Annotated in this window: 64 protein-coding genes, 1 tRNA gene and 3 pseudogenes (2 of these 68 cut by a window edge); 49 read left to right on the plus strand and 19 right to left on the minus strand. The window is 43.6% G+C overall.

Translation table 11 applies throughout. The features are described 5' to 3' along the window. Positions 1 to 1,250: the 3' portion of a sensor histidine kinase gene (locus ACTXGH_RS07200; protein ID WP_439296795.1), read on the plus strand. It extends 424 nt beyond the left edge of the window; the window shows 1,250 of its 1,674 coding nt (coding positions 425-1,674); the start codon falls outside the window, past its left edge; it ends in the stop codon at positions 1,248 to 1,250. 88 nt (positions 1,251 to 1,338) lie between these two features. Here ACTXGH_RS07200 and ACTXGH_RS07205 read toward each other — a convergent pair whose 3' ends face one another. Further along, the gene (locus ACTXGH_RS07205; RefSeq protein ID WP_439296794.1) at positions 1,339 to 1,995 is read right to left on the minus strand and encodes a hypothetical protein; all 657 of its coding nucleotides are present in this window, start codon (positions 1,993 to 1,995) and stop codon (positions 1,339 to 1,341) included. Positions 1,996 to 2,338: 343 nt separating this feature from the next. Here ACTXGH_RS07205 and ACTXGH_RS07210 point away from each other — a divergent pair, with 343 nt between their 5' ends. The 11 genes and pseudogenes from ACTXGH_RS07210 to ACTXGH_RS07260 all read left to right on the plus strand — a co-directional run bounded on the left by ACTXGH_RS07210 (position 2,339) and on the right by ACTXGH_RS07260 (position 12,248). Beyond that, positions 2,339 to 3,490: an acyl-CoA dehydrogenase family protein gene (locus tag ACTXGH_RS07210; RefSeq protein WP_439296793.1), complete on the plus strand. Its 1,152-nt coding sequence runs from the start codon at positions 2,339 to 2,341 to the stop codon at positions 3,488 to 3,490. A gap of 62 nt (positions 3,491 to 3,552) precedes the next feature. Beyond that, positions 3,553 to 4,758 (plus strand): acetyl-CoA C-acetyltransferase, encoded by a 1,206-nt coding sequence (locus ACTXGH_RS07215; RefSeq protein WP_439296833.1) that lies wholly within the window; start codon positions 3,553 to 3,555, stop codon positions 4,756 to 4,758. Between the two features lie 54 nt (positions 4,759 to 4,812). Further along, the gene (locus tag ACTXGH_RS07220) at positions 4,813 to 6,999 is read left to right on the plus strand and encodes a 3-hydroxyacyl-CoA dehydrogenase NAD-binding domain-containing protein (protein ID WP_439296792.1); all 2,187 of its coding nucleotides are present in this window, start codon (positions 4,813 to 4,815) and stop codon (positions 6,997 to 6,999) included. After that, positions 6,992 to 8,104, plus strand: a complete 1,113-nt coding sequence (locus ACTXGH_RS07225) for a CaiB/BaiF CoA transferase family protein (RefSeq protein WP_439296791.1) — start codon at positions 6,992 to 6,994, stop codon at positions 8,102 to 8,104. The genes ACTXGH_RS07220 and ACTXGH_RS07225 overlap by 8 nt, the downstream gene beginning before the upstream one ends. Positions 8,105 to 8,254: 150 nt before the next feature. Beyond that, positions 8,255 to 9,322, plus strand: a complete 1,068-nt coding sequence (locus tag ACTXGH_RS07230) for a maleylacetate reductase (RefSeq protein ID WP_439296790.1) — start codon at positions 8,255 to 8,257, stop codon at positions 9,320 to 9,322. 32 nt (positions 9,323 to 9,354) lie between these two features. Continuing rightward, positions 9,355 to 9,504 (plus strand): annotated as a pseudogene (locus tag ACTXGH_RS07235) (phosphoenolpyruvate carboxylase); the annotation flags it as partial. 175 nt (positions 9,505 to 9,679) lie between these two features. Continuing rightward, on the plus strand, positions 9,680 to 9,820 hold the full coding sequence (locus ACTXGH_RS07240; protein WP_439296789.1) for a hypothetical protein: 141 nt from the start codon (positions 9,680 to 9,682) through the stop codon (positions 9,818 to 9,820). Between the two features lie 192 nt (positions 9,821 to 10,012). After that, a complete protein-coding gene (locus tag ACTXGH_RS07245; protein WP_439296788.1) occupies positions 10,013 to 11,152 on the plus strand; it encodes a M14 family metallopeptidase in 1,140 nt (379 codons plus the stop codon). 321 nt (positions 11,153 to 11,473) lie between these two features. Further along, positions 11,474 to 11,587, plus strand: a pseudogene (gene sdhB, locus ACTXGH_RS07250) (succinate dehydrogenase iron-sulfur subunit); the annotation flags it as partial. Between the two features lie 11 nt (positions 11,588 to 11,598). Next, the gene (locus ACTXGH_RS07255) at positions 11,599 to 12,063 is read left to right on the plus strand and encodes a hypothetical protein (protein WP_439296787.1); all 465 of its coding nucleotides are present in this window, start codon (positions 11,599 to 11,601) and stop codon (positions 12,061 to 12,063) included. A gap of 11 nt (positions 12,064 to 12,074) precedes the next feature. Further along, on the plus strand, positions 12,075 to 12,248 hold the full coding sequence (locus ACTXGH_RS07260; RefSeq protein WP_439296786.1) for a hypothetical protein: 174 nt from the start codon (positions 12,075 to 12,077) through the stop codon (positions 12,246 to 12,248). A 242-nt stretch (positions 12,249 to 12,490) separates the two neighbouring features. On the opposite strand, the gene ACTXGH_RS07265 is transcribed toward ACTXGH_RS07260, so the two are convergent. Continuing rightward, positions 12,491 to 14,659, minus strand: coding sequence for a heavy metal translocating P-type ATPase (locus ACTXGH_RS07265; protein WP_439296785.1), 2,169 nt, complete (start codon positions 14,657 to 14,659; stop codon positions 12,491 to 12,493). A 167-nt stretch (positions 14,660 to 14,826) separates the two neighbouring features. Here ACTXGH_RS07265 and cadR point away from each other — a divergent pair, with 167 nt between their 5' ends. Continuing rightward, positions 14,827 to 15,243 carry a Cd(II)/Pb(II)-responsive transcriptional regulator gene (gene cadR, locus ACTXGH_RS07270; RefSeq protein ID WP_299188752.1) on the plus strand — a complete coding sequence of 139 codons (417 nt, stop codon included), beginning with the start codon at positions 14,827 to 14,829 and terminating at the stop codon, positions 15,241 to 15,243. A gap of 59 nt (positions 15,244 to 15,302) precedes the next feature. On the opposite strand, the gene ACTXGH_RS07275 is transcribed toward cadR, so the two are convergent. Both ACTXGH_RS07275 and ACTXGH_RS07280 read right to left on the minus strand, forming a co-directional pair. Further along, positions 15,303 to 15,782: a hemerythrin domain-containing protein gene (locus tag ACTXGH_RS07275; protein ID WP_439296784.1), complete on the minus strand. Its 480-nt coding sequence runs from the start codon at positions 15,780 to 15,782 to the stop codon at positions 15,303 to 15,305. Between the two features lie 237 nt (positions 15,783 to 16,019). Continuing rightward, positions 16,020 to 16,808 carry an IclR family transcriptional regulator domain-containing protein gene (locus ACTXGH_RS07280; RefSeq protein ID WP_439296783.1) on the minus strand — a complete coding sequence of 263 codons (789 nt, stop codon included), beginning with the start codon at positions 16,806 to 16,808 and terminating at the stop codon, positions 16,020 to 16,022. 886 nt (positions 16,809 to 17,694) lie between these two features. On the opposite strand from ACTXGH_RS07280, the gene ACTXGH_RS07285 reads away from it, so the two are divergent. The 8 genes from ACTXGH_RS07285 (at position 17,695) to ACTXGH_RS07320 (ending at position 25,275) form a co-directional block, all read left to right on the plus strand. Further along, positions 17,695 to 18,474 carry a class II aldolase/adducin family protein gene (locus ACTXGH_RS07285; RefSeq protein WP_299220587.1) on the plus strand — a complete coding sequence of 260 codons (780 nt, stop codon included), beginning with the start codon at positions 17,695 to 17,697 and terminating at the stop codon, positions 18,472 to 18,474. Positions 18,475 to 18,751: 277 nt separating this feature from the next. Beyond that, the gene (gene pcaF / locus ACTXGH_RS07290; protein ID WP_439296782.1) at positions 18,752 to 19,960 is read left to right on the plus strand and encodes a 3-oxoadipyl-CoA thiolase; all 1,209 of its coding nucleotides are present in this window, start codon (positions 18,752 to 18,754) and stop codon (positions 19,958 to 19,960) included. A 2-nt stretch (positions 19,961 to 19,962) separates the two neighbouring features. Continuing rightward, on the plus strand, positions 19,963 to 21,135 hold the full coding sequence (locus ACTXGH_RS07295) for an alpha/beta fold hydrolase (protein WP_439296781.1): 1,173 nt from the start codon (positions 19,963 to 19,965) through the stop codon (positions 21,133 to 21,135). Positions 21,136 to 21,196: 61 nt separating this feature from the next. Then, a complete protein-coding gene (pcaH, locus tag ACTXGH_RS07300) occupies positions 21,197 to 21,925 on the plus strand; it encodes a protocatechuate 3,4-dioxygenase subunit beta (protein ID WP_439296780.1) in 729 nt (242 codons plus the stop codon). A 3-nt stretch (positions 21,926 to 21,928) separates the two neighbouring features. Continuing rightward, positions 21,929 to 22,552 (plus strand): protocatechuate 3,4-dioxygenase subunit alpha, encoded by a 624-nt coding sequence (gene pcaG / locus ACTXGH_RS07305; protein ID WP_439296779.1) that lies wholly within the window; start codon positions 21,929 to 21,931, stop codon positions 22,550 to 22,552. Positions 22,553 to 22,601: 49 nt separating this feature from the next. Next, positions 22,602 to 23,789 carry a 4-hydroxybenzoate 3-monooxygenase gene (gene pobA / locus ACTXGH_RS07310; RefSeq protein WP_439296778.1) on the plus strand — a complete coding sequence of 396 codons (1,188 nt, stop codon included), beginning with the start codon at positions 22,602 to 22,604 and terminating at the stop codon, positions 23,787 to 23,789. A gap of 155 nt (positions 23,790 to 23,944) precedes the next feature. Next, the gene (locus ACTXGH_RS07315) at positions 23,945 to 24,610 is read left to right on the plus strand and encodes a 3-oxoacid CoA-transferase subunit A (protein WP_439296776.1); all 666 of its coding nucleotides are present in this window, start codon (positions 23,945 to 23,947) and stop codon (positions 24,608 to 24,610) included. A gap of 5 nt (positions 24,611 to 24,615) precedes the next feature. Beyond that, on the plus strand, positions 24,616 to 25,275 hold the full coding sequence (locus ACTXGH_RS07320; RefSeq protein WP_439296775.1) for a 3-oxoacid CoA-transferase subunit B: 660 nt from the start codon (positions 24,616 to 24,618) through the stop codon (positions 25,273 to 25,275). A gap of 210 nt (positions 25,276 to 25,485) precedes the next feature. On the opposite strand, the gene ACTXGH_RS07325 is transcribed toward ACTXGH_RS07320, so the two are convergent. After that, the gene (locus tag ACTXGH_RS07325; protein ID WP_439296774.1) at positions 25,486 to 25,866 is read right to left on the minus strand and encodes a DUF1971 domain-containing protein; all 381 of its coding nucleotides are present in this window, start codon (positions 25,864 to 25,866) and stop codon (positions 25,486 to 25,488) included. Positions 25,867 to 26,094: 228 nt separating this feature from the next. On the opposite strand from ACTXGH_RS07325, the gene ACTXGH_RS07330 reads away from it, so the two are divergent. Continuing rightward, on the plus strand, positions 26,095 to 27,576 hold the full coding sequence (locus tag ACTXGH_RS07330) for an MFS transporter (RefSeq protein WP_439296773.1): 1,482 nt from the start codon (positions 26,095 to 26,097) through the stop codon (positions 27,574 to 27,576). Positions 27,577 to 27,647: 71 nt separating this feature from the next. On the opposite strand, the gene narL is transcribed toward ACTXGH_RS07330, so the two are convergent. Together narL and ACTXGH_RS07340 are read right to left on the minus strand one after the other, a co-directional pair. Then, entirely contained in the window at positions 27,648 to 28,307 is a 660-nt protein-coding gene (gene narL, locus ACTXGH_RS07335) for a two-component system response regulator NarL (protein ID WP_439296772.1), read from the minus strand. Between the two features lie 54 nt (positions 28,308 to 28,361). Continuing rightward, complete coding sequence (locus ACTXGH_RS07340) at positions 28,362 to 30,410, minus strand: histidine kinase (protein ID WP_439296771.1); 2,049 nt, start codon at positions 30,408 to 30,410, stop codon at positions 28,362 to 28,364. A gap of 424 nt (positions 30,411 to 30,834) precedes the next feature. On the opposite strand from ACTXGH_RS07340, the gene ACTXGH_RS07345 reads away from it, so the two are divergent. The 16 genes from ACTXGH_RS07345 (at position 30,835) to ACTXGH_RS07420 (ending at position 51,565) form a co-directional block, all read left to right on the plus strand. Continuing rightward, a complete protein-coding gene (locus ACTXGH_RS07345; protein ID WP_439296770.1) occupies positions 30,835 to 32,214 on the plus strand; it encodes a NarK family nitrate/nitrite MFS transporter in 1,380 nt (459 codons plus the stop codon). A gap of 368 nt (positions 32,215 to 32,582) precedes the next feature. Further along, on the plus strand, positions 32,583 to 36,341 hold the full coding sequence (locus ACTXGH_RS07350) for a nitrate reductase subunit alpha (RefSeq protein ID WP_439296769.1): 3,759 nt from the start codon (positions 32,583 to 32,585) through the stop codon (positions 36,339 to 36,341). Positions 36,342 to 36,428: 87 nt separating this feature from the next. Then, positions 36,429 to 37,967: a nitrate reductase subunit beta gene (narH, locus tag ACTXGH_RS07355; RefSeq protein WP_439296768.1), complete on the plus strand. Its 1,539-nt coding sequence runs from the start codon at positions 36,429 to 36,431 to the stop codon at positions 37,965 to 37,967. 1 nt (position 37,968) lies between these two features. Then, positions 37,969 to 38,838 carry a nitrate reductase molybdenum cofactor assembly chaperone gene (gene narJ / locus ACTXGH_RS07360; protein ID WP_439296767.1) on the plus strand — a complete coding sequence of 290 codons (870 nt, stop codon included), beginning with the start codon at positions 37,969 to 37,971 and terminating at the stop codon, positions 38,836 to 38,838. Positions 38,839 to 38,849: 11 nt separating this feature from the next. Further along, complete coding sequence (narI, locus tag ACTXGH_RS07365; protein ID WP_439261387.1) at positions 38,850 to 39,575, plus strand: respiratory nitrate reductase subunit gamma; 726 nt, start codon at positions 38,850 to 38,852, stop codon at positions 39,573 to 39,575. A gap of 144 nt (positions 39,576 to 39,719) precedes the next feature. Next, complete coding sequence (locus tag ACTXGH_RS07370; protein ID WP_439296831.1) at positions 39,720 to 40,715, plus strand: peptidylprolyl isomerase; 996 nt, start codon at positions 39,720 to 39,722, stop codon at positions 40,713 to 40,715. Between the two features lie 224 nt (positions 40,716 to 40,939). Then, positions 40,940 to 42,064: a GTP 3',8-cyclase MoaA gene (moaA, locus tag ACTXGH_RS07375; RefSeq protein WP_439261386.1), complete on the plus strand. Its 1,125-nt coding sequence runs from the start codon at positions 40,940 to 40,942 to the stop codon at positions 42,062 to 42,064. Positions 42,065 to 42,115: 51 nt separating this feature from the next. Continuing rightward, positions 42,116 to 42,646, plus strand: a complete 531-nt coding sequence (moaB, locus tag ACTXGH_RS07380; protein WP_439296766.1) for a molybdenum cofactor biosynthesis protein B — start codon at positions 42,116 to 42,118, stop codon at positions 42,644 to 42,646. A 192-nt stretch (positions 42,647 to 42,838) separates the two neighbouring features. Then, positions 42,839 to 43,120 (plus strand): MoaD/ThiS family protein, encoded by a 282-nt coding sequence (locus ACTXGH_RS07385; protein ID WP_439296764.1) that lies wholly within the window; start codon positions 42,839 to 42,841, stop codon positions 43,118 to 43,120. A 383-nt stretch (positions 43,121 to 43,503) separates the two neighbouring features. Then, the gene (locus ACTXGH_RS07390) at positions 43,504 to 43,812 is read left to right on the plus strand and encodes a hypothetical protein (RefSeq protein ID WP_439296763.1); all 309 of its coding nucleotides are present in this window, start codon (positions 43,504 to 43,506) and stop codon (positions 43,810 to 43,812) included. A gap of 9 nt (positions 43,813 to 43,821) precedes the next feature. Further along, positions 43,822 to 44,817: a phosphatase PAP2 family protein gene (locus ACTXGH_RS07395; RefSeq protein ID WP_439296761.1), complete on the plus strand. Its 996-nt coding sequence runs from the start codon at positions 43,822 to 43,824 to the stop codon at positions 44,815 to 44,817. A 181-nt stretch (positions 44,818 to 44,998) separates the two neighbouring features. Beyond that, entirely contained in the window at positions 44,999 to 45,748 is a 750-nt protein-coding gene (locus ACTXGH_RS07400; protein WP_439296760.1) for an MBL fold metallo-hydrolase, read from the plus strand. 811 nt (positions 45,749 to 46,559) lie between these two features. Next, a complete protein-coding gene (locus ACTXGH_RS07405) occupies positions 46,560 to 47,486 on the plus strand; it encodes an NAD(P)-dependent oxidoreductase (RefSeq protein WP_439296830.1) in 927 nt (308 codons plus the stop codon). A gap of 3 nt (positions 47,487 to 47,489) precedes the next feature. Then, a complete protein-coding gene (locus ACTXGH_RS07410; protein WP_439296759.1) occupies positions 47,490 to 49,028 on the plus strand; it encodes an aldehyde dehydrogenase family protein in 1,539 nt (512 codons plus the stop codon). A gap of 13 nt (positions 49,029 to 49,041) precedes the next feature. Then, complete coding sequence (locus ACTXGH_RS07415; protein WP_439296758.1) at positions 49,042 to 50,205, plus strand: M20 aminoacylase family protein; 1,164 nt, start codon at positions 49,042 to 49,044, stop codon at positions 50,203 to 50,205. A 49-nt stretch (positions 50,206 to 50,254) separates the two neighbouring features. Then, complete coding sequence (locus ACTXGH_RS07420; protein WP_439296757.1) at positions 50,255 to 51,565, plus strand: DUF3100 domain-containing protein; 1,311 nt, start codon at positions 50,255 to 50,257, stop codon at positions 51,563 to 51,565. A 24-nt stretch (positions 51,566 to 51,589) separates the two neighbouring features. On the opposite strand, the gene ACTXGH_RS07425 is transcribed toward ACTXGH_RS07420, so the two are convergent. The 7 genes and pseudogenes from ACTXGH_RS07425 to ACTXGH_RS07455 form a co-directional block, all read right to left on the minus strand. After that, a complete protein-coding gene (locus ACTXGH_RS07425) occupies positions 51,590 to 52,525 on the minus strand; it encodes a LysR family transcriptional regulator (protein ID WP_443561727.1) in 936 nt (311 codons plus the stop codon). A 424-nt stretch (positions 52,526 to 52,949) separates the two neighbouring features. Further along, positions 52,950 to 53,093: pseudogene (locus ACTXGH_RS07430) on the minus strand (enoyl-CoA hydratase/isomerase family protein); the annotation flags it as partial. A gap of 524 nt (positions 53,094 to 53,617) precedes the next feature. Then, positions 53,618 to 54,409 carry an enoyl-CoA hydratase-related protein gene (locus ACTXGH_RS07435; RefSeq protein ID WP_439296605.1) on the minus strand — a complete coding sequence of 264 codons (792 nt, stop codon included), beginning with the start codon at positions 54,407 to 54,409 and terminating at the stop codon, positions 53,618 to 53,620. Positions 54,410 to 54,610: 201 nt separating this feature from the next. Beyond that, on the minus strand, positions 54,611 to 56,281 hold the full coding sequence (locus tag ACTXGH_RS07440) for a BCCT family transporter (protein WP_439296606.1): 1,671 nt from the start codon (positions 56,279 to 56,281) through the stop codon (positions 54,611 to 54,613). An 87-nt stretch (positions 56,282 to 56,368) separates the two neighbouring features. After that, positions 56,369 to 58,876 carry a CoA transferase gene (locus ACTXGH_RS07445; protein ID WP_439296607.1) on the minus strand — a complete coding sequence of 836 codons (2,508 nt, stop codon included), beginning with the start codon at positions 58,874 to 58,876 and terminating at the stop codon, positions 56,369 to 56,371. A 234-nt stretch (positions 58,877 to 59,110) separates the two neighbouring features. After that, positions 59,111 to 60,601: a CoA-acylating methylmalonate-semialdehyde dehydrogenase gene (locus ACTXGH_RS07450; protein WP_439296608.1), complete on the minus strand. Its 1,491-nt coding sequence runs from the start codon at positions 60,599 to 60,601 to the stop codon at positions 59,111 to 59,113. Positions 60,602 to 60,665: 64 nt separating this feature from the next. Next, a complete protein-coding gene (locus tag ACTXGH_RS07455) occupies positions 60,666 to 61,847 on the minus strand; it encodes an iron-containing alcohol dehydrogenase (protein ID WP_439296609.1) in 1,182 nt (393 codons plus the stop codon). Between the two features lie 240 nt (positions 61,848 to 62,087). Between ACTXGH_RS07455 and ACTXGH_RS07460 the strand changes: the two genes are divergently transcribed. The 7 genes from ACTXGH_RS07460 to ACTXGH_RS07490 all read left to right on the plus strand — a co-directional run bounded on the left by ACTXGH_RS07460 (position 62,088) and on the right by ACTXGH_RS07490 (position 99,403). Continuing rightward, a complete protein-coding gene (locus tag ACTXGH_RS07460) occupies positions 62,088 to 62,858 on the plus strand; it encodes an IclR family transcriptional regulator (protein WP_439296610.1) in 771 nt (256 codons plus the stop codon). Between the two features lie 1,732 nt (positions 62,859 to 64,590). Further along, positions 64,591 to 72,483, plus strand: coding sequence for a SpvB/TcaC N-terminal domain-containing protein (locus ACTXGH_RS07465; RefSeq protein ID WP_439296611.1), 7,893 nt, complete (start codon positions 64,591 to 64,593; stop codon positions 72,481 to 72,483). 470 nt (positions 72,484 to 72,953) lie between these two features. Continuing rightward, positions 72,954 to 74,228, plus strand: coding sequence for a hypothetical protein (locus ACTXGH_RS07470; protein WP_439296613.1), 1,275 nt, complete (start codon positions 72,954 to 72,956; stop codon positions 74,226 to 74,228). 48 nt (positions 74,229 to 74,276) lie between these two features. Continuing rightward, entirely contained in the window at positions 74,277 to 81,674 is a 7,398-nt protein-coding gene (locus ACTXGH_RS07475; RefSeq protein WP_439296614.1) for a Tc toxin subunit A-related protein, read from the plus strand. 760 nt (positions 81,675 to 82,434) lie between these two features. Beyond that, entirely contained in the window at positions 82,435 to 82,680 is a 246-nt protein-coding gene (locus ACTXGH_RS07480) for a hypothetical protein (RefSeq protein ID WP_439296615.1), read from the plus strand. A 92-nt stretch (positions 82,681 to 82,772) separates the two neighbouring features. After that, the gene (locus ACTXGH_RS07485) at positions 82,773 to 89,867 is read left to right on the plus strand and encodes a SpvB/TcaC N-terminal domain-containing protein (RefSeq protein WP_439296616.1); all 7,095 of its coding nucleotides are present in this window, start codon (positions 82,773 to 82,775) and stop codon (positions 89,865 to 89,867) included. Between the two features lie 71 nt (positions 89,868 to 89,938). Beyond that, positions 89,939 to 99,403: a ribosomal protein L7/L12 gene (locus ACTXGH_RS07490; RefSeq protein WP_439296617.1), complete on the plus strand. Its 9,465-nt coding sequence runs from the start codon at positions 89,939 to 89,941 to the stop codon at positions 99,401 to 99,403. A gap of 516 nt (positions 99,404 to 99,919) precedes the next feature. Here the strand turns inward: ACTXGH_RS07490 and ACTXGH_RS07495 are convergent. The 3 genes from ACTXGH_RS07495 to ACTXGH_RS07505 all read right to left on the minus strand — a co-directional run bounded on the left by ACTXGH_RS07495 (position 99,920) and on the right by ACTXGH_RS07505 (position 101,474). Next, positions 99,920 to 99,992 (minus strand) — tRNA-Arg (locus tag ACTXGH_RS07495). Positions 99,993 to 100,064: 72 nt separating this feature from the next. After that, entirely contained in the window at positions 100,065 to 100,880 is an 816-nt protein-coding gene (locus tag ACTXGH_RS07500) for a hypothetical protein (RefSeq protein ID WP_439296618.1), read from the minus strand. A 78-nt stretch (positions 100,881 to 100,958) separates the two neighbouring features. Further along, positions 100,959 to 101,474, minus strand: coding sequence for a hypothetical protein (locus ACTXGH_RS07505; protein ID WP_439296619.1), 516 nt, complete (start codon positions 101,472 to 101,474; stop codon positions 100,959 to 100,961). Between the two features lie 534 nt (positions 101,475 to 102,008). Between ACTXGH_RS07505 and ACTXGH_RS07510 the strand changes: the two genes are divergently transcribed. The 3 genes from ACTXGH_RS07510 (at position 102,009) to recD (ending at position 113,428) form a co-directional block, all read left to right on the plus strand. After that, positions 102,009 to 106,358: an exodeoxyribonuclease V subunit gamma gene (locus ACTXGH_RS07510; protein WP_439296620.1), complete on the plus strand. Its 4,350-nt coding sequence runs from the start codon at positions 102,009 to 102,011 to the stop codon at positions 106,356 to 106,358. 166 nt (positions 106,359 to 106,524) lie between these two features. Beyond that, entirely contained in the window at positions 106,525 to 111,063 is a 4,539-nt protein-coding gene (locus ACTXGH_RS07515) for a UvrD-helicase domain-containing protein (protein ID WP_443561729.1), read from the plus strand. A gap of 103 nt (positions 111,064 to 111,166) precedes the next feature. After that, complete coding sequence (gene recD / locus ACTXGH_RS07520; RefSeq protein ID WP_439296622.1) at positions 111,167 to 113,428, plus strand: exodeoxyribonuclease V subunit alpha; 2,262 nt, start codon at positions 111,167 to 111,169, stop codon at positions 113,426 to 113,428. Between the two features lie 106 nt (positions 113,429 to 113,534). On the opposite strand, the gene ACTXGH_RS07525 is transcribed toward recD, so the two are convergent. Further along, positions 113,535 to 114,098, minus strand: a complete 564-nt coding sequence (locus ACTXGH_RS07525; protein ID WP_299220671.1) for a hypoxanthine-guanine phosphoribosyltransferase — start codon at positions 114,096 to 114,098, stop codon at positions 113,535 to 113,537. Between the two features lie 111 nt (positions 114,099 to 114,209). Continuing rightward, positions 114,210 to 114,878, minus strand: a complete 669-nt coding sequence (locus tag ACTXGH_RS07530) for a hypothetical protein (protein WP_439261357.1) — start codon at positions 114,876 to 114,878, stop codon at positions 114,210 to 114,212. Positions 114,879 to 115,219: 341 nt separating this feature from the next. Between ACTXGH_RS07530 and ACTXGH_RS07535 the strand changes: the two genes are divergently transcribed. Next, positions 115,220 to 115,343, plus strand: partial view of a carbon starvation CstA family protein gene (locus ACTXGH_RS07535; RefSeq protein WP_439296623.1) — the 5' portion only. Its footprint extends 1,556 nt past the window's final position; only the first 124 of its 1,680 coding nucleotides appear in the window; it begins with the start codon at positions 115,220 to 115,222; the stop codon falls past the right edge of the window.

The raw sequence follows: 115,343 nt of genomic DNA on the forward strand, positions 1-115,343 counted from the left end.
CATTAATGCAGTCAGTGCCTAAGCCTGATGATGAAATGTCTGATAATAAAATGTCTAATAACAACAACGATAGAATATCGGATAATGAGCCGTCACTTTTAGATAATATCCTGTCACCGATGACAGCGAATCGTGCGAATATAGCTAATCCCGATAGTCGTCCTGAGTTGGCTGACGTGACGGTCGTCTTACCAGATGAGCAAGCGGTCATTGTACAATTGCGTCCGCATCTGCGTTTTGCCGACGTTGTAGCACTGCAACGTGGTAATTTTCCGATACGTTTATTGCTGATTATCCTTTTTAGTGTCTTAGTCTGCATTTGGCTGAGTCGTACACTGACCCAGCGTATTCGCCGTGTACAAAACACGGTGCACCGTATGATTGACGGCGATTATCAGGCTAATCCCAATCTATCTAAGATGGGAGATGATGAGCTTGGTTTACTCGCAAAAGACGTAGCCAAGCTATCAACAAGGCTGGCTGAGAGTGAGCTGGCACGCAAGCAGATGCTCAGTGATATCTCACACGAACTACGCTCGCCATTGGCACGGCTTGACGTTGCAACTGAGCTGACGCGAGACTTTGCGCCGAATGCCAATCGTTACCTTGACCGTATTGATAAAGAATCTGCGCGGATGAATGAGCTAATCGAGCAAATCATTCATATTCAATCTCTACAAATGCAGCAATATACTATCGACAATTTAGAAAATGAAGCAGTTGATATTGCTGAGATTATCAGTGAGATTGGACAAGATGTCTGCTTTGAGTTTCAACAGAAAAACGTACACTGGCAATGGCAGCCGGATAATTCATTATTGACAGATTCTTCATTAGTCATGCCTTTATCAGCTACTTCTCCAGATACTCCTTGGACAGTGCTAGGCAATCAAGAACAGCTACACAGTGCACTTGAAAACGTCATTCGTAATGCTTTTATGCATACTGCAGCTGATTCAACGGTTATTGCTGAGATTAAACAAGCAGAGATGGACGGTAAAACCTCTGCTATTCAAATTAGCATAATAGATGAGGGCGGCGGTGTTGCGGATGAAGATTTGGAGCGTATTTTTCAGCCCTTTGTACGGCTAGACTCTGCCCGCCATCGCGAAACTGGTGGCTATGGATTAGGATTAGCGATCGTCCATGCGGTGGTGATGGCACATAAGGGTCAGATCAGTGTCTATAATCGACAAGATGGTATTCAAGGGTTGGTGGTGCAAATAGTGTTGCCCGCCTATTCTGCGTAATTTGCACAGCAGTTACCTACATAGCAACATAAATTGTCTTACTAGCAGAACTTATAGCCACTTAATGTAAGTGGCCATTTTAAATAAGCTATTTAAGTGCAATCGTATAGCTCTGCGGTTTGTCTTGCAAATTGTAAGCTTCAATGGCTTGTAATTTGAACTCGTTACGATCGTAAAGGCTAGGTTCCTCAGCAGCTCTTGACTCGAGCAGATTCATGGTGGAGTAATAATTTTCATCTGAGAAATCACCAAAAAGATTTTTGGCAATATAGTTTAAGTACTTTCTATTATGTCCATTTATCTCAAACTTTGTGAGGTAGTTGTCTTTTTCGCGCTCAATAACTAGTGTATCGGTTATTTCTAACCGTGAGGGACAGTTAAAACAGCCTGGAACAAACTGTACGTCTTGAATATCAACTTGGCTGAGCAAATCCTGAGTCTTGGTAGTTTGACTATTATAGTTCACATTGGAGGTAGTAGAATATTTGCAGCTTTTACTGTCTATTATTTTAATTTCATTAATCCGATTTTTCTTATTTGTTTTTACAATAAGCCTGCAATCATTAAGCTCACGATTGCCATATTTGCCGGAACTTTGTTTTTTCAATCCTAACTGATACTTCTTGTTCAGTGTATGTATGCTTTTGCCTAAGGAGCTTGGCGCAATAAAGCTTTGATAATCTGCTGCATGGACAGGTATAGAGATAGTGACGATTAAACCAGATATTAACAACGTGTTCTTCATAACGTAGACCTAAATTTCAAGAGCATTAGCCAACTTAATACAACCATTAATAAAGCGTTTTAAGTCAGCTTTGTAAGCTTGACGTAATTATAGTCAACTTATTATCTGAATGCTATCTCCATAAAAAAGCCCCAATACGGGGTTTTTGCGTAATTATGATGTTATAGAATGGATTAAAGCAATGATTAAAAACATAATAACCTCGCTTGCAATTAACGATACTGGCTAATAATCAATAAAGTTAATGACCTAGTAGTTCATGAGCTTTGGTTTGGCAGGCATTGTATAAACAAGTATAGTAAATAATCAAATTACCTAGTAACCCAAGACCAAGGATGGATCAATGACTATTGCATGCTTTAAGCCAAAGTGGATGGATGAAGAGATTGAAATGCTGCATGAGAGTGCGCTCAAAGTATTTAGAGATTGGGAAGCACACGATGAGAAGTGGCGTGAAAACGGTATGCTCGATCGGGAAGCTTGGCTAGAAGCAGGCGAGATGGGGTTTTTGTGTGCTTCAATGCCAGAAGAATACGGCGGGGCAGGTGGTGACTTTCGTCATGAAGCAGCGCTGATTTATGCGCAATCTGAAGCCAATCAAGCAGGCTTCGGTGGCTTTTTGCATTCAGGCATCGTCGCCCCTTATATTTTGCATCATGGTACTGAAGAGCAAAAGCAAAAGTGGCTACCCAAAATGGCAACAGGGGAGTTAATCGGCGCGATTGCTATGACTGAGCCGGGCACAGGCTCAGATTTGCAAAACATCAAGACCTACGCAGTCAAAGAAGGCGATGATTATATTATCAATGGTTCAAAGACCTTTATCACTAACGGTCAATTGGGTAATTTAATTATCGTTGCTTGCAAAACTGACCGATCTCTTGGCGCTAAAGGTGTATCGCTTATAATTGTCGAAACCGATAATGCTCCGGGGTTTGAGCGTGGCAAAAAGCTTAAAAAACTCGGCTTAGCCTCACAAGATACCTCAGAGCTGTTCTTCAATAACATGCGCGTGCCGCAAGCCAATTTGTTGGGTACGGTTGAAGGGTTAGGTTTTGCGCAATTAATGCAAGAATTACCGCAAGAGCGTTTGATCGTAGCACTGGCAGCGATTGGGGCGATGAAATTAGCACTAGATTTGACCATTGACTATACCAAAGAACGCACCGCTTTTGGCAAGCCGGTATGGAGCTTTCAAAATACCCGCTTTAAGCTGACAGAATGTAACACACACTATATTGCCTCAAGCGCCTTATGTGATGCTGCTATTGAAGCATTGGTCGAAGATAAGCTCACGGTGCAGCATGCTGCTTTAATTAAATATTGGGTGACCGAAAAACAGTGCATCGTAATGGATGAGTGCGTCCAGTTATTTGGTGGTTATGGCTATATGATGGAATATCCGATTGCGCGTTTGTACGCTGATGCGCGGGTACAGAAAATCTATGGCGGTACCAACGAGATTATGAAAGAGCTGGCGTCACGCTTTATGTAAGCGACTCGTTTTTTCAAATTTTCATCAAAACCATTTCATTAAGACTATAAGGATATAGCATGATTCAGACGGCTTATATTTACGACGCCATTCGTACCCCTCGCGGTAAAGGCAAAGCAGGCGGCAGCTTAAATCAAGCGACACCCATTTGGCTGGTACGCACCTTACTTAATGCCATGCAACAGCGCAATGATTTAGACACTAGCTTGGTCGATGATGTGGTGCTCGGCTGTGTGACCCCAATCGGCGAACAGGGGGCAGATATTGCCCGCATTGCGGTGCTTGATGCGGGCTGGCATGAAACGGTCGCTGGCGTGACATTGTCGCGGTTTTGCGCCTCTGGCCTTGAATCTATTAACTTGGCGGCGAGTAAAATCATGTCAGGTATGGAGGATATGGTCGTTGCAGGCGGTGTCGAATCAATGAGCCGTGTAAAAATGGGCGCAGATGGTGGCGCTTGGTTTATGGATCCGCGGGTAAATTCTGTGACTGGCTTTGCCCCGCAAGGCGTTGGTGCCGATACCATTGTGACACTTGAAGGGTTTAGTCGTACAGATGTTGATGCCTTTGCTACCGAGTCGCATCAGCGCGCTACTAACGCATGGGCTGCTGGCTATTACGACAATGCGGTAATACCTGTGCATGATTTAAATGGTCGATTGTTGCTTGATAAAGATGAGACCATTCGTCCCGATACGACAGTCGATACTTTAGCAGGGCTCAAGCCTTCCTTTGCCCAGCTTGGCGCGATGGGCTTTGATAGCGTCTTGCTGGACAAATATACCAGCATTGAGCGTATCAATCATGTGCATCATGCTGGTAATTCCTCTGGTATTGTTGATGGCGCTGCGCTTTGCCTTCTGGGGAGCGAAGCTGCGGGTAAAAAAGCAGGATTGCGTCCGCGTGCAAAAGTCATTATGGCGTCGGTCATTGGCTCTGAGCCCTCTATTATGCTGACCGGTCCGACACCTGCTTGTCAAAAGGCGCTCAAAAAAGCCGGTATGACGGCAGCCGATATTGATCTATGGGAAATCAATGAAGCGTTCGCCGCGATACCGATGAAGACGGCGAAAGATTTGGGCGTTTCATTGGACAAAGTCAACGTTAATGGTGGCGCTATTGCGATGGGACACCCGTTAGGAGCCACGGGTGCCATGCTACTTACCACTGTGCTTGAAGAGTTAGAGCGCCGTGATTTAAAAACGGCGATGATTACGCTTTGTGTCGGTGGCGGTATGGGCATCGCCACTATCATTGAGCGTGTATAAGCTATCTGTAAAACAATGGTTAAATAATAAGTTTGAATTTAAAAAGGAATAATAATGAGCATGGATTGCACCCCAACGATTAATAAGTTGGCAGATTTTTCTGCTGAGCGTGACGATGACAATATCGTAACAGTCACTATCAACCAAACCGAGCGTCAGATGAATGTGATTGATGATACTTTTAATCAATCGTTTAAAGTATTGGTCGATGCTTTCACAAACGATGAGACGGTTAAAGGGCTTATCTTAACGTCAGGTAAAGACAGCTTTATCGTTGGCGCAGATATTGACCAGCTCGCGAGTATTCATACTCACGAGCAAGCGTTTGAATTGGCGGAGTCGCTCAAAGCAAGCCTACGTAAGCTTGAAAAATCTGGCAAACCGGTCGTTGCCGCGATGACAGGTTCGGCGCTTGGTGGCGGGCTAGAAGTTGCGTTGGGCTGTCATTACCGACTCGCTATTGATTCACCTAAAACCAAACTTGGTTTGCCCGAGGTGAAATTAGGCTTACTACCTGGCGGCGGTGGTACTCAGCGTCTCATGCGCCTACTTGGCATGCAAAAGTCGCTTGAGATGATGACTCAAGGTAAAATTGTCAATGCTACCGCTGCTAAAGATATTGGGTTTATTGATGCGATAGCTAGTGACAAAGACGACATGTTACACCAAGCTAAAGCGTGGATTAAAGCCAATCCTGACGCACAGCAACCGTGGGACAAAAAAGGCTTTAGCATTCCTGGTGGCAATGCGAATAACCCAAAGAACGCGCAAATGCTATCTGTTGCACCAGCTATGGCGTACCAAAAATCTCACGGCAATTATCCTGCCATTACCCATATTATGTCTTGCGTATTTGAAGGTAGCTTACTTGCTATCGATGCTGCCCTTGAGGTCGAATCGAGCTACTTTGCCGCTTGTGTGCTGTCGCCTGAATCTAACAATTTAATCACTTCTATGTGGACGCAATTAAACCAAATTAAAAAAGGACAATCGCGTCCTAACAGCTTTGATCGTCAAAAAGTAAATAAGGTTGCGGTACTTGGCGCAGGGATGATGGGTGCTGGGATTGCATATGTTGCCGCCAAAGCGGGCATCAATGTGGTGCTATTAGATACCAGTATTGAAAACGCAAATAAGGGTAAACAGTATTCAGAAAACCTACTTGATAAAGCCATTAATCGCGGACGCTCAAACGATACCAAAAAAGAAGCGTTATTAAGTAAAATTCAAACCACCATTTCCTATGATGATATTGCAAGTTGTGATTTGGTCATCGAAGCGGTATTTGAAAATCGCGATATCAAAGCCAAATGTACTGAGCAAGCAGAAGCCGTCATCGCTGAAACGGTCGTTTATGCTTCTAATACGTCGACCATTCCTATTACGAGCTTAGCCACTACAAGTAAACGTCCTTCTCAATTCATCGGGCTGCACTTTTTCTCACCAGTCGATAAGATGCCCTTAGTTGAGATTATCATGGGCGAGCAGACTGATGATGCAACCTTAGCAAAAGCTTTTGATTTTGTGCTACAAATTGGCAAAACGCCTATCGTCGTCAACGACAGTCGCGGCTTTTATACCTCGCGCGTATTTGGTACGTATGTGTCAGAAGGTATTGCGATGTTAGGTGAGGGCGTACATCCTCGACGAATTGAAGTGGCTGGTCTTAAAGCTGGTATGCCGATGCCGCCGCTTGCACTGCAAGATGAGGTGTCGCTTGATTTATCATTGCGTATTAAAGAACAGACCAAAAAAGATACAATCAGCGAGGGTAAAGAGTGGGTCAGTCATCCGGCAGAAGCGGTACTTAAAGTGATTGCAAAAGATCATGAGCGCTTAGGTAAAAAGGTCGGCAAAGGCTTTTATGATTATTCGCAAAATACAGAGGGCAAGGGTGATAAGCAGTTATGGCCAAAATTGACTGAGCTATTTCCATCCGTTGATGAGCAGCCAAACATGGCAGAGCTGATAGATCGCCTCCTCTATATTCAAGCCAACGAGTCAGCGCGCTGTTACGAAGAAAACGTCTTACGCTCTGTCGCTGAAGGTAATGTAGGCTCTATCTTTGGTTGGGGTTTCGCCCCGCCTCAAGGGGGGACGCTACAGTTTATCAATGCGGTAGGAATAGAAAATTTCGTTAAGCGTAGTCATGAGCTGGCCGCTAAGTTTGGTACGCGTTTTGAGCCTGCACAAATTTTGATAGAAATGGCAAAAAAAGGCGAGGTGTTTTCAGATGACTAATAGAGAGTTAATACCGGACAGTTCGATATCAGGTATCTCAAAAAGCATGATGGCTGACTGTCTAAACGGGCTCAAAGTTGTCGATCTCACACGTAATCTTCCCGGTCCGTTCGCGACGCGCTTACTCGCCGATCTTGGTGCAGAAATCATTAAAATTGAACCAGAAAATGGCGATCCAGGACGGGCATTTGGTGAACTATTCAAAGCTTTAAACCATGGCAAACACTGCGAAAAAGTGGATTTTCGTAGCGAAGCAGGCATTGAAGCAATAAAAGCGCACATCAAAGATGCAGACGTTATGCTTGATAGTTTTCGCCCTGAGGTCCTTGTTGGAATGGGTTTAGATGCCGCTACTTTACATGCTATTAATCCAAAACTGGTGATGGTTTCTATCACAGGCTATGGTATTCCAGAGGCGCTTGATGCTACAGGTAAGTCTTGGGCAGCGAAGGCGGGGCATGATATCAACTTTATGGCAATGAGCGGCACCCTCGATCAACTCAAAACAGCCTCAGGCGATCAAGCTATGCCCAATATGCAATTTGCAGATTTGGCTGGTGGTAGCGATACCGCAGTGATTACCTTATTAGCAGCGGTACTTGCCGCTAAAAATACTGGTCGCGGTCGACACATAGCCGTGAGTATGACGCATAGCTTGTATCAGCATCTGGTCATGCCAAAAGCGACAGCTGATATGATGAAAAATATAAATGGACAACGCCCAGAGCCTCAGAATGACTTCTTGGGTGGATGGCTGCCGTGCTATCGGTTGTACAAAACACAAGATGGTCGCCATATGGCAGTCGGCTCGTTGGAGTTTAAGTTCTGGCGATTATTATGCGAGACCTTAGACTTATCTGAATACGTTGATGCTCATTGGCAGCGTGGATCAATGCCAAATACAGCTGAGAGTAAACAAGCTGAGCAAGCAATGATAGAGAAGTTTGCTAGTCAAACGATGACGTATTGGGAAGAATTGTTCGCAGAGGTTGATGCTTGCGTAACCCCAGTACTTAATTTGGCAGAAGCTCAAAGCCATCCTTTGTTTGCGCATCAAGACAAGTATCAAGCGACTGCCAGCTGGCAGGTTATTGCTAGTGTATAAACTCAGTTAAACGTCATTGATATTTCATTTTAAGCAAACGGTTTTAATTATTGGTGTAAAAAATCCAGATGAATTAGGTGATATTTCTCCATGCTAACGATATTCCAGCGTATTCTCAGTGAGACTTGCTTTTCAAGTCAGGATGATATTATGAAAGATTTTCATTACCAAGCGTTACCGCTCGACGTTCATTTTGGGAACGGTAAGTCAGCTGAAGCCAAAGATATTCTAATACAGCATGGTTATCGTAAAGTTATAGTAATTACGACACCGGGTCAAAAAGAAGCAGGTCAGAAGTTATCGCAGCAACTACAAGAGATTTCAGCAGGCGTGTATCCGCACGCTGTCATGCATGTTCTGGTAGAAGTCGCGGACAAGGCGGTAGAGTTTGTCCAATCAAACGACATTGATTGTTGCCTGGCTTTGGGCGGCGGCTCTACGATTGGACTTGCCAAAGCCATTGCATTAAAGACGCATTTACCGATAGTCGCTATACCAACTACCTATTCAGGTAGCGAGATGACAACTATTTATGGCATGACTAAAAACAATCTAAAAACCACAGGTAAGGATATTCACATCCTACCCAAAGTAGTGATTTATGATCCAGAGCTAAACTTAACCTTGCCTGCGCAAATCTCGGCTTGTTCAGGTATGAATGCCATGGCACATGCGATAGAAGCGCTATATGCTGAGGATAAAAACCCAATTGTCAGTCTCATGGCGGTTGACTCTATCAAAGCATTAAAGTCTGCTTCGCCTGTGATTGTAGATGACTTGAGCGATATTTCAGCACGCCAGAAAGCAACCTATGGTGCTTGGCTTGCTGGAGTTTGTCTAGGATCAGTTGGTATGGCCATTCATCATAAGATTTGCCATACTTTGGACGGCACATACAGTCTGCCACATGCTCAAGCACACGCTATTACGCTTGCGTATTCAGTGCATTACAACCGTAACGCTGATATTGAAGCCATGGATCGATTGGCAGAGGCTTTAGGTGTTAGTAGCCGTGAAGAGGTCGGTTTAGAAATTTATCGTTTAAATCAATCCTTAAAGATTCCGTTGGCACTAAAAGACATTGGTCTACCCAAAGAGGGTCCAGCTAACGTGGCACAAATCGTCTGTGATAGTCCTTATTATAATCCTCGTGATTATGACTATGAGGAATTAAAAGATTTATTAAATAAAGCGTATCAAGGACTACCTCCTGCTTAAGAGTGACATGAGAGTTGTCGTTCGGCGCAAACGATTTATTATGGTCATCTAGTGAAGTGCGTACACGTACACCTTTGGTTTATGACGAGATAAATAATGGTCTCCATTATTTTAACGCCGTTTTATTTCATGCCATTCCTAAAGTCTATCGTAATATTAAAAAAGCCATTATTGATATCTATCTTATGAAACTACAGGTTCAATATTGTCTTTGAGAAGGGAGTGATCAGATTTAAGCGTAGTACTTTTAGACTAAGCGATAAGGGCGCTTCATGTTTTATTTTTGAAAGTGGTCTGCTGATGTGCTATCTAGTCATGGTGGTGTATCTTCATATTAGCCTATAACAAGCCTTGATTATGGAGGCGTCATTGGTTGTACTTTATCTGACTTATACTTTCTCTTATGACTGGACTTATGACAAAATTTTCCCAATACCGTATTTTAATTATGAAAAAATAAAGCGGTATCTGTGTAAACCAAAGCTATTCATCGAGTGATTTGTGATGTTGATGGATGCTAGAATAGACTAGAAATTTAAAGTTATCACCTAGATAAAATCCGTGATTGATTGAGCTTTTTAGGCTATAAAGTATATAGTTTAAAAGGCTTTACTGTATTTTAAGGTGGATAAAATACTTCTAAATTTAGAATTGATTTTCAGATTTTTAAGAACTCATTAAGGATAGATTATGTATATCACTGCAAATTTCGATGCAGGTAATATTGATGTTATCAATGTAGAGAATAAAAAAGATATTCAATTGGCGATTCGCCCAGATGTTGGTGGCGAATTTTTTCAGTGGTTTAATTTTCGTCTGTCAGGTGAGATTGGCGAGCGATATACTCTTAATATCCTAAATGCAGGGGAGGCGTCATACGTTGAAGGGTGGGAAAATTACCAAGCGGTGGCTTCCTACGATCGGGAGTATTGGTTCCGTCTGCCTACCACTTATAAAGACGGCAAATTAACCATCGTGGCAGAATTGGAATGTGACACCATTCAAATTGCGTATTTTGCCCCTTATAGCTATGAGCGCCATCAAGATTTATTAGCAGCTGTACAAACGCATCCGTTGGTGACATTGGAGCATTTGGGTGACACCCTTGATAAGCGTGACTTAACCTTAATAAAAATCGCTAATAAAGATAGCAATAGTGATGTGAATAAACGCAACATTTGGATTACGGCCCGTCAGCACCCCGGCGAGACCATGGCCGAATGGCTGATTGAAGGTTTGCTGGATAGTTTGTTAGATGATGACAATGCTACTGGTAAATTGTTATTAGAAAAAGCGAACTTCTACATTGTGCCGAATATGAACCCAGATGGGAGTGTACGCGGACATCTGCGTACTAATGCAGTTGGCACCAATTTAAACCGTGAATGGTCAAATCCAAGCTTGGAGAAAAGTCCTGAAGTATTTCATGTCATCAATAAAATGGAAGCGACTGGCGTGGATCTATTTTATGACGTGCACGGCGATGAAGCATTGCCTTATGTGTTTCTTGCCGGCTCTCAAGGGACGCCAAGTTATAACGAGCGCCTCGCACATTTGCGTGATAGATTTTCAGAGGTATTAAAGTTAGCCAGTGCCGATTTTCAGTCTGAAGTGGGCTATGATATTGATGCGCCAGGTAAAGCGAACATGACGGTTGCAACTAATTGGGTGGCGGAACGCTTTGATTGCCTTGCCAATACTTTAGAGATGCCTTTTAAAGATAACGATAATCTACCGGACGCAGACACAGGTTGGTCACCAGAGCGTTCTAACAAATTAGGGGAAGCCTCATTAGTTGCCATGTTGGCAGTGGTGGATGATTTACGTTAGTTAATGATTTAGATCAGTTACTTAGGGTAGATGCCTAATATAGTAGATGCCTAAGCTCAATTGTAAATATCCTCCAGGTCAAACACCCCATTTGATTAAGCCTTTCAAGCTATAAAACATATGGCTTGGAAGGCTTTTTTGCACTTAATCAACAAAGGAGTTTAGATATGTTATATCCCGTTGCTATTACTAAGGGCAACAGCTCTACAGCGCCCGCTATATTTATATCCTGATATAGAGAGATGTTTTTCAGCGGCAGACGATTATCAAGATGCTTTTGCTAATGCGATAGAAGCTATTGAATTGACCTTGAAGGCTTGTAGCTTATTCCGTTGCCGAGGTATTATGAACTGCGTGTTGTATTGTCCAAAAGGCTTGAATCCAACCAAAGCCATTGGCAATTTGCGTAACATGCTAATTAATCAAGCGGGTTGAGGAGCGAAGCTATGACTCAAGGGGATAATAACTATCATCAAGACATTTCTCAGCCTGATATTTTCAATAAAACGTTAGATACTGATGACAGTTGGATTAAGAAAATATGGGCGAGGGCAGATGAGTTTGGGCTCAAGGAGTTCGAAGTCCCTCGTGATAAAGAGTCATTGCTAGCCATAACAAAGCTAGATATTTTAGAGCCTGAACGTGATGAACAGCGCTCAAGAGACCTTTATAGAATAGGCTATATGCCCGATGAGCTCGCTAATCTTACCAGTCTAGTAGAAATAAATATCAGTGGTATCTCTTCAAGTCATTTACCGCAGAATATAGGTCAGCTTAGCAATCTAACCAAACTGTCTATTAGTCATTCTAAGCTTATAGTATTGGGCAGCTTATTAACCCAACTAAGCTCAATTTTAATCATTCCAAGTTTGAAGTCCTACCTACCAGCATCGGGCAACTCAAGAATCTAGCTGAGATTTTTATGAGTTATTGCAAATTTGATGAGCTGCCTAATAGTATTGGACAGCTGACCAGCCTGACTAAGCTTGAGCTTATTCATTGTAATCTTAGAGATCTGCCGGACAGTCTTTTGCAGCTAACCCATTTAAAATGTATCAATCTTACTGGAAACCCACTTGATAGACTTTCTTTGTAGATAATAGATCATTTACGTTCTATAGATAGAGTATACGGTTGGGATAAACAGTCACACTATTAACGTCTGTTGTGGCAAACTTAATTGGTGAATTCGACTAGGAATCAGGTAGCGTATTTTTTATATCAATGAAATGGTCATACCGTTAATACTAAATAAGTTGATTGTCAAAAATCGTTTAAAACGATGTTGTCGATAATTTTCGGGCTTCAGCTCTAATAGGTCACTTACCTAGAAATTTATTATTCTATTCTTTTTTCAAGCGATGAAGCGCCTTTAAAACGCAGTAAACGCAAAGCATTGAGCGTGACCAGAACCGTCGCGCCAGCATCGGCCAGTACCGCAATCCAAAGTCCTGTAATACCAAACACAGTAGTAATCAAAAATATGCCCTTTAGTCCGAGCGCAAACGTCACATTTTGATGAATATTGGTCATCGTGGCACGCGATAGTGCAATAAGATTGGCAACGTCCATCACGCGGCTTTTCAACAGCGCAATATCAGCCGTTTCGATAGCCACATCGGTACCACTACCCATAGCAATACCGACATCTGCTGTTGCTAGTGCTGGTGCATCATTAATGCCGTCACCAATCATCGCTATTTGGTTGTTATTTTTCATCTCGCTTAGCAGACGTAGCTTGTCTTCAGGTAACAGCTCAGCCTTCCATTCTATATCTAACTGACTGGCAAGCGCTTTTGCTGTACGGCTATTGTCACCTGTGAGCATGACAGAGCTCACGTTCATTGTGCTCAGCATTGATACAGCCTGCTTTGCATCTTCTCGCAGCTCATCACGCAGCGCGATCAATCCAAGCGCCTCACCTTTTTGCTCATCAAACAAGATCGAAACCGTTTTTCCTTCATTTTGCAGGGTCTCGATTTGCGTTTGCTGCGTCATCGGCAACGTAGTTTTCTCTGCTATGTAGACTGGTGAGCCAATGCTTAAAGAGCGCCCAGTGACCGTAGCATGTACGGCTTTACCCGCAGTAGCAGAAGCATCGGAGGCATCAAGGATAGTTACCTGAGCGTCTTTGGCATGATCTACAATAGCTTTAGCAAGTGGATGACTAGAAGCCGAATCTACGCTTGCAAACAGTGCCAATAACTTGTCTTGACCTTTAGCGTCCGTATGCGCTGAGGTAAAGCCGATAATATCGGTTACCCGTGGCTTACCTTCGGTTAGCGTACCTGTTTTATCAAAAGCGACGGTACTGACTTGACCAATCAATTCCATGACATTACCGCCTTTGATAAGCAGTCCGTGACGCGCACCGACCGCCAAACCTGAGGCGATAGCGGCTGGTGTTGAGAGTACCAACGCGCAAGGGCAGGCAATGAGTAATAGTGCTAGACCACGATATAGCCATGTCATCCATTCTACGCCCATAAATAGCGGTGGAATGACAATAACCAGCGCAGCAAGTGCCATTACGATAGGCGTATAGTAGCGGCTAAAGGTTTCAATAAAGCGCGCGGTCGGGGCTTTAGATGCTTGCGCCTGCTCTACAAGCTCGATGATACGTGCAATCGTATTATCAGCCGCTGTTTTCTCCACGCGTATGTGTAGTACGCCATCGACGTTAATTGAGCCAGCAAAGACCTCATCGTTTATAGTCTTAGCGACAGGAACGGACTCACCAGTCACAGGCGATTCATCAAGGCTGGACGTTCCTTGAATAATGACGCCATCAGCAGAGACTCTATCTCCAGGACGCACCAGCACTTTATCATTTACTTGTAGTGAAGCTGCTGGCACCTGACGCTGTTGACCTTGTGCGTCTAATAAAATGGCAGTCTTTGGTACAAGCGCCGATAACGCTCTAATACCAGCGCGGGCATGATCGGCCGCTACGCTCTCTAACAGCTCACCAACAGAGAACAAAAAGACCACTGCAGCCGCTTCTTCAGCTTCACCGATGATAAGGGCGCCAATGGCTGCGACGGACATGAGCATTTCAATTGAAAAAGGCGAGCCTGTCAGCGTCAATGCAAACGCTTTGCGGGCAAATGGTATGACGCCGATAACGACAGCAGCAATAAAAGCCCATGTGCCATAGGCAGGAAAAACCAATGATAAGACGTAGGCTGCGCTCATCAACAGACCAACACCAATGACCTGTTTGCCCTTTAACGTTTGCCACCAGCGCTGGTCGTTTACTGTTGTTTGAAGCTCATTGTTGCCTGCCTCATTTTGTTGGTCGGTTAACTCTGACACACCAAATCCAAGACGCTTGATGGTTTTTTCGATATCTGTGTTTTTAGTTGCCGCATTAGGCGCTAAGGTTAGCGCGAGCTTTTGGGTGGCAAAGTTTAGCTGAACATCAGAGACACCAGGCATACGTGTCAACGCTGTTTCAATCTTGCCCACGCAACTGGCACAGTCCATACCTTCAATATGATATTGCATAATATTTTATCCTCTTATTAAAGGTATTATGAACCCTATAGTGGCTTTAGGGTCAAGGCTTTGATTAACCAGTTTGTTTGATTTTTCACTTACTGAACCTTATAGTTACTTTATGGTCTAAATTTTAGAATCACTATTGATGACTATAGCTATTTAAGGAGAGAAAAATGCCTATCAAAATTGGCGAGCTTGCCAAACGTACAGGGGCGACGGTAGAAACCATTCGCTATTACGAAAAAGAAAAATTGTTACCGGAGCCTACGCGCAGTCAAGGGAATTATCGTTTGTATCGTGAGGATCATATTGAACGTCTGCAATTTATCCTACATTGCCGTACGCTCGATATGACTTTGGAGGAAGTGCGAGTTTTGCTGCAGTATTGGGATACGCCAGATAAAAACTGCGGAGAGGTAAATATACTATTAGACGAGCATATCGATGCGGTAGAAACACGTATGAAAGAGTTGGTGCAATTAAAGCAGCATCTATTAGATTTGCGCCAAAAATGCGCCAAAGAAGCACCAGCTGAATCATGCGGGATACTCCATGCGTTGGCTGATAATTCTTGTCATCTTTCCTATTAGCCATTTATTAAAATCGCTCTATGAAGGTGGAATTGTAAAACGTCTTATATTTTTCTAAATTAACGCTTTTCGTCTAAGTGCTTGATATTATCTGGGCTGGCTGCATAGATAGCGTCAAGCTCATGCTGCGTTAAATATTTTTCGGCAATAGGAAAGAGCTTACGTTCTTCAAAACGTATATGATCATATAATAAGTTACCAAGTTGTTTGACTTGTTTAACAGTGACTATAGTATTCTCACAAGCTTGAGCAGCTTGAATTTCCATCTTCGTATTGTTCAACAGTCTATGCTGTTCTCTCATTGTATCGAGTACGGATCCAACCTCAGGTTGGGTAGCTTGATAAGGTAGCAAGGCTTTTGTGATTAAATTGTCCTCGATACTAAAATGGTTTTGCATATCATCAATATAAGAGGACAGTGCTTGCCAATGTGTAGTAATCGCTTGCGGGTTATCGGTGCACTCTTTAGCGTGACGTCCTATATGTAAACCAAGATGATGCTGGCGTGATAATGGCTGTAATTGAGGGGCGCGTTTCATTCGTAATCTCCAGTTTATGAAGTCGATGTGTTTAGTTGACGACCTATTATAATATGAATGATAACCATTCTCATAATATAACAATTTATAGCCTGCTTGACTATTATCATATGACGTCTATTATTAACCAATACGCGGTTATCACTTAGATAAAATTGATGATTAAGATTGTTACTTTTATATTAAGAATCCCACCATGTCGACAGATAGCCTATCTCAAACATAGTATGTTTTCTCCTAAACATAATACGTCTGTATTTGTTCAACACAATCACGCAATGTAGGTAAAAACTCGTTTATCAAAACCTCATGAGAGACTCGTGAAGCATTGGTACTAACGTTAATAGCACCAATCAATTCGTTATTTGACTTATATACAGGCAGTGCGAGCGATCTTAAGCCAGTATCTAACTCTTGATCTACTATGACATATTGATCGTTTTTTGCTTGTTGTAAGGTTTTAAGCAGCTGTTTTGGGTCAGTAATGCTATAGGGTGTATGGGAGATAAGCTCAACACTATTAACATAGTCTTTGCGCTGCTCGTCAGGAAGATTGGCCAAAATAGCGCGTCCTATTGAGGTATAAGCAGCAGGCAAGCGCGTACCAACGGATATGCCAATAGATAATAAGCGATGTTTGGCAGCCGAGCGGGCAATATAAACCACTTCATCATTATCTAGTACCGCAAAGGAACAAGACTCTCCAGTTATTTCAGTGACGCGCTCTAGATAAAACTGAATAATATCGTGATGATGCATACCATCTAAGTAGCTTGCTCCAATACTCAACGTTTTGGGAGTCAAGCTAAATTGGCGCTTGTCTTTGTGCACATAACCAAGGGCATGTAAGGTTAATAGATAGCGCCTAGCTTTTGCTCTATCTATGTTGGCGCGTTCGGCCACTTCACTTAGAGTCATACTAGAATGACTTTCATCGAACGTTAGTAAGACGCTTAAACCTGCTGCAAGAGAGGCAACAAAATCTGGACTGTCAGAGGATATTTTATTTTCTTGTTCTTTATACATGATGTTTACTAATTACCAATTAATGATGACTAAAATCAGGAAGTTTAAACGCCCGTTACCAAATTAATCAATCAACCTTTTGTACATACTGACATCAAAAACGAACTTTTGAATCGTTAGTTTGTACAAGCGATGTTAGATGTTGAGCTGGCTATCATAGAAGTTAGAGAACATCATAGCCTTATTCTAAAAGGTATGCTACCGCAAACGAAGTAAGAGCGATCAATAGATTTATATGATAACGATACGATTGGAGCACAAACTTACTTTAGTAATAATTTTACTATCCGTTCTGTTTGTCATCTAAGCTGAGTCCTTCAATTCAATCATTAACACTATCTTGTCATTAAACAGTGACCCGTCAAGAGGTGATCGATACAGCAACGATAATGTTGCTTAACCCTGCATTAATACACGGTAATCATAACTAAGCGAGACAAGCTTACCTTATTAACTATTAAGAGGTTGGTTTTGTCATTGGCGCAGGATAAAGCGCATAACTAGATTGACAGTAGGCTAAAAACAGGTTAGCTTAATTCACTATACGAACAACTATTCTGATAGAGAACGAATAAAGCGTCGTTGCTATCAACGATGGTAAAGCTATGCCTCCATATGGCGAAGATACCTTATTTGCAAATTTAACGTTTGCAAATTCAGCGCTAACCTATAAAAGTTTGAGACCAGCTATGAAAGAGAGGATAGATTTACCCAAAGTCTGGATGAGTGCCAAACATGTTGTAGACTCAAGTGATATAACAATACAATGATTATGTGGGACAACAAAATCTGCTGACATCAGGCTTTTAATGATTATGATTGCTATAAAAGAGAGATGCATCGCGCAGCAGTAATGGATGAAAGTTTAGAATAAAAGGAAGTTATCATGAAAGATATTTTTGACACCATAACAACCCCTGCAGGCTATAGTGACGTTGAATGGCAAGCAAGAATAGAGCTGGCATTATGCTATAGGATGGTAGATTACTATGGGTGGACTACCCAAGTTTATAACCATATCTCCTACCGCATTCCTGGTACAGAGCATTTATTGATTAATGCCTTTGGACTGCTATATAGTGAAATTACCCCCTCAAATCTAGTGAAAATAGACTTTGAGGGCAATAAAATTGATGATTCACCGTACCCGATTAACAAAGCAGGTAACGTGATACATACTGCATTGCATAAAGGCCGACCTGATATCCATTGTGTGATGCATACGCACAGTACAGATGTGCAAGCAGTAAGTGCTTTAGAGTGTGGATTTATCCCTTTGTTTCAAGAAGCTTATATGTTCCACGATCGTATTGGTTATCATCCTTTTGAAGGAATTGTATTAGATGCTACGGAACAAGAAAGGCTGGTGCGCTCAATCGGAGCAAAAAATCACACGCTGATGCTGAATAACCACGGCGTTATTACCACAGGACCCGATGTAGCGTGGGCATTTATGCGCATGTACCAAATGATTCAAGGGTGCCAAGTTCAACTAAAAGCCATGGCGTCTGGTGGCAAGTTGCTACAAGCCAGTGATGAGGCGATGAGTAAGACAAGAGAGCAGTTTGAAGGCGGTGATGCACAAGCGGGTGCCCAAGTTAGACTGCCTGAATGGCCTGCTTATTATCGATTGATGAATCGCATTGATCCCAACTGGATTAGATAGTAAAGCTATGGTAGTAATCTCATAGCAAAAAACGATGAGTACATATGGATGATATAGTAATAGTCGATATATCGGCCCACTTATCTATATATATCCTATAAAATAAAAGACCTACGATAATTCGTAGGTCTTTTTACTATTAAAAAAGTAGTCAACTATATTGACAGAGTCCTAAAAAAAGTATAAGTTAATTCACAATACGAACAATAATTCTTATATAGAACAAAAGTTATTCGCAATTAAATGGTATTGATAATATCTCTAGGGAGAGAGGAAAATGACAGCAGTCTATATATGTCATCCAAAGCGTTCAGCGGTCGGTCGTTATGGTGGCTCTTTAGCGGATATTCGTCCTGATGACTTGCTAGCTCAAGTGATAAAGGCTGTATTGGCTGATGCCCCTGAGTTTGATCATAGTATGATTGACGATGTGTTCATGGGGTGTGCCAACCAAAGCGGTGAGGACAACCGCAACGTCGCTCGCATGAGCAGCTTACTATCAGGCTTAACAGAGCAGGTATCCGCTACCACTATCAACCGACTATGTGGTTCAGGCTTGGACGCTGTCGGTACAGCTTTTCGTGCGATTGTTAGTGGTGAGATGGAGTTGGCAATAGCTGGCGGCGTTGAATCGATGACGCGCGCTCCCTTCGTAATGGGCAAGCCAGAAAAAGCCTATGACCGTAGTCAAAAGCTGCAAGATACCACCATGGGCTGGCGCTTTATTAACAAAAAGCTTGATGCCTTATATGGTACAGAGGCCATGCCACGCACAGCTGAGAACCTGGCTGACAAATATCATATTTCGCGCGAAGATCAAGATGCTTTTGCAGTATGGTCACAGCAGAAAGCTGCACAAGCACAAAACGACGGTCGCTTGCCCGCTGAGATTACGCCAATCACCATCGAAAGACGCAAACAAGCCGCCCTTATTGTCGATACAGATGAGCACCCAAGACCCAATACTGATATAGCAGCATTAAGCAAATTACGTCCAATATATGAAAACGGCACGATTACCGCTGGTAATGCGTCCGGCATCAACGATGGTGCAGCCGCTATGCTAGTGGCTAGTGAAGCTGCCGTAAAAAAATATGGCTTAACCCCAGTCGCCAAAATCGAAGGTATGGCTACAGCAGGCGTGTTACCAACCATCATGGGTATTGGTCCTGTGCCTGCCACTCAGAAGTTGTTAAAACGTTTAAACCTCAGCTTGGATGACATCGACGTCATAGAGCTAAATGAAGCTTTCGCAGCGCAAGCCCTCGCTTGCTCTCGTGAGTTGGGATTAGGAGATCGTGATGAGCGTATTAATCCTAGAGGTGGCGCTATTGCTTTAGGTCATCCACTAGGCGCATCAGGCGCTCGTATTCTAATCTCAGCTATCCATGAATTACAACATACCAATAAAGATAAAGCGCTTTGCACGATGTGCATTGGCGTCGGGCAGGGTATTGCCCTAGTCATTTCACGAGTAGGAGCATAACGATGACCTTTTTAGCGACCGACGCTCACCTTATGGCTTATCAAGACAGTGGTGAGACCTATCTGCCTGCGTTATTTATGGCGCATCCTTTGGGAATGAGCCGTGATGTTTGGGATACAGTATGTGATCAATTGCATGGTCATTACCGGTGTATTCGTTGGGATTTACCAGGTCATGGCAGCAGTGGTGTCGCAGCAGAAACCTTATCGGCAGAGTTGCTTGCTTATGATGTGTTGGCTTTAGCGGATACCCTAGAGGTGGCCAGTTTTGATTTTATTGGGACTTCAATTGGCGGGGTCATTGGACAAAGCTTATGCCAGCTTGCACCGCAGCGATTAGAACAAGTGTGGCTTACCAATACGGGGGCTGTCATCGGCACTAAAGCGGGCTGGTCTGAGCGCGCTGAAAATGTGCGTCGTTTGGGTTTGACTGCCATGGCAGAGACGATTGTGCCGCGGTGGTTTTCACCCAGTTATACCCAGCAAAATCCGGCGGTGATACAAGGCTGGCAAGTGCAACTGTCACGTAGCGATGCTGAGAGCTACGTCAAGCTTTGCGAGGTTCTAGCAGAAGTTGATAATCGCGGTAAGTTGAGCGGCTATACAGATAGTGTGGCGTTGATAGCTGGCGGTGACGACGTCTCTACGCCTATCGAAGCGTTAGAAACACTGCAAACTGAATTTACTGCTGCAAGCTTAAGTGTATTTTCAGGGGTCGGTCATGTGCCATCTATTGAAGCATCCGATTTATTGGTTGAGCATATACAAGCTAAGGCTGGGCGAGAGAATGTCGGGCAGACTGGTGTCAGCTACGAGCAAGGACTGATGCAGCGTAAGCGCATTTTAGGAGAAGCTCATGTTGAGAGAGCCTCTAAAAACGCAACGACGTTAGACAGCCCGTTTCAGCAATTTATCACGCGTAACGCTTGGGGTGAGCTTTGGGGCGATCCATCTTTAACGATACAACAGCGCAGTATGATTACGACTGCAATATTAGCGGCGCTTGGCCGCGATGGAGAGCTGGGGTTGCATTTACGTACCGCTAAGCGTTTAGGTATCGATGAGGCTCAATTAAGGCAAGTATTGATGCATGTCTCAATTTATGCTGGCGTCCCTGCGGCCAACCATGCCTTTGCTTTGGCAAAAGACAATGGTTGGGGCACGACCATTTTGTAAAGTCATAGCCGTCAATACTATTGCTTATAAAATTTTATAGATAAGAGTGGAGAAAATCAAAATGAGTCAAAAGTATCCTTATTTTCTGGCGCGTGATCGAGCATGGCAACCGGCGCAATATACTCCAGGTTATAAAACTTCCATCACACGTTCGCCAAAACAAGCCTTGGTTAGCATTCAAAATGCCAGTCCATCTGAGCGCAGTGGGCCAGTATTTGACGGTTTAGAAATTGGTCAATACGACAATGATTTGCTCATGAATTTTCGTACAGAGGGGACACAAGCTGGCTTGCCCATCGGTGAGCGTATCATTATGCATGGCCGTGTTATCGATCAATTTGGTAAGCCAGTTGCCAATACACTAGTTGAGATGTGGCAAGCCAATTCTGGAGGTCGCTACCGCCATAAAAAAGATAACTACCTAGCACCGCTTGATCCAAACTTTGGCGGGGTAGGTCGTTGTATGACTGATGCTGATGGCCGCTACCGTTTTCGCACGGTACGTCCAGGGCCTTATCCATGGCCAAATGGCATCAATACTTGGCGCCCTGCCCATATTCACGTCTCAGTTATGGGGCCGTCGATCTCAACACGGTTGATCACACAAATGTATTTTGAAGGTGATCCATTAATCCCTTTGTGTCCTATTGTTCAAGTATTAAAAGACCCAGAAGCAGTGGAAACTATGATTGCGCGTTTAGATATGGCGATGAGTAAGCCTATGGATTGCTTGGCCTATCGTTTTGACGTTGTCGTTCGTGGTGCCTTGCAAACCTACTTTGAGGAGTAACAAATGTACAGTCAATATAAACTACAAGATGACACAGGTATATTGCGCGAAACCGCCTCACAAACATCGGGTCCTTTTGTGCATATCGGTTTGGCCTTAGAGATCGCCGGGTTTGCATCGCGAGAAGATGAAATCTGGGAAGACTTAGCCAAAGAAGGGGCTGAGGGTGAGCATATTGAATTGGTCGGCCGAGTCTATGATGGCAATGGTGAGCTGGTGCATGATGCTTTGATTGAGATGTGGCAAGCCGATAGCCATGGCAATTATATCGCTAGTTTTGACAATAAAAAACCCTTTAGTGGCTTTGGACGCAGCGCTTGCGCCATAGATGGAGACTTTCATTTCAATACTATCAAGCCTGGACCAGTAGACTTTAATGGTAAGCTGATGGCCCCGCATGTCAATATCGCCGTGTTTGCACGAGGTATCAATTTGCATCTACAAACCAGAGCTTATTTTGAAGATGAGCAGGCGCATAATGATAACTGTCCAATCTTAAACGCGGTACCTTCATTAGCGCGTCGCAATACACTAATAGCGGTAAAAGAAGCGGGTAATACTCAGCCGCGCTATCGTTTTGATATCTACTTGCAAGGTGACAACGAAACCGTGTTCTTTGATTTTTAAGTTGGGTATTTCAAAGAACCATATCTAATTAGACAATGAGAGGGATTTCATGACTAAAACAAAAGTAGCTATTATCGGAGCAGGTCCATCTGGGTTATTACTTGGTCAGTTATTGACGAAAGCTGGGATTGATAATGTTGTTTTAGAACGAAAGTCAGGAGAATACGTACTAAGTCGTATTCGTGCAGGCGTCTTAGAACAAGGTACTGTAGATTTGATCCGCGAATCTGGTGCTGGCGCTCGTATGGATGCAGATGGCTTAATTCATACTGGAACGGACTTTAGTTTCCAAGGAGAGCATTATCACCTAGACCTAGAAACATATAGCGGTGGTAAACAGGTCATCGTTTATGGTCAAACCGAAGTCACACGCGATTTGATGGCAGAGCGTAAAAAGGCTGGGGGCGTCACTATTTATGAAGCTGCTAACGTGCAGTTGCATGATATTGAATCAGACAATCCGTACGTAACTTATGAGCATAAGGGCGAAACCCTGCGTCTAGACTGTGATTATGTTGCTGGTTGTGACGGTTTTCATGGAGTGTCTAGAAAGTCTATCCCAAAAACTGAGCTAGAAGAGTATGAGAAAGTCTATCCCTTTGGGTGGTTGGGCTTAATGAGTGATACACCGCCTGTCAACGATGAGCTGGTTTACTGTGCTCATGAGCGCGGGTTTGCCTTATGCTCAATGCGCTCTGCCACCCGCAGTCGTTATTATCTTCAAGTTCCCAACACAGACACGATTGAGGACTGGAGTGAAGAGAAATTTTGGGAAGAGTTAAAGCGCCGTATTCCAAAAGAGATGGCCGAGCGTTTAGTGACAGGGCCAGCCTTGGAGATGAGTATTGCTCCGCTACGCTCTTATGTGTGTGAAACCATGCAATACGGCAAGTTGTTTTTATTGGGCGACTCAGCACATATCGTGCCGCCCACCGGCGCTAAAGGTCTTAACTTAGCGGCCAGCGATGTAGAAACGGCTTACCGCTTATTTGTCAAAATATACCAAGAAGGCCGTACAGATTTAATTCCACGTTACCAAGAGGTGTGTCTAGCCCGAGTATGGAAGTCAGTACGCTTTTCTTGGTGGATGACCATGCTATTGCATCGTTTCCCAAGCTCTAGCCGCTTTGATTTTCGCGTACAGCAAGCTGAGTTTGACTATTTTATTAATTCAGAAGCGGGTAAGAGTAATATCGCTGAAAACTATGTTGGATTGCCCCTAGAGAAATTAGAGTAAGGGCTTAAGGGCTAAGGTTTAGCACCGACCTACCTTAAAAACAACAATGACAACCTGCTGATTTGTTTACCATATAACGGGCTGTACATTAAGACAGCTCATAACGTTAGACAGACATATTTGCAGGTATAAGCACTTTTTTATAGGATGACTCAATGTTAAATAAGGTGACAGAATCTGCGGCTCAAGCTATGAGCAATATAACGGATGGCGCCACTATCTTGATAGGTGGTTTTGGCTTGGCAGGACAACCGGCAGAATTAATCGATGCATTAATTGAGCGCAATGCTAAAGATCTCACGATCGTTAGTAATAATGCTGGCAATGGTGAAACAGGACTGGCTTTATTATTAAAATCAGGCTGTGTACGGAAGATTATTTGCTCATTTCCGCGCCAGCACGATTCTTATATTTTTGATGACTTATACCGTGCAGGCAAAATTAAGCTTGAGGTTGTGCCACAAGGGACACTAGCGGCTCGCATGCAAGCAGGAGGTAGTGGGCTTGGGGCTATTTATACGCCAACCGCCTATGGCACACTACTCGCTGAGGGTAAAGAGACTCGTACCATCGATGGCATCGACTATGTATTAGAGTATCCTATCAAAGCGGATTTCGCTCTGATTAAGGCCTTTCAAGGAGATCGTTGGGGCAACTTAACTTATCGCAAAGCGGCCCGCAACTTTGGCCCTATTATGGCTGCAGCCTCTAAGCATACGGTTGCCCAAGTCAGCGAAGTGGTAGATTTGGGGGTTTTAGATCCTGAACATATTGTTACCCCTGGTATTTTCGTCCATGAAGTCGTGCATGTGGGAGCATAAACATAATGAGTAATTATACACCATGGTCGGTCGATGAGATCGCAAGGTACGTCGCCCAAGATATTCAAGAAGGGATGTACGTCAATTTGGGTATTGGTCAACCCACCAAGGTTGCAGATTTTTTGCCGGACGATAAAGACATCTTTTTGCACAGTGAAAATGGGGTGTTGGGTATGGGTCCTGAGCCAACTGCAGGAGAGGAGGATGGTGACTTAATCAATGCTGGCAAGCAATATATTACTTTATTAAAAGGCGGCAGTTATTTTCATCATGGCGATTCTTTTACCATGATTCGAGGAGGGCACATCGATTTATGCGTCCTAGGGGCCTTTGAAGTGGCTGAAAATGGTGATATTGCTAACTGGTTTTTAGGTCGCCCTAAAGATATTCCTGCAGTTGGTGGGGCGATGGATTTAGCGGTAGGCGCTAAAAAAGTGTATGTGATGATGGATCATGTCAACAGAAATGGCGCGCCCAAAATTGTTGAAAAACTCAAACTGCCTATTACCGGTAAAAAGTGCGTTAATCGAATTTATACAGATTTAGCAGTAATTGATGTGACTGATCAAGGCTTGAAAGTCCGTAAAATGGTTGATGGCTTAACTTTTACTGAGCTGCAAGCCAAGACAGGTGCCAAGCTAATTGATAACACTCAATCAATCTAAATAACTACCTGTCAAGACAGGATTCTATGATACAAACAATTTAATAAGAAAGAAAATACTACAATAAGCTGAAGGCTCAAAGCGTAGTACGAGTAGGGACATCTTGAGATATAAATAGTTTTGCTGACGCAATAGCGTTTTTCATGTCTGTATCATGAAAAACGCTTGTTAGTGTGACTTGTCTCCCACGGTTTTATTTTGCGGCTTTGGTTAATCGGGCTTATCAAACAGCTTTTCAATTGGTTTGCTATGAATAGTGGAGCTGTTGAATAGAGATTTGCCCTTAGTGTCGCCCTCTGTCCAAAAGTTAATATTGAACTGCGCATCATCGCTTAGCTCAACCCGGTGCCAATACTGCGGCGGGCTAACGGCAAACTCTCCTGCGCGAATAATAATGGTCTGCTCGGGCTCAGTGGCGGTCTCGTTAGCGAAGCCATAAAAAGTTACCACACCTTGCATCACACAAATCTGACCATATACACCCTCAGCGGTATTGTGATGCGTGAGCAGTGCTTTAGGCACTTTATCTTTGGTAAAGAAATGCGTAGAGCGCTTTATTTTCCAGTGGCTTGGAATGACTTGCTGATTCATAGTGACTCCTTAATAAGTTATCAGTATTTTACATATTGAATAATTATCATTTACCTCATTATAGCTTAAAGATGAATTAATAAAGTCCTCCTTTAGTAGTACTAGTCGTAGTCTTAAACGCATAAAACATACTGCTTTTGCTCAATAGGTATGCTCGCTTTTTATTGCTAACTTATCTCCATCACAATTATTTAAAACTATCGAGTTTTATGGCGGAGGATATAAGTTATGCATGCAAAAGAGCTGCTTGAGATGGAACGCCGTGAAATAAGGGCGCTGCATTATACGTGGATTGCTTTTTTTCTAACCTTTTATGTTTGGTTTAATATGGCTCCGCTAGCCACTTCTATGCTAGCGACTGAGAGCTACTTGACCCCTGATCATATCAAGCTATTTTTAATTGCCAACGTGGCCTTGACTATTCCTGGTCGCGTCATTGTCGGTATGGCACTAGACCGTTTTGGTCCTCGGCGGGTATTTTCAATACTCATGGTCGTAATGGCGATACCGACTTGGTTCTTTGCCTTTGGTACCTCAGCCATGCAATTGTTTGTAGCGCGACTATTTATGTCGATCGTCGGTGCAGGTTTCGTCGTTGGTATTCATATGACTGCGCTTTGGTTTAAGCCCAAAGACATTGGTTTTGCCGAAGGGTTCTATGCCGGTTGGGGCAACTTTGGTTCAGCGGCGGCCGCGATTACTATTCCAACGGTGGCACTACAGTTTTTTGGCGGCGATGATGGATGGCGCTGGGCGATCGCTTTATCAGGCCTGCTGATGGCAATATACGGGGTAGCGTATTGGTTTTTGATTACTGATGGTCCAAGCGTTGATACCCATCAAAAATCACGTAAGGCGGGTGCATTAGAAGTCTCTACTTGGGCAGATTTGCTGCTTTATTGTTTGTTTATTATCCCTTTATATGGCGTGTTATCACTCCTGGTATATCGTACGCAAAATATGGGCTTTTTAAGTGATACAAATGCTTGGATACTCTACGGCGTTGTTGCGCTGATGGTGGTTTATCAGATATATAAAGCCATTAGCGTCAATGCGCCTATGATTAAAGCCGGTATTCCTGAAGACGACAAATACCCATTTACTTCTGTTGCGGCGCTTAACGTGACCTACTTTGCCAACTTTGGGGCTGAGCTTGCGGTAGTGTCTATGCTACCGATGTTCTTTGCGGCGACTTGGACACTTGATCCGACGGTTGCAGGTTTGGTTGCCTCAACCTTTGCTTTTGTGAACTTATGGGCGCGGCCGCTTGGCGGCTACATCTCTGATAAAGTCGGTAACCGCCGGCTAGTGATGCTGATTTATATGTTTGGAATAGGCATTGGCTTTGGGTTGATGGGACTACTCAATGCTCAGTGGCCGTTGTTTATTGCGGTAGTTTTTACTATTTTATGCTCCGTATTTGTACAAGGCGCAGAAGGGGCAACCTTTGGGGTGATTCCTTCTATCAAGCGCCGCCTGACCGGTCAGATATCAGGTTTGGCAGGTGCTTATGGTAATGTGGGCGCGGTATTTTATTTGTTTGTATTCACTCTAGTGGAACCTAGCCAGTTTTTCTTTATCATCGCAGTTGGCGCCTTTATTGCTTGGGTGCTCTGCTTCTTTTGGCTAAAAGAACCTAAAGACGCCTTTGGTGATGAGTATCAAATGTCATCGGTGGATCGTCAGATTGCAGCTGAAGCTAACGGCTAAAATCATCTTTTTATCAAAAAACCAGCTGATGTACCATCGGCTGGTTTTTGAGTTATCTGTTTGATTAAAATCTATTTTGTTAAGTTGTTGACGGCCCATACTGCCGCTTCTACTCGGCTGCGTAGACCGGTTTTGTTAAGGATATGCTTGACATGCACCTTCACAGTTGATTCAGCGATATCTAGTTTATTGGCGATCATTTTATTACTAAGACCTTCAGCGATCATTTGAATCACTTGCAACTCTCTTGCGGTCAAATTGCCAGCAATATCATCAATGGTGGGCTTACGTAAGGTTTGCGCCAATATTGCGGCTAGGTTGGGGCTAATAACTAGCTCGCCTCGCAGCACCTTTCTGATATTAACAATAATCAGCTCAGGCTCCATATCCTTTAACAAGTAGCCATCTACTCCCAGCTCCAAAGCTTCTTGCACATCTTCACCAGCATCAGAAACCGTAAACAATAAGGTCTTGGCCTCGATGCCGCGAGACTTGATCTCCCTTAAGGTCTCAATACCTGTCAGTATCGGCATTTTATGATCCAATATGACCAAATCAACCCTATTACTGACCAAAAAATCTAATGCTTCTTGCCCATTACTGGCTTCACTAACCACCTCTACATCATCTTCAAGGCTTAATAGCTCAGCGATGCCTCGGCGCAGCATTGGATGATCATCGACTAATAGCAGTTTGGCAGGAGAGGTTGGGGTATAGACATTCAGACTCATAAGGTGCTCACAAATTAAAAGTGTTACAAGGTAGTCTAATTAATTAATTGTCAGTTAAAAAGACTCGTTAAAATCAGTGGTTTCCGTCATATAGTCGGTGAAAAAATGGGGTACAAACCTAACAATAACACTGACGCCTGTTGGTTCATTGGCAGTGACAATCAGGTCGCCGCCAAGCTTATAAGCCCGCTCTTTCATAATCATGAGACCATGATGCTGCGTTTGATTGACCGTACCTGACATACCGATGCCATCGTCTATCACTGCTAGGGCGATATAATTGCTCTCATCATCATAACCCAAATCTATAGTGACGTTTTTGGCTTGCGCATGACGGCTAACGTTGGATAGCGCCTCTCTGATAATTTGTATCAGATGTACCTGCTCGGCAGCGCTCAAATTTAGTGACATGATTTGATTGTTTACTTTCACCGCAAAGTCGCCTTTTACAGCGAACTCATCAGCGGCTTCATATAAGGCTTCATCAAAATTAGCACTATCAATAGAGAGTCGAAAAGTAGTCAGCAAGTCTCGCAGCTCTTGATAAGCTGAATTAAGCCCCGTTTTAATTTGAGAGATATGCTGCCAGACGCTGGCTTGATTTTGCTCATCAAAAGGGTGCTGATAGTTTTTATCTGAGTATTTTTTTAGATGTTTCTCAAGCACACTCACTTGTATCTTCAAATAAGATAACGACTGGGCTAGAGAGTCGTGTAGCTCTCTTGCAATAGTTGACCTCTCTTCAAGTAAGATCAGCTGATGCTCTTGTTGTTTTTGCTTACGTAAAGATAGGGCGGTACTGACAAGGTTGGTGAGCGCGACAATCAGCTCATGACTTCTAGCATCCAAATACGTGCTATCTATATCTACCATATTGATACGCGATGACGAGGACTCTTGGTTGGTATTAGCGTTGGCATTGAGATCGACATTGGCGTTGGTATTGGCATTATCTGTCAAGAAGGCGTCATTTGATAATAAGACGGATTTGGGCCGAACGTTTAGTTCACCAAACTCGACATCTTGGTGAACAATCGGGAAAGTTTGGGTATGGCTATTGTCTTTAATAATGCAGTTGTCGCAAGTAAGCTTGGTGCATAACTCTTTCATTCTGTCATCGTGCAAGGCGATGCTGTCTTTATTACTCAATATATTGCTTTGTATACATAAAGTGATGTCTAAATGCGAAAAAATATGACCAAAATCGGTAATCAGACTGTCCAGCTTATGTAAGCTGACGGGGCTAATGGTGAGCTGTTTAGAGAAATCATAAAACAACGATAAGGCTTGATTGGCTTTAATCAGATGCCGCGTTTTTATTTGTACTTCATTTTCTAATGATTGCTGAGAGGTTTCAATCGTGCGCGCCATATCATTAAAAGAATCGCCCAGTTTTTTGAATTCTTTATAGCCTGAGATGGACACTCTAGTATCGCGCTTGCCTTGTCGAAATTGGCTATTGGCTGTGATTAAGCGCTGCACGGGTAATAAAACGTTTTGCTGTAACTTAGCAAAACCAACAAGCATGATGATAAGCGTTAATACCAAAGAGGCGATCTGTAACAACTGCTGCCACATCTGTCTTTGCTCGTTGCGATACTGTAATGCATCAACCAATCCATCTGCGTCTTTGACGTAGGAGTCTGATGCACTATATAAAGAGGCTTTATCACGAGACAGTAAAGCAGGTTTTAGACCATTGAACCACTGTGTTTCGATCTTTGCTAATTGATCATTAATACTGTCATGTTCATTACCATAGTGACGTTGATATTGTCTTAGGCTGGCTAGCCGGTTCTCCATGTCAGTAATCAAAAAAGCGGACGCATCAGAGTAACTGGCAGAGTCCGTCTGTGCCGGATTGGTTTTGGGGTTGCTATCCAAATCAGCGGAGTAGAGCCTATCAAAGTCAGTCGCTATTTGAAACTTGATACGATAAGTCGCCATACGTATCGAGCCTGCCGTATTGATGGCTTGGCCATCTGCTTGAGACACCCAAGCCAACACGCCGCTGCCTACAGCAGATATAAAGCAAAGTATAGCAATAGCAAACACAGATGCTAACGCTTGGGCAGGCAAAGAACGTCCTAAGTAATTTTTCATAATGGAAAAATGTATTCCTTATAACTAATCTGTTTTCACATCGTACTTTTTAAACGCTAAAAAACTGCCATCGTACCTTATCACTTATTTCCCATTACTCGCTATACCTCTAAAGCAGTAGCCAATTTGGCGTACGTCAATTAACTCCTTTAGATAATAGTCTACCTCTATATGTGAATACCAATCAAAAAGGCAACTCAGTAAGCTGAGTTATGACTTTTTGTTAATGCGTGATCAAGTTTAAAAGCCGGCTGAGCAAGCAAGGATAGTTGAGTTGCTGCCAAGTAGTAACAGACTAGTAGCAACCGCTTAGTAGTCATAGCCAAACCGTCATCACTCGCTGCATGCTTTTTAACTTCTATCACTGGTTAACTAGATAAGCCTACTACTAATAATGGGATAAACTCTATTAAGTGAGGAAAAGATGAGCGGTAAATATTATACAAAAGGCGGTAAGCTCATTACTGATTGGCGTCCTGAAGTAGATGAGTTTTGGCAAAACGGCGGCAAAAAAGTCGCCACGCGTAACTTATGGATATCGATACCCGCGCTACTACTAGCGTTTGCAGTATGGATGGTATGGAGCGCGGTCATCGTTAATTTGCCAGACATTGGCTTTTCGTTTGATGATGGTCAACTGTTTTGGCTTGCCGCACTGCCCGGTCTGACGGGGGCGACCTTGCGTATTTTTTACTCCTTTATGGTGCCTATCTTTGGCGGCAGACGCTGGACTGCTATCTCAACCGCGTCATTACTGATTCCGGCACTATGGATGGGCTTTGCGGTACAAAACCCTGATACGCCATTTATGATTTTTGCCATCATTGCGCTACTTTGCGGCTTTGGCGGTGCAAACTTCTCATCTTCAATGTCTAATATCTCATTTTTCTACCCCAAGGCTGAACAAGGGACAGCGCTCGGTCTCAATGCCGGCTTAGGTAATCTTGGCGTCTCAGTCATGCAGTTCGCTATTCCTATTGTCATTGGGCTAGGTGTCTTTGGTGCTTTGGGCGGCGCACCGCAGATAACCGCGGCGGGGAAAGCGCTTTATTTACAAAACGCGGGCTTTATTTGGGTGCCCTTTATCGCCTTGGTCTCTGTATTGGCTTGGTTTATGATGAATGATATCTCCTCAGCCAAAGCCTCTTTTAAAGATCAGTCGGTTATTTTTAAACGTAAACACAACTGGATCATGTGCATCCTTTATATGGCAACCTTTGGCTCATTTATTGGTTTCTCTGCCGCCTTCCCCATGCTCATTAGAAACGCCTTCCCTGATATCAATCCACTCAAATACGCCTTTTTAGGGCCTTTTGTTGGTGCCATATTTCGTCCACTGGGCGGCTGGATAGCGGATAAGATCGGCGGCGCGAGAGTGACGTTTTGGAATTATATTGTGATGGTGCTGGCGGTGGTAAGCGTGATGTATTTCTTACCTAGTGACAGCCATCCAGGTAGCTTTGTCGGCTATTTCATCTCCTTTATGGTGCTGTTTATCACTACGGGTATCGGTAATGGCTCCACCTTTAGCATGATTCCGAATATTTTTAGAACCTTTTTGGAGCGCCGCCATCCGAGTAAAGTTGGCACTGAAGAGCTATTTATTGAGATACGTAAAGAGTCCGCAGCGGTGGTTGGCTTTACCGCTGCTATAGCCGCTTACGGGGCATTTTTTGTCCCAAAAATGTTTGGCTCAGGATTGGGTGTCAATGGCACCTTTATCGCTTTAATCATCTTTTATGTCATTTGTATCGTGCTGACTTGGTGGTATTACAGCCGCGGCAATGCTGAGATTCCTTGTTAAGGTTATCGCTTTAGTTTTATAAGCTTAAAGGTTTTTGATAATGCTACTTACTCCAGTAAGTGGCATTTTTTTTGCCAAAAATTTGTTTTTGTGTGGTTAAGTCTATGTGCTTTAGGAGCGTTTTTTATAGGTCAAGCATGATAGTAACTACTACTTAGGAGGTAGAGCACTGCTCATATTAGCTGATAGTCAGGTTATCAAGGCTCACTTAGAATGATGATATCTAAATAGTATTTATCAAAACAGTATGAACAGCTGTTAAGCATAGAGCGATTTATCCAAAGCCTGTCACACAAACCCAATTTTATGACTTTAGCGCTCAATCAATCCCTGTTCACAATATAAGCCATTAAGTAGAGGATAGCCAAATGAGTCATTTACTCGACCAGTTCCGCTTTTTTAAACGCAAACAAGGCGAATTTGCCGATGGACATGGCGAGACTCGTGATGAGTCGCGCGCGTGGGAGAACGTCTATCGTAGCCGCTGGCAGTATGACAAGATTGTGCGCTCAACGCATGGGGTCAACTGCACAGGTTCTTGCTCATGGAAAATCTATGTCAAAAACGGCTTGGTGACGTGGGAGACGCAGCAAACTGACTATCCAGAAACCCGCCCTGATCTACCAAACCACGAACCACGCGGCTGCCCACGAGGCGCAAGCTATAGCTGGTATATGTACTCAGCCAACCGCGTCAAATACCCAAAGGTACGTAAGCCGCTACTCAAACTATGGCGCGAAGCCAAAGCCCAATATCCTGATCCCGTCGATGCTTGGGCCAGTATCGTTGAGGACCCAATCAAAGCTGAGCAGTACAAGTCTAAGCGCGGCTTGGGCGGCTTTATTCGCTCGACGTGGGTGGAGGTGAATGAGATTATCGCCGCCAGTAACGTCTATACTGCCAAAACTTTTGGCCCTGATCGCATTATTGGTTTCTCACCGATTCCGGCGATGTCGATGGTCAGCTATGCTTCTGGTAGTCGCTATTTATCACTCATTGGCGGGGTCTGTTTGTCGTTTTATGACTGGTATTGTGATCTGCCGCCAGCATCCCCGATGACTTGGGGCGAGCAAACCGACGTGCCAGAATCCGCTGATTGGTACAACTCTGACTATATCATCGCTTGGGGCTCAAACGTACCACAAACGCGCACGCCTGACGCGCACTTTTTTACCGAAGTTCGCTATAAAGGCACTAAGACCGTTTCTATCACGCCTGATTATGCTGAGATCTCTAAGCTGACCGACTTATGGCTCAACCCAAAGCAAGGAACGGATGCGGCAGTGGCGCAAGCCTTTTGTCATGTGATTATCAAAGAGTTTTATCTTAAGCAGCCAAGCGATTATTTCTTAGACTATGCCAAGCGCTATACCGATTTGCCGGTGCTAGTGATGTTAGAAGGAGATGAGAATTCGCGCCGTGCGGGTCGTTATTTGCGCGCTTCTGACTTGGTGGACAATTTAGGGGAAGCAAACAATCCAGAATGGAAAACTATTGGCTTAAATAATGATGGTGAACTGGTATCGCCACTAGGCTCTATCGGCTATCGCTGGGGCGAAAAAGGCAAATGGAATCTTGAACAAAAAAACGGCGCAACAGGCGCAGATATTGACTTAACTTTGACTCTAAAAGGCAGCTCTGAGACTTGTGTCGTTGACTTTGATTACTTTGGTCATGTCGATCATCCGCACTTTACCTCAGTGCCAGGCGAGCCAATACAACGAAAAACTGTCCCTTGTAAAACCATCACCCTGGCCGATGGTAGTACCGCTATTGTGGCAACCGTTTTTGATTTAACTGTGGTCAATCTTGGTGTCGATAATGGCGTTGGCGGCGAACATGTCACCGATGATTATAATGATGCTATGGTACCAGGCACGCCAGCTTGGCAAGAAGTGATCACCGGTCTTAGCCGTGAGCGTGTCATTCAAGTCGCGCGCGAGTTTGCAGAAAACGCGCATAAAACTCATGGTAAATCGATGATTATTATTGGTGCCGGCATGAACCACTGGTATCACCTCGATATGAACTATCGCGGCGTCATTAACATGCTCATGCTCTGCGGCTGTATCGGCAAATCTGGCGGCGGCTGGGCGCATTATGTCGGTCAAGAAAAACTGCGCCCGCAAACCGGCTGGTTACCACTAGCCTTTGCCCTTGATTGGCACCGTCCGCCGCGTCATATGAACGGGACGAGTTTTTTCTACGCGCACAGCTCACAGTGGCGTCACGAGACTATCTCCGCTCACGAGATACTCTCGCCCAATGCCAATAAAAAATTCTTCCCTGAGCACATGCTGGATTACAACATTCAGGCTGAGCGTGCTGGCTGGTTGCCATCAGCGCCGCAGCTCAACCGTAACCCATTGACGATAGCAGCCCAAGCTAAAGCTAGTGGTAAGGGCGTTGAAGAATACGTAGTGGACTCACTACAAGATAATAGCCTACGTTTTGCCTGTGAGTCTCCAGATAATCCTGCTAACTTCCCACGCAACATGTTTATTTGGCGCTCAAACCTGCTGGGCTCATCAGGAAAGGGCCACGAATATATGCTGCATTACTTCTTAGGGACCAGAAACGGTCTCTTAAATGAAGAAAACCCTACGGGTCATTTGCAGCCAAAAGAAGTCGATTGGGTCGAAAAAGGCCCAACTGGCAAGCTTGATTTGGTCGTTACCTTAGATTTTCGGATGTCCTCGACTTGTCTATACTCAGACATCGTTTTGCCAACAGCGACGTGGTACGAAAAAGATGACATGAATACCTCAGACATGCATCCGTTTATTCATCCCTTAACGGCGGCAACCGACCCTGCTTGGGAGTCCAAATCAGACTGGGAAATCTATAAAGGTATCGCCAAAAGCTTCTCTGAGCTCTCAAAAGGTCATTTAGGTGTTGAAACTGATGTGGTGACTTTGCCAATGCAGCATGATAGCCCAGGTGAGCTAGCGCAGCCCTTTGGTGGTACGGACTGGAAAACTGCCGGTGAAAAACCAGTACCGGGTAAAAACTGTCCCATGATTAAGATCGTTGAGCGCGATTATCCCAATACCTATAAGAAGTTCACCTCTATGGGGCCGGCGCTTGAGGCATTAGGCAACGGCTCAAAAGGTCTGAATTGGGATATGAAAACCGAAGTCAAACAATTGGGCGACTTAAACCACCGTGTCACTGAGCCAGGTATCTCTGAAGGGCGACCCCGTCTGAATACCGCAGTGAATGCCTCTGAGATGATTTTGATGCTGGCGCCTGAAACCAATGGTCACGTGGCGGTCAAAGGGTGGTCGGCATTGTCTGAGTTTACGGGTCGCGATCATACCCATTTGGCCAAATCCAGCGAGCACGAAAAAATCCGCTTTAAAGACATCGTCGCCCAACCGCGTAAAATTATCTCAAGCCCGACGTGGTCTGGCATTGAGTCTGATGAGGTGAGCTATAACGCCGGCTATACCAACGTTCATGAGCTGATCCCCTGGCGCACCATTACCGGCCGTCAGCAGTTTTATCAGGATCACCCATGGATGCAAGCGTTCGGTGAGCAGATGCAGCAATATCGTCCGCCTATCGACACCAAGACCACCGATATCATCCAAAACACCAAACCCAATGGTAATAAAGAGATCGTACTGAACTTCTTAACGCCGCACCAAAAATGGGGCATCCACAGTACCTACTCTGAAAACCTGCTGATGCTGACGCTAAGTCGCGGTGGTCCTTGTGTTTGGATGTCAGAAGTGGATGCACAAAAAGCCGGTATTGTCGATAACGACTGGATTGAGGTTTTTAATGCCAACGGCGCTATCACGGCTCGCGCCATCGTCAGTCAGCGCGTCAAAGAAGGCATGACCATGATGTATCACGCGCAAGAAAAATTGGTCAATGTACCCGGCTCGCAGCAAACCGGTATCCGCGGTGGTATCCATAACTCGGTGACCCGTACTATCTTAAAACCGACGCATATGATTGGTAGCTATGCCCAGCAGTCTTATGGCTTCAACTACTATGGCACAGTCGGCTGTAACCGCGATGAGTTTGTGGTAATTCGCAAAATGTCGAAGATCGACTGGTTAGAGGAAAAACCAGATGACTCATTACCGCGCCCATTGCCTACTAGCATCGATGGCTAAAGCTATTTTTCTCAAAGAGATATCCTAATTTTTGGCTATCTCTTAAGAAACCAAAGCTGCTTTTTTACTACTATTTGGAGCACACCCATGAAAATTCGTTCACAAGTCGGCATGGTGCTTAACCTTGATAAATGTATCGGTTGTCACACTTGCTCAGTTACCTGTAAAAACGTCTGGACCAGCCGCGAAGGGATGGAATACGCGTGGTTTAATAACGTTGAATCAAAGCCTGGTATTGGTTATCCCAAAGAGTGGGAAAATCAAAGCAAATGGCGCGGCGGCTGGATACGTAATGCCAACGGCACGATAAACCCGCGTATTGGCGGTAAGTTTCGCGTACTGGCCAATATTTTTGCCAACCCTGATTTGCCAGAGATTGATGATTATTACGAGCCGTTTGATTTTGATTATCAACATCTGCATACCGCGCCTATCGGTAACTACTCCCCAATCGCCCGCCCGCGCTCAGCCATCACCGGCAAGCGGATGCAAAAGATTGAATGGGGTCCTAACTGGGAGGAAATCCTCGGCTCAGAGTTTGAAAAACGCCGTAAGGATAAAAACTTCGACAATATTCAAGCTGAAATTTATGGCGAATACGAAAACACTTTTATGATGTATTTGCCGCGTCTATGCGAGCATTGTCTGAATCCCACCTGTGTGGCGTCATGCCCCAGTGGCGCAATTTATAAGCGTGAAGAAGACGGCATTGTCCTCATCGACCAAGAAAAATGCCGCGGCTGGCGCATGTGTATCTCAGGCTGCCCATACAAAAAGATTTACTACAACTGGAAATCGGGCAAGTCAGAGAAATGCATTTTCTGCTATCCACGTATCGAGGCGGGCATGCCAACGGTTTGCTCAGAGACCTGTGTTGGCCGTATTCGCTACCTAGGCGTGCTACTTTATGATGCAGACAAAATCGCCGAAGCGGCCAGCATGCCAAACGAGCAAGATCTGTATCAAGCGCAGCTCGATGTGTTCTTAGATCCTAATGACCCAGCAGTTATCGCGCAAGCCCTAAAAGATGGCGTGCCGCAATCGGTCATTGATTCAGCGCAGAAATCACCCGTTTATAAGCTGGCGATGGATTGGAAGCTTGCGTTACCACTACACCCTGAATACCGGACGCTACCGATGGTCTGGTATGTACCGCCATTATCACCGATTCAAAACGCGGCTGAAGCGGGCAAAGTCGGTATGGATGGTCTGATTCCAGATGTCGATAGCTTGCGTATTCCGCTGCGTTATTTGGCCAATATGCTCACCGCAGGCGATGAAGAACCGGTACGTTTAGCGCTCAAACGCTTGCTTGCCATGCGTAGCTACAAGCGTATGCAATTGGTTGAGAAGCAAGAGGTACAAAGCATTTTGGACGAAGTTGGTTTGACCAAGCACCAAGTGGAAGAGATGTATCGTTACCTGGCGATTGCCAATTATGAAGATCGTTTTGTCATTCCAACCGCGCACCGCGAAGAGGCATTGAGCGATGCTTTCGCGGAACGTAATGGCTGCGGCTTTAGCTTTGGTGAAGGTTGTTCAGGACAATCTGATAACAGTATGTTCGGTCAACGCAAAACCAATCGTCGTGATTTTATCGATACCGTACAAAAGTGGGAGTCATAAGATGCAAACTACTCAAACTCACAATGACAGCACAGTGCATGAGTCTATTGAGCCGGCCGTAATCGGCTCATCAGACCTAAAGATACTCAAAGTCTTAAGCCTGCTTATCGACTATCCAAGCAACGAGCTATTCTTAGGCGATACCTTGGCCGATTGTACCGAGATTGTTGCTAGGTCGACATTGATTAGCCCGCAAGTACGCACACAAATTATCGACTTGATTGAAGACTTAATCGATACCGGTTGCCTTGAGGCGCAGGCGCGTTATGACGGCCTCTTTGAGCGTGGTCGCTCGTTATCGCTATGGCTGTTTGAGCATGTGCATGGCGAATCGCGTGATCGCGGCCAAGCGATGGTTGATCTGATGAATCAGTATCAGGAAGCCGGTTTTGAGATTAGCGTTAAAGAGCTGCCTGATTTCTTACCGTTATATCTTGAGTTTTTGGCTTATCAAGCCGCCGTCATCAACGACGATATTCAAATCCGTATGGATATTGCTGACGTCAGCCATATCATTGCGCTACTTGCAGCAAGACTTGAGGATCGCGGCAGTGTCTATCAAGGCTGTTTTAATGCGCTATTACAGATTGCTGGCAAGCCTCTAGAGATAGTTGAGGAATATCAAGAAAAAATCAGCGAAGAGCAGCGTGATGATACCTTTGATGCACTAGATAAAGAGTGGGAAGAAGAAGTGGTGACCTTCTTAGATGCGCAGCAAGAAGAGCGTTGTCCTTCGCAAACCAGCACGCAAAACCTTGCGGCTAAAGCGGGCGTTAAGGCCAACTCAACAGCGCCTATGGTGGATGCTCCGGTGCATTGGGTGGACTTTAACCAAAGTCCAAAACAAAATCAATCGGCTAGCCAATCATAAGGAGAGAGGACATGAATCTTGGAGCGCCTAGTATACAAGCTTTAGCCAGCCTAAATTGGCTGCAAATATTCCTTTTTGGGGTGTATCCCTATATTGCGCTAGCGGTTGCTATCGTTGGCACTTGGGTACGCTTTGATTTGTCGCAGTACTCATGGAAGACGGGCTCCTCGCAGATGCTCAGATCTAAAAACATGCGCTGGGCAAGCAATCTATTCCATGTCGGTATCATCATTGTACTGCTGGGACATTTTTTCGGTCTACTCACGCCGCATATTTTTTATGATCGCTTTATCAGCGCCGGCAATAAGCAAATCTTAGCGGTCGTGGTCGGCGGTATCGCAGGCGCGTTTTGCTGGGTGGGGCTGGTGATGCTGATGTGGCGCCGCTTCACTGATGATCGCATCTCTAACACCTCAAATTTCTCCGACAAGCTGGTACTGGTTCTGTTATTTATCCAATTGACGTTAGGGATGATCACCATCTTTACCTCAGCGCAGCATTTAGATGGTTTAACCATGCTCAACTTCGCTGGCTGGGCGCAGGACATTACCGTGCTAAGACCACTGCAAGCCGCGGCGCGTATTGAGCAGGCGGATCTGATTTATCAGCTGCACATGGCACTTGGGATTACCTTGATTATGATCTTCCCATTCACGCGCTTGATTCATATTATCAGTGCGCCGGTATGGTACTTTGGCCGTCGTTATCAGATCGTCAGACAGAAAAAATCACAATAAGATAGTGGTCATTTTAGGCTAATAACTGGCTTAAAGTGATGTTAAAAAAAGCTTTGATTGCTAGTCGCGAGTGGGCTAGTAATTATAAAATGATGCAACGATATCTAAAATTTCTACATACGAATACTGAGCGGAGCAACAATGATGACTGTCAATACTTATCACCCAAGCCACCACGTAAATCACGAGTCTAAAGCCCCGAATGCTGCTATGGAGAATAACGAGGATATTATCCGTATCATGCCAACGACAGCAGACCTGAAAAAACCGCATTCGGATCAAGAGTTTATCGAACGAGCGATGAGTGAGGAGCGTAGTAACCACAAAAACCTAATTGCTTCTAGCCGAGATGAGCTACCCTCTGTCACCGTCAACGGGGTAATGATTGATCGCACTGATATTGCGCAAGAGCTACAGTATCATCCGGCCGCTAATAAAGAAGACGCGGTGTTTTTGGCGACGCAAGCTTTGGTCGTGCGCGAGCTGTTGCGCCTAGCAGTACTAGCTGAGCCAAGTCTTGGCATCTCTGCTTGGAAGCAAGATGAAGAGCAGGCTATCTCTAATTTAATTGATAAAAATGTGCAAGCCACTATTGCGGATACCGCCACTTGTGAGCGTTATTATCAGCAAAATATCACTGACTTTAAGACCGATCCTATTATGTCGGTGCGGCATATTTTGTTAGCGTGCGCCCCTGATGACGGCGATGAACGTCTAAAACTAAAAAAGAATGCTTATGAGCTGATTAAGCAAATTAACAACGATGCCAATCCTAGTGCACAGTTTATTGAACTGGCTCGTCAGTATTCTGCTTGCCCCTCAAGAGAGCAGGGCGGCGAGCTTGGCGTGATTGATAAAGGACAAACCGTGCCAGAGTTTGAAAGCCATTTGTTTAAACTAGATAAAGGATTGGCACCCAGCCCTATTGAGAGCCGATATGGTTTTCATATTGTTGAGGTGCTAGATAAGCAGCCGGGCATTCAAATGACTTATGAGCAGGTGAGTCCGGCCATTCACAATAAGCTTAGCCAACAAGCTTTTCATCAAGCATTATGTGATTACCTTTTTACTTTAGCCAATGAGGCCAATATAGAAGGTATTGAGATGAGTCTGGAGCAAGAAAACATCTTTCGAGGGTAGTGGCCTTTGTACTGTTTTTCTATACTTCCCATAAAAACTTTATAGCGTCTCATGAACCCTAAGTAATCTAGTTTCTACTCCTTAAGGGGTAGAGGTGAGATCATTTAGGGTTATTTCGTCGGTAATCGTTTTTTGTCATAATAGCTATTCACTATTATTTTTCCATTCATAACCTGAGGCGATGCTTAGAGCCAACCATTTATCCTTATTAACGGTATACTGATATGACCCATCTTGCCCCCACTTTAGGGAACGTGCAACGCTATTATCCCAGTAAAGACGCCGCCTTTACTGCTGATCATAAAGCATTGTCCATACCATCAGCAGCTACTGCTGTAGCGTCTACAGCGCTTTTTAATCGTAGCGAACCCCAACGACCGCTGACGGATAGTTTTGCTCGGGAGCTGACATATCTGCGTTTGTCTATTACTGACTTTTGCAACTTTCGCTGTGAGTATTGCTTGCCCGATGGTTACCAAGGTAGGCCTCCTGAAGATGAATTGACAGTCGCTGAAATTGCAACGCTAGTGCGTGGGTTTGCGCAAGTAGGTACGACCAAAGTGAGGATTACCGGCGGCGAGCCCTCTATTCGCCGCGATGTCGTCGATATCATTAAGACCATCAAACAAACTCCCGGTATTGAGATGGTCGCGATGACGAGCAATGGCTATAAACTTGGCAAGCATTTAGCGAGTTGGCAAGCTGCTGGGCTGAACCAGATTAATATCAGTATGGATAGTTTTGAGCCTGATGTTTTTCATAAGGTGACAGGGTTTAATATGCTACCGCAATTGATGGCTGATATGGATGAGCTATTGGCCACTACTGATATTAAACTAAAGATAAACAGTATTTTGATGGCCGAAACCGCCTATGAAAATCTTATTAATGCCATCGACTATATCAAACAGCGCCCAGTCACTTATCGCTTTATTGAGTTTATGCAGACCAGTGATAACAGCGAATTATTCTTCGCTCAACACGCCCAGTCCGAGCTGATTACCAATTATCTGATTAGCCACGGTTGGCAGCCACACGCGCGCGGTCATGCAGATGGCCCCGCTATCGAATACAGTCACCCAGACTACCTAGGACGCATTGGTATGATTGCTCCCTATGCTGCACACTTTTGTGATAGCTGTAATCGTCTGCGTGTAAGCTCTCAGGGCAAGGTACATTTATGTCTCTTTGATCAAGGCAATTACGATATTCGTGAGCATCTAAAAGGTGATGATGTCGAAGGGCTCATCAACACCTTATATAGCTTTATGCCGATTAAGCCTGAGCACCATCATTTGCACGATGCCAATAGTGGCATGATGCATAACTTGTCGATGATTGGTGGTTAAAATTCTTCATCACTAATTTTATAACAACCAAATAACTATTAAGGAATATCCATGAGTAAGCCTGCCGCTGACTTTATCCCTCTTAATATCGCTATTTTGACAGTCTCCGATAGTCGCACTACCGCTCAAGATAGCTCAGGACAATATTTGGTCGATCAGCTAACCACCGCAGGTCATCATTTGGCGGACCGTAAGCTGATTAAAGATGATATCTATCAAATCAGGGCGGTAATTAGTCGCTGGATAGCAGATTCTGATGTGCATGCAGTAATTACTACTGGTGGCACGGGCTTTTATATTAGAGACAGTATGCCGGAGGCGGTAGGGGTGTTGTTCGATAAAGCTATCGACGGCTTTGGTGAGATGTTCCGTCTAATCTCAAAAGACGATATCGGTATGTCAACAGTACAATCGCGAGCAGTGGCTGGCATGGCCAATGGTACGGGTATCTTTTGTCTGCCAGGATCGACAGGAGCCTGCCGCACTGGTTGGGAGGAGATATTACAAGAGCAATTTGATAGCCGTACGCGTCCTTGTAACTTTGTGCCGCACTTTATGCGGGTAAATCCTAGTCATGGCTAAATCTACTAAGATGACCAAAAAATACAGTGTTACTTAACCGTACCCATGACCTGATCCTGTTTTGTCATCCTTTTATAAGCATACCTAGAATAGGCTCTTAGTGACTAGGTTTTTAGTCTATAAAATGTACGTGTTTTAGTTGATGACCTACCCCAACAGTAATCTGGTTTATTAAATAAGAGGATAAAAGCAATGAGCGTTATCGCTAAAAACATGGACACAGATACTTTAATAAATATTAATGTTTTATATTTTGCCAGTCTAGCTGATAAAGCCAGATGTAATGAAGAAAAAATACAAGTGCCACCATCAATATCATTAACTGAGCTGTACGAGACGCTTTGTCAACAGCACCGTTTTGATCTTCCACAGTCTGATCTAAGAGTGGCAGTAAATGACTATTTTGCTAAGTGGACAGATGAGATACATGAAGGTGATAACGTGGTATTCATCACGCCAGTCGCAGGCGGTTAAAAATGTCAGGCAATAGACACAATTAAGCAATGGCCATCAAACGTAGTGTCGTAGATGACATCTGTGTCTGACTTAATATAGCTACGCTGACTTGGCGCTCAATCAAGAGCCGTTTAACCTATAAAATTAGCATAGCTTGCCATACTAAATAAATGGCCCTGATGGTAAAGCATAAAATAACCTCTGTAAGTGAATACTTATAGGGGGGTTTTTGCTATGAATTTTTTCATGAGCTAGGATAAAGATTAGAAAACCTTTATCCTAGCTCATAGTATGGTAAGTACGTTTTATGAGAATGGGCTGAAAAGCACCCTCCATTTAATTCACCCAATAGTAGTACGACAGTTTTAGCACCGATAAAGATTACAACTAGGATCATAACTATGATAACAATAAAAAAATCAGCCAGCCACGATCCATTTACGCGCGTATGTATAGAGCTGATTGAGGACGAACATAGTATTTATAGCACTACGGCGAATGAGGAGCACTGCGCGCGGTATGCCGAGAGAAGCATCGGTATCGTCACCGCCCTTGTACCCCATATTGGTTATGATAATGCTAGCCGTATCGCAGGCCTAGCTTTGGACAGTGGCTTAGGCGTGGCAGAGCTGGTCAGAAGCGAAGGGCTACTAAGCGCTGAGCCGCTAGCAGCGATTTTATCTCCTAGCACTATGACCACAAACTCTTGAGGGCTAGGTGTGATCACTGTTCTACAAACTCAGCCACCGCTATTTTTACTAAGTATTCTACTATTAATCGTTATCGTAGTTTTATGGGCATTGCAATACGTTGTCATTCGCTATGGCAAACGCGCCTTTATGCTAGCCAGGAGATATTGGTGCAAGTTTGAGCAGTATTTTGGCGTGGATAGGCGACTGACTCACTTAAAAAATAGCCAGCCAAAGCTTTATCAGTTTTTTTGGCAGCGACTACACGTTGAGCATTTTTATGGCTTGCCGCTGACTATCTTGTTCTTGTTAATGGTCTATATAGCAGCGGTGTTCGTGGGATTGGTTGAGGATGTGGTCACCTCCGACGCGATAGTTGCGCTCGATCTCTTGGTCTCGAAGCAGATGAGCTTATTAAATGAAGCTGGCGTCATACATTTTTTTATTTTAATTACCAGCTTAGCCTCTACGCCAATTACCATTTTAGTGGTGTTATTGACGGCTATCACATGCTGGGTTGTGCGCCAACATTATATCATCATAGGCTTACTAATAGCCGTCATCGGCAGCACGGCATTTACCTTTTTAAGTAAAATGATCTTCGAGCGTGCTCGTCCTATAGATATCTTATTGTATGAGGGCACATACTCTTTTCCTAGTGGACACGCTACCGTCACCGTTGCCTTATATGGGTTTGTCGCATACATCGCTATTCGCTTTAGCCAGCACTTTGCGACACAAGTACGCATCGTTATGGCAACTATTTTATTAACCGTACTGATAGGGCTGAGTCGAATACTACTAAATGAGCATTATTTGAGCGATGTATTAGGCGGCTATTTGGTTGGCACGCTATGGCTGCTAGTGGCGATCAGCGTGACGGAATGGTTGACCACTAAAGATAAAATTAACTGGCAAATACCTTGGTCAAACAAGCAGGCCTATTTGGTTGGGTTTAGTATCATTAGTGTGCTAATTGGTACTTTGATATATGCAGGTATTTATCAGTTTCCATTGCTCGCTTAGATGACTTGTTAGCTTTAGCGACCGTTAATGCCTTATATAGACATCAAATAAGCGCTATACGACTATGTGCAGTTAGAATCAGCATACGTTATCTATTGTGTAGCGTTATATAAAAATACTATACTGTAATATAATATATGGATATCATATATATTGAGTCTATAACAAATAAGGAAGCGTTATGATTTTTCGGCAATTGTACGAGCCTCTCTCGAGCACTTATACCTATTTAATAGGGGATGAAGACACAGGGGAGGCGATTTTAATTGATCCGGTGATCGCCACTATGGATCGAGATTTGGCCGAATTGCACAAGCTGGGCTTAAAGCTGGCATACACTGTGGACACGCATATTCATGCTGACCATATCACTGCTGCATTAGAGATGAAGCGCGCCGTTGGCAGTCAGATTGCAGCGCCAGCTTATGATCGGTTAGAGTGTGCTGATATCGGTCTGGAGGAGGGTATCCCTTTAACAGTAGCTGGCATCACTATAGACCCTCTACATACGCCAGGGCATACCGCTGGGCATTTTGCTTATCTATTTGATGGGCGGGTATTCACAGGAGATGCTTTATTGATTGAGGGTTGCGGTCGTACGGACTTTCAAAACGGTGATGCCGATGCCTTGTATGACTCTGTGCGCAACAAACTGTTTGCTTTGCCTGATGAGACGCTAGTCTATCCTGCCCATGATTATAAAGAGCGCTTTGTCTCCTCAATTGCACAAGAAAAGAAGCGTAATCCACGGCTTGGCGGAGATATATCTATTGAGGCGTTTCGAGATATCATGAATAACTTGAACCTGCCGTATCCAAAATTCATTGATCACGCGGTACCTGGCAATCAGCAATGCGGTGTCTGTCCAGAGGATTTACCTGAGAACCTAGCAGGCTACTGTCGTCAAATGACCCAAAGCCCTCAAGGCTGATAGAGTTTAGGTTGAGTCATTGGTAAGACGACCAAAATAAAAAAGACGATGATATATTGATCGTTTTTTTACGTTGAGGGGCTAAGTAAGATTATAAATATAAACAGACTCTCAAACTTAATCCTGATAAAAAGCGTTGCTATATTGAATGAAAAAGGCTTCGCGTTTGTGGGACTTTTTTAAAATATATAATCTATTACGAATCTTTCTAAAGGTTATTTTATACGTATACCACGTCTGTAGATATCTAAATTTTTCCCCAGATTATGAGTTGAGAGTTAATAGGCTCGCCTAGTTGGACGCTATATTCCTCAAATAGATTGAAAGAATTTTTGCTTAGTTTATCAAAACCTGTTAAATCAGCGCTTATAGTTTCTTCTTAAGGTAAATGATTTAAGGTGCATTAGCTTCGTTTTTAATTGAAAAGAATTTAATAATACCAAACTAAATATGTCTTAATGCAAAGCTTTTCTTGAAATTATGCATTGATCCCCTAATCCTCAATCTTCCAAACCACGGAACACGTCCCAAACCCCAATTTTGAAAACATCATCTGAGTAAAATTCTCAACTAGAAAAAGGTTGCTAAAACTATACTGTACATAGCGTTAGCAACCTTTCTTATTGGTATTAAGATTTAATAGCTGCATGCATTTTTTTATTGTATTAATATTCAAAACCATTTTTAGCGATATATCGTCATAGGAGCTAAAACTTGGGCTAGATGAGGACGAATCTATCTAACTGCTTAATTTGGTGTTGCCTTTTTTAGAACACAAAAGTTTATTTGTTATGCTTCTTCTTAATAGCTTATTAGTCATAATAAAAGTGATAGAAAGCACCAAAACAAGGAGGTAGGCATGACTACAAAAACTATAGGTATCGTCGGGTTAGGCCGTATGGGCAACGGTATGGCTCAGTCTTTGCTTCGCAAAGGTTTTAAAGTGTTCGGCACGGACATTGGGGAAGCACAAAGCCAAGCTGCCAGGGAAATCGGCGTAAATGTTGTTGCAGATATTAAAGCTCTGTGTGCTGAATCTAGTGTCATCATTCTATCTTTGCCAATGGCAAAGCATGTACAAGCAGTTGTTAAAGGCAAAGATGGCATTATTAACTTTGCTCAGCCTAAAACTCTGATTATTGATACTTCTACTTCAGAACCAGAGGTGACGCGGGCACTCTCGATAGAGCTGGATCAGTTAGGCCATCAGTTATTGGACTGTCCTGTCAGTGGCGGTCCAGCGGGTGCTGCAGCCGGTACTATGGTAATGGTTGTTGGAGGTGAACGTAGTTCCCTTGAACGTGCACAGGTGTATCTGGATGCCTTGAGCTCAAAAGTGGTCTACATGGGAAAGTCTGGCAATGGACATGCGGCTAAACTGATCAATAATCTACTATGTGCTGCACATCTAATAACTACCGCCGAAGCAGTAGCTCTAGGTACTAAGGCAGGACTTGATCCTGCAGACCTTATTGCTGGTTTGAACGCCGGTTCAGGTCGTAGTGCAATCAGTGAAGTGAATTTTCCTCGTTGGATTCTTAATAAAGGTTTTGACTCCGGTTTCACTATGCAGCTGATGCGTAAAGATGTGCGTCTGGCGGAAAATATGATCGGTGAGATGGGATTAGAGTTACCTTTGGCTAAACAGGTAGCCGAAATTTGGTCGCAGAGCGAAAAAAACATACCTGATCAGGATGATTTTAATTGCATTATCAAAAATGCCGGCTTGGGAGAATAGATTATGGGTTTTGAAGTAGAAGGAAATGGCGCGCAACAAGTTGAAATACTGCTTAATGAACTACTGGGTACTTCAAAGTTTGGCAGCTTGATTGATGGAGAATTGGTTGCAGGTAATGGTGACGACATCGAGCTGATTAACCCAGCAACCGGTCAGGTATTTTTAATCTATCGTGATGCGGGGAAAGATATTGTTGCTAATGCAGCCGATGCGGCTATAAAAGCTCAAAAAGTGTGGTGGTCAATGACCGCCAGTGCAAGAGGTCAGTTAATGTGGCAGTGCGGCATGAAAATACGTGCCGTCGCGGAATCTCTGGCACGCCTAGAATGTATATCTGCAGGTAAGCCTATTCGCGATTGCCGGGTTGAAGTGGCAAAAGTTGCAGATATGTTTGAATACTATGCTGGTTGGTGTGACAAAATTATGGGACAAGTTATTCCCGTACCAACAAGTCACTTAAACTACACTCGTCATGAGCCTTATGGTGTGGTGACTCAAATCACACCTTGGAACGCCCCTATATTTACCGGAGGCTGGCAGATTGCCCCTGCTATCTGTGCAGGAAATGCAGTCTTACTGAAGCCATCTGAATTAACCCCACTAAGCTCAACAGTACTCGCCAAAATTCTTGAGCAAGCAGGTATTCCGCGTGGTTTGGTGAATGTCATTAATGGACTAGGGCATACCACAGGTACTGCCGCAATCACTAATCCGGCGACTAAAAAAGTGGTTTTTGTAGGTTCACCACAGACCGGTGCTCTCATTGCTTCGGCATCTGCAAAGCGTGTCATCCCTTGTGTATTGGAGCTAGGTGGAAAGTCAGCCAATATAATTTTTCCAGATGCTGATCTTGATCGTGCGGTAGTGGGTGCGCAAGCTGCCGTATTTTCTGCCGCTGGACAGAGCTGTGTATCGGGTTCTCGGTTATTGGTTCATCGGGATGTTTATAAAGAAGTAGTGGAGCGTGTTGCCTCGGCAGCCAGTAAGTTGCCTGTAGGTTTGCCATGGGATGAAGGCACGATGGTGGGGCCCATTAATAACCAGAAACAGTTTAGTCACGTGCGTTCGTTAGTTTCTGATGGTATTGCTGAAGGTGCTGTTGTTGCCGCAGGCGGAAAGCCTGGTGAAATTTGTGGAGGTGAAAATGGTTATTTTTATCAGCCAACAGTTTTGGCCAACGTGAAAAATAATATGCGTGTAGCACAGGAAGAAATTTTTGGACCTGTTGTTTCTGTGATTTTATTTGAAGAAGAAGAAGAAGCGGTAGCGTTAGCCAACGACAGCCGGTTTGGTTTAGCTGGCGCTGTGTGGACTGCTGATGTAGGTCGTGCTCATCGGATGGCCGCTCAAGTAAATGCGGGAACATTCTGGGTAAATAGCTATAAAGCAATCAATGTCATGTCGCCGTTTGGTGGCTTTGGTGAAAGCGGCTATGGCCGATCTAGTGGCTACGAAGGTTTACTCGAATATACACAGACTAAAAGTGTATGGGTCGAAACCGCAAAAGATTCTGCTATTCAATTTGGTTATTCAATTCAATAAAAGGAGAAAATAAATGTTAATTAATGAAACTCTACTAAGTGAAGTAAAGCAGTGGCGTAAGCAGATTCATAGTCAACCAGAGCTCGGTTTTAAAGAGTTCAAAACGTCATCATTTATTGTCGATAAGTTACAGTCCTTTGGAATTGAGGTGTATCAAGGATTGGGCGGTACTGGTGTTGTCGGTACTCTAAAGAATGGCTCAGGCCCTACTATCGGCATACGAGCAGATATCGATGCTTTACCCATAGCAGAGCAAAACGACATTGATTATAAATCTACTCATGAAAACTGCATGCACGCCTGTGGCCATGATGGGCACACTTCAGTTCTGCTTGGTACAGCAAAGCACCTTAGCCAACATAAAAACTTTAATGGCACCATTCATTTTATATTTCAACCTGCTGAGGAGGTCTTAGGTGGTGCTAAGGCCATGATTGATGACGGCTTATTTGATAAATTCCCGATGGATGCGGTCTATGGATTGCACAATTGGCCAGGGCTTCCTGTAGGACAAGTTGCCGTTAATGATGGACCGATGATGGCGTCATTTGATACCTTTGAGATTACTTTGACTGGTAAAGGCACTCATGCAGCTATGCCACATTTAGGGGCTGATCCTATAGCAGCGGGAGCCGCTTTAATTACTAATATTCAATCTATTGTCTCTCGTCGAATATCTCCGCTCAAATCAGGCGTTATTAGCGTAACGCAGATGAATAGTGGGGATACTACCAACGTCATCCCTGATTACGCCATTTTAAAAGGAACCGTTCGTAGCTTTGATATGGACGTACGCCAGTCCATGCAAGATATGCTCACAGAAATGGTTAAAACACTACCGCCTCTATATGGTGTCACAGGCGAGATGGATTACCATATTCGCTATCCAGTAACCACTAATAATAGTCAAGCTTATCTTGAAATCAAAGAGGCTGCTACTAAAGTGCTGGGTGCTGATAAGGTAAATACTGCCGTAGAGCCATCAATGGCTTCTGAAGATTTTTCATTCATGAGCCAAGTGGTTAAAGGCGCTTATTTTTGGTTAGGTGTTGATGGTAGCAGCCCCTCCAAACCATTACACAATGCGTCTTATGATTTTAATGACGATGCTATTGAGACAGGTATCAAAGTATGGACTTCTTTAGTTGAGTCTCAACTACCAAAAAATGCTGCATAAACCAAATAATAAAAAAACTTAGAAATCATAAAATGCAAAGGGAGTTGCTATGAATAATACCAGTGTGCTATCAAGTACAATGACGAAGAGCTTATTTGATTGGAAGCTGCATTTACTAGTGATTATTACATCGCTACTTGCAGAATGGATAGGGATCATTAAGATTCCGATTGGTATTGGTACATTAGTCTTACTGCCTCTACTATACGCATTTATATTTACAATATTGTTGAACCCCAACGTCATATCCTCAATGAAAGCGGTTATCTCCAAAGACCGAGCAAAATTTGCAAGCTACGCCGTTCTTTTAAGTATCATGCCTTTCATTGCAAAATTTGGCGTTGGCGTCGGCCCTAAAGTAGAAGAAATAATAGCTGCAGGTCCCGCCCTTTTATTACAAGAGTTAGGCAATGTAGCTACTGCCGTTATCGCCTTGCCTGTTGCTGTATTGGTGTTTGGAATGGGAAGAGAGGCTATTGGTGCCACTCACTCAATTGCTCGTGAGCCTAATATTGCGCTAATTGCTGATAAATATGGACTTCAGAGCGCTGAAGGTATCGGCGTAATGGGTGTCTATGTGATGGGTACTTTATTTGGTGCAATTTATTTTTCACTTATGGCAGGGGTCATTGCCTCTTTAGACATTCTAGATATACGTGCTTTAGCAATGGCTTGTGGTATCGGTAGTGGTAGTATGATGGGTGCCTGTTCAGCAGCGCTAGCAGAGACTGTCCCGGCGCAAGAGGAGACCATTACTGCCTTTGCCGCGACTTCTAATTTGCTTACCTATGCTACAGGTCTGTTTGTCAGCTTATTCATAGCGCTACCAGCCGCTGAGTTTTTATACAAAGTTACCAGTAAATTCAGAAAAAATAATGGCGCTGATATCAGTAAAGCCATGGATTTTGGTTTGCAAGAGCAGGCTATCTTATCAGTATGGCAGTCAGTATCATTATTGGTCGCTATATGCGGCGTGCTATTATTGAGTAATTGGGTTGGACAAGGTTTTAATCCGATTGCTGCGCTACCTGGTATGCTCATATTATTTGGCTGTTGTGTCGTTGGCATACTACTAAAACGAGTCATTCCAATTAATGTGCCTGCTATTGCTTGGATATCTATTGTCGCTATTTTGATATCGCTGCCGCAGTTTCCATTTAGTGACTATGTTTTAGTCGAGACTGATAAGCTGGGTGTGCTACAACTCATTACCCCGGTACTAGCTTACGCAGGTTTCGCCATCTCGCAAATGGAGGTGGACTTATTCAAAAAGTCTGGCTTTAAGATAGCTATTGTAGCGCTGCTAACCTTTACTGGTACTTTTTTAGGCTCGGCGATTATCGCACAGGCGTTGTTGTAAACAGCGATAAATCGTGCCGCCCGCTTACAAAGCTTTCATCCATGACTTTAGATGTTGTAATAATTCATGCGGGCCTTGGGATAGATGACGACCCAACCGAGTTACAATATGAGCTTCACCGCTTGCCAGTAGCGCATTGTCTATAGGGATTGCTACCAGATGTCCGTCTTTCACTTCTTTGGACACTACAAAATACGGTAGAAAGGTAAATCCCATATTTGAGCGGGCAAAATTCTTTAGTACGGCGAATGAGTCAGTTGTTAGGATAGGGTTAAATCGAATTTTTTGTTGAAATTCGGCCATCGCTAGTAACTGACGTATGCCAAAACGACTTTCAGCCAGCCCCACTGGGTATTCTAGAAGCTCCTTCAACTGCATCGGTTTATCTTGATCGGCTAAAGGGTGGTCAGGGGACATAATAATATACATTGGCTGACAACTTACAACCTGTGAGCGGATGCGCGGATGACTGCTGGGATGGAACACTAGCCCGATATGTGCTTCATCTTCCTCAACCTGACGAATCACTTCGTTTGATCCACCAGTACTGATTGAAAGCGTCAGCGCCGGATATAGACGGGCGAATTCAGATAGTGGGCCCAACATCAAATCCCCAACGAAACCATCACCCATAGCTAATTTTATATGTCCCCGTTGTAATCCCAACAACGCCTGTAATTTGGAAACACAATTCTCTTCAGCGGAGAGTGATTCCCGATAAAACTGTAAGAGAATACTACCAGCTTCTGTCGGTGTTACTCCTTTACGATGCCGTTCAATAAGAATGCATGCTAATTCTTCCTCTAACAGAGATATTTGCCGGCTAATAGCCGAGGGAGCAATATTGAGCTTATCTGCTGCAGCCCGGATCGTACCCATAGTTACAGCCTCATAAAGATAGGATAACCGCTTTCCATTAATCTCTTTCATTGCTTCCTCTTGCTCTGTTCTTGTTTTCATTAAATAAGTGCAGCTCTTCGACCCACGGATGCAGCAAAGATGGCCAGTGTCGATATACTATTTAGTCGGCTCTGTAGAAGTTCCGGTAATGTATCAAAAATTATGCTGAGTAAATATGCTGATTAAATAAAGGAGGGGTGCCAGCCAAAGCAAAGATGTTATATTTGAGGTTATGAAAACACAAATATAGATTAATTGCCCCGACTGACGCAGTCCTAGTCTAAAGAGAAACGGTATAAAAAGCTATGGGAAGTAAAACTACTAATGCAAAGGCTGTAAACGTCTTTTACGTTTAAATTTACTATACATAAGTATGTTAGATTGAATAATTTAGGCAGTCTAACTTCTTGCAGCATTAAGCATTACTTCAATTATTAACAAAATTATTCTATAAAGACCATAGCTTGGGGGGATAGTGGAATAATTAGTCCTGACAAAACATAACGTCATGTATAAGTGCATCTAGACGGTATTCTGTCGAAAAGAAACTCTCTGCATAAGATATGACATCTTCAGCTTTCAAGTCATAGAATTTGCGCATGCCTCCTCCCGCACAAAATCCTTTTTGACCCTCACCATATAGTCAATTCGCTATAAAAACGATACAGCGAGACTGGTATAAATTTTTTGCAGCCTCTGTCAGCGTAGACACAGCAAGCAAGAAAAATTTATACCAGTTGCGCATCACGTTACAACGTATCGATTTTATTTGGTATCGACTATATAAACAAACACTACGTTAGAGTCTTTCTCCCATTTTTCTAAAGCATTCGTTAACAGTTCAACTGCTTCAGTATTAATAGCGTTTAGGACTTCAAATCAATTTATTTTTAGCCAGCCAATACCATTTTTTACTTCTGACGTAACAACCATTGATACAAAATCCTAAATTTGTAATTTAAGATTATATAGGCTTATGGGTTTTTATAAAAACATGAGTGATGAAAGTTAACTATTATAAATAACAGTTTGATAGTAAGTTCTAAAAATAAATTTAATAAAATTATTAAAGGATAGTATAAGTATGGATATAGTCGTTTAATAAAAATTATGACTATATCCATGCTATTTTTATATATTATTCCATAAAAGTTAATCTTTAAAAGTAGGTTTGCGTTTTTCTATAAAAGCATTAACGCCTTCGATCATATTGTCTGTCTTAAATAGTTGAGCCCATTGTTCTGATTCTATTTCTAAACCTTTTTCTAAGGTTGTTGCCATACCTTCATTAACAGCTGTAATAGTTGCTTTGATAGATTCTGGGCTTTTATTGAGAGCAATTGATTCCGCCAGTTTTTTCGTTTCATCCATTAATTCTGCAAGTGGCACTGATTTATTAACGAGACCTATTTTTTCTGCCTCTTCTCCACTTAAAAATTGTCCAGTTAGTATGAGTTCTAATGCTTTTGCTTTATTTGTTATACGTGGAAGCCTTTGAGTCCCGCCGAACCCAGGTATCAAACCTAAGTTTAACTCTGGTTGACCCAATTTCGCTTCATTGGCTGCAATACGTAAATGACAGCTCATGGCGAGCTCTAACCCTCCACCTAAACAAGCGCCATTAATTGATGCAATAACGAGTTTTTTAGACGACTCAATTGTATTCATAACGGCTTGTGCATCTTGTGATAACTTCTTTCCTTTTTCTTCATCATGAAAAGCGTCAGTAAATTCTTTTATATCTGCACCAGCAACAAACATTTTCCCTTTACCGGTTATCACGATTACCTTAATGCTTTGTTCTGCTTCCACATAGTCAAAACACTCAGATAATCCGCTGATTGTTGTAGTGCTTAATGTATTAGCAGGTGGGCTATCAATAGTTATGTAGCCAATTCCGTTTTCTGTACTTAAATTGATATTAGAAAATTCTTTAGTTTCCATTGCTCTTTCTACTCCGTTTAGATTATATTTACCTGCGTACGAAAAGCCATAGCAGATCTTTTTGATAGCTGCATGCCTAGTAGTCAAAGGCAGAGGCAGCAACGTCCAGCCTTTAATACAGACCGAAGAATGAATCAGGATTTAGAACACCTAAGTAGGTGTTCTAGGATAAATGTTCTACGACATAGTCTAGCGCTGCTATTAGTACGATCCTTCAATTTGTGAGTCATCGACCGAATCCACAGTATCTGCTCTAGCATGACTGGTATCATAGAGAATGGCTTTTATAAGGGACACTCCCATGAGCACCATGACAAAACTAAAAGGTAGGGCACCGATCACCATAGCCGTTTTGATTGCGCCGAGTCCTCCGCTAGTCAGTAGAACTCCAACCACCAAGGCTAGTATCACGCCCCAAAAGATAATATGTGGACGGCCTTTTGGACCTTCGTTACCCGCTGAATTAATCGTATTGATAACTAGAATGGCCGAATCTAAAGTGGTAACTAAGTAGGTCAATAGTAAGATCAAAACCAAGATCGCCATGGCCCATGCGAAACCTGAGGACAACATCACATCCAGCATTGCCAATAGTTGAGCTTCTTGACCCACTCCTGAAATAGCATCACCAGCGATACCATTAAGCGTTAAATCAATCGCGGTGCCACCTACCACTGAGAACCAGATAAAACACATTAGGGCAGGTAAGACTACGGTACCAAATAGATAAGATCGAATACTACGACCCCGTGAGATACGCGCAAAGAACACCCCAACGAAGGGACCAAAAGCAATCCACCATGCCCAATAAAACACTGACCAGTCTTTTTGCCAAGTGGCAAGCGTGTCGCCGACTTGTGTGCCGTCTGGCTGCCAGACCGTAATTAGTAGCTCAGGAAGCGCGACGACATAGTCGAATAGACCTACGAAAAAAGCTTGTAAGCCAAAGAAGGTCGAACCAAATATTAAGAAAAATGCAAACAAAACAAAGCTCAAACCCATATTGATATTAGATAGCCATTTGATACCTTTACCGACCCCAGAAAGCGCAGATAGGGTCGCAACACCAACGATGACGGCAAGGGCAACGATGATAGCTGCTGTTGACGATTTGCCATCAGCGTTCAGTAACCAATCGCCCAATCCAACACGGTGCATGCTAGATACAAATTGTTCAACTCCAAATCCTAATGTTTGTGCAACGCCCAAAATAGTAGCAATGACGGCGACGATATCGATAGCATTACCAAGTTTGCCTGACAATCTCTTACCAAATAACGGCGCTAGACCTGAACGAATGGTGAGGGGTAGCTTACGTCGAAAAGCAAAGTAGGCCATAGATAATCCGACTAGGGAATAACAAATCCATGCGCTAAATCCCCAATGTAGAAAGGCCCATTTATAAGCATAGCGAACATTGTCAGCACCAGAACCTGTCGCCATACCCTGGATCACTTCAGGATTATTGGCAAAGTGATACATCGGTTCTGCGGTTGCAAAGGTCAACATACCAACGCCAATACCAGCTCCAAAGATCATAGAAAACCATGAAAAGTTGGAGAACTCAGGCTTATCCTCTTTATCTCCTAAAACCAGCTTTCCATAGCGCGGTATAACAGCCAGAACTAAAGCTAAAATTAAGAAAAAAGCGACGGAAAAGATATACCAGATTGAAAAATTATTAAGTAAAAAGCTATTGATTGACCCCAAAACAGCCATTGAGTTTTCTGGAAATACGACGGCCCAAACGATGAGCAGACCCAGTAAAATTTTAGCGGTAATCGTAACGTCTTTATTAAACCCCTCATAAAAACCTGATGTTGCGACTTCAATTGGCAACTTAGTCAAAGGTTTTTTATCTGTACGTTTCATGTCTAATCCTTTAGATAGTCTTTCACTCGTTTATTTAAATAGGTATCAAGCATTACAATCCTTTATTGACTTGATACCTATCGTTTCTTAACTCGGTAAAAACTCACTGCTCCAACTATCGCTCAGCTCACCACTCGCAATACTGGCTTCAATCTCTGCCTCGCTATAACCAAGCTCCAGCATTATTTGACGCGTGGATTGCCCAAACTTTTCAGGACGAGGTAGTGCATATACGATGCTATGCGAAGGACGAATAGCATAGGGATCAAGCTGCGTCACCTTATGACCACTGGGATGATTCTCATAAATTGAAAAAGAATAACTACCACGATCAGTACCTGACGTGCCATCTGCTACGCGACTATATTCAGCGCGTAACGCATTGATATCAGCACAGACTACAGCCGCAATATCAGCCGCTTGCAAGCGCTCAATCCAATCATGAGCGGGCGCTTTTTGAAAGGTATTCGATAAAAATACTGCACGCTCACTTTTGTCAAGCTCTCCAAACCCTTCTAAACCTTCAACGTTTTCAAAGTTTTTTATATCGATCTCATAAGCGTTTAATAACAAGTAGTTCCCTGAAGAGGTATAGTAAAAACGCGTCAACTCATCATGACCATTGGTTTCGCGGCCTGATGGCTCATCGAACAGACCACGTTTTTCAAAGTCATAACAATAGGGGATTTGAAGTAAGGCACTATTTGCGACTAACGAGGTACAACCGCGTCCAATACGACCTGTACGATATTTTTGATATAGCGCCACGCCAATACTCATCGCGCCACCAAAGCCGCACATCACATCAATAGTACCGACGTGAGCATGCTCCTCTGGCGTATCCATCGCGCCGCCGCAGCGTAACATGATGCCAGTAGACGCCTGTACCACATCGTCATAGCCTATAAAGTCACTACATGGACCCTTGCGGACACCGCTAAAACAATCAAGCTTGCAGAATATAGCCGTAGGGTTTAGGCTTTTTAAGCCTTCAGCATCTAAGCCCATTTTTTTGATTTGGGTATCTGTCGCATTCCAAACAATGATGTCAACGGATTGGACTAACCTCTCAAATACTTCTCGTCCTTTTCCGTGACGAATATCAGCGAGTATGGAACGTTTACCTGTCATTTGAGACATACCGTAAATAACAGTGTTCCAACTGTCATAAAATGGAGAGGCAGGATCAAGCTTAATGACTTCTGCTCCAAAACGCGCTAAATAAGCTGCCGAATGGGGACCAGCAATCACATTACAAAGATCAAGTACCTTAACGCCATCTAGCCAACCACTCTTTTCATTAAGATTATTGACTGAGGGCAACTTGGTTTTGATAGCCTTCAGTTCTCTCAACGCCGTATCAAAGTCAGTAGGCTCTGGGGGCTTGGGTTGTAACATCATCTCACCACATTCTTCTAACCAAACAATGGGGCCTGGCTGAATCATCTTGCCATAAGTCGGATCATCGACCTCAATCATGAGTCCTGCGGTTTCAGCATGATCATCACGGATCCATTCTTGTAGCCAACGCTGCGGCGCTCCAGGTATACCGCGTTTCCCAAAAATCTTTTGCCACTCTTTTGAGGTACGCTGTAAAAAAGCACCTTTCATTTTTTCAGCAATACGATCTGCCCAATGCTTTGGCATAGGATAAACGCCAAGCGAGGTATCAGACGTCCACTGACTTGAAGGCAAGTAGGTGTCTTCTTCTTCGGTCAATCCTTCCTCAATTAATTCATCGTATAACCCTAAGACTTGCAAACAACGCTTAGCATGATCCTTATGACTAGGGCATACTACATAGAGCATACGCCCATCTTTACACATATAACTGCGGTAAAAAGGATCGAGCAACTCTTGCAGTGCTTCGTAGTCCATGTTCATAGGAATACCTTCAACGCGGCGACGTTGAATCTCAACTTCACGTTGGGTCAAGTATCGCTTAGGTAGATCCTCGATCTCTATTGAGTTGTAGCAAAGGCCTTCCATGACAGCAGCAGCAAGAGGAACTTCAATAGCATCGCCGAGCCCAGTATTTTCACGTGCTTGTAGTGCAAAAACGACTGAAGAACCTGCCAGCATGGCACCATAAGCAGAGGGAAGCGGGAGAGGAGAAAACGATGGGTTGATTCCCATTAGTACACGGTTTAAACCCATGTCAGTAAACACACCTGAGCTCGCTGATACAATGCTTTCATAGGCACGTAGCTCACGGCGCTGTTCATCATTCGATGCAAATCCAGGGATGGACAATGTGATCAATTGCGGACGTTCTTCGCGCAGTGCTACCAGATCGAGCCCCATTTCTGCCATTTTCCCAGGACGGAAACCTTCAATAACGATGTCACTTTCCAAAATTAATTGCTTAGCCTGTGCTAGTCCTTCATTTGTTTTAAGATCGAGTCTCAGCATCAATTTATTACGATTTAATACAGCATTAGCTGGACTTTGCCATTTTGGACCTGACGGTGGGTCTATATGAACCACGGTTGCGCCTAAGTCGCCAAGCATCATACCTACAGCAGGCCCAGCGATATATTGACCAAAATCGATTACTTTGACACCGACGAGTGGCAATTCATGAGTTGCTTGCATAGTCATCCATCCTTAGAATTTTATTATGCTATTACTATTAAAAATTAGAACTATTAAAAATCAAAATTTAGTTAGGAGCGATATCATAGAGACCAGTAGCTACTAAACTATATATTCAGAGTGCCTGCGATCCATTCACCAGTGGGGTGAGAAAGAAGCAAGCACAAATTGTTCACATACAAACTACTGCGTTTAAGAGCACTTATAGAATAATGCTCTTAATAGGGGATATGATTAAGTTGGCATAGAGAATTGCTTTTCATCTCTCACTGCCGCGCTTGGCCAGCGTTGCGTTATGGTTTTGCGTCGAGTAAAGAATCTCACGCCATCTGGCCCATACATGGCCAAGTCGCCAAATAATGACCGTTTCCAGCCACCAAAGCTTTGAGACGCTACAGGTACCGGTAGTGGAATATTGACACCAACCATGCCGACTTCAATATTATCGATAAAGTGACGCGCCGCTTCTCCGTCTCGGGTATAAATACAAGTACCGTTACCATATTCATGTTCATTAATAAGCTGTACCGCCTCGCTCATGGTCTGAACACGGATGACTTGTAAGACAGGACCAAAAATCTCGGCTTTGTAACTGTCCATTTCTTTAGTGACATGGTCGATCAGTGTTGGACCGACAAAAAACCCGTGTTCATAACCTTCTGGAGTAGCATCAGAGCCATCAATAATCAATTCTGCACCTTGGTCGGCAGCACTGTTGATATGCTCTACTACTTTAGATTTATGCGCCTTGGTAATGACAGGACCGAAGTCGTTGCTTTTTTCTGAATGAACGCCAAATTTTAGTGCTTCAATAGCAGGCTGCAATGCTGCAATCATCTTATCGGCCGTTTCATCACCGACAGCTACTGCAACAGATAACGCCATACAACGCTCTCCTGATGAGCCGAAAGCTGCACCTAACAATGAGGTCACTACATTGTCTAAGTCCGCATCTGGCATAACAATCGCATGGTTTTTTGCACCGCCTAAAGCTTGGCAGCGTTTGCCTTGTGCGGCAGCGGTCGTATAAATGTATTCAGCAATAGGGGTAGAGCCGACAAAGCTCACAGCTTTAACATCCGGATGATGCAAAATAGCATCGACAGCTTCTTTACCACCATTTACTACATTGATTACACCTTCTGGAAGACCAGCTTTTTGCAATAGCTGGGCAATAAATAGCGTAGAGCTTGGGTCGCGCTCAGACGGTTTTAAGATAAAAGTGTTGCCACAAACGATAGCCATAGGGAACATCCATAGTGGCACCATTGCAGGGAAGTTAAAGGGTGTTATACCTGCGACAACGCCTAGCGGATGAAACTCACTCCAAGAGTCAATATTTGTGCTGACATTACGACTGTGCTCGCCTTTGAGAAGCTCAGGTGCACCGCAAGCATATTCAACGTTTTCAATACCGCGTTGTAGCTCGCCTGCAGCATCGTGAACAATTTTTCCATGCTCTTCGCCAATCAAGCGGCAAATTTCATCTGCATTTTGCTCGAGCAATTCTTTGAATTTGAACATGACACGCGCGCGCTTTAATGGTGACGTTTTGCTCCATGCGGGAAAAGCAGCTTTAGCAGCAGCTACTGCTTCACCGATTGTTTTTTCACCACCTAAAGCAACCTTCTTGCTAACTTCACCAGTTGAGGGGTTGTAAACATCTTGAGTCTGGATGTCATTATTTACTAAGCTACCGTTAATAAAGTGTCCGATAGTTTGCATAGTTTATTTCCTTTAAACATGTGTGTTATTGATGGGTTTGGATTAAATGAAGACGACTTTAGTTTTATGAGTGATTCGTACTACTGTTATCCCATAGCATGGTATAAAGCTGAGTCATTTCTTCATGATTGGGTATTCGAGGGTTGTTGTTGGGCGAGCCTGACGCGAAGGCTTGCTCACACATCGTATCGATGAGGGCATCAAAATCCGCTTTTTGAACCCCAAATTGTGCCAATGTGGGAACATGAAGTTCATCGTTTAAGTTTTTTAAGTAATTGACCAAACTGACGTTTGCCTGATCATCTGTTTCGCTATGATCAGATATTCCTAGTGCGCGCGCGCAGTCCGCATAACGATCGGGTGCACTAGAGATGCCAAACTCGGTAATCGTTGGTAGTAGCATGGCGTTTGATAAACCATGCGGTACATGAAAAAAAGCACCAATTGGACGACTCATACCATGCACTAAGGCAACTGACGAATTACAAAACGCAATACCTGCCAAAGTAGAGCCAAGCATCATCGCTTCACGAGCTGTTTCATCTTTGCCGTTGTGATAAGCAGTTTGGATATTGGGTCCAATTAAGCGTAGAGCTGCGAGTGCCTGTTGGTCGCTATAAGCATTACGTTTTGGGCTGATATACGCTTCGATAGCATGGGTCATCGCATCGATACCTGTATCCGCGGTAGTGCGCGGCGGTACGCTGAGCGTGAGGCTATAATCGATAATGGCCGCGATGGGCATAAATCCCATACCGACACACAATAATTTTTCGTTGTTATCGTCGTCAGTGATGATGGTAAAGCGTGTGACTTCTGATCCTGTTCCAGCCGTAGTAGGTATGGCAACAATAGGTAAGCCAGTTTCATCTACTTGACGAGGGAACTTATAATCACGCATGACCCCGCCAAACTTACCTAAGATGGAAATAGCTTTAGCACTATCGATAGGACTGCCGCCACCTAAGGCAATCAGACCATCATAATCTTGCGCTTTGACTTGAGAGACGCCTGCTTCAATAGAGCTTTCGGTAGGTTCGGGTACCGTATTTGAAAACACATCAGCATTGATTTGAGCTTCTTTCAAAATAGCCTGTACATTATCGACATAGCCGAGTTTAACCATCATTTCGTCAGTGATAATCAGCGGTTTTTTTATCCCTAAGCTGGCTAGTATTGCTGGTAGCTTTTTGCAGGCATCGCGTCCAATTTCCATCGTCCTTGGGAGTAGAATACTGTGTGACATAGTTATTCATCCTTGAATTAATGACTTCAGATATAAGCTTGGTAGTAGCTCAATCCTGATACGCACTATTCACAAAAGTGGATAGTATTTAAATATTAATTTCACATAATGATAAAAATCTTATCGTTATGTGAAAAGTAACAGAATATTTTTATAATAGCAAGACGCAAAAGCGTAAATTTTATCGTTATAATAAATAAATTTATTCGCTGAGAATCAGCTAGAGGTTTAAACGAAATAATGAGTAATACTAAAAAGAAGGGCTCAAGTGTTGAGCGTGTTTTACAGATAGTAGAAGTGCTTGCTCGCTCGCAAAGACCAATGAGTGTCAGCGACCTAGCTGAAACACTAGAAGTGCCGGTGCCTAGTATGTATCGGTTATTAGATCAATTGCAGGATCTTGGATTCGTTCAGTTAGATTTACCAGGGAAGGTAACTTGCGGAAAACGCACGTATAAGCTTGCCATGAACTTACTACAAAACAGTGATTTCAAAAACGAAAGATTAGCCATACTGAATGAGCTGTCAGCAAAAATAGGAGAGACGGTAGGTATTTCGATTTTACAAGACTTAGATGTGGTTTATATCGATCGCGTTATGTCGGATTGGCCGCTACAAATATTTTTACCGTCGGGCACTCATGTTCCTGTTTGGGCTAGTGCCAGTGGTAAATTATTGTTATCACAGCTATCGGATGAGAAGTGTGGGCGCATCGTTGAGAAAATGTCGTTACACGCACTAACGACCAAAACTCAGACCGATAAGAAGCAATTAATGCAAACGATCGCTGCAACGCGTGAGACGGGAGTAGGCGTAGATAATGAGGAGTTTATTCCAGGTATGGTAGCGTGTGCAGTCATGATTCCCAATGGGGATCAACAATCATTTGCCACAGTGTTTACACATGGTCCGACAGTGAGAAAAAGTCTAGAAGAGTTGCTCAGCTATGTACCTCTTATGCAAGAGGCTGCTAATGAGCTATCAGTTATTTTCAATCAAAACTATGAATAAAGTTATTGACGATATAATAGGATGATACGTTAAGAAAAATTCTAATCTACTCTTCATTAGCTAAGATGAGTAAATTTTATAGGGCTCTCGTTAACTGGTAGTTCTTTCTCTTTGTCATGACTTGGCCTTAAAGGCGTGAAGAGGTTTCAACAGTAAAACCTAAAATAGCAACCGTATAGTAATGCTGCCAAGTAACAATAACCTCTTGTAGCGCGTGGCATACAAGGGGTTATTATTGTGTATTGTTATATATAACTGGTGCGCCCACCAAGAGTAGGTGATGGTCTTAAGAGTCTTTGATATAAAGACATTATTCAGTTTCCTAAATAGTTTTAACAACATATTTATCAACTTTATAAAGCTCTCATACTCGCTCGAATCTTGATATTATGCTTGTTTTTACTCTTTTAAATTCAAGTTTATAATGAGTCAAAGTCCTAGGTTTTTTAAATCAAATACCTGACCCACAGGTGATACTTTTTTCTTTAGTATTAAATTTTAAAAAAGTATAAGCACCACTTATATGCTCATACCCTAAACTATTATTTTCAACGACCTCTGAATACTCATCTACCTTTGGAGGTTCAAACTGCGATCTTAGTTTTACAAAATCACTATCTTTAAAAAATAGTTTTATGCGACTTCACTCGTACCCTCCCAGATGTTCGATGCTAGCAATAGAATATCCAAAAGCTATTGTATCCTTTAACTTATAAGTAGTTGCAAAACTATCCTCTTCAAACCCCAATATTAATAAAGCCACCTGACTACTTCTAAAAACAATAAGAATCCGCTAAGACATGGCAGTAGATGCCTAGTGGTTTTATTTATATATATAAAAGAAGTCCATCGCTGTGATTTTGACAACGCTTTTATTAATTATTCTATAACCTCAAAAATCATGATGTTGCTATGGTCAGTCCTAAATAAAAGAAGTACATAAATTATAATGCACTACTGGAATAAATTTTCCTTGCTTGCTGTGCCTACGCTGCTCGATGCTGCGCAAAATTTATCTCAGTAGTGCTGTATTTATTTTATAGTGGATCTACTATACCTAAGAAGTAAGGATTGCGTTATAAATTTACTTTCTCTTCATATGTGAAAATTAAGTTTTATAATCTGATTTAATCAATGTAAGTACATTCTAAGCCTTGAAGAAATAACTTTTAAACTTCACTTTTTCAAAGTTTTTCATTATTTTTCTTATCTAGGGCGGCTCGTAGCAGTCTATTTTAAATAGTCTATGAGTAGAGATAAAGGGTACAAATTGCTAGTTCAATCTGAGTATATTCAGAACTACCTTTAATAATATCTGCCACTTAATAATGGCATAAGCCCATGTATATTAAAGATATCGATAGGTTTAAATTATAAATAAAATGGCTTTTTGAGGTATAAGCATGGATGTATTTTATGGTAGAAACACGGAAAACAGAAACTAGTAAATATAGGTCATTATGCTTATATCTAAAGGGTTTAAGGTATGTTTATGGTGGTATAGGACAATATAGGAAAACAGGGATAACTAAGATTGGTGTCAAATGAGGAAGGAGATAAATATATAAGCTGTTGATAAATATAGTTTATTTTTCCAATCAAAAGTATTAAAAGGTTACTTTATGTGCTAACTTTATAGGTGAACCAAGTAGACTTAATTCTGTATTAAGAGATACTTTGAGAAATTGCTCATTTTGAGCTGAGCTGCTCTTAAAGTTATACGAGGTGATTTATGCCTGACTTCAAAGAGACAACTTCATCCTCTGTAGATAATGGTGGAACCGACAACGCACAAAGAACCGATCAGCGGCAAGGCTCTGCTCCTACGCTCTCACTTCCTAAAGGTGGCGGTGCGATTCAGAGTATTGGAGAGAAGTTTGCTACTAACCCAGTGACAGGTACAGGTTCTATGTCTGTGCCAATCGCGACCAGCCCTGGTCGCTCTGGCTTTGGTCCTCAGCTCGCTCTTTCTTATGATTCTGGCTCTGGTAATGGAGTTTATGGGTTCGGCTGGAATCTTTCATTACCGTCAATCACGCGCAAAACAGCAAAAGGCTTACCACGATACCATGACGCCGAAGAATCTGATATTTTCCTGCTCTCTGGTGCAGAAGATCTAGTACCGCTATTGGAATCAGATGGTAGGCGCTTTGAAGCATCTGTGTCAGGTTACATCATTCACAGGTACCGTCCTCGCATTGAAGGGTTGTTTGCACGCATCGAACGTTGGACTCGGCTGAGTGACGAAGATGTGCACTGGCGCTCGATATCCAAAGACAATATTTTGACCCTATATGGCAAGGATCCCAGCTCCCGAATAGCTGATCCTGAGGATGCTAGCCGTATTTTTAGCTGGCTGATCTGCGAAACTCGCGACGATAAAGGCAATGCCATTCAGTACGGGTACAAGTCAGAAGATGGAGTCGGGGTCGATTTAACCCAAGCGCACGAAAGCAATCGAGGCGATCATAATGATCCTCGACGCACAGCCAACCGTTATCTCAAACGTATTCATTACGGCAATCGGACATCGTTGTTGGATGATACAGGATTTCGGCCGCTATTTTTGAGTGAGGCACAGATTCAGAATGCTGGTTGGATGTTTGAGGTGGTTTTCGATTATGGAGAACACGATACTGACATACCCACGCCAAAAGGTATTAAGCCATGGGTCTTTCGCGACGATCCTTTCTCAACCTATCGCGCCTGCTTTGAGGTGCGCACTACGCGACTGTGTCAGCGGGTGCTAATGTTTCATCATTTTGAGGGTGAGGAGGGCGTTGGCAACGATTGTCTAGTACGGTCCACCGACTTCACCTACTCCCACGAGCACGATCCGACCAGCGCCCACAATCCTATCTATACCTTTATGCGCGCCTTTACACAAACAGGGTATAAACGCAATGGTAACAGCTACCGAAAGCGTAGCTTGCCACCGGTTGAGTTCGAATACACCCAGCCCACCGTGCAGGATACGGTAGAGGAAGTCGATTCTAAAAGTCTTGAAAATCTTCCGATGGGTCTAGATGGTACAAGCTACCAATGGACAGATCTGCACGGTGAAGGCCTCCCTGGTATTCTAGCTGAGCAAGCTAATGCTTGGTATTACAAACGCAACCTCGCGCCAATCAATGAGATTGAAGAAGACGGAACAGTCCGCATCAGAGCGAAGTTTGCGCCATTGGAAAGAGTGGCCACGAAGCCGAATCTGGCGCTGGCCAGTGGCGCGCAATTCATGGATCTCGCCGGAAACGGTCAACCGGACCTAGTGATGCTGGGTGGTCCAATGCCGGGCTTCTATGAGCACGACGTCGCTGAGAGCTGGCAACCTTTTCGGCCGTTTACATCTTGCCTTAACCGTGCCACGCATGATCCCAACCTAAAATTTATCGACCTCAACGGTGACGGTCATGCCGATGTACTTATTACTGAAGATGAGGCTTTCGTTTGGCATTCGTCGCTAGCGGAGGAGGGATTTGGTCCAGCCATGCGTGTTGCTCAAGTGCTGGATGAAAACAAAGGTCCTTGTATCGTTTTTGCCGACGGCACGCAGTCCATCTACCTTGCTGATTTGAGCGGCGATGGCCTCACAGATCTGCTACGCATCCGCAACGGCGAGGTCTGTTACTGGCCAAATCTGGGCTATTGCCGATTCGGCGCCAAGATCGCCATGGAAAATGCGCCGCACTTCGACCACCCGGATCAGTTCGATCATAAGCGTATCCGCTTGGCCGACATTGACGGCAGCGGCACCATCGACATCATCTATCTGCACCGCGACGGCGTATGTCTTTATTTCAACCAATCCGGCAACAGTTGGGGCGCGCCGCAAGTGTTGCGCATTTTTCCACGCGTCGATGAGCTTGTCAGCATCGTGCCTATCGACCTGCTCGGCAATGGCACTGCTTGCCTAGTCTGGTCCTCGCCGTTGCCTAATGACGCGGGCCGGCCCATGCGCTACGTCAATTTGATGGGTGAGCAGAAACCCCATCTGCTTATCAGGACTGTCAACAACCTCGGCGCGGAGACCCATGTTCAGTACGCGCCTTCTACAAAATTCTATCTACAAGACAAGTACGACGGCAAACCCTGGATCACCAAGCTGCCTTTCCCAGTACATGTGGTCGAAAAGGTCACAGTGACAGATAAGTGGAATAAAACCAAATTCTCCTCTACCTATAGCTACCACCACGGGTATTTCGATGGACACGAGCGAGAATTTCGAGGATTTGGTCGGGTTGAACAAATTGATGCGGAAACCTATGGGGAATTTACCGAAGGAAATATAAACAGTCCTTACATTACAGACGACCACACCCTCTACCAGCCACCAATTAAAACCGTTACCTGGTATCACACGGGCGTAATGATTGATCGCAAAAAAATACTGCAACAGTTCAAGCACGAATACTTCCCCCAGTGGCTGGAAGACAGCAACCTAGGTGAAACAAATGTATTGGGAACTTTTCAGGAAGTCGAATTACCCGAGCCAGATATTAAACAACAAAACCTGAATGCCGAGGAAATGAGAGAAGCCTTACGGTCTTGCAAAGGAATGATGTTGCGCCAGGAAGTCTACGAACTAGATGTTGATGCATTTACACGGGGAACCCATCAACCCATAAAACTCTATTCAACGGCGTATCACAATTGCCATATTCAACGCTTACAAGTAGGCGGCACAAACTTACATGCCGTGTTTTTGGTGACAGAGAGCGAAGCCATCACCTATCAATACGAACTTGATTTACAAGCAAACACACTCATTCCTGATCCTCGGATTGCTCACACCTTTAATCTCAATACCGATGAATACGGTAATGTGTTACAAGCCGTTGCCATTGTTTATCCTCGTCTTGGTGAATATCAAGATGACACGCTCGAACGAAAAACTATTCAGCTTATTCAGGATGTCCAGAAAGAAACGCATATAGTCTACAGCGAAAGTCATTTCACGAACGATATTAATATCCAGGATAACTATCGTTTGCGAGTTCCTTGTGAGGCGTTGAGTTATGAGCTCACAGGTATCAGTCCAGCAGACGAGTATTTTACCTTAGCAGAATTACAAAGCTTTAGGTTAAACCTGTATTATCAAAGTACAGGACAAGCAGTAACAGACATTGAATACCACCAATTACCTGATCGCACTCGTCCACAAAAACGAACAGTTGAACATAGCAAAACGCTCTATTTTAACGACAAGGATAGTGCTACTCGAGAGTTTTTGAAGGAACCATTACCTTTTGGGGAACAGGGCAACTTAGGTTTACCTTACGAAACCTATACCTTGGCATTAACCGATGATTTGCTCAATGCCATTTTGGCTGAAAAATTCACACCAGACATACAAGCCGAACTGGAGAATGCATCAAAAAGCGGCTATCTCAGTGGCGCTGAGTTAAGGGCTCGTTTTGCTGGTATAGACACTACCGGACAATACTGGATTCGCTCAGGTATTGCTGGCTTTTCTAATGATGTCGCCGATCATTTCTTCCTGCCCGAACGCTATATTAATGCCTTCAACCAAACCACCACACTTAACTACGATCCGCTTGATCTCTATATCAAAACAAGCACAGATCCAATTGGGAATACCGTTTCGGTTGAAAAATTCGATTATCGTGTACTCGCCCTACGTGAACTAAAAGACATCAATGATAATGTCACAGAAGTAATATTTGATGTTCTAGGGTTGCCATCAGCTACAGCAGTTAAAGGCAAAGGCGATCAGGCAGATAATCTCACTGGGTTCACCGACGAGCTGCTAAATCCTGACAAAGCAACACAGATCAAATTTTTCACCGAACCACGTTTAACCACAGAAACAATAACTGATTACCAACAACGTCAGCAGGATGAAGCAAGGCGTTTATTGGGTAATGCAACCGCGCGGCATCTTTATTATTTTGGTGAAATTGAGGTTGAGACTGGGGAAATACTGGCAGATGGCAGTAAAGCTAAAATTATTAAGTGGGGCGAACACCCAGTCTCAGCTTGCGGCATAGTACGTGAACAACATCTTGCTCAATTGGGCACGGCTGAAACCAGTCCGCTACAACTGGCTTTTGAATATTCAGATGGTGGCGGCAATGTGCTGGTCACAAAAGTACAAGCTGAACCCCAAAAAGAGGGAGAATTATTAAGCTGGATTGCCAATGGCAAAACCATTTTGAACAACAAAGGCAAACCGGTTAAACAATACGAACCCTATTTCAGTGAAATCGAAACAGCCCTCAACATTTTTGAGCCAGATCATCGTTATGAAGAACCAAAAGAGGTGGGTGTTACCCCAATCATCTATTACGATGCTGCGGGTCGTGTCATCCGTACCGAAGCACCCGATGGGTCATACAGTCGAGTCGAGTTTTCTTCTTGGCATGTTAGTCGCTACGATCAGAACGATACAATACTTGAACCAGCAAATAACTGGTATCAGCGCATGAGTACTGGCACAGACGCCGGGCAAAGGGCAGCACGTATTGCGGCTAAACATGCCGATACCCCTGCAACCACTCTCCTCGATAGTTTAGGGCGAGAAGTAGTAAGTGTGGCTTTTAATCGTAGTCCAGAAGAGTCAGCAGCCTTAGCCAATGTTCCGTTTCTCGATCGTCCTTGGCTTGATCAACACTACGTCACCTTTACCAAGCTCGATGCAGAAGGTAAACCGCTGTGGATTCAAGATGCTCGCGATAATTTGGTCATGCGGTATACCGTGCCCGCTTCGCCCAGATCAGATCCAACCATTGATTATTTTCCTGCCTACGATATTGCCGGGAATTTACTGTTTCAACACAGTATGGATGGCGGAGATCGCTGGACAATTAACGATGCCTCAGGCCAACCATTCTATGCTTGGGATAAAAATGAAAATGAATTGGGCGTATTGGAACAGCGAGTTATTCATACTACCTATGACGACTTGCGTCGTCCGCTGGAACAACGTCTAAAACTAGCGAGTGATGAGTGGACGGTCGAGCGATTTATTTATGGTGAAGGGCAGCCAGACGATAAAGACAAAAACTTACGTGGTCAGGTCTATCAACACTATGGCTCCAGTGGCCTAATGACCAATGAGACGTTTGATTTTAAAGGCAATTTGCTTGCAGCAAAACGGCGATTAACCAGCGCTTATAAAGAACGCGTCATTCATTGGCCAGAAAGTCCGCCGTCTGATTCATTTACAGCGGAAACATTTATTCAAAGTGCAAAATACGATGCACTAAACTTTATGGTGCAGTTGGAGAATTGGCATCTTCAAGAGCGAGAGCCTGCCATCTACACGCCGCAATATAACCAACGGGGCGTGCTATTAAGCGAAACCCTTACCGTAAAAGGCCAAATTACGCAAGCGATACGAAAAATTGAATACGACGCGAAAGGCCAGCGCACTTCCATAGAGTTCGGTAATAACACTAGAACACGTTATGAATATGACCCGCAAACGTTTCGGCTCATCAAGCTAGAAACCGTCAATACGATCACCTCAGATAAGTTACAAGACCTCAGCTACACCTATGACCCCGTAGGGAATATTACCGAAATAACCGATGCTGCGATTGAACCGGTGTTCTTTCGTAATCAGCAAGTAAAACCGCGAAGCCAATATATCAATGATGCGCTGTATCGATTAATCGAAGCTGAAGGGCGGGAACAATACAGTGCATCAGGTCCGACACCACAACGACCTCCGTCTGTGGCTGACATTACTTTTCCAGTCAGGGTTGAAAATGACCCCAATGCCTTACGCGATTACACCCAGCGTTATCAGTACGACAGTGTCGGTAACATCATGCAAATTAGGCATATCACCGGAGTCGCAGACGGAAGTTGGACTCGCGATTATGCTTACGCAGAAGACAGTAATCGACTACTCAGCACCTGGACAGGTGGTGATCTTACAACCGCTGTTAACTACCAATACGATACGCACGGCAGCATGTTGAATTTGAATAATGTACCGGAAGCGTTCCATCTGCACTGGGACAGGCAAGATATGATTCATAATGTCGATCTGGGCGGCGGCGGGCACGCTTGGTACAACTACGATTCAGGTAAACAGCGCACACGAAAACGCATTGAACGTATTGGCGGATTTACTGAGGAACGCTTTTATCTGGGTGGCATGGAGATCTATCGGCGGCGCAATGCGGCTGGGGAAATCAAAGAAGAAATTGAAACCTATCATCTATTTGCGGATGACCAGCGGGTGTTGATTGTTGAGGATGTGTTAGTTGCCGATAGTGGTGAGCTGCCTGAAGGTGTTTTGTTTCGTTATCAGTATGGCAATCATTTGGGGTCAGTTGGGCTGGAGCTCGATGAAAGGGCAGGCGTGATTTCTTATGAGGAATATCATCCTTATGGGACGACGGCTTATAGCGCGAAGAATAAAGATGTTAAATGCGTGGCTAATCGGTATCGATATACGGGGATGGAGCGGGATGAGGAGACTGGGTTGAGTTACCACACGGCCAGATATTATTTGCCTTGGTTGGGGAGGTGGGGGAGTGCGGATCCTATCGGAATTGGAGGGGGTTTGAATAACTATGTCTACTCCTATAGCAATCCAATAATACATACCGATGTTAAAGGAATGCAGCCATTACACGTGACAGAAAGTCAGTTGCAAAGTTTACCCTATGAGGATATGCGAAATTTCTTGGCACGGCTTCATAATCGTCAAGAAAGGAATTATGAAGAGCCAACCTCAGTAGAAAGGGCGCGAGTTATTGATGAAGTTAGAAACATGCTAATTATAAATCATTCGTATGTCATGGAAAATCCAGATGAAAACTCAGTGGTTATAGGTGCTGACTCTAGAGGAAACGGACACCTTGCTAAGAATCAACAAAATCTTGATGACAGTATTGATAGATCAAATTTTGAACGGTCGTTGGCGGCTGGAGAACTTGTAGGCGATGGTCCTTTTGCCGCTATTGGAATGACCATTGGAACATTGCAAGCTGGAAGTCAGGAGGGCATTAGAGCGGCGGAAAACCTAGCAATAAATGACACTTTTACAGCTGCTATTGGAGGAGGGTTTCTTCAGGCGAATAGTGTTGCGGCTGGCTTAAGAGAGGGTATCCGACATACAGGAGATGGATCGCTTGCGCATTCTGGATTCTTCGTTCCTGTGGCCAAAAGACCAGCCGCTCCAGTTCGATCTGCGGTTGCTGAACCAGCCGATGCTGCTCGTGCAATAGTCGAAGAGGGCCATGTAGTCTCCAGAGGAAACGCTACGGTTCACGCTACCAATTTCGAAAATGCTCAAGGAACTCGTCGCGTGGTAGGTGCAGTTGTTGGGAATAATGGTAGCGGAACTACTGGTGCGGCGATTGCGGAAACAATTGAAGCAGCGCCGCTGTCTCGGGGCCAGAACATCGTGATGCTCGCATACTCAAACCAGAACCCAGCTTACCACGCAGAGCGACTTGTCAGAATGTTCTATAGGACTCTGGAATCTAGCGGTTTCCTGCCTGTTGGTAGTTGGTCAAATAGGGGTGGCTGTAGTGGTCCATGTAGAACGAGTCAAGTTGAACAAAATACTCAATACGTTGAGGGTGCGGCCTCTAGAGTTCCGATAAAGATAATTAGGATGATCGAAGCCAATGAAGCCAGAGATTAGTGATTCTTAGATTTACGTAACCCGTAAGGCGGAACTGGCGTAAGTTGGATGAGCGAAGCGTTATCCGACATTGATGACACAAGATTGCTTGACGCGTTTGGATATGGCGGAATGCGCTATCGCTTTCCCGCCCTGCAAGAGAAATTATGTCGAATGATTTGCATTATTGGATTGAAGGAGAGTGTTATTTTTTACGGTAAATCTGCTGGAGAGAAACAGGTCGTTATTAGTTGATCATATTGAATTGTTGAGGGATTTAGTGCGTTTATGTAGACAGAAATGACCGTTTAATATCGATGTCTGGGTGGTGTTGCCGAAGCGAGTACACCCAATTTATGAAGATACTACTAAACTTTTAGTGAGCATAGAAACATCCAATTGGCGCCTTTGTTAGACAGTTCTCAACGATCGTTTGATGCGTTTGACAGGTTGAACGAATTTCTTTGAATCATTACTTATCGGAGTGACCAATGAACGCAATCTCGTTTCCACTACAACCACAAATGTCGGGGCACCCCACATTTGATCTGCAAAATGTATTGCAATTGCTGCTCGAGCGTAACCTAATGATGGCCAACGACCCTTCTAACGTCGCAGATCTGGCCACTGAACTCAAAGCAGAACAGGCTCAGCAATTTTATGGCGGCATAACAGCAAAACTGGTTGCAATATTCCAGCAGGAAAATCAGCTAACCCCGTCAGGCTCGGTGGATGAATCCACTGCTAAGGCGCTCAATACGATACTGAAGCAGTTGGGCCTTCTAGATGCGTCACAAGATGACGAAGACCTACTAGTGCGAGGCACGATAGCTCATGCCGATGGCCGTGCCGCTGCGGATCTGCCGGTACAAGTCTATGACCGCGACATGCGTTCAGAGGAATTGCTTGGTGCAACCCGGACGGATGCGAAAGGTCGCTACGAAATTCGCTACACTGCCACGCAGTTCCGACGTGCAGAGAAAGACGCGGCTGACTTGCTAGTTAAAGTCGTGGACGACAACGGCACCGTGATCGCGACTTCAGACACTGTTTTTAATGCTACGCCAGAGCAAACCATCGACATTACCCTACAGCCGAGCCAAGATTATGGCCCGTCTGAATATGAGCGCTACCTGAGCGAAATAAAACCGCTCATAGGCACAGTCGAGGGTGCCGCGCTGACCGATGACGACCTTGAGTTTCTGGCTGGCGAGACGCAGATACCATTGGAGCACCTTCGCTACCTGCGGCTAGACACCCAGTGGCAAAAATCACACGATGTTGAAGAAGCCGCGTTCTATGGTCTGCTGCGACAAGGCCTGCCAACCAATCTCCGCCATTTGCTGGCAGAAAAGCCGATGCGCTGGCGTGTAGCGCTAAAGCAGGCCATCGCGAACCATATAGTGCCCAGCAGCTTAGGCAGCCAGCTCGACGACATTATGCAGCGCCTGAGCGAGTTGGCGTTGGATAACGCTTTCAAGCAAGAAGAGGGTGACGCGGTTGCGCCGCTCGGCCTGGTGGTGGCGACCGCGGCCGGTGTGACCCGACCACAGCAAGAGCAGTTCGTGCGCATGACGCTGGAGTACGAGCCAAAGCCAAGCACCGACTTCTGGCAAAAAGTGCAGTCTGAACTGAGTGATGAGAAGGCCGTACGCGCTATACAACGTAGCCTGCAAGCTAGCGTGCTTACGTTCCACCACTTGCCGCTATTAACGCAGGTGCAGCAGGAAACCCAGGGCGACTCGGTGAAAGCTGTGGCTGGCTAGTCGGAAACAGAATGGCTGAGTGTAATAGACCGCGCGAAGGCGCACGGCATGCAAGTGCCAGAAGCTTTTACAAATGCGCAAGACTATGCCAACGCCATTATAAAGAAGGTCGATGCCTATTTGCCTAGCGACCGACTTGTTGCCAGAGCCACTCGTACGGCGGAGGATTTAGACCTGGCGGCTGTTTCGCCGCTGTTAAAGCTCTATGCCCACTTGGGCCTCGACAATATATTGGCAACGCCCGGCCTCAATGCCAGCCAGCAGAATGAGGCCGTACAAGAGAAGTTAGGGTTGTTCGATAGCCTGTTCAAAGAAAACCCAGCGCTAGATCTGCGCCATGCTGATCTTATTCGAGGTCGCATGGTGTTTCAGAGTAAGGAGACGGAGCTGGAGTGGGGCGAAATTTCTGAGACTGATCGTCCTGAAATACTCAAACAAGCACGCGCCTTCCAGCGGGTGATGCCGCTCTCCAATAATACGGAAACACGAATAAAATTGCTGTCGGCCGGTTTTGACAGCAGCAGTAAGGTACTCGGCACGTCTGTCGAGCGCTTGGCAATTCAAGCGCAGCTGCCGGCTGCGGAGGCCGCGCAGGTTCGCCGCGCAGCAAGCGATAGGGCGACAAAATCTGAAGTCGCTCGGTACGGTTTGTTTGAGCTTTTGTACGGCCCAGCCATGCAGGTGGACAACTTGGAAAGGACCATACCTGCAACTTTCCGGGAGATGGATAACATTGAGAAACTGTTTGGCGCACAGAACTTCTACGATTGCGAGCACTGCAGCTCCATATTGAGCCAGTCCGCTTATTTTGTCGATCTGATGGCGTTTGTGGATAAGCATGTTTCCCAGGCGCCGGAGGCCTTTGGTGAAGAAGACGATCCGCGCCGAAATAGCGCGCTTTACCTGCGCAAGCGGCGCCCCGACCTCTGGTCGCTGGAACTCAGTTGCAAAAACATTCACAACCAGGTGCCCTATCTGGAGGTGGTCAATCATACGTTCGAGCAATTCCTGATTGGGCACATCGAAGAGGTGAGTAACCGCAACGACCTTTACCAAGAGCTGTCCGACGCTGCGAAGTACAGCAGCTTCAAACAGCCATTTTTGCCAGTGCAACAGGAATTGGACCTCTATTTGAGTCACTTCAGTCTGAAAAGGGCCGATGTGTTCGCGGTGCTCGGTCGTCCGGTCGCGGAGCAACGGTTGGCGTATCTGAACGTGTCGCAGTTAGAGCTTGCGTCAGAGCTTGCCATCATAGTAGAGCCCAATAGGAACAACGCGCACATGCGCCGCTTGTTTCATGCTGAGGGCAGCGGCAGAGATCCCGTACGTATTCCGGTGCCTCAGTTCATGCGCGCCACAGGGCTCAGTCGCGAGGAAGTCACCCAGTTGCGGGACGCGACAACGCTGTATTCATTTGCTTTTACCATTGAACGTACACCGGTGGACGAAAGTCTGGGGCAGTTATTTGAAGAAGAAGCGCTTATAGCTACCAATGCGCTCTCAGCAATCAATAAGCTGGATACCATTCATCGCTGGATCCGCCTCTGGCGCAAGACAGACTGGAGTCTGATTGATTTTGACTTTGTACTGAGCGCCTTGGGTTCAGTAGGTTTGGCTTTCGGAATCACTGACGCAACGGTGCATCGCGTTGCCGATCTCAAGCTACTGCAGGATCGCCTGCATCTGAATGTAGAAGAGCTGGTCAGTCTCTTCCATCAAATACCAGCACCGTTTGAGCGCCCTTCTGGTGATGATCGACCCAACCCACGCGCTACGTTTCTGACGGCTCATGGTGTGCTCTACCACCGACTGTTCGGTGAGCAGTCGTGGACAGACACGGTGAATTTCTCCAGTTTCGATACGGACTCGCCCACAGTGACGTTTACCAACGATGAAGGGGCGGGCTCGTCGGACGTGTACCGTATATTGGCCGGCCTGAGTTTGAACGAGTCAGAGTTGGTCGCATTACTGATCGATCTGCGGCAAGAGCTGGAGATACCCGGCAGCGGTGCCGAGCGCACCATGAAAATTACAGTTGCAAACCTCAGCGTGCTCTACCGTCATGCGTTATTAGCCCGCAAGCTCAAATGCTCTATAGCCGAGTTATTCCCGCTCATTCGACTGGTATTTGGAGCCGAGCAAACCGCGGTGCGCTCGCTAGAAGACATGTTGCAGCTCTCCACACAACTGCCCGAAATCAATGCGCTACCATTTAGCCTTGCAGAGATGCGCTGGTTGGTGCTGGATGAAGGGCACGATACTGTTGAGATGAAGGCGACCGAAGCTCAGTTGACGCAGCTTCGCGACAACCTGCCCGAGATGGACAGCGCTGCGTTGCACTCAACGCTTGGCAGCATCTATGGCTGGAAGACAGAGGTATCCGCAGAAGAGCGCGACGAAGGTGTGCCCCCGCAGGCGGAGGTATTACTAGCCTTGGCCGGTGTTACGCTTACGAGATTGCAAGCGGTAGTTGCCGATAGCGAACCTGAGAGCGCGTTACGTGGGCAGATCAGCCAACTGGAAAAGTGGTACCTGCTGCAGTCGAATCTGGAGCTGACCGTTGCCCATGAGCGTTTCATCGCCGATAACGCTATGTTGTTTGGCAATACGGAAGCGTTCGAGTTGTCGTTCATTCGTCGCTTGGCCATATACCGCACGTTTGCAACGGGAGAGGCCGAAGAACTGGAATTGGCGCATGCTTCTATGCGTGTGTTTGGCGCGGACCGCAGCGAATCGGTCGCACAGTTGTTGAAGGCTGACGCCACGCTTGTCGCGTCACTGCTTCAACCTGATGTATTGGAGCCAACGTCAAACACAATGGAGGCGCTCGCGCAATTGCAAAGCGCCGTGGCGTTGTGCCAGACGATCGGAGTAAATGGCGATGCGCTGGCAAAAATGACGGCTGCGGCCTACGCCGACCTTCAGATCGGGCGGGACGCAATGTTGGGGGCCTTTCTTGCCAAGTACCCCGATGAAGCGCAACGCAACAAACTACTGGAACCCTACACAGAAGCTGTGCTTGAGCTGAAACGTGACGGCCTAATGGACTACCTGCTCTCGCCAGCCTATTCATACCCTGTTCCCGCAGACCATGCTAATCCTCCGGTCATAGTGTTCCACGACCCGGTTGATCTGTACCGTTTCTTTTTGATGGATGCACAGATGGATGGCTGTGCCCGTACGTCTTGGGTTCTGGCAGGCATTTCCAGCCTGCAACTTTACGTGCAGCGCTGCCTGATGAACCTGGAGAAAAGCGGAGAGGGCGATGATCACGCTATCCAGGTACCACCCTCCGTCGTACCTCAAGCCGAGTGGGCGTGGCGCAAAAATTACCGCGTGTGGGAAGCCAATCGCCGGGTCTTTCTCTATCCGGAAAATTATATTTACCCGGACTTGCGCGACGATAAAACGCCGTATTTTGAAGAAGCGGTGGATGAGCTGCAGCAGCAGGAAATTAGTGACGATACGGCCGAGAGCGCCTACAAGAAATACTTTGACAAGTTTATTAAAGTGGCCAACATGAATTATGCGGGGGCCACTTTCCGCGATCAGCCCTATGGCGGCCCATTATATTTATTCGCTCATACTCATGAAGATCCACCTGAATACCATTACAGAACTTTGACGCCTACAACAGGTGATAAAAATAGCGATGTCTGGTCACATTGGCATCGAATTGACCTTCCGATTAACGTCGAAACTGTTTCGCCCATTTTGTATCAGGGCAAGCTGCATGTCTTCTGGGTGAATATAAAAACTCGTATGGTGAACGAGATGGTTGGAGGTAACTCAAAACTAGTTGCCTACAAACACACCATTGATTTGAACTATTCACACCAAAACGCCAAGGGGACTTGGGAGCCTCAAACGAAAGTTAGATTGAGGGATGCGTATGAGCCAGTCGTAAAATATGATAAGGGCTCTGCCGGGACACCCGTCTATCATTCCCCTGAGTCGACCTACGACTCCTATTTTAGGGGCTCGGAAACTGAAATACGAGAGTTTGCAACAGAAGAACATACGCTCATGGGTTATAAATGGGACAGAGTATATCCAATATTGGCAAACGACAAACTGCTTTTTCGATATTCCGGTACCGTTGACGTTACGGGGCAACGCGTGCCCGACAGTTCTCGAAACAGAGTTTCTGAGCTGGATAAGAAGGTATGGCAAGACCCTCAACCGATTGAGCGAGATCGATGGAAACATGTTGTTTATTTATTTGATGATACTGCGTTGGCAGAGGGCAAAGACATCGATGGTTTCTCGGATATTGGACTGCTTCGCCAAGAACTTTCCTCCACTCCCTATAGAGTCCGAGTTATAAATGGCGGTGGGCACCCTACTTACATCGCCTCACTTGGAACAGATTCGTATTTGCTGAGAGGTCGTCGTGATAGAAAAATTCGTACTAGACCTTTGGGTTCCACCATTGTTCAGCCCCTTGGCGCTGTTTTGCATGAAGATGGTCTGGATACCTTGCTTTCTGTTGAAACACAGACAAGATTCAAGGAAACTAGAAACCCTTGGCTCCTGCGCTCGGACATAGTAAGCTTGGATCCAGAAGACGCTGAAGCCAAACACATCGACTTCAAAGGCGCATGTGGCAACTACTACCGCGAGCTCTATTTCCACTTGCCGTTTCAGATCGCCTTCAACCTGAACGCTGATCAGAAGTTCGCTGAAGCACAACGCTGGTTCCATTACATTTTTGACCCAACGGCGGCAGATAGTGATCTGGACAAGCAGCCGGGCGACCGCAACTGGCGTTACTCCCCGTTCCGGGGGCAGGACCTGCCAAAACTACAGGACATGCTGACTGACGAAAGCACGATTGCACAGTACCGCAATGACCCGTTCAACCCTTGGGCCATTGCACGCCTGCGCCCGAGTGCACTGCAAAAAGCGGTGGTGATGAAATACATCGACAACTTGCTCGACTGGGGTGATTACTTGTTCACTCAGGATAGTTACGAGTCGATTAATGAAGCCACGCTGCTTTACATAACTGCTCTGGATATTCTTGGTGACCGGCCCGTGCAGATGGAGGCCTGTTCTGGGTCTGAGTCTACAACTTTTGCCGATGTCGCCGAGGACATAAAAGGTGAATCGGAGTTCGTGGTGCTCGAAAACTATATCGCGTCTAGCCGGCCTGACATTTCAGGTTTGCTGACCGCTGACCGCTTCGAGCAAGATGGTACGTTCAGTGTTGTGCCAACAAGGACTCAAGAGCGTCTCCGGGGATTTGTGGATGGAAATTTCGAGGCCGAAACGCTGCCAGATGAAACGTTAGACTCTAGCCCATTGAGCTCGCGGGCTGTCAGCGCCAGAGGCTCAAGGGTCGTTGGCGCGTTTCTTGCGGACATGTCGAAAGTTCGCACGGTATTTTGCGTACCGATGAACGAACACCTTTTGGGCTATTGGGATCGGGTTGAGGACCGGCTGTTCAAGATCAGGAATTGCATGAACATTCGTGGCATGCGCCGCGCACTGGCGCTCTATGCACCACGGATCGACCCGATGCTGTTGGTGAGAGCTAAAGCAGCTGGCCTGTCGCTTGAAGACGTGCTGCAGTCCGAATACTACGGTCAGCCCCCAATCTATCGGTTCGTAGTCCTGATAGAGAAAGCACGAAGTCTCGCTGCTACCGTGCAGGGTTTGGGCGGAGGCTTGCTCAGCGCGCTGGAAAAGAAAGACGTTGAAGAACTCACTTTGATGCGGGCGCGGCATGAACAGAACATCATTAGCCTAACCCGGCAGGTGAAAGAGAATCAAATCGCGGAGGCCCAACGGCAGCGGATGAGCCTGGAGGAAAGTCAGACAAATATCGGCAATAGGCTAGAACACTACATCAATCTTGTCGAGGGCGGTCTTTCGAGATGGGAGCGCACGCAGCAGGTCGCAAGACATACTGCCACCATTACCAAGTCTACAAGCAGCCTCTTTTATGGACAATCATCAATTCTTGCACTTTTACCCAATTTAGGAAGTCCGTTTGCCCTCACTTACGGCGGAGATGAGCTCAATAAAAGCGCTAGAAATTGGGGCCTCTTTCTAAATCAAATTGCTAGCATCTCGAATGATATTGCAGCTTCTGCTGGATTGGAATCCAGCAACCAACGCCGATCTGACGAATGGGTGTTTCAACGCGATACGGCACAGCAAGAACTGAATCAAATTAAACAACAAATTGAAGCTGCCAAGCTGCGAGAGGAAATCGCCCAACGCGATCTGGAGATCTACGAAAAGAACGTTGAACAGACCGAAGAACAGTATGACTTTGTAAAGGGGAAATTCACCAAGGTCGGGCTGTACAACTGGATGGCCCAACAGATGACGCGGTTGCATCGGCAGGCTTACATGCTTGCCTATGACGCAGCGAGACAGGCCGCAGTAGCCTATGGGTTTGAGCGTGGAGATGACGAACCCATCTTCATTGATCCGTCCCACTGGGAGCAGGATAAAGCAGGTTTGCTCGCCGGAGAGCATCTCATGCTGCAGCTCCACCAAATGGATCAGGCTTTTCATACCGCCAACGAGCGCGAACTGGAACTGACCAAACATGTCTCGCTGCGTCGGCTTGACCCACTCGCCTTGTTGAGCTTAAAAGCGACAGGGACATGCGAAATTCGCTTGCCGGAATGGCTGTTCGATCTGGATTTGCCTGGCCACTACATGCGCCGCCTCAAGAATGTAAGCCTCTCGATTCCGGCAGTCACGGGGCCTTACACCGGTGTAAACTGCACATTGTCGCTGAGCCGAAGCAGTATCCGCATCTCACCTTCTTTGAAAGACGACAAGTATACACGCTTGCCGCTAGGGGAAGAAGACGACCGCTTTAGGGATTATTCAGCTACGCTTCAGTCCATTGTCACCAGTAATGCCCAGAATGACAGCGGCTTGTTTGAGACTAATCTTCGCGATGAACGATTCCTTCCTTTTGAAGGGCAAGGTGTCATCAGCACATGGAATCTGGAATTACCTAACGAGTATCGTCAGTTCGATTACGACACTATCTCCGACGTAATCCTCCATCTCCGCTATACAGCGCGTCAGGGCAAAGACCTTCGTCAAAAAGCTGTGGATAATTTGCGCACGCTCGTCGAGGAGGCTGAAGGGTTCGACCAGATACAAATTTTTAGCCTGAACCAAGACTTTACGACCGAGTGGCACCATTTTTTAGCCGGCGACGAAATGTTCCGGGCAATGGTCAAGAGGGAACATTTTCCGTACTTGGTACAAGATAAAAATATCCGCATCAGCGGAGTAGAGCTTTATGCAATCGAGGAAAAAGAATTGCTGTCGAGCATGCCGAACATGGGCGATCTCCCAATGCTTTCCCAAGTCGGAAACCAAGAGTTCGAAATAGCACTGGCGCCGGATGATGTACTGAAACGAACACCGGATACGCACGTATTCTTAGTTGTTCGCTACGCTATCGCGTAGTTGCAATGCAACATCTCCGCGATAGCGAAGGATCGGCGTTCACTTAGCTATTCGTTAGTTAAGTAGAGACTGCAAAAGGCCGTTAGCCTTCCGCAGCCTTAAAGTCTTGTTATACGGACAATCGCCGCAGTAAACACCGTGTTTGGCTTTCTTTTTGGCTGCGGGAGCAGCTTCTACCGCAGCTTGCGCTTTCGGATCAAAGCTCTGCGCAGATTCCGGATCTCTGGCAGTAGTCCTTAGATTCCTAGCCTGACATATTTATATGGTATTTCGCCATTGCCAGAAGCGGGCAATGGCGAGTTTAACACTTACGCCATGAGCTGGGATCAGGATAGAAAAGGACGTCACCTTCGGCAACCTGCTCGTCGGCAAACTAACCAATATTGGGTTGCCTGCCAAACCCGACAGAACATTGAAGCTCTTTTTCGCTTTAGGTGATTGATTATGATGGCTACTTTGCGGTTTATAAAGGACAAGTATTGGCGGGTAGCTAGGTAGTGAACTAGATTATAGCCTGTTTTTCACCGTCTTGAAGTTTACGTAGCTCTGTTAAATTATGGCAGAAGACACTTTGAGGTAAAAGCTAAGTGTATTGAGAAGATTTTCTAGATATAACAAAGCCCATCACTTTAATATTTATAAAATTTTTATTGGTTTAATCAATGAAAATACCGCAAGTAGAAAAATTCATGAATTGGATTTAACCTTTTGAAACCTTTGCAAAAACTCTGTAAATGTAACTATTTCCTAAAATAATACAATGAGCGATAAATTAGATAACAATATCTGGTTCTTAGCCTTTAACTTGGTTGATGAGTATAACCGCGAAGTGTTGGGTATTCATATTAGTATGAATATACTGTTTTTAAGAGTGATTCGTTACATTAATCAATTAGCCGAGTGGCATTGCTATCCACAACAAATTCGCTTAGATAATGTCAGTGCTTTTACGTTAACTATCTTTAGTAACTGGACAGCTAAAATAGATAAAGGACATAAGGAATAAGTAGTTGTGCTAAATTCTTACATAAGTAACAGTACATGGGGTATATTGGACATATAAGATAGGTTAATCTCTGATTTAGTGGGGAGTTAATAATGTCTGATATAAGTTCAAACATATCGTTGCCGAAAGGTGGAGGAGCTATTGCTGGCTTGGGAGAGACCTTCTCACCAGACCTATTTACCGGAACGGGTAACTTCTCCGTACCTATTGACGTCCCACCGGGCCGAAACGGCTTCCAGCCTCAACTAAGCCTTGTTTATAGTACCGGTAATGGTATCAGCTCTTTTGGTTTGGGGTGGGATCTCAGTATTCCAGGTGTTAGCAGAAAAACAAGCAAAGGTATTCCTCGTTATTTGGGTAAAGATACTTTTATACTATCAGGCGCTGAAGACCTTGTTCTAATACAAGAAGATAAGGGCGTTACTCAATATAGACCTCGTACTGAAGGGCTATTTGCCAAAATTTTTAGATATTTAGATGCAAGTAACGATTACTGGCAGGTGCGTAGCAAAGGAGGGTTAACCAGCTATTACGGCCATGAGAAATCAAAAAAAACTGATTCTGCAGTTATAGCAGACCCGCAAAATAATGATAATACCTTTGCATGGAAGTTAACCAAAACTGAAGACACGTTCGGTAATCAAATGCGCTATAAATACTTTAATGACTCTGATGAAGACTATACTCAAAGCTACTTACATGAGATTCTCTACGTAAACTATGGGAAAGATTCTAATAATAAAAATCCAAAATTTCTCTTAACCATTCGTTTCAATTATGCAGACTTACCAGAACACAAAAGTATCTACCCATCATCAGATCATCGAGCTGGCTTCGAAGTTCGCACCGCTAAACGCTGCACGTCGATAGAAATCTACAGCAATCCCGATGCACTTCCACAAGACAAGCTCACAACAAATCAACTAACACGAAGTTACCACTTTAAATACATAGATCAATTAAGCTCAGAACAACGACAAGTCTTAAGTATAAAATTACCACAAAATGGTCTTTCCTACCTTCATCAAATTGAAGTCGTAGGTCATGACAATGGTAAAACGGAAACCTTACCTGCCCCCCGCTTTAGTTACAGCATTTTTGATCCTGAACAACGAAAATTCACGCCCTTAAATGATACAAACCTACCCACACAAACTCTATCAGATCCTGATCTAGAATTGGTCGACTTATTTGGCAATGGTTTACCGGACCTACTTGAAACCAAAGGTGCAATCCGTTATTGGCGCAACCTTGGCGATGGCAACTTTGATATGCCACGCATAATGAAAGAAGTGCCTATAGGCTTTAATCTTTCTACTGCTGGCGTACAATTATTGGATGCTAATGGTGACGGTAGACCTGATTTGATGGTCAGTAATCACCAAATGAATGGCTATTTCTCCAGTGAAGCCGGTGCATTGTGGGATCGTCATTCGTTCCAACCCTATCGCACAGCTCCTTCTTTTAGCTTACAAGACCCACAAGTTAAACTGATTGACTTGAATGGTGATGGCGTCACCGACGCAATTCAAAGTGGTAGCCGTTTTGAGTTGTTCTATAACGACCCAGACAATGGCTGGTCTGAAACCCAACAAGTTTCGCGCAAAGCACTAAAATATTTTCCTAATGTCAATTTCGCCGACCAACGCGTTAAATGGGCCGATATGTCAGGTGATGGACTAACTGACATTGTGCTTCTTCATGATGGCAATATCGAATACTGGCCATATCAAGGTTATGGACAATGGGGTGCGCGTGTACAGATGCATAACAGTCCTCGGTTGCCCTATGGTTACGACTTGCAACGACTCTATCTTGGCGACATCGACGGTAGTGGTAATGCAGATCTGATTTATGTAGACGATTACAAAGTAACACTTTGGCTTAATCAGGCAGGAAAAGGTTGGAGTGATCCATTAATAGTTAATGGCACGCCACCTGTTACTCATCCTACAGCAATTAGATTGATTGATTTGTACGGGAGTGGTGTGAGTGGTTTATTGTGGACGAATGACAAGAGTGGAGCAGGTAACCATTATTATTTCCTTGATTTTACCGGTGGCGTAAAGCCTTATCTGCTTAATGAGATGGATAATCGGCTCGGTGCTTTAACCCGTGTGTACTATGAGTCCTCTATTCGTTTTTATCTTGAAGATGAAAAACGGCCCGATACCCGTTGGCAAAGCACTTTACCGTTCCCTGTGCAGGTAGTGAGCAGGGTAGAGTCAGTTGATCTTATCTCTCAAAGCAAACTGACCACTGAGTACAGCTATCACCACGGCTATTGGGATGGTAAGGAAAGAGAGTTCCGTGGTTTTGGCCGCGTTGACCAACGAGATACCGAAAGTTTTGATAATTACCACAAATATACTAGCGACAGTGAATTAGCTTTTCTTGATATTGATTACACCCACTTTTCAGCGCCTACAGAAACACGTAACTGGTTTCATCAAGGCCCTGTGCGTAAAAAAGAGGGACACTGGAGTAGCTCTGATTTTAGACACGAATATTGGGCAGGAGATCCTGGGCAACTAGACGGACTATACGATCAAGAAAGCTTTTTAAAAACGTTACAACTGCAAGACAGACGCGACGCCATACGTACATTACGAGGAACTTTATTACGCTCAGAGACTTATGCGCTGGATGGCAGCGTAAGAGAAGCCATTCCCTACACCGTTTCAGAGTCTGCCTTTGAGCTTAAAGAAATAGCGGTTCCTACCCAAGTTGAGTCCGATAGACAACGCATATATTTTCCTTTCTCTGTAGCCAGTCGAACCACACAGTGGGAGCGCGGTGATGAGCCGATGACCCAGTTTAGTTTCACTAACGATTATGATAATTATGGTCAACCGCAAAGAATCTGGCAAGTTGCCTGTCCAAAAGGCTGGATAGATAAGTTTAGTCAGACAGAAGATTACCTTGCTACCTTTGCTCAAAGCTTTTTTGCACAACGTGATGACGAGCATGTTTATATCGTAGACCGACTCGCAGAATCTAAACATTATGAGTTAATAATACCAACGCCGCAGACCCTTCTCCAAATTGAACAAGCCGTTGAGGGTGAACAAATTAATAAACAGCTAATCGGTCATTCTCTTAATTTTTATGATGGTAATAAATATACCGGCTTGGCATTGGGGGAAATTGGTGAACATGGCGTACTTTCACGTAGTGAATCCTTGATATTAACGCAAGAGATTCTTAATCATATTTATGATAATCAAATACCCGATGTTTTTACCAAAAATGGACAGCCCAATTGGTCTAGTGAATATCCGCAACAATTTATCGATAGCCTACCTGTGGATAGCCCTCGTGATTTGACACGTCCAGACCTAGCTATTACACCGCTTGCATATGGCTTTGCCGATGGATTAACGCCACCCTATACCCATGGTTACTACGCTGCTGGGCAGCGTCAGGAAATAAACGCCCGTGGCATGGTGACCACTAGTATTAATCCTTTTGGGAGTGAGTCGCATATTGAATATGATCAATATGACTTTCTTCCTATCAAGGCAACTAACCCTAGAGAGCTTACTATCCAAGCAGAGTATGATTACCGTACTTTGCAAATTGCCTTAATGATTGATGCCAATGGTAACCAAAGCCAAGCAAGCTATTCACCGTTGGGAATGTTACAAAGCATACAAGTTAACGCTAAAGCAGGGGAAAATATCGGCGACCGAGCAGAACAACCTAGCATACGGTATCGATATGACTTTAATGCTTTTATTAATAGTCAAAAACAGGGACAAAACCCCCAGCCAGTGTACGTGCACACCCTTCAGCGGACTGAACATGCATGGCAGTTAATTGATGAAGAGAACGACAAAAGAGCGGCAGCAAATCTAGCAGAAATGACAGAGTCAGAAATCACTGATTTTTTCGATAACGAAGAAGATAAGTACCCCGAACGCTTTATACAAATGCGTGAGTATAGTGATGGTTTTGGTAGACAGGTACAAACACGTGTACAAGCGGCCGAAACTCGTTTTGGCGATAATAATTTTGGTCATAGCGGATTACCTGCCAATCAATCCGATGAACAAACAACAAAACAAATAGTAGCGGGCATAGTAAATAGAGCCAAATCACAACCTAATGTCATTGTTAGTGGCTGGCAAACCTTTAATAATAAAGGCAGTATAGTAGAGCAATACGAACCTTTTTACCATGTAGGTTGGGATTATTTAGATAGAAACGAGCATCAAGCTCAAAATGACAAACACGGTAAAGCCGCCAAAATGTTCTATGACCCTAGAGGTCAAGTGATTCGCACCCTTAATCCAGATGGCTCAGAACAAAGAGTGATTTACGGTATCCCTAAACGATTAGACAGTCCGGAAGACTTCATTCCTAGCCCTTGGCATGCTTATACTTATGATGGCAATGATAATGCAGGGCGCACCCATTTCAACGACAGTCAAAGCTATCAAGATCATTGGGATACGCCAACACATATTGAGCTAGATGCCTTAGGCAGAACCATCAAAGTAGTAGAACGATTAAAAAGTAGTAATGACCCAGTTGATTGGATAGTTACAAAATCGCGTTACGATATTCTGGGCAATCTACTGGAAGTGACCGATGCCTTGGGTCGTATTGCATTCAAATACAGCTATTCACTGATACCAGAATCGTCGCCGCTGCGTATCGACAGTATCGATGCAGGAGTGCGTAGAATAGTCACTGATGTGACAGGTCTGGAAGTGGAGCGAAGAGATAGCAAAGGCGCACTGATTTTACAAAACTATGATGTACTGCTACGGCCTAAATATTTTTGGGCACGTAATACCGAGCAAGGAGATATGACCTTGCGCCAGCGTAATCACTATGGAGATGATAACGTAGCTGATTTTGATGTCGCTAAGATAAGTAATACTTTAGGGCAATTAACCAAACACTATGATGAAGCCGGTAGCGTGAGTACGTCAGGTTTTGACTTTAAAGGTAATCCGCTAGATAGCACCCGACAAGTCATTGCTGAACAGCATCTGCTAAGCCTTTATGCTAGCGCTCCCAATAATGACTGGGACATAAAGCCCTTTCAGGTAAATTGGCAAGCACCAGCTGGCACTAGTGAACGAGTCTACGCAACCAGTCTATTAAACCCCTTTCAATATACCAGTAGCTCACGTTTTGATGCGCTCAACCGTGCAACAGAGATTGTCTATCCAGAAGATGTGACAGGCAAACGCGCCAAACTAATCCCATATTACAATCGCTCAGGCGCCCTAGAAAGTGTGGCGCTGGATAATGAGACTTATGTAGAACGCATTGCCTATAATGCCAAAGGGCAGAGAATTTTGATTGCCTATGGTAATGGCGCTCTAACCCGCTATAGCTATGATAATAATACTTTTCGTTTAAATCGTTTACGCACAGAGCACTTCGATTTAAATATTCATGCAGCAAATTCCGCAGCCTATAGACCAACAGGTAAGGTGCTACAAGACTTTGCTTACCAATATGACCTCAATGGCAATATTCTAAAAATAGCAGATCGCTCACCTGAATGTGGCGTGCATAATCCAGCACTAAACATCGACGAGCTCGATAGACTCTTTCAATATGATCCATTATCAAGACTAACCTCTGCAACGGGTAGAGAAAGTGACAGATCATTATCTACCCCAAATGGCCCTGAATTACCCCATCATAATGACGTTACAAAAACGCGTGCTTATACCCAAAGCTATCAGTATGACAAAATGGGCAATATGCAATTATTGAAGCATACCCATGTCACTAATAGAGGAAATGTAGTTAGCAACAGAGACTTTACTGTTGAAGCGAATAATAACCGACTTGAGCAAGTCAGTTTTAGCGGAACGGAATTTTCTTATGTTTATGATGTCAATGGCAATATGATAAGCGAAGGATTAGCTCGTCATTTTGAATGGAATCATAGTGATCAGCTGACAGTGTTTAGAACCCAAACAGGCTATAGTGAGTCCAGCATCCATGCCCAGTATCTATATGATGCTTCAGGGCTGCGTGTGATGAAACTGGTACGCAAACAAGGTGGTGGCTGGGAAAGCCGAGTTTACATCGGTGAGCTGTTTGAGCATTTTCGCTGGGATAATTCAGGCGCTAGCCCAAAAGAGAATAATGTCTTGCATATCATGGATAATCAACAGCGGATTGCATTAGTGAGAAGAGGAGACGCTCATCAAAACGATGCTGGGCCAGCCGTACAATTTCATCTAAGCGATCATTTGGGAAGCAGTAATCTGGTACTGGATGATGCTGGGGAAATGATAAATCGGGAAGAGCATTATCCCTACGGTGAAACCAGCTTTGGTAGTTTTGCTCGCAAGCGCTATCGGTTTACTGGTAAAGAGCGGGATGAGGAAAGTGGCTTAAGCTATCATAGGGCAAGGTATTATTCAGTTTCTACAATTAGGTGGATTTCTTGTGATCCTATTGGGATTGCGGGTGGAGTTAATCTGTTTTTGTATGCTAGTTCTAATCCAAATAATCGTGTTGATGGAAACGGTATGCAAGATAAGAAATCATCAAAAAAAAATAACGAGAGGAAGAACTTTTTAGTTATCCATGAAAAAGATAAAGATGTTAATAAAATTAAATCTGGGGTTAAAAGTCATATAGTTATAGAAGTTGATAGTTTTGACGATGTACCTAAGGAGATACTAAATAATCTGGACAAAAATGATAAAGTGGGAGAAATATTAGTTTATGCACATGGGTTCGGAGATGGAATAGAGTTTGATAGTAGCCAAAATCAAGATAGTGTGAACAAATTACAACTTACAGGTGAAAAATTGGAAGCAATATATCACAACAAACTATCATCAAAGACGAAAAGAGATTTATCAAAAAAAATTGATAAAAAATCAAAGATAAATGTTCATTCCTGCGAGACTGGGAAAATAACTGAAGGAAAGTTTCTTTATGCTATTGGAAAATTCTTTGGAGCAAATGGTGTTGAGGTAGAAGGGTATAAGGTTAATGTTAAGTTAACAATAGAGGATGATGGGGGGATTAAGCAAATCTTAACTATTGATAAAAAAGCAGTAAACAAAACTGATGATCATGCTAAAAATCAAATAACTACAGTAAGGGTTAGAGATAAATTTAAGACTCCTATAGCTACAGAAGACCTCAAAAGTGATGCTGAAAATAAAACGATGATGCTTCCTCCGATGCCAGCACCGTAGTAAAACTCACAATTAATAATAAACAATGGAAGTCAATAAATGTAATTAAACATAACCAAAGGATTGGGATCATGGCTAATTTATTTAATGTATCTATCAATCGGGTGCCATTACCGGCACAAAAACCTGTCACCGATGTTTTAAAGGTAATGCTAGGGCCAGACGCGATTGACAAAATCAATCAACTACTAGATGTAGGTGGTTTTGTACTAGGTGGCTTAAACGAACAGGCGGCCGATGTGTTTGCTACTAAGTTACGAGAAGCAGGAGCAACGGTTTCTATAGAGCTTAGCAATACAACCCTAGAATTATTCAGGGTTCGCCTGCTTTCCTTTGGTGAGCAAAAACTACAAGTCATAAAACAAGTCAGAGAGATTACTGGACTGGGCTTAAAAGAAGCCAAAACCTTAGTTGAGAGCAATGGCGTCGTCAAAGATAACTTAGATAAACCATCTGCTATAAAAGTTCATCAGAGATTATCTAGTGTCGGCGCTACCGTGGTTATTGAAGCTATGTCAGGCTCTGACAATGGTGAAGACCCTAAGAAACCCAAACCCGCCAAAGATGATAACTACTTGGTAACAGGTAAAGTCAGTCTTGCTAATGGAAAGCCTGCCAGCGGCGTGCTGATTCGAGCTTATGATAAGGACTTGCGCAGCGAGCAATACCTAGGGGAAGCCTCAATATCATCAACGGGCGACTACGCTATATCTTATAAACAAGAGCAATTTTCTCGCAGTGAAAAAAACAATACCGATCTGTTATTGCGAGTGTTCAACGAAGTTGGTATAGAGCTGGCGTTAAAAACAAAAATTAAAGATGAGCCAGATATATTTTTTAACAGTCCTAAAAAGATGGATATTGATCTACAGCTAGAAGCGTCAGCGGCTGTTAAAGCCTCAGAATATGAGCGTTTAGAAGGGTTACTAAGACCTGCGTTGGATAGTGCAGTACTCGCAGATCTATCTTTGCAAGATATTAGCTTTTTGATTAATGAAACGGAAATAAATGAATTCTCCGATGAGTTCCCTGCTGGTGCTAATAGCATTCACTTTATAGCCCAAAGTGCCAAACTCTCCTACGAAACGAATATACCTGCAGCAGCCTTTTATGGCTGGGCGCGTATGGAGTTTGGGCTTGTACGCAATGAAGCTACTGAACAGCCAACTTTAAATTTAGATACGTTACTGGAACAATCTGATAAATATCTAACAGAGGCATTAAAGCAGGCAATAGCAAAAATTATTATTCCAGCATGGTTAGCAGAGCAAATCGACTTAATATTAAGTCAACTGCAACGTTTACGTGACGAAAAAACACAACAAGAAAAAGACCATTGGATACTACATGAAGTAAAAGGAGTGTTAATAGACTCGGTAAGCGCTGAACCATTGGTCGGTTTGTTAGTAAATGCTCAACCTCTTGACGAAGACCGCTCGCTGCATTTGCAAGGAAGCATCACCAATGGGCAGGGTGAATTCATCCTCACTTATGCATTGCCTCCAGAGTCAACACTTTCAAATCTCTCATTGGTTTTAAATATTGAAGCCTCTAATGGTGATGAGCTTGATGAACAAGAGGTAAGCTTGCCAGTAGAGCAAAAAGAAGCTGTCATAATAAAGATAACTGTCCCTGTTCCAATAGAGCCCGGCGAAGCGTTACAGCTAACGGCATTACCCATAACGTTTTCCAATGACTTAAATACTTTTTTGAAAAAGAATAATCTGACCAATATCGCTGAGCTGCGTAAGCTTGGGAATCTTGAAACTGTAAAAGGATTGCCAGAAACACTGCGTGCAAGTGACGAGGTCAGACAATTACAAGCACAGGTTGATTTGTCTTTACTCTCTACTGACTTAAAGCCTGCAGAACAGATTAAGCAAAATCAATTGTTAATAGACAAAGGTTTCGCTAGTTTTTCTGCGATTGCTGATATGCCTGTAGAACAGTTTGTATCAGTCATTGGTAATGATGGGATTGTTTCACCAGCGATACAGCATGCACAAGCACGCTATCTAGATTTTCAATTGGCAAATGCCTATCTTGATATTAAAACAGGTGGTACGAATAACCCAGAAGAGCTTCAACAAGACTCAGCATTAAGCTGCCAATGTGAAGACTGTGTATCGGCACTAAGTCCAGGTGCATATCTAACAGATTTGATAGGCTATGTAACTTCGAACGTCACTCAAGCAAGCGGCACTGCCATTACGCTTGACTTTTTGGTGGATAACTTTCATCAACCTTTATCCAAACTGCCAATTAATTGTGCAGCAACAAAAACCCAATTAAGACAAGTTAGAATTGCCTGTGAAGTACTCCTTGCTGCTATAGATACCTCTCAATTAAATTTTGTGATTACTGACGAGCGCGTCGCTAAATATCGTCAGGCAGCCTACCAGTCATTGCTTAGAAATATAGGTACTTCCCAGTTTGACCTTGATAGAGCATCATCAGATGCCGATATCGAAGCCATTGCCAATCGTCTAGGTATTGACCCTAATTATGTAAAAGAATTACAGCTGCAATCGGGTGCTCACCAAATTTTAGCTAATGCGTTATCAGAGCATAATTTAGAGCGGATTTTTGGTTTGCCAGCTTATATGGAAACGTACATTGATATAGATATTCCACGGGTACGCTTACTTGATCCATTAAGGTTTTTAAAAGCAGAGCAAAAACGCCCTGAGCTTTATGACTGGCGATTAGAGCGTCTAAAAAAACAATGGAAAGAAATAGATTTTCCTGAAAGTCCGTTGTCACAAAACACACCGATTATTGATCCTGATGTGATCGGGCCTGATGATTTTCGTCATCCTGACGAGCTTAATACTGCTTTTGAGCTCTGGAAAACGAGGCGTGAATGGGTTGATGAACAGATTGCCCGTATTCATAGCAAGGTTATTTCCGATTCTAATAACCCCTATGGTCTAGCGACTGCTATTGCAGAAATTACTGTGCCCACGACGCTCGGTAATCTGATTGCTCAACAAGCGCTATTGGCAAACGATGCAAAGATTATCGAGGATGCAACATTTACTCAATGGCTCAGCGAAAGACAGTTAAGCGTTGAGGCGTTAAATGAGCTGGCAAGATTCGCAACCGATGTAGAAGTAGGTAAAGAATACAATGAGGAGGAATGGCAAACCTATGTAACCAATGCCACCAATATAATTGTCAATAGTGTAAAAAGAGCCGCTTATAACAGTTGGGTATTAGAAGAGGCTAATATTAGCTTGAATATGACGACATTTTGGCCGTCTTTGACGGAACCACAAGAAGGAGAATGGTCACTACTTTTGGAAAGTGAAAAACCACTGCTTGATCCTGAAAACATTGAACCAAAAAAGCTGCCAGACGGTAAGTTTGCGCTCACTGCACGCACATTATGGGACGAGCGCCGAATACAATTAAATGAGAAACAAAAAGAATACGCTGATATTTTAAAATCAAAAACGGCAGGTCGGTTAGACGCGATTATGAGTGATGCCTTTGGGACAGTACCTGATATTGAAAACATCAATACCAAGCTCAACAGTTTAGATCAGGCTGAGCAGTCAGAGGCAAAAGCACAAATATTAGCGTTAAATCTGGATCAAGAAAGCTTTATAACACTGGTATCTGCTAGTTTGATTTTAAAGGGTGACCAGCAAACATTATCTAATACAGTGCAAAACAATCTATCTGCCGCTCTAGTTTCTGCATATAAGTTTAATTTATTATATCAAGATTGGCTGTTAGAAGAAGCCCGTTTGCCATATTGGCAATCTCTCAAAGCGCGCTTACCAAGATGGCGGGCAAGCCAGTTACAAAGACAGCAATGGCAACAAACATTAAAGCAGGCGAGTACGCCGCCATTGATTGATCCTGATGTGATCTCTGGTGATGTGTTAATCGAGCCTATCATTGGCAACTTTGCTTATGATACTTGGCGCTCACGTACGAAGCTAATTGATATAGAGCTAAATACTATCCGAGATAGCATAGAACAAAACGGCAATGTTACCGATGATGTCATTAAGCCAGATGCTATAGAAAATTTATTTAGTGAAGAAAAATATCTAGGTATCTCTCATCAAGACCTGATAGCACTTAGTCAACTCGAAGAAAAAGGAGTTTCTATCACAAGCCGGCTACAGCAAATAGCGCTGGTAAGAGAGGCCTATTTATTTTTGTTGGACGTCGCTAAACGTATAGAAAAAGGATCGAAGGTATTAGCTGGTACACGTGAAAATATGTATGCCATTCTTTTGCAAATCTGGAAAATAAAACAGTTCGCTACATGGAGAGAAGAAGAGAAGAGCAGGCTTTCACTTAGCCCTGAGTTTTTTAAATATCCTACACAGCGTCCTACATTCACAGTGCAACAAGAGGCACAAAAATGGCGTATTGATACACGTAGACAACGCGAGTGGTATAGAACGCTAAAAGCAAGAATTGATCAACAAGAGGTGCTTGCATCTAGTCTTAAATCAATGGTCTCTGAGGTAGAAGAACAAACTTTACCGTTGCTTAGAAATGCTTTGGTAAACATCATTGACCCTTCATCTGATGATTTGACCATTAAATCAGAAAAGCTCACCAAGCGCTTTCTTATAGACCTGCAACAAAGTGGCTGCCAGATGACCACCCGTGTCAGCATGGCGCTGGAGGTCTTGCAAACCTTAGTATTCTCAATTAGGTCAGGCAAGATTGATATTGCGGATGTTGAGCTGAAAATAAGCTCAAAGCAGTTTGAACAAGAATGGAGATGGATGGGTTCTTATGCCACTTGGAAAGCGGCGATGGGCGTATTTTTTTATCCTGAGCAGATTTTGTATCCTTCTTTACGAGAAGAGCAAACATCTGAATTCAGTCGGTTAACGAGTAATACCTTGAATCAGCTTTCTCCTAAAGATGCTTGTAAAATAAGTGAAGCTTATTATGAGTACCTTAAAGACATTAGTGCTTTAGAAGTTAAGGCAACTTGCTGGGGAAGTACTTCGATTAAAAGCAAACAAGAATGTTTTACAGAAAGTATCTCGAAACAAAAAGTTAAAGACCTGTTTTATCTTTTTGGAATTAATAATGAGACCAAACACTGTTACTGGTCGACATTTGACTTGAAAGCTCAAGCGAGTGCAGCTTTAGCTGCTGCGTTTTTATTGAATGTAGAAAAACAAACATTTCAGTCTTCTTGGCAGCATTTACCTATTGGTGACGTAAATGTGACTGATATAGTAGGTGCAACAACTTATCAGAATAAAATGTATGTAGTTTTAAGAATTATCGTTAAAGAAAAGAATAAACTAGGTTCTCTACTGTATGACCTTGAAACGAACACATGGAGTGAGTTGGTTGAGTTGGGAATTCCTAGTAGCCCTAGAGGCGCTTCGTTTACCATGGTACAACAGGACCTTATGCATAATGAGCCCCAACCACCTACTATATGCTGCTTAGCTCTAACTGCTCCCAAAAAGTTTTCTTCTTATAAGTTTTCTGGAAGCGCTGGTTATATTTACTATAAGGAAAATATCGATAACCAATATTCATCTGTATTATATACAAACACCTTAACTAAAGAAAATACTTGGGTAAATAACAAATGGACGATTATTACTTATCTCGATCATCCTGTTTATCAAACAAATTATATTGTCGGAGAAGAGTCAAAGATTACTTCTGCTGTCCAATATAAAAATGGTTTATTAATTTCAGTAAATATTGAAAAGATTTATCAGTCAAGTACAAGTTCTAACTCTAGTTTACAAGGATATATATATGGCATAAAAGGTTCAAGTCTAACTATAGGTTTGAGTTTATTTTCTAATCAAACTAGAGACTTAGATGATTACCTAACAATAAAGTCTTCAATTAAAACTAAGAGCTCATACCTTAATGATGTTACAGGGCGTTCTGAAAAATCTATTAATGAGTTGAGGAATGAAATAGTTTCACTTGAGAAAAAGAAAGAAAGTATTATTTCAGAAGATGATTATACTAAATGGTTATCAGGAAGAAATGGACCTGGTTTGTATCCTATTGGTGCGTTACGCATTGATTCTAGCAAAAAAAATGTAACGAGGCTTCATGTTTTTAGTACGTATAATCTATCTTATGATGTTGAAGACCTACCAGATTCAGATGAAAAGTTAAATGATTTTGCTTCAAGTTTTAATGTATTTCTTCCAGAAAAAAAACTTTTGACAAGCTCTCAAAACAATAAAAGAATCTCACTAGCTACACATAATGGTAAGCCAATACTCAACTATAGTTACGACATCTTGTACAATATTGAAGTAGATACAAATTATTTTAGACCGGTATATTCCATTATAAACAGTAGGACTAATACTGGATTACTAGATGTAGTTTTCAAACTTGATATAGCTCCTAACCTACAATCAAATCCCATTCAAATCAGTACCGAAACAAATATTGAGAGCCAGCAATATAGACGAAATTGGATACACGAAAATAGCGTCTCGAACGACTATGCAAATAGAGGGTATTTAGATGAAGCATATTATTACTTACCTGTTTGGATCGCTGAACAACTCTCTCGCTATGGTCATTATAAAGAAGCATTAGAGTGGTACAGTCTGGTATTTGATTATAAATCTACTACTAATCGTAAAATTTCATGGGTTCTTCAGCAGGAAGACCGATTTGATCATGATTATAATAGGAATAGCGAATGGCCAGTGCAATTAAATCCTCATGCATTTGCCCAAAACAGAAAAAATACATATACCCACTTCACAATACAATCAATTATCCGCTGCTTGCTTGATTATGCAGACGCTGAGTTTACTTATGATACCAGCGAAAGCGTAGCGCGAGCTAGAAACCTCTATAATACTGCATTAGAACTGATTGAGTCAGAACTGCCTGTTCAACCTGAGAATAAGTGCTCAGCATTAATTGAATCGCTTAAATATACGGTCGAAGATATAACTTTACAGCCTTATTATGAGTATCTTAAATCAAGGTTGGGTGAGCTTAATTCAACACAGGTATTAAAAAACACACTGGTAGAGGTGCGTAATAAGCTAAACAGCAACTTCTCTGAAGAAAAAAGATTGGCTAATGCTTTAGAGGTTATACAAATGGCGTTGGGCGAGCGAAAAGCATCCTTAACTGCTACAGAGGTTATAACTAAATCTTTGCTAACCAAACAAGATTTTAGCCGGATACTACTTTCTAATTTAAATATATCTACTAACTTCTTTAAAACTGATCGCTTACTGTCAAGATTAGCCAGCTTAAACTCAAATATAACAGATAATGATAGTGCTGGAATTGAAACGGTTGAGATAGCTGATTTTAGCGAAATAGTAATAGGGTATTCCCCGCGCTTATCCTTTGAGTTTTGCATCCCCAATAACCCAACAGTTAAATTTCTCTTGCTAAGAGCCAAGCTTAATTTATTCAAAATCCGTAATTGTATGAATATTGCGGGAATGCAGCGTGAGCTTGAGCCATACTCAGCGCCGATAGACGTAGAGAGTGCATTGCCAAGTATGGGGGCTGGAGGACAGATAAATCTGGCAAGCGTGACGAGAATCAGACCGACACAATACCGTTATCCAGTATTGGTTGATCGTGCAAAGCAATTGACTCACTTGGCACAGCAGACGGAAGCTTCATTCTTTAGTACTCTGCAATCGTTAGACCAAGAAAAATACACTTTATTTAAAGCGCGACAGGACGTTGAATTATCACGAGAAGGCGTAAAATTACAAAAATTACGTGTGCGTGAGTCAGAGAATGGTCTTGGCTTGGCTGAGTTGCAGCTAGAGCGAACTGCTATTTTGGTTGAAACCTATGCTGAATGGTCAAGCGAAGATATGCTTGATTTGGAAAAGCAACTACTCGATCAGTATAAGTTTCATCAGGATGTGCAAATCCTTTCTGCCTTTGCAAATTATGCATCACATATAGCCGGTCTTGCTGTTACCGCTGCTGCAGGAGGTGCAACAGGAGGTGCCCCTGCCTCAGCAGCAGCTGCGGCGGCTATCATTCCAATATATGCTGAAACGGTTAGCCAAAGCGTGTTAGCAACAAGCCAATTCAAAATAAACACACTTTCACAATCAATCAGTATTGCACTACGCAATCGCGAATACCAACTACAGCATCAACTGGCAGAGCAAGATGTACAGATAAGTAATCAACAGATTAAACTAGCTAATGACCGCATTCAGATTACCGAACAAGAGCAAGCTATAGCCGAAATTCAGTCAGAACAAGCCAGCGGTAATGTTATTTTCTTACAAGAGAAGTTTACGAATGTAGAGCTCTACGACTGGATGAGCGGTGTGCTAAAAAGTATCTTCCGTTATTATCTGCAACAGGCGGCTGCTATGTCAAAACTGGCTGAAATACAGCTGGCGTTTGAGAGACAAGAGCCTTTATTCGGTGTCATTAAAGATGACTATTATGAATTGCCTAATTTCGATGGTAATAATTCGGCAAGTAGTGACTCTGCTACGGCTGATAGACGAGGGCTGACAGGTTCGGCAAGATTATTAAGAGATATTACCAAGCTTGATCAATATGCTTTCACCACAGATCAGCGCAAACAACAACTCAGTGTTAATTTCTCATTATCACAACTTGACCCCTTTGCCTTCCAACAATTTAAGCAGACGGGTATTTTAAATTTCGACACATCAGGTAAAGTGTTTGACCGACGTTTTCCAGGACAATATCTACGTCTGATTAAACAAGTTAGAATCTCGGTAATCGCGCTAGTTCCTCCTGTGCAAGGAATCAGTGCTACGTTGACTTCTAGCGGTATATCTCGTGTGGTAATAGCAGGTGATGTATTCCAGACTGTTGTTATTCGCCGAGATCCGGAGTCAATTGCCTTCTCCAATCCTATTGGCGCATCAGGTGTCTTTGAGTTGAGCCCTAATCCTGAAATGTTATTGCCCTTTGAAGGCAATGGGGTGGATACCAGGTGGGAATTTCGTTTACCAGAAGCCTCTAATCCAATGGACTTTAATACCATTGCTGATGTGTTATTAACTATTGAATATACGGCTTTGCATGATAGAACTTATCAGCAGCAAATACAGCAAGAGCTGGACACATATACCAGCTTCGATAGAGCTTTCAGCTTCCGCCAAGAATTCTCTGATGCATGGTATGATCTGCATAATCCAGAGCAGACGGACACTCCTATGAGCGTGAGTTTTGAGACGACATTGGCTGATTTTCCCTCCAACATTAATGAGCTAATCATTAGCCACGTATTAATGTATTTTATCGCTGACAGTGACTTGCCTAGTGTCTTCGCAGCTAAACTGTTCTTTACACAACATCAAGATAGCAACACATTAGGAGGCGAAGCATCACCGATTGATGGGGTAATCCGCTCAAATACGAACGGAACAAACTGGGCTGCCATAGGCGGGAGCGTACCAAAAGGGAAGTGGCAGTTGGAGCTGCCTAATATCCCCGTTATTAAACAACTATTTTCAGATGAAAAAATTAATGATATTTTGCTGGTTTTAACTTGTGAGGGTGAGCTACCTAGTTACCTTATGTAATATGGCTTCGGAAATTGTAATACCTTACATAGATATTTATAAATTTGCCATACATAAGGTATTAAAATTTATGATGGATTTTGAAAAGAATATGATTAATTCTAGTGGTTCAAATGTATTCAAATCCCAGTATTAACAACATGACTTAGAAAAAACACAATTCGAATCTTAGTCATTACCTGTATACAGGTAATGGTATATAGAGTTGTTTTGAGGTATTTAATTTATAGTCGTTTCGTATGTGTATATGCATTATTGATATTCTCAGCCCCTTGATGATGAGTGTAATGCATCAGCTTGTAATCGATGTGATTAGTCTAGTGGCAGATGATGACATCGATTAGTCGGTAACCTTTTCTCTTCATCATGAATTGTCCTTAAAGGTATGAAGAGGTTTCAACAGTAAAACCTAAAAATTTAACAACCGTATAGTATAGTACTGCTGCTATATAACAAAACCCCCTTGTAGCGCGCGGCATACAAGGGGGTTTTATTATGTATCGTTATATATGATAGTGCGCCCACCAAGACTCGAACTCGGATCGATCGCTTAGGAGGCAACTGCTCTATCCTGTTGAGCTATAGGCGCATTATGGAGTGCTATTGTAAAAAAAAGCTCGTATAAAAGCAATCAACAACGACAAATAAAAGTGATTTGACTTTACGCACCATTGCTAAGAGCGTCAGCTACTTGTACTGAGCTTTCATCTGCTGTAGGTTTGGCACGCGATGTCGGGTTAAACAAGTCATTTAAATTATTTCTGTAACCTTCAATATTTTCATAGTCATACTGTTTTAAAATGTCTTGTCCGACACTTGATAGTATGAAATTGCGAAAGCTTGTAGCAGCAGGGTTTTCGGTTAAAATCACGCCATCTACCGTTTCGGTGTTTTTTAGCGCATAGCTAAAAGAGGATAGGTTGCGCGCTTCTTTATTATCATTTGGCGTATCGGCATTTTCATGCTCATCGTTATCTAGGCTGTTGTTTATAATATCAGCAGTCTTATTATGCTCAGCTTGTAACGCTTTAAGAGATGCTTGCAAAGGTGCTAAGCGGTCTTTAGTGATTTTATCATCGGCCATAATAATATCAGTATTGACAATATATCTTGAATTTTTGTTAATTGCGCTATTGTCAGGAGTAGTAGGATTATTAGAATTCTTAAGATCTGGTAAGTCTAGTAATTCATCAGTATTTACGTAGCGTGCTAACACTTGCAACTTAGGATAGCGTGATTCAAAGCGAACAATGACATCATCTAACGGAACTTGTAGCTTATCTTCCGCCTGTACATATAAAGTTCTAGTAGTAACTGAGTCGTCCTCATCAGCAGAGGTGTCACTATTAGTACTTGCCATTATAGGAAGTGGGTCTATACTTCTGCGATTACTGTTCCATAGCCACGCAAAAACGCCAATAAAAATAGCCAGCAGTAATAAAACCAGTCCTGCCAATAGTAGCTTATAGTCTCTCATAGGTTACTGCTCATCTTATATTTCAATATATGGTTCAAATTATTTTAGTATTTTTTCTAATGGGGTTAAGAGTTCTATTTAGGGTCGATGATGCAATACCTCATTGGTTAGTTCCGCCAGCATATTATCAAAAGTATTCTCTTCAGTAGCTGATTTGGCAGACTCAAAGGTCTCCGTTTTTTCGATTGGGTTTACTACGTCTGTTTTTGTATTATCTAAAGACTGAATATTCGGAACAGAGGGTTTTACGCTTGATTGATGAGCGGCTAGCGGCGATTCGCCATTATTAAGTAGACTCTTTAACCATTCAAAACCATGAACCTCCCACCATGCTTCAAAGCGAGGTAAGGTGCTTCCACGTATAGCGGTCGGTAAGTTTAAGGTGCGTAATGTTTGTGCCAGTATGGGATCGGTAACGATTTGATTGCGACTAAGATAAAGCGACTTTGTGTTACCATCATAAGTCTGCCGGCGTTGCCAAGCCGCATGATCGACTTTCATACGAGGTAATTGCCACAGCTCACCGCGAAAATAAACGACATAAAGTCGCTTTTCGGGATGAACAAAAATAGCATCAATGGGACGCAGTGGCATAATAGGCAGTCATCTCGTATTTGAAGTTCAATTGGGGTTAGATATTAGTCAAGCTCACTGTAAATATATACCTTACGCAAGCTGAACGACACTGAATGTCGTAAGCGACTACGTGACTGAGCAATATGCTAGTAAATCTCTAGCATCGGTGGCACACTATGACACTACGCTATAGCGTATGTATCTTTTGTTTACGTTGTTAGATGCAAATGCCATAAATCAGCAACTAGTAGCAATCAATAACAATTGTTATTGATCACCAATTGAGGTCATCTTAGCAGAAATATATGATTGGCACGACCGCCAATATTGAGCTGATAAGTGTTGTCATTGGTGACTTTTATTTTAAGAGCCATGATATCAAGAAAACTTCTGTTTAGATATAATGCTTCTATATTATCATGAATGATCTCTCTGGATATTTTATCAGGTCATCTACGATCGATTAAATCTCTTTATACCGCCTCCATTGCATTGCTATTATCGTAGCGTGTACTAGGTATTGTTTATCTTATTTTAATTAGATTATTGTTTATGTTTAGAATTATTCAGTCCCATCGTACCGAGATTTTGGTTGAACAGTTATTGGCCGCTTACAAGTCCAAAAATCAGCCTATATTTGAAGAGTTTGTCGTTATTGTGCCATCGATGGTGCTGGGTGACTGGTTGGATAAGTCTATTGCAAGCCAAGCGGGTATCAGCACGTTAGTCACGACGACATTTTGGGGTCAGTATCAGTGGACATTGATGCAAAAATTGTTGTCTGAGCACAATACTTGGTTGGAGAATAATCAGCGCACGCAAGAAATTATTACCGTGCCAGAGGTGGCAGTACTGACTGGCTCGGTGATGCAGTGGCGCCTGTTCGGTTACTTTACCTATTATCAAACGCAGATTATGACGGACGATAAGCATCCGCTCTATCCGTTGCTATCAGCTTTAATAGACGATGAGGCTGATCGCAGTCAGCAAGATGTTCGGCTATGGTCGCTTGCGACTGATTTTTCGCGAGTATTTGGTCGCTATCTGAATCACCGTGAGGAATGGTTGACCTTATGGTCTGAAGGTAAAGCGCTAGACGTGGAGACGTTGGTTGCTGAAAAGGATAAGCTGACGTTAGAGTTTGATAAATACGCTGGCATGACACCTGAATGGTTAGTTGCGCATTATGTAGAGCTAGAGGCGGCGCAGCGACATCTATGGCGGTTATTATTTGCCTCTGTATATGAGCATCGCTCTTCTATTGAGCGCCGGTTTTGGGAGGTTATGACAAAGGATAGCAGTGAGACAGGCGTCGATATTAAGTCGATCTTGCCGACTCAATTGCATATTTTTACGATTCAGCAATTGCCGCAAAACGAGCTAGATTTTTTACAGCGCTTGTCAAAACATCTCGATATTACCTTGTTGCATTACAATCCATCGCAGCTTTTTTGGGCAGATATCGTCGATAAGCAATGGCTACAGCGCCAACAGGTAATTAATCCTGAAAGTGTGTTTTTGCGTGATTACGGGCATACCTTGTTATCACGTCTTGGCAAACAATCGCGTGAGACCTTTGCGATGCTGGCAGGGCTGTCTGGTAATGAGGATAAAGATGGTTTTGTATTGGACTGGCAAGATAAGTTTGATATAAAAGATGAGTATCAGGCTTCTTCAGTCAGTCGTAGTGATGAGCGGCCGATGAGTCTGCTTGCGCACTTGCAGCAAGATGTGTTGATGCTTGATGAAAGCTCAACTCAGCAAGTTACAGCAGGGCGGCTCAGTGCTGCGCTTGGGACACAAATGGCACTCAACCTAGAAGATTCAGAAAACCAAGCCGACGTTGATAGCCTCAATAGTAATGAAGTAAATAGCCTAAGCAATGATAATCATCATTCAAACCAGCACATAGAACAATGGTACAGCGACGATACGCTAAAAAATAAATATCATGAGCAACCGCGTCAGTGGAATATCTCACAATATGACAATAGCCTAAGTATTCACTCTTGCCATAACCTTCAACGTCAACTTGAAGTACTACGCGGAATGATCGGGCGCTGGCTTAATGAAGCCAATGACGATGGTAGCATGCGCCACTTATCTGACATCGTTGTGCTTTTACCAGATGTGGAGCGTCATCATGATTTGATTACCTCGGTATTCGTACAAGGCAGAGGGCAAGATGGCCTGACGCTCCCGGCCAAAGTCACAGGGGTGGTTGATAAGTCGATTCGCCAACTGTGGGAAGCTATTAGCGGATTTTATAGTTTGCTAGGTAGTGACATGGCACGTTTTGAAGCGGCGGTAGTCATGGATTGGTTAATGCTGCCGCCACTATATGAAAGTCTTGGCTTAACCCATGAGCAGATGAGCCGTGGCTGTGACTTGTTGGAACAGGCGGGCTTTGTACGCGGTTTTGATGAAGCGCATTTGCAGCAGACATTAGATGCCGCAGACTATGACTACCGCTTTAGCTTTGCTTACGCTTTGGACCAAATCGCCTTAGGCCTAGTGATGCCAGAGGCGGGTATCAGTGATTGTCTGTATCCGGACAATTGGCAAAACGATACCTTAGCGGAAAAAACCGTGCCTATTTCAGCGATTAGTTTAAATGATGCGCCTATCGTTGAGGCCTTATGCCGTGTCCATGCTGGGCTCAATATGTGCCGACATGACTATCAAGCAAGCTATAAAGCCGAAGAGTGGTTAGACCGTATAGAAAACCATATCATCCATCCATACTTTGGTGCGCTCGATCAAACCCGCCCTATGCGTGCTATTTTCAATGCCATGAACGGTTTTAAAAGTAGCTTAAGGGCCAACCGCCATTATCAACGCTATCATGCTCAAATAGATGATCAATTAAATATTGAGACAACTGCTGGTAATGTTTCTGCTGGCACTGACAAGCTAAATGCCGCTCAAGTGGAAGCACAGTTATCGAGAGTGAGCACCTTGCCATTAAAGCTTAGCTTCATGCTTAGCAGTATTGAGGACGAGCTAGAAAGCCAGCAAGTCAGTGCCGAGCCGACAGGGGTCATTACTTTTGGGCGTTTCGGTGCGCTGCGTAATGTACCGTTCGGACTGGTGGTGATGCTCAATATGGATTTGTCTGAATTTCCAAATCGCGACCGTGATAACCGCTATGATTTGATGAAAGCAGGACTGGCCAAGCGCGGTGATAGATTTAGCGAAGATGATGACAATGGGGCATTCTTAGACGCTGTACTATGCGCGCGCAATGCGTGCTGGATTTTTTATAATGGTCAACGTTTAACCGATACCCATGAGCATTTGCCTGCCAACCCAGTCAGTGAGCTATTGCAGTTTTTGCGCGGTGAAGTGCAATGGCAGTGGGATCCTCTTAAAAATGCTCAAAAAGAGGCGCAGGCTGATTTAACTGCTCAAGTGCAACGTTATCTACCTGAACTGATTGAGAAATGGCTTGTCACGCGCCATCCAGCGCTACCCTTTGCAGATGAAGTATTCGTACAGCCCGACTCTTTATCTACCAATTCTAGCTATGAAAATAATGTTGAAAGAAACAATGAGCAGGATGACGGTCAAGAGCTTATTCAGTCATTAACGCGCGCGATGCAAAGCGAAAAGCTTTATCAAAAAAGCACCAATGCGCCTGCAAAAGTCTGGCAAGCGGTGTTTGAGCGTCTGCAAGCGCAAATTGATACGGACACACCCAATCATGCTATCAAAGTCGTGCTACCTAATAGGGCTGAATACGCTGCTATTGCCGCCGCTATCACTCAACCTATTGAGCTAACCGCTGAGCACAATACGTTCCTTTTTGATGTTCAGCAGGTTGATATGCAGTATTTGTACTATCATGTACGTCATCCGGCAAAGCACTTCTTAAAAGAGCAGCAAGTGCATGTTGTGTTGCCAACAGAAGATACGATGCATCAGGAGCCGTTAGCGTTATCAGGCTTGGGTGCTTATGCGGTGAATGCGCAGCTACTAACTGACTTATACGCAAGCTCCTATACTAATAGTGATAATGCAGAAGAACGTCAGCAGACAACGAAACGTTTAAATGGTTTGCTATATGACCGAGTCATGCCCGCTGGCGTCGCCCGTCAATCGACCTTACAGTATCAACAGCTAAAGATTACCCAACAATGTCAAGACTTTGCCGAGCAGCTAACTGCATTGGGTATTGATGTTAATACTGGTATGAACAGTGATGTAAATACGGAGCAATGCCTGAAATTATTAACGCCATGCGCGGAAAAAATGGTCAGTGTGCAAGCACCTGCTATGAATGCACAAGGTCAATTGCAAATCAAAGGTGTTGTACCGCTAGAGATTAATACGCCAGATGCAGCAATTTCACCTAAGCTCTGGCTAAATATCTTACCCAATAGTGCTCGTACGCAGCATTTATTAAGCTTTTGGTTAGCTCATGTGTATTGGCAAGTATCGCGATGTACTACTGAGGCACAAGTCGCTGACGGTGATGGCAAAAGTATCTGGCGCTTTAGTAAAGGTAGTGATGAATATAAAAAGTTTAAAGGTAAAGCGACCTTTGCACTTGCGCCGATAGACTATGACACGGCATTAGCAGAGCTGCTCAAATGGGTTAGGTTTGCACAGATTGCCAGCAGTACACCGATGACCGTGTTACCTGTACACGCGATGACTTATTTGGATAAAGTGAGAGAGGCGCAAAAGGGGGATACAAGCTATCAGCCGAAGCGTAGTGACTTTGACAGCTGGTTATGGGCAGGCTTTAACAGTGATGTCATCTATGATACCTGTGCCCAGCACGAGCTTTGGCAGTATATATTACAAAACCAAGATGCCTTTAGTGCGCTTACCGATGCTTTGCCGTCTTTAGCTCAGCCATTGTTTGGGATGATGGATAACGCGTTAGAGCCGTTATAGAGCCTGTTTTATTGCTCTTATAAACTTCTTAACAATCTTCTCAAATATAGACCTTTTACAGTACTAATTTGTGTTTTTGTAGCATTATTTTAAAGCATTGAACAAGTGATTTCTTATGGATCAGTATGATAACGATAGCAGCAGTCTTAATAGCGATTTTAATAGTATGAGTCATGAAACGGATGCTTTTGCTAGCACTGCAACCGATAGCGTTAATGATGTTGATAAGGTGGCCGAAAAGTCTGAGCAACCGCCTGCAGTTCGAGTGCCGTTAACTGGTAAGTACTTGATAGAAGCTTCAGCGGGTACAGGTAAGACATGGACGCTGACGGGCATTGTCCTACGCTTACTGATTGAAGCCAAACGTGCTCCTGAACATATCATCGCCACTACCTTTACTCGGGCAGCGGCGGCTGAGATGCGCGAACGTATTCATGCGCGCTTGGTTGATTTTTATCAAGTACTGCAATGGCTCAATAAGCTGCAAGCTGATACCAATACTCATTCAATTTTATACCCGCAATTTAACAGTATTAAAACTGACAATATCAATACGAACAACAGCACCAAGAAAGCCGACTCAAAATCCACTGATAACGCCAAGAAAGCCAAAGAGACGAGTAAAGTAAGTCCTGAGCAGAAGCAAGCGCGCCTGCAATGGCTAGAGACGCAAGCCAAGCTGGCAGGAACCGCTGATCTCGTGACAGATCCTATCAATAGCCATCTGATTGAATACCTATTGGATCATACGGAAGAATATCCTTTAGCCGATGCTATCAGACGCTGTGCGTTGGTACTGACGACGTTAGATAAGCTATTTGTTGGTACATTAGACAGTCTGTCACAAAAATGGCTGTCTGAGTATAGCGCGGAAACGGGACATCAGCAGGGCATGCAAATTAGCGATGATGAGCAGACGGTGATAGAGAGTATTATTCATGATGCCGTACGTGCGCATCATAGTTATATGTACTATCAGCAGCCTGAGATATATCAATTACTACAGCATACCAATCGTCTGACCACACCAGCAGATCATCTAAACGTAGCACAAAAGTCCTTGCAATTTATCTCCACACCTATTGAGCCTGTTGATTTGGGCGAGCCAATAAACTTTACCGCTTACCAGCGAGCACTAGATGATTTTAAAGACTGTGATCTAACAGACGTAAAGCCGTACTTTGATAAAGACTATCGCAAAGCGCAAGGGATGACTTGGAATGCAAGTCTTGCTACTAAAGTAGATCATATAGGTAATATACAAATTGCCATTCAAAAAAACGGCGCGGCATTTTTTACCCATTTGGATGAGGAAACCCAAAAGTTTTATGATGCACTGCCTTATACATTTCTCAGTAAAGACGATGGCGGCAAAGGTTTTAATAAAGGTAAAGAGCTTGCGCGCCAAACCTTTATCAATCTAGACAGCATAAATGCTCTAAAAACGCTACATGATTATACTACGCAGATTGAGCTGTATCTTGATGGGCTCATTGAAAACCTAAATCGTGATATCGCGTTAAAGGTAAGACAAAAGCTACCATCGGTCTTAGAAGAGCGACGCGAGACGACTTTTGCTCTACAAATGGTACGGTTGAATCAAGCGCTAACCGGTAAACAAGGGCAGCGGCTGGCACGTTATATTCGTCATCATTATCCCATTGCCCTGATTGATGAGTCACAAGACATCAATGGTGAGCAGGCGCGTATGATTGAGCGGATCTATCTGTCTAGGAAGACTGATAATAAAGACCCTCGTGCGCAAGACAGAAGTCGCGGCTTCTTATTATTGGTAGGTGACCCTAAACAGGCGATTTATGGTTTCCGTGGTGGTGATGTGGCCAACTACAACGCCATGAAAGCAAGGTTTGATGATAAGCATATTATGAGCTTGAATGTGAATCGACGTTCAAATGAGCGCTTAATCACGGCACTGAATCACTGGTTTGGACGCACAAAACCTGCTACCGATGTGAATGAGTCTACAAGTTCAGGCGTTGTTGATGAGTTAGCCCAGTTGGGTAAGGGTATTTACTACCAGCATATTACTGCGGTTAATACGGAGTCGCGATTATCTTGGCAGCAATCAACCGCTGAACAAACTGTCAGCCTATCTTCTGAAACCGCTTCCATTGCATCAAATAGCCCAGTTAGTGTCATCCATCTGCCTTATAACAAAGAAGCTAAGCACAATGCTTGTGAGCTGACTGCCTTACATATTGCCGCACTTCTTGGTAGTGATCAGACCATAGAGGGACGACTATTAAAACCAAGTGATATCGGTGTATTGGGCCGTACCAAAAAAGATTTAAAGCAAGTCGAAGATATGCTCGCTAAGCTTGGCGTGCCGACATTAGAGACGGCGGAGAACAACGTCTTTGACACGCCTATAGCCGCTGATCTAGCAGCATTGCTAGAGGCCATGCTACGCCCGCATCGCCGTGACATTATCAATCGAGTGTTGACCAGTCATTTTTACCAATTAAGTCTCAACGATGTGCAAGCACTGATGCAAAGTGTGGATGACGAAAGCTTAGAGCAAGCTATTGGAATATCAGATACAGATGGTGAACAAGCTGCACTTAAGCAGCGTTATCAAGACTTCCAAAATTATATAAAGATAGCCGCTAGCCAGTGGCAGCATAATGGCATCTTGTCTGCACTGCATTATTTGTTTGGTCATAACCCAATGGCCTACAAGACAGAGAGCCATACAGGGCGTCCAACAGAACGTCAGAGTATTTGGGTAGGTCTTGCAGACTTAGAAGATGGGGCACGCCATCTGATGGATTTACGCCATCTAATGGATATCTTAGCTCAGTACGGGATGCATATTGGTGAGCATGAAATGCTGGCATGGTATAAGAAAAACATGAATAGTAAACGAACACCTGAATGGGCGAAGCAGCAACCATTGCCGACTGAGTCAGGTGTCCAATTGATGACCATTCATAAATCTAAAGGGTTAGAGTTTCCAGTGGTATATGTCATTGGTATGGATGGGACTAGCAAAAAAGCCGGTGATAGCAGTAAACATAATTTATTTTTATTCGATCACAAGAGTGCTGATAGTAGTAGTGATAACGATAATAATAGTGACGTCAACAACATCCATAATAACAAGACTGAACGTCGTCTATCTGCTTGTAAAGGCAAGCCGCATAGTAAATCAGCAAAAGGAGAGACGCCAACGGATTACTATGCTCAGTTTGAAACGACTGAGAATTATGAAGAGCTTAGACGCTTAGCCTATGTGGCTTTTACCCGCGCCAGTGAACAGCTGTATATGGTATTAGCAGATAGCTTTAACAAAACGGGTGCTGAACGTAAACCAAGCCTTAAATGGCTAAGTTGTGAAGATCACAAGTTCACACTGCCAGAGCGTTTATACGATCATATTGGCTGGCTAGAATATAGTACCGTTGCAACCAATGCTGAGACTATAGTTAAAACTAATGGAAAAGCTACAAAGACTGATAATAATGAAATTAAAAACGATGCTGATACGTTGCTGCGTATTGATTATCAAGATGCCTACGCACAGATTCGAGTAAATTACTTTAAGGGTTGGGCAAAAACCAGCTTTACTGCACTGTCTCGGCAGCTGAGTGAGCAAGGCAAAGCCTTAGCTGTGTTTGATGATGGTATAGAGGATGACTTAGACTTAACGGATAGTGTGGATTTAACAGATAGTATGAATTTGTCGGCTGCCTCTACATCTGGAAATATAACTAACGCAGAAGGTAACGAGAGTAGTGAGAATAACTCTGCTTTAATGACGGTAGATAATATTCGTTTTCGTTTTGTAAGAGGCGCCAATGCGGGTACATTCTTGCACGAAGTTTTTGAAAAGATAGATTTTAATAATAACAGTAAATGGTCAGCGATTATTGATCAAGGTATTCGCCAATATCAGCTACCAGTTAGCTATACCAGTGCCAGCAACCAACAGCGTCTGCTACAAGACATACCCTCAAGCGCAAGTGATAATGAAAGTGCCAGTGTAGTACCTATAGAAGAGGACAGTCAATTAGCCGTTGCTCATGATGAGCTGATGACATGGGTATCAGACGTACTAGCAGCGCCACTGTTAGCCTCAGGGCAGCCATTACAAGCCATCTCGCCCAAACAAAGTATTGCTGAGCTGAGCTTCAATATGGGACTGGCTGATGACTTTACCCCTGAACGTATTAACGAGGTCTTTAAGCAGCACCTACCTGACGATCCTGATAAGCATATAGAGCTCACAGCGCAGTACTCTGATCATATCTATCGCTATTTGCGCGGTGAGATTGATTTAGTATATGAGCACGCGGGTAAGTTTTATGTGGTGGACTATAAAAGTAATTATTTAGGAAATAGCCTAAGTAATTATGATTATGAAAACCTCAGTGCAACAATGAATAAGGCTGGTTATTGGTTACAAGCAACCATCTATCAAGTCGCGCTACATCGTTTTTTACGGTTACGCTTGCATGATTATGAAGGCAATGAAGAGCAGTATCTAGGCGCGGTAGAGTATCTCTTCTTACGCGGTATCGACTCTCAAGATAGCCAGAACGATGCTGTTGAAAACATTGAGAGCAATGTTACTAACAATACTAATAATAATGTTAAAAGCTATGGCCGTATTCAATGGCAAATACCTTTTGCGCTAGTACAAGCGTTAGATGAGATGTTTGGCACTCCTAAAGTATATAGTTAACACACTTTAAAATAGGTACAGTTTAATACCAGCAGCACGTGGGAGAAGGTGCGCCAATTTTGTTTAGCATAAATTATAGTACGATGATAAAAATGGATGAATAATGAGTAAATCTACAAGTATTACGCAGCGAGTAGCAAGCAGTGGCCAAAATCAAGGCGCTATCGATATTGGTAGTAGTTGGGCAACCACTGTCAGTCAATATTTATTGCAACGAAGAGGGCAGACGCAGGCAGCCTATCAAGCTCAATTGCGACTTGATGAAAGTGATGTACACCCTGCCACACAGGATTGGTTGTTTGAGGCCATTTTTGAGGTGCTTATACAGCGCTTAGAAGAGGGTCATACCGTAGCCATGCTTACAGACGATGACAGCCAAGCAAATCCGGAACTAGAGTCTGAGAGCTATACTGGGCTTTTAAATTGGCAACAGCAGCTAATACAACCATTATTACAGCCACTATTGAGTCAAGCTGAAGGCATCTTGGGTCAGGTAGTTGATATTGATTCACTTATGAATAATGAGCACGCATTATGGAATGCTGCGCTATTACAGTCGATACTATCGCAATACGAGCAGCAAATTCTACAGCAACGCTATAGGGCAGCGACTGAACTTTATCAGTATTTAAAAACAATGACAGCGACTAAAACAAAAGTACCATCAGTAAATAGCCTAAGCAAATTCGTACAAACTTTAAGAGAGCATCCATTAATTCAGAACAGCAAAAACAACTACAACTGGAAAGATATTAGTCAAAACGATAGCCCGATCGTTTTTCAAGTAAAAGAAAACACGCAGTTTGATAAGCAAAAACTAATACTGACTCTATGGCTACACCGTACATGGCAGGCAGAGTATGCACTCGCGCACAATATTATCCGTATCAAAGATCAGACCGTTGACATTTTACCGATTGCATTAAATCCACTTTTAAACACTGAGCAACAAGATGCCATTCATATGGCCAATCGTTCAGCGTTTAGCATCATTACTGGTGGGCCAGGTACCGGAAAGACGTTTACCGTCGCTCAGCTAGTAATGGCGCTCCATCAAGCACAGTCAGAGGGCGAAATAGAAGACAAAGTAGGGGAGGCATCCACCAATAGCGTAAACCTTGCCCTAGCTGCCCCAACGGGTAAAGCAGCTCAGCGTATGCAGGAGTCCTTGCAAGACGCGTTACAACATGCAGGCGTAGCAATGCAGCTGCCAGAGGCTAAGACCATTCATAGATTGTTAGGTATTGGGCAGGGCGGGCAGCCTCGCTATCATAAAGACAATCAATTAAGCGAAGATATTATCATCGTAGATGAAGCTTCTATGCTTGGCGTAGAGTTAGCCAACTATTTAGTCAGTGCAGTCAAACCAAAAGCTCGGTTAATTTTATTGGGAGATGCTAATCAGCTAGCGGCAGTAGACGCTGGGGCAGTACTGGCGGACTTATGCCGCATACCAGCATTACAAGAGGTACATCAGCGTTTAGAGGTTAGTCGCCGCTTCACAAAGGAGTCTGGTATCGGTAAGCTTGCAAAGCTAATCAATCAAGACGCTAGTGATATAGGGCGAAGTATGACAGCCGTTTGGCAGCTAATGCGTGAGGATGAGACTTTAGAATTTTATCATCTGACTCATACACCCTCAACGCAAAGGGACAATGATATAAATAATAAAGATAATACAATAAAAAATAGCCTAAGCAATCATAAATTTTATTCAGAAATACTCAAAAATTATAAATCCTATATGAATCAAACCAACAAAAATTTAACAAGGGTAAAGGTAACCAAATCCATGCCAACGGCAGAGTATATCGCAATTTTCGATGAACTAATTTCACTACTCAATCAATTTAGGGTGCTCACTGCCGGACATCATGGACGCTGCGGGGATCATTCTATTAATCGCTACCTAAGTGAGCAGCATCGCAATCAATTAAAACTACCCTTATCCAAATCTCCTTGGTACCACGGTCGACCTATAATGGTATTACAAAATAACTATGAACTCGGCTTGTTCAATGGCGATATTGGTATTTGTCTACAGACTGAAGGCGGGCGTTTGCAGGTATTTTTTGAGAACAAACCACAAGGTATCTCAGTAAATATGCTCAGTGATGAGATGATTGCTACTGCGTATGCGATGACGATTCATAAGTCGCAAGGTTCTGAATTTGAGCATGTTGCTATTAGCTTTGACGATCATAACGCGCGGCTGCTTAGCCAGGAGTTAATCTATACAGCAGTTACGAGAGCAAAAAAGCAGGTGTCGGTATTTAGTACAGAAAGCGCATTTGCACAAGCTTTGGCTACACCAACGGTGCGCCAGACAGGATTAAGCTTGCAGTTTGAAGGGTCGATAGAGTAGGTGATAGCAGCTATAATAATATTTATCTATTTAATTTCAAAAAATGTTATCAATAAAAAAGCATCCGATTTGGATGCTTTTTATATGGAATATGTAAAGTTTGAGATTATAATTTGTCTTCTTTAATAGCGTAAATGCCAGGCAGATGACGCAAGTAACCATGAAAGTCCATACCACAGCCATAAACATAACGGTCGGCGACATTAATACCGACAAAATCAACCTCGAACTCTGCAACTTTGCGATCATGTTCTTTATTAAGTAATACACAAGACTCAATAGAGAGTGGCTTTTCTTTCCCTAGCTCTTCTACGATAGCTTTTAGAGTAATACCTTCGTCAAAAATATCATCAATTAGTAATACGTGTTCGCCTTCAAGACTAACGTCCGGTTTGAATTTCCAATCAAGGTCATTGGTACCTTCGTTATTACGATAACGTGATGCATGAATATAGTGCATACGATGATAGAAGGTTAGATGAGTCAGCAACTGACCAGCTGGAATCAGTCCGCCATTCATAACAACCATAACGATTGGATTAAGACCGGCATAATGAAGATTAAGTTGAGCGGCAAGACGCTCATAGGCCGCAGCTACTTCGATACTACTAATGAGGCATTCTGAGTTGCGCAGGGTTTTTTCAATTTCTTGATTACTGATTTGAGTCATGAGTTGCGCCTTCGAGGAAAAGTGCCGCTTATTTTAGCAAGTTTTGGTGAATTTGCCCAACGAGATATTACTTTAAAGCAAAAATAGTGATTTATTTTTATCGTTATCTATTTAGTGAGCCATTTTTATAAGAAAAGGACGGTAAAAACGGGCTAAGCGATTTAGTCCAGCATCAGGCAGCTGCGGCAATAACTTATTTAGAGCCATACCCATACCTTTATCGATACCTACTTTTGCAACCGGAATAGATTTACGTTTGATCATACCCAGCTTGAGCGTTTCAGTGAATTTACTAATGAAATGATCAAGTGCTTCTTCATTCATAGTTTCAAGCGCAATTTTAAACCTATCTTTATCGACATTGTCGGGGGTAATTGCATCAAATCCCTCTATGATAATATCGGCAGATGCTTTTGGTAATTCAAAACCTACACGGCGAATACCTTCATTATCTATAAACATCGTTTGATTTTTTAAAAAGTTGAAACTTGGTAAAACGTCTTCGTTTTCATCTTTACCAAGCAAAACGTTGAGTAGTGTCTCTGTTGCGCGTTCAATGGTATTCACAATTTTGCGCATGGCTGCTTGGCGGTCTGGGTTTGGAATGACATCTATCAAGCTAACCAATAAATTGTCGTTTAGTTCGCGAGCAATTTGCTGCGTGAGATCATTGCGATAGGGATAATAAGCTACTTTTTCGCCTGATATGATGATACGCTCAGCCTCATTAATCATGTTGTTTAATTTATCTGATGGGACAAATCCAAAATAGTATGTCATTTTATTCCTCTTGAGTGTTTTATCATATCCAGCGTCAGTATGGTCAAATATCTGTATGAGGACATCTTAAGCCAATAAAATGACGCTATAACGCTTGTATGCATTTACTGTCGCAATAATTTGTGCAGGTAGCGTATAGGTATGGAAATATCGAACCTGCATTTTAACAACTATCACTGCCTAAACTGTATTAAGACTACGTTTATACTACTGTGTAACAAATATACTAATCGTTACACTTTAGGTCGGACAGACTTAAGCAAAGACTAATAACCATAAGATCAAAAAAGGTAGGGGGATATGTAATTTGATCCTCATTATCTTATCTAGGGAGAGATAAAATGAATAGTGCTATTGTATTATTATTCGGAATTGCTGCGATGCTTTGCGGCTATCTTTTTTATTCAAAATTTATTGCCACCAAGATTTTGGCGTTAGATAATAGTCGTCCTACGCCAGCCCATA

It is taken from the genome of Psychrobacter sp. 1Y10, assembly GCF_052259005.1.
In the GTDB taxonomy this organism is placed as follows: Bacteria; Pseudomonadota; Gammaproteobacteria; order Pseudomonadales; family Moraxellaceae; genus Psychrobacter; species Psychrobacter saeujeotis.

Bases quoted from the DNA above. Each gene is read 5' to 3' on its own strand.
- ACTXGH_RS07370 (WP_439296831.1), top strand. From the start codon at position 39,720: ATGACTGTCAATACTTATCACCCAAGCCACCACGTAAATCACGAGTCT.
- ACTXGH_RS07475 (WP_439296614.1), top strand. From the start codon at position 74,277: ATGCAAGTGCCAGAAGCTTTTACAAATGCGCAAGACTATGCCAACGCC.
- ACTXGH_RS07285 (WP_299220587.1), top strand. From the start codon at position 17,695: ATGAAAGATATTTTTGACACCATAACAACCCCTGCAGGCTATAGTGAC.
- ACTXGH_RS07280 (WP_439296783.1), bottom strand. From the start codon at position 16,808: ATGTATAAAGAACAAGAAAATAAAATATCCTCTGACAGTCCAGATTTT.
- ACTXGH_RS07530 (WP_439261357.1), bottom strand. From the start codon at position 114,878: ATGACATACTATTTTGGATTTGTCCCATCAGATAAATTAAACAACATG.
- ACTXGH_RS07420 (WP_439296757.1), top strand. From the start codon at position 50,255: ATGAATAATACCAGTGTGCTATCAAGTACAATGACGAAGAGCTTATTT.
- ACTXGH_RS07265 (WP_439296785.1), bottom strand. From the start codon at position 14,659: ATGCAATATCATATTGAAGGTATGGACTGTGCCAGTTGCGTGGGCAAG.
- narJ (WP_439296767.1), top strand. From the start codon at position 37,969: ATGCAAACTACTCAAACTCACAATGACAGCACAGTGCATGAGTCTATT.
- ACTXGH_RS07455 (WP_439296609.1), bottom strand. From the start codon at position 61,847: ATGTCACACAGTATTCTACTCCCAAGGACGATGGAAATTGGACGCGAT.
- recD (WP_439296622.1), top strand. From the start codon at position 111,167: ATGAGTAAATCTACAAGTATTACGCAGCGAGTAGCAAGCAGTGGCCAA.
- ACTXGH_RS07205 (WP_439296794.1), bottom strand. From the start codon at position 1,995: ATGAAGAACACGTTGTTAATATCTGGTTTAATCGTCACTATCTCTATA.
- moaA (WP_439261386.1), top strand. From the start codon at position 40,940: ATGACCCATCTTGCCCCCACTTTAGGGAACGTGCAACGCTATTATCCC.
- ACTXGH_RS07505 (WP_439296619.1), bottom strand. From the start codon at position 101,474: ATGCCACTGCGTCCCATTGATGCTATTTTTGTTCATCCCGAAAAGCGA.
- ACTXGH_RS07330 (WP_439296773.1), top strand. From the start codon at position 26,095: ATGCATGCAAAAGAGCTGCTTGAGATGGAACGCCGTGAAATAAGGGCG.
- ACTXGH_RS07350 (WP_439296769.1), top strand. From the start codon at position 32,583: ATGAGTCATTTACTCGACCAGTTCCGCTTTTTTAAACGCAAACAAGGC.
- narH (WP_439296768.1), top strand. From the start codon at position 36,429: ATGAAAATTCGTTCACAAGTCGGCATGGTGCTTAACCTTGATAAATGT.
- ACTXGH_RS07255 (WP_439296787.1), top strand. From the start codon at position 11,599: ATGACTCAAGGGGATAATAACTATCATCAAGACATTTCTCAGCCTGAT.
- ACTXGH_RS07470 (WP_439296613.1), top strand. From the start codon at position 72,954: ATGAACGCAATCTCGTTTCCACTACAACCACAAATGTCGGGGCACCCC.
- ACTXGH_RS07445 (WP_439296607.1), bottom strand. From the start codon at position 58,876: ATGCAAGCAACTCATGAATTGCCACTCGTCGGTGTCAAAGTAATCGAT.
- ACTXGH_RS07500 (WP_439296618.1), bottom strand. From the start codon at position 100,880: ATGAGAGACTATAAGCTACTATTGGCAGGACTGGTTTTATTACTGCTG.
- ACTXGH_RS07410 (WP_439296759.1), top strand. From the start codon at position 47,490: ATGGGTTTTGAAGTAGAAGGAAATGGCGCGCAACAAGTTGAAATACTG.
- ACTXGH_RS07245 (WP_439296788.1), top strand. From the start codon at position 10,013: ATGTATATCACTGCAAATTTCGATGCAGGTAATATTGATGTTATCAAT.
- pcaF (WP_439296782.1), top strand. From the start codon at position 18,752: ATGACAGCAGTCTATATATGTCATCCAAAGCGTTCAGCGGTCGGTCGT.
- ACTXGH_RS07340 (WP_439296771.1), bottom strand. From the start codon at position 30,410: ATGAAAAATTACTTAGGACGTTCTTTGCCTGCCCAAGCGTTAGCATCT.
- ACTXGH_RS07210 (WP_439296793.1), top strand. From the start codon at position 2,339: ATGACTATTGCATGCTTTAAGCCAAAGTGGATGGATGAAGAGATTGAA.
- pcaH (WP_439296780.1), top strand. From the start codon at position 21,197: ATGAGTCAAAAGTATCCTTATTTTCTGGCGCGTGATCGAGCATGGCAA.
- moaB (WP_439296766.1), top strand. From the start codon at position 42,116: ATGAGTAAGCCTGCCGCTGACTTTATCCCTCTTAATATCGCTATTTTG.
- ACTXGH_RS07260 (WP_439296786.1), top strand. From the start codon at position 12,075: ATGAGTTATTGCAAATTTGATGAGCTGCCTAATAGTATTGGACAGCTG.
- ACTXGH_RS07325 (WP_439296774.1), bottom strand. From the start codon at position 25,866: ATGAATCAGCAAGTCATTCCAAGCCACTGGAAAATAAAGCGCTCTACG.
- ACTXGH_RS07525 (WP_299220671.1), bottom strand. From the start codon at position 114,098: ATGACTCAAATCAGTAATCAAGAAATTGAAAAAACCCTGCGCAACTCA.
- ACTXGH_RS07390 (WP_439296763.1), top strand. From the start codon at position 43,504: ATGATAACAATAAAAAAATCAGCCAGCCACGATCCATTTACGCGCGTA.
- ACTXGH_RS07450 (WP_439296608.1), bottom strand. From the start codon at position 60,601: ATGCAAACTATCGGACACTTTATTAACGGTAGCTTAGTAAATAATGAC.
- ACTXGH_RS07415 (WP_439296758.1), top strand. From the start codon at position 49,042: ATGTTAATTAATGAAACTCTACTAAGTGAAGTAAAGCAGTGGCGTAAG.
- ACTXGH_RS07315 (WP_439296776.1), top strand. From the start codon at position 23,945: ATGTTAAATAAGGTGACAGAATCTGCGGCTCAAGCTATGAGCAATATA.
- ACTXGH_RS07240 (WP_439296789.1), top strand. From the start codon at position 9,680: ATGGAGGCGTCATTGGTTGTACTTTATCTGACTTATACTTTCTCTTAT.
- ACTXGH_RS07385 (WP_439296764.1), top strand. From the start codon at position 42,839: ATGAGCGTTATCGCTAAAAACATGGACACAGATACTTTAATAAATATT.
- ACTXGH_RS07230 (WP_439296790.1), top strand. From the start codon at position 8,255: ATGAAAGATTTTCATTACCAAGCGTTACCGCTCGACGTTCATTTTGGG.
- ACTXGH_RS07320 (WP_439296775.1), top strand. From the start codon at position 24,616: ATGAGTAATTATACACCATGGTCGGTCGATGAGATCGCAAGGTACGTC.
- ACTXGH_RS07400 (WP_439296760.1), top strand. From the start codon at position 44,999: ATGATTTTTCGGCAATTGTACGAGCCTCTCTCGAGCACTTATACCTAT.
- ACTXGH_RS07295 (WP_439296781.1), top strand. From the start codon at position 19,963: ATGACCTTTTTAGCGACCGACGCTCACCTTATGGCTTATCAAGACAGT.
- ACTXGH_RS07225 (WP_439296791.1), top strand. From the start codon at position 6,992: ATGACTAATAGAGAGTTAATACCGGACAGTTCGATATCAGGTATCTCA.
- cadR (WP_299188752.1), top strand. From the start codon at position 14,827: ATGCCTATCAAAATTGGCGAGCTTGCCAAACGTACAGGGGCGACGGTA.
- ACTXGH_RS07485 (WP_439296616.1), top strand. From the start codon at position 82,773: ATGTCTGATATAAGTTCAAACATATCGTTGCCGAAAGGTGGAGGAGCT.
- ACTXGH_RS07490 (WP_439296617.1), top strand. From the start codon at position 89,939: ATGGCTAATTTATTTAATGTATCTATCAATCGGGTGCCATTACCGGCA.
- pobA (WP_439296778.1), top strand. From the start codon at position 22,602: ATGACTAAAACAAAAGTAGCTATTATCGGAGCAGGTCCATCTGGGTTA.
- ACTXGH_RS07515 (WP_443561729.1), top strand. From the start codon at position 106,525: ATGAGTCATGAAACGGATGCTTTTGCTAGCACTGCAACCGATAGCGTT.
- ACTXGH_RS07480 (WP_439296615.1), top strand. From the start codon at position 82,435: ATGAGCGATAAATTAGATAACAATATCTGGTTCTTAGCCTTTAACTTG.
- ACTXGH_RS07435 (WP_439296605.1), bottom strand. From the start codon at position 54,409: ATGGAAACTAAAGAATTTTCTAATATCAATTTAAGTACAGAAAACGGA.
- ACTXGH_RS07510 (WP_439296620.1), top strand. From the start codon at position 102,009: ATGTTTAGAATTATTCAGTCCCATCGTACCGAGATTTTGGTTGAACAG.
- ACTXGH_RS07440 (WP_439296606.1), bottom strand. From the start codon at position 56,281: ATGAAACGTACAGATAAAAAACCTTTGACTAAGTTGCCAATTGAAGTC.
- ACTXGH_RS07345 (WP_439296770.1), top strand. From the start codon at position 30,835: ATGAGCGGTAAATATTATACAAAAGGCGGTAAGCTCATTACTGATTGG.
- ACTXGH_RS07465 (WP_439296611.1), top strand. From the start codon at position 64,591: ATGCCTGACTTCAAAGAGACAACTTCATCCTCTGTAGATAATGGTGGA.
- ACTXGH_RS07460 (WP_439296610.1), top strand. From the start codon at position 62,088: ATGAGTAATACTAAAAAGAAGGGCTCAAGTGTTGAGCGTGTTTTACAG.
- narL (WP_439296772.1), bottom strand. From the start codon at position 28,307: ATGAGTCTGAATGTCTATACCCCAACCTCTCCTGCCAAACTGCTATTA.
- narI (WP_439261387.1), top strand. From the start codon at position 38,850: ATGAATCTTGGAGCGCCTAGTATACAAGCTTTAGCCAGCCTAAATTGG.
- ACTXGH_RS07220 (WP_439296792.1), top strand. From the start codon at position 4,813: ATGAGCATGGATTGCACCCCAACGATTAATAAGTTGGCAGATTTTTCT.
- pcaG (WP_439296779.1), top strand. From the start codon at position 21,929: ATGTACAGTCAATATAAACTACAAGATGACACAGGTATATTGCGCGAA.
- ACTXGH_RS07425 (WP_443561727.1), bottom strand. From the start codon at position 52,525: ATGAAAACAAGAACAGAGCAAGAGGAAGCAATGAAAGAGATTAATGGA.
- ACTXGH_RS07275 (WP_439296784.1), bottom strand. From the start codon at position 15,782: ATGAAACGCGCCCCTCAATTACAGCCATTATCACGCCAGCATCATCTT.